This is a genomic window from Candidatus Caldatribacterium saccharofermentans, assembly GCF_050267035.1.
Taxonomy (GTDB): domain Bacteria; phylum Atribacterota; class Atribacteria; order Atribacterales; family Caldatribacteriaceae; genus Caldatribacterium; species Caldatribacterium saccharofermentans.
In genome coordinates this window covers 339,264-451,539 of the sequence record NZ_CP187957.1, presented here as the reverse complement: position 1 = coordinate 451,539, position 112,276 = coordinate 339,264, and the positions used below count along the sequence as shown (strand labels likewise).

Genomic DNA, 112,276 nt, shown 5'->3' with positions numbered 1-112,276 from the left:
CTCCTTCCCCCCCTTGTGGAGCCGGATTTTGCGGCGCCACTCATGAACCGGGAATTCGCCGCTTCCACCGGTTTACCTTTGGGGATACCTGTTGTGTGGGGTGGTGGGGACGGTCCTTTTGCCAATCTTGGAGAGGGGTGTTTTCGAGAAGGCGAAATGGTCGTGAGCGTCGGGTCTTCAGGGGCCGTTCGCATGTGTGCCCTCCGGCCGGTCATCGACCCCGGGAAACGGGCCTGGTGTTACTACCTTGCTTCCGACATCTGGGTTGGGGGAGGGGCCATCAACAACGGGGGTATCGTCTTTTCGTGGATGCGGGACCTCTTGCGGGAAGGTGAGGTCACTCTCGACCTTTCCCGGCGGCGTCCGCTCTTTTTGCCCTTTCTCACTGGAGAGCGAAGCCCCTACTGGGACCCCTATGCCCGGGGGATTCTCTTCGGGCTCTCCTTCTTCCATACCCCGGAGGCTCTTCTCCAGGCGGCCTATGAGAGTGTGGCTTTTTCGATTCGCGCCGTTTTCGACATGCTCCGGGAGGTCATGGGGGAGCCCAGGAAGGTGGTGATTGGCGGAGGGTTTGCCCTTTCAGAGAACGGAAAGAGGGTGCTCTGCGATGTTCTGGGTGTCCCGGTGGCGGTGAGCAGTTACCCCTCTTCCTCCGCCAAGGGGGCATTCCTCGTCGCCCTGAAGGCCCTGGGATATGTCCGGTCCTTCGAGGAGTTCCCTGAGGAGTTCTTTCCCACCGAAGGCCAGGTCACCCCTGACGCAAACGCCCACGCTTTGTACGAAAAGCTTTTCCGCCTCTTCAAGCGGCTCTACGAGGTGAACGCACCGCTTTTTCGGGAGTTCGCAAAGCTTGGCCTTGCCTGAGGGACGAGCGTCCCTCAGGCGTTTTTTCGGGCAAACTCCTGCATGAAGTCCACGAGTGCCTGCACCGCCTCCACGGTGACGGCGTTGTAGAGGGAGGCCCGGCATCCTCCTACAGAGCGGTGTCCTTTAAGCCCCACAAGACGTGCTTTCTCTGCCTCTTTCACGAATTTGTCTTCTAATTCTGGGCTGGGGAGACGAAAGACCACGTTCATCATGGACCGGTCTTCGGGCACCACAGGGCAGGTATAGAAGTCCTGGCTGTCGAGGTAGTCGTAGAGGATTTTCGCCTTCTTTCGGTTGATGGCCTCCATGTTTTCCAGACCTCCAACCGTTTCCTCAAGCCATTCAAGGACGAGGTCGACCACATAGATGGCAAAGCAGGGCGGGGTGTTGTAGAGGGAGTTCGATTCAACAAACGTGGAGTACCGGAGCATAGTGGGGAGGTTTTTGGGGATGCGTTCCAGCATGTCCTCCCGGATAATGACCACGGTGACCCCTGCAGGACCCAGGTTTTTCTGCGCCCCAGCATAGATGAGTCCAAAGGGCGAGGGGTCAAAGACCCGGCTTAAGATATCCGAGGACATGTCGCTCACCAGGGGGACATTCCCCACCCTGGGGAAGTGGTGCCACTGGGTGCCCTCAATGGTGTTGTTTGAGGTGAGGTGGAGATAGGCGAGGTTTTCATCGACAGTGAAGTTCTTGGGGATATGGATGTAATTTTGCGCTTTAGAGGATGCCACCACCTGCACGTCTTTCCCCAGAATCTGGGCTTCCTTGAGGGCCTTGGAGGCCCAGTATCCGGTGTCCACGTACCCTGCGGGTTTCCCTTCAAGCGCCAGGTTCATCGGGACCATGGCGAACTGGAGGCTCGCTCCGCCCTGGAGGAAAACCACGTGGAAACGGTTGTCAAGTTTCAGGAGCCTTTTGAGCCTTGCTGCGGCATCGTTGAGGACGTCTTCAAAGGTCCTCGAGCGATGGCTGACTTCAAGGATGGACATCCCTGTGCCACGGAAGTTGAGCATTTCGTCACGGATTCGCTCAAGTACTGGCAGGGGCAAGGCCGCTGGACCAGGATTAAAAGTGTACGCCCGCTCTTCCATTTCCCTTCCTCCCTCGTTCTGGCTTTTCCCGGATATTCTACCATTTCCCGGGAGGAGGTGTCCGCCTTTTCAGCTGCGCTCAGGGTGAAGAGGTAGAAGCCTGAAAAACCGTCGCTTCCGGACGTCCGGAAGCGACGGTTGGGGAACTCACACACTGAACTGGTGTACGGTGCTCTGCAGTTCCTCAGCCAGTTTTGCGAGTGACTCACTGGCAGAAGCAATCTCCTCTAAAGACGCACTCTGCTCCTCGGTGGATGCAGAGACTTCCTGGCTTGAGGCAGCATTCTCCTCGGAGATAGAAGCGATGTTGCTCAGCCGTTCCTTGACTGCCTGAACTTCCTGCTGGGTTTTTTCTACCAGCCTCACAATATCCTGGGAGAGGCTTTCCACTTCCTGTTCCCGTTTTTCGATGGCTTCCTGGGCTTTTTTGACCTTCTTCAGGGCTTCCCGGAGCATCTCAGTGTCCTCATGGACTTTCCGAATGGCAGCCATGATCCCTGCGAATTTCTCTTCCACCTGCCTGCTCTCTCGGGTTCCTTCCTCCACTTCCTTGCTGGCTTCTTCGGCGCGCTGCACGGCCTGCTCAGTATCTTTCTGGATTTCTCCGATGAGAGTAGCAATCTGGGCAGCGGCCTGGGCGGAGTTTTCGGCGAGTTTCCGGACTTCTTCGGCCACCACGGCAAAGCCTCGTCCTGCCTCTCCGGCTCTTGCAGCCTCAATGGCAGCGTTCAGGGCAAGGAGGTTCGTCTGCTCCGCAATCCCGGTGATGATATCCACGATTTTTCCGATTTCCTGGGAACGGCCTTTGAGGGTGGTGATGCTGTGGCGGATTTGCAGGGCCACCTGGGTGATACTCTGGATGCGGGAGAGGAGTCCAGAGAGGAGATTCTTCCCTTCCTGAGCCTCTTTCTCCGCCTTTTCGCTTTCCTCTTCAGTGAGGGTTACGGCTCGCTCAATGGACTGAATCGCTTCCTCGTTTTCCCGGATGCTTTCCATCATCTCACCGAGAAGCCGGAGGTTCCGCTCGGTGGCCTCCTGGACTTTCCGGGTTGCTTCCTCCACCAGACGGGTGTTCTCTTCCAGCTTCCCCAGGTCTTCACTCTGATGGGCGGAACCCTCGGCCACCTGAGACATGGTCTTGGCGATTTCCTGGGTGGCTTTGGAGATTTCTTCCACCGAGGAAGAGAGTTCCTCGCTGGAGGCGGCCAGCTGGGAGGCGATGTTCATGATGTTTCGCACCAGCTGCCGGAGACTGGTAAGCATGAGTCGGGAAGACTGGGCCAGTACTCCAATTTCGTCTTGGCTTTTTTCCACCTCCTTGAGGGCCTCTTCCTCCATCCCCAGGTTCCCGGTAGCGATCTGGCTTAGGACGTCCTTCACTCGGGTGATTCCTTGGCTCATCCGGGAAGAGACCCACAGAGAAAGAAGCGTCACCAAAACGGCCACTCCCACGATGATGAGGAGAATCAGGTTCCGGAGGGATACCACCTGGCCGTAGACTTCTTCGGCCGGAACGGTACTCACCACCGTCCAGCGGGCAAGAGGTACCGGGCTAAAGGCCAGGAGTTCCTTTTTTCCTCCTACCGTGACTTCGGCAGAGCCTTTCTCTCCCTGGAGCATCCGCTGTCCCAAAGCATTAAGTTCCTGGGAGTCGGTTTCAGTGATCTTCTGCTTCAGAATCAGGCTCTCATCGGGATGAGCCATGATGAATCCCTGGGAGTCAACGAGATACCCGTAGCCGGTCTTTCCCAGCTTGATGGAGGAGACCAGCTGTGACAGTACTTTGGCTTCGACAACCTTGCTCACGATACCCCGGGGTTTCCCGTCAACGAGAACGGGGCAGGCAATCATCACGATTTTTTTTCCGTCCATCTTCGAGATAAGCATGTTCGAGACCTGGGGTTTGCCTGTAGCCATGGCGTTCTTGAAATAGGCTCGCTCGGAGACGTTGATGGAAGGATTTATGGCCGAAAATGTGTCGCCGTTTTCGTTAGCAAAGAAGATATCGTCAAGCGTGGGGTCACTCTGGAGGAGGGTCTTGAGGATGGGCACGATGACTTCCGGATTCAGTGTTTTTATTTCTTCGAGCTGAACCAGTTTTTCCAGGCGCCCGATTTTCTCCTCAAGCCAGATTTCAATGGCTGAGGCTGTGGATGCCGTAAGGGTCAGGGCTCTCTCTTTTGCTTCTCTGGTAAGGTTTTCCTGAAAGGTCATGGTGCTGTAATAGGTGAGAGCAAGGAGCGGCACGACCGAGAGGACCAGGAACCAGAAAAGAAGCTTAACTTTGATGGTTTTTACCATAGAACTTCACCCCTTTAGATTATGGATATGTGGCTTTGGGCAAACCGGCGAAATGATACCACGGAATGCCTGCCTGGGCAACACTGTTTATGAGTTCATATCATGTGGGATACCCGGAAGGCCCGGCATCTCCCGTTCCCTGGAATTCCTCCCTCCGGGCTCCGGTGTGGTCTTCTTCCGTCAAACCACTGGTCCTGAAGCCTACCTTCTTCTCGCAGTTGCAGGGAATTTTTTCTGGGAGGTTTGATCTGAAGTCCATCAGGTCTTTTTGGAAATCCCTCCGGTTTTCCTCCACAGACAGAAGTATTCGGGCTTTCCTGTCTTCGCAGGGTAACGGCCGCGGACAGGTTCTTGCAGGGTTATCTACCGTGAATCCTTTCCATTCATATTCAGTTCACAAAAGGGCATTAGAATTACCACGGACAAGGCTCAAGGGAGGTACATTTTTATGTGTGATGCGCAATTTCCTCATAGCGAGTGGGCCCTGGAAGCACAAGGGCTTGTAAAAACATTTGGAAAAAATCGAGTGATCGATGGTGTCAGTTTAAACGTGCGTAGTGGCACGGTTTTTTGCGTGCTTGGGGCTAATGGAGCAGGCAAAACAACCCTGATCCGAATGTTGGGAACGCTGTTGCTTCCTGATGAAGGGTGGATACGCGTCTTTGGACATGATGTGGTTAAGGAAGCTCATATCGTCCGTCAGCTTATCAGTGTGACCGGTCAATACGTATCATTGGATGAATCGCTCAGTGTCGTGGAAAATTTAATGGTTATCTCCCGACTGCTCGGATTGAGTCGTACAGAAGCAAGGCGCAGGATTAATGAGCTGGTGGAAGAGTTTGGGTTGGTGGAAGTAGCAAAGTATCAGGTAAAAAACCTCTCTGGCGGCATGCGACGTCGCTTAGATCTTGCAGCAAGTTTTATTGTTCAACGTCCACTTCTGTTCCTGGATGAACCAACAACAGGGTTGGACCCCCATGGACGCAATCAAGTGTGGAACACAATTCGACAGTTGGTAAAAACAGGTTCAACCGTAATCCTGACGACTCAGTACTTGGAAGAGGCAGAAGAACTCGCCGATCGGATTGCAGTGATTGATTCTGGTCGAGTTGCTGTTGAAGGAAGTGTAGACGAATTGAAAGCACTGCTTGGTGATTCAGTACTGCAGCTGAGAGTTGAAAATCCTCATGATGTTGAAATTCTAAAAAGAGTGGTGGAAGAAGTTCTTGGAACCCGATCTGATATGGATTTTGTTCCAGAGACGGGGGGCGTTAAGATACTCCTACCTGACACCGAGCAACTTATAGATTTCCTTGTTAAACTTCGCGAAGCAAACATAAGGGTTGTTGAGGTTGGTGTTCGAAGACCAACCCTCAACGAAGTTTTTCTTGCCATTGTAAGCAGAAAGAAAAACGGATAAAAGTTGAGGAGGCGATGTTTATGAACATTAACACCGCTACTGCTGGTTGCCGATTAGGAAGCCGTCCGAGTCTCACTCAGGCAATGCAAAACTCGTTGGTGTTAGCCTACAGAAGCTTGCTAAAGGTTTGGCACACACCTGAACAGTTAGCCGATGTCGTATTCCAGCCAATCATCTTTATTCTCGTTTTCAGTTACGTCTTTGGTGGGGCAATTGCTGGAAGTGTGCAAGGATATCTTCCAATTCTTATTCCTGCGATTTGGGTTCAGAGCTTACTCCAGGCTTCGGCTATAACAGGAGTGCAACTGCGCGAGGACATGGACACAGGGGTGTTCGACCGATTTAAATCGCTTCCAATCGCGCGAATCGCTCCGCTGGCTGGGCCTATATTGGCAGATATATTCCGGTACACCATCGCAACAGTATCTACCTTTGTTATAGGGTACATTATTGGCTATCGCCCAGCAGGAGGAGTGGAGAGTGTGGCACTTGCAGCGCTGCTGGTCATTGGATGCAGCTGGGGTATCAGCTGGATCTTCGCTTTTTTAGGGGTAATTGCACGCACAGCTTCAAGCGTCCAGGCGATTTCAATGCTTGTGCTGTTTCCGCTCATGTTTTTTTCTAATGCATTTGTGCCGATCGAGACACTGCCCCACTGGCTCCGGTGGTTTGTGAAAATTAACCCGGTCTCACATATTATCACTGCTGTTCGTGAATTAACCAATGTTGGGAAGATTGGACCTGATTTTATCGTCTCTCTTGTCGGAACGGCGGTTATCGTTGCAATTTTTGCACCTATAACGGTACGTGTATATGCGCGGAGAACTACCTGACACTTCCGGTATCATTACCCTTTGGCACATGGTCAGGTGCTGTGAACCAGACGGAGTGATAGTCGACAAGGAGGGTGATGTTGATGGCCCGGATCCTGGTGGTTGATGATGACGCTCATATACGGGAACTCGTTGCACATTTTTTAGCCCTTGAAGGATTCGACATATATGAAGCGGCGGATGGGAAAGAAGCGTTAACACTCCTTGAGACACTCAAAATTGATTTAGTTGTATTAGACATTATGATGCCCGAGATGGACGGGTGGGATTTGTGCCGTGACCTTCGTAAGTATTACGGTGATATTCCAGTATTGATATTGACAGTCAAAGGTGAAACATCTCAAAAAGTGAAAGGGTTTGAGCTTGGCGCTGATGACTATCTCGTCAAACCGTTCGATCCGGCTGAGCTTGTGGCGCGAGTGAAGGCTCTGCTTAGACGGTACCGGATCACAGCGTCGCAGATTGTCCAGATCGGCAATTTGGTGTTGAACCGTAAGACGTACGAATGCCGTTTAGGTGAAGAAGAACTCGCATTGCCACCAAAAGAATTTGAGGTGCTGTTCAGGTTGGCCAGCTATCCTGGAAAAACGTTTACGCGTGACGAGTTGATTGAAGAAGTCTGGGGTTACGATTATGAAGGGGATGAGCGGACAGTTGACGTACATATTAAACGGCTTCGGGAGCGATTTTCGAAATACAATCTGTTTGTGATTAAAACAGTTCGTGGGTTAGGCTATCGGCTGGAGGTATGCAAATGAAGCGGATATGGTCAGTGGTAAAGAGAATGTCAGCTGTTACTGCATTAATCGGCCTTCTCTGTTTATCTTGGGTAGCCGTGTATCTCGTTACAGAAGCAATTTGTGCTCGATTCTCAAGGCAGCTACCAGGATTGGTCCAGCAAATCATTATCTCTATCTCCGGGCTCTTTCTATATGGTGTGAGTACAAGGCTGACTGGGTTATTATCACGGCTTGTTATTGCATCCAGGGAGGGATGGGAGCACCCTTTCTGGCAAGATATGGTGAATGCCATAGATAGAATCGCGAAGGGAGATTTTCGTGTTGACCTTGACAGATGGACTAAGTTAAACCACCCGTTTACGGAATTAGTTGATCGTATTAACAGTATGGCCGCCAGCTTGAGCGCAATGGAGGAAATGCGCCAGGAATTTATCTCGAATGTTGCGCACGAAATTGGTTCCCCACTCACTTCGATCAGGGGGTTTGCTCGAGCCTTAAAAAATGAGAATCTTAGTCGCGAACAACGGATACATTACCTTGACGTTATCGAGGACGAATGTATCCGATTGTCAAAGCTGAGCGAGAATTTGTTGCGACTGGCAATGTTAAACTCAGAGCATTACCCGTTCCATCCAACTTCATACCGTTTGGATAAACAGTTGAAATCGCTCATTCTTGAATGCGAACCACAATGGGCTGGAAAGGAGCTGAACATGTGTGTGATGCTGGAAGAAGTTGTCATTACGGCAGATCATGATTTGATGAGTCAGGTCTGGTTGAACCTCATTGATAACGCGATCAAGTTTACACCGAAAGGAGGAACAATCACGATGCGGCTTCAACAACACGGAGAGCAGGCGATTGTCACCATTTCAGACACCGGACCGGGAATTGCAGAACACGATCTACCACGTATTTTTGAACGATTCTATAAGGTGGACAAATCCCGCAATCGTGCTGCTGGTGGTAGCGGGCTTGGATTATCCATTGTGAAAAAGATAGTCGATATGCATCGGGGGAATATTTCCGTTCGCAGCCGCCTTGGTGAAGGAACAGAATTTATCGTCCAGTTGCCCCTCCGCCTTCAAGATTGTATGTTTCAGCGGCTTTCTGTAACGGGATAAGCATGTAAGAACTTGGACGTAACCGGGCTGGGAGGTTTGTTTTTCTTTTTGATCTGCTCCCACTTTTGCGCCTCTGGCAACAGAGAAAAAGAGGCTTTCAGGAAGTTCAGCCTTAGCAGCTGAAGCGTAATAGCGGAAACTTCCCCCTCCCTTTCATTCCCAAGAAACCCTGGTGAAGATGTCGTCAAACCGGGGATAGGTCAGTCTGGGCCTGACGAGATGAATGTACAGTCCGGATTTTCCTCTCTGGAAGTGCGTGGTTGTGTGTTGGTTCCTTTTGAAGTTGTGGGGGCAGTGGCATTCCGGAGGTCGAAGGGAAGCCGTCGCTATCTTTTCGTGATTTCGTTTGCTTTTTCTGGAGAAATAGTATATAATACCAAAAAATGCGGCGGGAATGATGCTTTTGACCGTCCAGAATCTCCAGGAAATCAAAGAGTGGATTGGCTCTCTCGTCGGCCGAGAAGCCATTGTAGAGGTCAACAAAGGGCGCAAAAAGACCGTTGTTCGCAAAGGCGTCATTGAGGGAATTTACCCCTTCTTCTTTGTCCTCCGGGTGGATGTCGATGGTACCGCTCAGCGCATGGCCTTCAACTACGTCGACATCCTCACCAAAACCGTAGAGCTTGAAATCCTGTAATCCTCTACCCCTCCATGGAGAGGCAATACCCTCATCCTTTTGAGGTGACGCTTGAGGAGGCCCTGCGCATCCAGGAAGATATCCGGCAAAAGGTTTCCCTCGAGTTTCCCTTGAAAGACGAGGCCGTGACGCTCCTTGCAGGGGTTGACGTTGCCTATAACGCCCTTGGGCAGGCAGTGGCGGTTGTTGTGGTCCTGCGGTGGCCTTCTCTTGAGGTGGTCGAAGTGACCTCAGGAGTGCATAAGCCCTCTTTCCCCTATGTTCCAGGTTTTCTCTCCTTCCGGGAGGGTCCGGCGATTGAAGAGGCTTTCCGACGTCTTTCCGTTGTGCCGCACCTTTTCTTTTTCGATGGCCAGGGTATCGCCCATCCCCGGGGAGTGGGGATTGCCAGCCACCTGGGGGTCCTCTTTGGTCTTGTCTCTATTGGGGTAGCCAAAAAGCCCCTCGTGGGGCATTTTCAGGAGCCTGGGGAGAAGCGGGGTTCCTTCACCTTTGTCGAATACCGGGGAAGGCGTGTTGGCGTTGCCCTGCGAACGAAGGACCGCACCCAGCCCGTATTCGTCTCTCCGGGAAACCGGATAGACTTAGAGAGAGCCCGGGAATGGGCCCTGAAGACGGCAAGGGGGTTTCGTCTTCCTGAGCCCGTGCGTTTAGCCCATATCTTCAGCGAACGGCTCAAAGGAGGAAAAAAACAGTGACCGAAGTGGATCTCTGGGCCTCTGAAAACGAACCGTCCACCGAGCACAGGGTGGTCATTACTGTTGTGGGGAAGGACCGTATCGGGATTATCGCTGCCATCACGTCCTGTCTTGCTGAACACAGTGTCAACATCGAGGACATCACCCAGAAGATTCTCGGAGAGTACTTCACCATGATTCTTGTGGGTGATATTTCCCGCTGTCCGGTCTCGCTTTCAGAGCTTCGGGAGAGACTGATCCGGCGGGGCGAGGAGGTGGGGGTCAAGGTGTACCTGCAGCATGCGAGCATCTTCCGGGCGATGCACCGCATTTAGGGGGACGCCATGCTTTTCGACCGCGCTGAGATCCTTGAGACCCTGCGGATGCTTGAGATTGAGAACCTCGATGTACGGACGGTGACCCTGGGGATTTCGATTCTTGATTGCCGGGGGAAGGACTTTGAGGAAACGGTACAGCGGGTGGTTGCCAAAATTCGCCGGTACGCCGCTTCTTTAAACGCCGTGGCCGATGAGGTCTCGACCAAGTACGGCATCCCCATCGTGAACCGCCGGGTGGCTATCTCTCCGGTGGCTTTGCTCCTTACCGGGGAAGAGGGAGAGGGTGTGCTGGATTTTGCGAAGGCCCTGGATGACCTTGCCCGGGAGCTTGCTATCGACTTCATCGGTGGATTCTCGGCCCTGGTCCACAAGGGGGCTACAAAAGGCGATGTCCTCCTCATGGAGAGCTTGCCCTCTGTGCTTTCGAGGACCGAACGTATCTGCGCCTCGGTGAATGTGGCATCAAGCCGCACGGGGATGAATGTTGATGCCATCCTCACCATGGCACAGGTCGTGAAGGAAACGGCAGAGTGCACGAAAGACCGGGATGGTATCGGGTGTGCAAAACTCGTGGTCTTTGCCAACGCCCCGGAGGACAACCCCTTCATGGCGGGAGCGTTCCACGGCGTGGGGGAGGGGGAAGCGGTGGTGAACGTCGGAGTGAGTGGTCCGGGTGTGGTGAAGGAGGTCGTGCGCCGTCACCCTGGGGCGGATCTGGGGACTCTCGCGGAGTTCATTAAGCGAACCGCCTTCAAGATTACCCGGGTGGGGGAGCTCATCGGGAGAGAGGTTGCCGGGAAACTCGGGGTGGCCTTTGGCATTGTGGACCTGTCGCTGGCACCAACGCCCAGGGTTGGGGACAGCGTCGCCGAGATTTTGGAGGAAATGGGGCTTGAGCGATGTGGGGCGTGGGGGTCAACGCTTGCTCTGGCCCTGCTCACCGATGCCTGCAAAAAGGGTGGTGCCATGGCCTCCTCATCCGTTGGAGGCCTGAGCGGAGCGTTCATTCCGGTGAGTGAGGACGCAAGGATGAGTGAAGCAGTGGCGGTGGGAGCTTTATCGCTGGAGAAACTCGAGGCCATGACCAGTGTGTCCTCTGTGGGCCTTGATATGATTGCCATTCCTGGCGACACTCCCTGGGAGACCATCGCCTGCATCATGGCTGACGAAATCGCCATCGGGGTGATCAACCACAAGACCGTTGGCGTTCGCCTCATCCCGGTGCCCGGAAAGAGCGCAGGGGAGAGAGCTTGCTTTGGAGGGCTTCTCGGGGAGGCGACCATTATCCCCGTCAACCCCTATCAGGGTGCGCGGTTGATCCTCCGGGGTGGTCGCGTCCCCGCACCCCTGACGAGTCTTCGCAATTAGCCCTTGACCCTTTTTTCCACGAGGTTCATGAGCCCTCCGGCAGCAATGATTTCCTGGAGGAAGGGCGGGAATGGTCGAGCCCAGAAAATCTCCCCTGTGGTTTCGTTACGGATTTCCCCCCGGGCAAGATCAATGGAGACCATGTCTCCCTCTCGAATCCCCCTTGCCGCTTCTTCGGACTCAAGGATGGGAAGGCCGATGTTGATGGCGTTCCGGAAGAAAATCCGGGCAAACGAAGCGGCCACAACGGCAGAGACCCCGCACCCCTTGAGGGCCAGGGGGGCGTGTTCCCGGGAGGAACCGCAGCCGAAGTTTTTCCCGGCTACCAGAATGGTCGCTCCGGGGGTAATGCGTTGAGGAAAGTGGGGATCCAGGCCTTCCATGCAGTGCTTGCCGAGTTCTTTCGGGTCGGTACTCGTGAGGTACCGGGCCGGGATGATGACGTCGGTGTCCACATTGTCTCCAAAAACCACTGCTTTTCCGCGAATCATGGGCCTCACCTCAGAGTCTCTCCGGGGAAGTAATGTACCCCGCAACAGCGGAGCTTGCCGCAATGTAGGGGTTGACAAGGTACACCTCGCTCGTCTCATGTCCCATCCGGCCAATGAAGTTCCGGTTTGTGGTTGAGGCGCAGCGTTCTCCTGAGGCCAGAACGCCGAGGTGCCCCCCAAGGCATGGGCCGCAGGAAGGCGGGGCAATGACTGCGCCGGCCTCAAGGAAGATTTTGATGAGTCCCTCTTCTTCCGCCTGCCTCAGGACTTTGGGGCTTCCGGGAAAGACGAGAAGCCGCACGCCTTTTCGGACCTTCCGCCCTCGCAGGACTGAGGCCGCCATACGCAGGTCCTCGATGCGACCGTTGGTGCAGGACCCGATGACCACCTGGTCGATTTCGATTCTCGGAATGGCGTACACCGAGCGGGTATTGGAGGGAAGGTGAGGAAAGGCCACCTGGGGCTCGATAGAAGAGACATCGATGGTGTACATTTCCTTCCACTCGGCATCGGGATCGGAGGAAAAGAGCCTCGGGGTACGGGAAGTTCCTGTGGCGCGAACGTAGGCGAGGGTGGTATCGTCCGGGGCGATGATACCGTTTTTGGCTCCTGCCTCTATAGCCATATTGGCCATGGTGAAACGTTCGTCCATGGAAAGGGACTGGATTACCGGTCCCTCGAACTCCATGGCACAGTACCGGGCACCGTCGACCCCAATCTGGCCGATGATGAAGAGAATCAGGTCCTTCCCGGTGACAAAGGGTCGCCGTTCTCCTGAGAGGACGAACTTCAACGACTCTGGAACCCGGAGCCAGGTCTTCCCCAGAACCCAGGAGGCGGCAAGGTCGGTACTCCCCATGCCCGTGGCGAAGGCTCCCAGAGCCCCATAGGTGCAGGTGTGGGAGTCGGCACCGATGACGAGATCCCCGGGGACCACAAGGCCGAGTTCGGGCAAGAGCACATGTTCTATCCCGACCTCTCCTCCCTCAAAGAAGTGGCGAATGCCGTGTTTTTTCGCGAATTCCCGCATGAGCTTGACGTTTTCCGCTGAAGAGATGTCTCGGGCGGGAGTGTTGTGGTCCGCAACGAGGACGATTTTCTCGGGGTCCGCAATGGTTGCTATCCCCCGCTTTTCGAGTTCTTTGATGCTCAGGGGAGCGGTGATGTCGTTGGCGAGCATCACGTCCACCGTGACTTCGACGAGCTCCCCAGGAACCACCCTGTCCTTTCCCGCGTGGGCGGCGATGATTTTTTCGGTGATGGTCATCCCCATGGTCCATCAGCTCTCCCCATAGTCCTTTTGAGGGTTGAGTTTTCGCTTCCTCTGGGCCATCCGGTTGATGGCCGAAAGATACGCCATGACGCTTGCCACCACCACGTCCTGGCTCGAACCTCGTCCGATGTACTCCTCATCCCCATCGAGGATGCGCACGATGACCTCGCCAAGTGCTTCGGTCCCTCCGGTGATGGACTGGAGGGTGTAGTTCACAAGGTTTGAGGAAATACCGAGCATCTTGCTGATAGCCTTGTAGGCGGCATCCACCGGACCAACCCCTGTGGCAACTCCCTCGAGCACCTCTTTCCCGTCCTTTACAAGACGTACGGTGGCAGTGGGCAGGATATTGTTCCCACAGCACACGTGCACGAAATCCAGGTGGTAGATTTCCTCAGGTTTTGCTACCTCTTCAGAGACGATGGCCTTGAGGTCGTCCTCGGTGATTTCTTTCTTCTGGTCAGCGAGTTGCTTGAAGCGCTGGAATGCCTGGTTGAGCTCCTCTTCAGAGAGTTTATACCCGAGCTCCTCAATCTTTTTGGCAAAGGCATGGCGCCCCGAGTGTTTCCCAAGGACCAGCACCCGGTCCTCCCGGCCGATGAGCTTGGCATCCATGATTTCGTAGGTGAGTTTTTCTTTAAGTACTCCATCCTGGTGGATTCCGGACTCGTGGGCGAAGGCATTCTGACCCACAATGGCCTTGTTAGGCTGGACAAGCATTCCCGTGCGCTGGCTCACGAGGCGACTCGTGCGGTAGATTTCCTGGAAGTTGAGGTTCGTCTCGGCCTGGAAGAAGTCCCGGCGGACGTACAGGCTCATGGCAATCTCTTCTAAGGCAGCGTTCCCTGCCCGCTCACCAATGCCGTTTACGGTGCACTCCACCTGTCCGGCGCCGGCAAGGATAGCAGCAAGGGAATTGGCGGTGGCAAGACCAAGGTCGTTGTGGCAGTGCACGCTCAGGACGACCTTTTCAATACCCCTGGTGTTTTCTAAGAGGTATTTAATGAGCTCCTGCATTTCAAAAGGTGTGATGTACCCAACCGTATCGGGGACGTTGATGATGGTGGCACCTGCCTCAATGACCGCTGCGTAGACCCGGCTCAGGTACTCCCAGTCTGAGCGAGTGGCGTCTTCGGCAGAAAACTCCACATCGGCAACGTACTTTTTCGCCCTTTTCACCGCCCATACTGCCTGTTCCAGGGCCTCCTCCCGGGAAAGGCGGAGTTTGTGTCGCAGGTGGATGTCTGAGGTGGCGATGAAGGTGTGGATGATGGGGTGCTCGGCATTTTTCAGGCACTCCCAGGCAATGTCAATGTCCTTGTCCTTGGCCCGGGCCAGGGCGCAGACGGCCCGGCCCTTCACGTTGTCCGCAACGAGTTTCACCCCTTCGGCGTCTCCCGGGGAGGCAATGGGGAAGCCCGCTTCGATGACGTCGACGTTTAAGCGGGCAAGCTGCAGAGCAATCTCCAGTTTTTCCTGGGCGTTCAGGGCAACCCCTGGAGATTGCTCGCCGTCTCTTAACGTTGTATCGAACACGCGGATACGCTGCACTATCATCCCTCCTTCTTCAGCCAGGGCATCATGTTCCTTAAGGTCTTGCCGACCTTTTCGATGAGGTGCTCGGCGTCCTTCTGGCGGAGCGCATGGTACACCGGGCGGTTCGCCTGGTTCTCAAGAATCCACTCCCGGGCAAAGGTTCCATCCTGGATTTCGGCGAGAATCTTTTTCATCTCCGCCTTCACCTGGTCGTTGATGATTCGTGGTCCCCGGGTGAGGTCACCGTATTCGGCGGTGTCGCTGATGACCTGGCGCATGTGCATGAGGCCACCCTCGTACACGAGGTCCACGATGAGCTTCATCTCATGGAGGCACTCAAAGTACGCCACCTCCGGCTGGTAACCTGCCTCAACCAGGGTCTCAAAACCGGCCTTGATGAGGGCGGTGAGACCACCGCAGAGCACGGCCTGCTCTCCGAAAAGATCCGTTTCCGTTTCCTCGGCAAAGGTGGTTTCAAGAACCCCCGCTCTTGTAGCGCCAATACCCTTGGCGTAGGCCAGGGCGATGTCCTTGGCCTGGCCTGTAGCGTCCTGGTACACGGCCACAAGGGAAGGCACCCCTTTCCCCTCAAGGTACATCCGCCGCACAAGGTCTCCGGGACCCTTCGGAGCCACCATGATGACATCGACATCTGCGGGGGGGATAATCTGGTGGTAGTGGATGTTGAATCCGTGGGAGAACATGAGGGCCTTGCCTTTCGTGAGGTGAGGAGCAATGGATTCCCGGTAAATTGCTGGCTGGTGCTGGTCAGGAGCAAGCATCTGGATGATGTCGCCTTTTTCTGCCGCCTCTTTAGCGCTCACGGGTTCAAACCCTGCGTTTTTCGCCCTCTCAAAACCGGGGGTTCCGGGGAGCTCTGCAACGATGACGTTGAGACCACTGTCCCGCAGATTCTGTGCCTGGGCACTTCCCTGGCTCCCGAAACCAATGATGGCGATGACCTTCCCCTTCAGGATGTCGAGGTTAGCGTCCTGGTCGTAGTACATTTTCGCCATGGTCCATCCTCCTTTTATAGGGATTGACTGCCCCGTGCCAGGGCTATCCGCCCTGTACGGGTCATCTCAATGATACCGTACTTTCGCAGAAGTTGCTCTAAGGCATCGATTTTATCCGGAGTCCCGGTGACCTCCACAATGAGGCTCTCCTCGTCGACGTCGACGATGCGGGCCCGAAAGATTTCCGCAGTCTGAGCGATTTCTCCCCGCAGGTTCGAGGGAGCATGGACCTTGATGAGAGCCAGTTCCCGGTCGACCACCGGGGTGTTGGCAAAATCACTGACCTTAATGACCTCGATGAGCTTGTAGAGTTGCTTGGTAATCTGCTCCAGGACATGCTCGTTTCCGGTGACAACGAGAGTGATCCGGGAAATGCTGGGATCCTGGGTTGGCCCAACCGCAAGACTCTCGATGTTGTAGCCCCGCCGGGCAAAAAGCGACGCTACCCGGGCCAGGACCCGGGGTTTATTCTCCACAAGGACCGCAATGATGTGTTCCACACTGTCACCTCCTTTACTCAAGGATCATCTCGTCCAGGGATTTTCCAGGAGGCACAAAGGGGAGGACGTTTTCTTCCTCCTCAATGTGGCAGTCCACAAGAACCGGTCGATCCTGCGCCTTCAGGGCTTCATCGATGGCCCGGTCAAGCTCGTCTTTTGTGGTGACCGAAATGCCCACTGCTCCGAAGGCCTGGGCAACCCGGGCGATATCTGGGTTCACGAGACGTGTACAGGAGTACCGTCCCCGGTAAAGACACCCCTGCCACTGGCGGACCATGCCGAGGAACTCATTGTTCATCACGAAGATTTTGATGGGGAGGCAGTAGTTCACGGCAGTCACGAGTTCCTGGATCTTCATAAAAATGCTCCCATCGCCGCTAATGAGGATGACGGTCTTGTCGGGGTTACCCACCTGGGCTCCGATAGAAGCCGGCAGTCCATACCCCATGGTCCCAAGTCCCCCAGAACTCGCCCAGGTTCGGGGCTTCTCCCGAGGGTATTTCTGTGCCGCCCACATCTGGTGCTGACCGACGTCGGTCACGACAATCGTGTCGAGGTGCTTCGTTTTCTCGTAGATTCGCTCAATGACATGGTGGGGGAGGAGCTTCTCGCTTTGCCGATACTTTGGAGTGTACTCCTTTTTCCATTGCTCGATCTCCTCGCGCCATTCAGGGTGGGTCATGGGCTCAAGGCGCTTCACGATTTCAGCGAGGACCATCCGGGCATCACCCACAATGGGGATATGGGGTTTCACGTTTTTGCCGATTTCTGCTGGGTCGATGTCGATGTGGATGATTCTGGCGTGGGGAGCAAAGGTATCGAGTTTCCCCGTTACCCGGTCGTCAAAACGGGCTCCGACGGCGATGAGGAGATCGCAGCGCATAACTGCCTTGTTGGCCCAGTACGTTCCGTGCATGCCAAGCATTCCCAAAGACAGGGGATGGCTTTCGGGGAAAGCCCCCTTCCCCATGAGCGTATGCACCACAGGGATATCGGCTTTGGTGGCGAGTTCAAAAAGGACCTCAGAGGCTCCTGAGGCAATAACCCCTCCACCGACGTAGAGGAGGGGGCGTTTTGCCTCCCCGATGGCTTCGGCGGCGAGTTTGATTTGTTTGGCGTGGCCCTTGTAGGTTGGCCGGTACCCCGGGATTTTGATTTTCTCGGGGTAGACGAGCTCAATCATCTTCTGCTGCACATCCCGGGGAAGGTCCACAAGCACCGGTCCCGGGCGGCCGGAAGAGGCGATGTAGAATGCCTCCCGGATCACGTAGGGGAGGTCTTCAGCCCTGGTGACGAGGAAATTGTGCTTCGTGATGGGCATGGTGATGCCGGTGGTGTCGGCCTCCTGGAAAGAGTCCTTGCCAATGAGGTGGGTGAAAACCTGCCCGGTGAGAGCCACAATGGGGATGGAATCCATGTAGGCTGTGGCAAGACCTGTCACGAGATTCGTGGCCCCTGGGCCGGAAGTAGCGATGCACACCCCCACCTTTCCCGTGGTCCTGGCGTATCCGTCGGCAGCGTGGGCTGCCCCCTGCTCGTGTCGCACGAGGATATGGCGGATCTCGGGAGTATCAAAGAGGGCATCGTAAATGTCAAGGACTGCCCCACCAGGGTACCCGAAGATGAACTCCACGCCCTCTTTCTTTAAGAGTTCCACAAGAACCTGGGCGCCTTTCATGCGCACTGCCACCCACCTCCTTTTCAGGACATGCTTGCGCCAAGGGATGCGGAGGAGGCGAGTTTCGCAAAACGGGCCAAAATCCCTCGCTCGTAGCGGGGTTTTGGTGGAACAAAGGCCCTTTTGCGTTGCTCAAGCTCTTCCGCGCTCACCAGAAGCTCAATCCTTCGGTTGGGGATGTCAATGAGGATTTCGTCCCCATCCCGGACGAGGGCGATTGGTCCCCCCACGAAGGCTTCGGGCGCTACGTGCCCAACACATGGCCCCCGGGTGCCACCCGAGAATCTCCCATCGGTCACCAGGGCCACGTCTTTAGCCAGCCCCATACCCACAATGCTTGACGTTGGGGCAAGCATCTCCCGCATGCCTGGACCTCCCCGGGGGCCCTCAAAGCGGATCACCACGACCGAACCTTTGGTGATTTTCCCCGAGGTAATGGCCTCCATGGCTTCCTCTTCGCTGTTGAAGCACACCGCTTTCCCCCGGAACACGCGCACGCTCTCGTCAACCGCCGCCTGTTTCACCACCGCTCCTTCCGGGGCAAGGGACCCAAAGAGCACCGCGATGCCACCTTCGCGGTTGTAGGGGTTGTCAAGGGGTCGAATTACCGAACGGTCCACAAAGTCCACGGATCTCTGGATTTCTCGAATGGTTTTTCCCGAGACCGTCCGGGCATCTTCGAGGAGGTCTCCCAAGGTGGCTAAAAGGGCAGGAATACCCCCGGCGAACTCCAGGTCCTCCATGAAGAGGTCTCCTGCCGGCTCAAGGAGCACAAGGTGGGGGATTTCCCGGGAAAGCTCGTCGAACGTCCTGAGAGAAATGCTCTCAAGCCCAAGTTCCCGGGCAAGAGCGAGAAGATGCAACACAGTGTTGGTCGACCCCCCAAGGGCCAGGTCCACACGGATGGCATTCCGGAGGGCTCTTTCGGTGAGGATGCTCCGGGCATTCCATCCTTCTCTGACAAGCTCCACGATGCGCTTGCCACTTTCGTAGGCAATACGCCGCTTTTTCGCCGATACCGCAAGAGCCGTTCCGCACCCTGGGAGGCTCATGCCCATGGTCTCCACAAGGCACGCCATGGTGTTCGCGGTGTACAGTCCCTGGCAGGACCCTCCCCCGGGACAGGCTTCTTCTTCGAGAGCAAAGAGTTCGGCCTCACCGATATCGCCTTTCCGGTACCGTCCCACCGCCTCGAAGGTATCCCGCACAAACGCTAAGCGTCGTCCCCGGTAGCGTCCGGAGAGCATGGGGCCGGCGGTGACGAAAATGGCCGGGATGTCAAGGCGGGCTGCGGCAAGGAGCATTCCCGGAGTGATTTTGTCACAGTTTGTGAGGAGGACAACGCCGTCAAGGGCATGGGCCTCGACGACCGATTCGATGGCGTCGGCAATGATGTCCCGGCTGGGCAGAGAAAAGCGCATTCCCTCATGTCCCATGGCAATACCGTCGCAGATTGCCGGGACTCCAAAGACAAAGGGAGTTCCTCCTCCGGCTTCCACTCCCCGTTCGATGAAGCGTTCCAGTTCCCGCATGTGGATGTGTCCGGGAACAAGGTCTGAGAAGGCGCTGGCGATGCCAATGAGCGGTCTTCTCAAGCCTTCCCGGGTGATGCCTGTAGCAAAGAAGAGTGAACGGTGTGGACAGCGGTCAACGCCTTCGGTGACTCTTGTGCTTCGCATGGTATTCCTCCTTTCTGTCCTTTCGAACAAAAAACCCTCGCCCCGAAAGGGGCGAGGGTTATCCCCGCGGTACCACCCTTTTTACCCGCAAAAGCGGGTCACTTTTTCCTCGTAACGGGAGGTTTCCGGGCCGCCTACTACCTTCAGCAAGCCGCTCAAGAGGCGAGCTTCGGTGTCGCTTTGGACCTGCTTCCACCTTCCCGCAGGCTCTCTGGACCGCCGCGAGCACCTACTGTTCCCCTTCGTCGCTTTCCCTTTTTCTGGTGTTGTGAGAGAATATAGCACACGGGAACTCGTTTTGCAACGGGGGTGGGAATTTTGGCGCCACGGGCCTTTGTCTCCTTTAGCGGTGGGAAGGACTCGCACCTGAGCCTCTGGAAGGCAAAAGAAGTAGGCCTTGACGTTGTGATGCTCCTCTCCATGCTCAGGGAGGATGGCGAAAGATCTGCGTCCCATCGTATTCCTGCGGCAATCCTGCGCCGCCAGAGCGAGGCAATGGGCATTCCCATTCTCCTTCGTCCCACGTCCTGGGCAGCGTACGAGGAGAACTTCCTTGCTTGTCTTTTTGCGTTGAAGGAGAGAGGAATCACCTTTGGGGTTTTTGGGGATATCGATGTTATGGAGCACCGGGAGTGGGTGGAGCGGGTTTGTCAAAAGGCTGGTGTTATCCCTTTTTTGCCCCTTTGGGGGAAGGACCACAAAGAGGTTGCCCTTGAGGTGGGACGTGTGGGTTTTGAGGCGTACGTCATCGTGGTGAAGGACGGTTCAGTGCCCCAGGATTTCCTCGGAAGAAGGTACGACGAGGGTCTTGTTGCCGAACTCCTTGCCCTGGGTATTGACCCCTGTGGGGAGGGAGGGGAATTCCACACCCTGGTGGTTTCCGGTCCCCCGTACCGGCATCGCCTTCCGTATACCTTTGGAAACCCCCAGTTTGATGGGAAGTGCCATTACCTTGAGGTCTGGTGATGCACCGTGAAACGCCCGAAAGGGATTCGCTTTGTGACCCAGACGGCGATGTTTTTCGCCCTGACACTCCTTGTGCAGGCTTTCGGTTTCCCCCAGATGCTTACCGGTCCTCTGGTGAACGCCTTTCTGCTTCTCTCGACCATTTTCTCCGGTATTTTGAGCGGAGTCATCATTGGCCTTTTCACTCCCTGGGTGGCCCTTCTGCGAGGCATCCTTCCTGCACCCCTTGGCCCCATGGTGCCTTTCATCATGGTGGGCAACGGAGCGCTGGTGACGGTTTTCGGGCTCCTGGCAAAGAGGAAATCCCTGTTCTTTGAGATTGTAGGAGTTTGCCTTGGGGCTTTGGTGAAGTACCTCATCCTCTCTCAGACGGTTCGGTTCCTCGTTGCCGTTCCTCCCCCTGTTGCCCGGGCCATGCAGGTCCCGCAGCTTGTTACTGCTCTCCTTGGAGGGGCCGTTGCTCTGGGTCTTTCCCGGGCTGTTGAGCGGACCCGTCTTCCCGGAAGGCGTGCTTCAGGGTGAAGAAGAACCGGCTCCCTCCCTGAGGTCGGTTCTCCACGCCCACCGTGCCCCCATGGCGCTCAACAATTTCCCGCACGATGGCAAGGCCGAGCCCCACACCACCACCCTTCCGGGAACGGGACTTCTCCACCCGGTAGAATCGCTCGAAGATAAAGGGAAGGTCATTTTCCGGAATCCCTGGGCCCTCGTCGAGTACCGAGACAGTCACCATGCCTTCCCTTTCCTCTCCCTCAATGGTGATGGTGCTACCCTCGGGAGAAAAGAGAATGGCATTGTGGAGGAGGTTGGTGAGGACCTGAGCAAGGCGGTCACGGTTGCCGAAGACCACAAGGGGGAGGGCAAGGTGGTTTTCGACGTTCACGCGTTTTTCCTGGAAAAGCGGGGTGAGTTTGAGGACAACCTCCCGGGTGAGGGCAGCAAGGTCTACCGGTTCCATCTCCCATCGGACCTTTCCTGACTCCATGAGAGAAAGGTCCAAAAGATCCCGGATGAGCCTGGACATCCGCAGGGTTTCCTCGTAGAGGAGGGGCAGGTATTTTTTTCGGAATTCTTCGAAAGAAATGACGCCGTCAAGGACAGCCTCGAGAAACCCCTGAATGGCGGTGAGGGGGGTCTTGAGTTCATGGGACACATCGGCGATGAACTGCCGGCGGAGTTCTTCGGCCCGACGGAGCTCGGTGATGTCCTGGATAACCCCTACGGCCCCGTAGAGCACTCCTTCGTCCTCAAGTGGAGCAACCCGGACAATGAGGCGCTTTGAGCGGAACACGCACTCCCCCTGGGTAGCCACTCCGCTTTTGAGGGTTTCCTGGAAGAGCATAGCGACATCCTGGGGGAGAACCTCATCAATTCGGGCTTTCCCCTCAAGAGAGGTTTCGAAGACCTCCTGGGCTTTGGGATTTGCCGAGAGGATGCGCCCCTCAAGGTCCAGTGCCACCACACCCTCCTTGAGGGCAAGGAGGATGTTCTCAATCTCCCGTTTTTCCCTCTCTAAAGTCCTGATGGTTCGCTCAAGCTCCTGGGAGAGGGTGTTGAAATCCCGGGCAAGCTGCCCAAGCTCCTCTTCAGGGGGAATTTCCAGGCGCTTGGTGTAGTCTCCTGAGGCTATGGCCCGGGCCATGGTGCGCATTTTCTTAAGCGGCACAGAGAGCGAACGGGAGAAGAGAAACGCGAGAATCACGGCCAGAGGAAAGGCCACAAGGCCGGACCACAAAAGGAGGTACCGGAAGGCCTTCACGGTCATCTGGATATCCGCAAGGGGAGTGGAGAGGAAGAGGACCGCTTGGGGCGGGGCATCAGGGGGCAGGGGGAGGGCGACAACAAGCATCTCCTGGCGAAGAACAGGGAGCACTCCCTGGAAGGTCACCGCCTTGCCCTGGCGAAGGCGGTTCTCGAGTTCCTGGAGAGGGAAGACACGTCGGAACATCGCCCCGGGGCGCATCATCTGGGGACCGTGGCGAAGCGGGGAATCTGGGGCAAAGAGACGGCTCAAAGGCACAAGGAGCACATGAATGCCCTCGCTCAGGCGCTTCACGGTCTCGGGGATTTCCTGAGTGGGAGACGTGAGAACGCTGGCGATGAGTTCCCCCCGCCTTTTCAGTTCCCGCTCTTTCAGGGAGAGGTAGAACTGGCTGAAAAGCTGCGACATGCTGGCAAAAAGCACCGCGTAGGTCACGGCAAGGATGAGGAGTGACGAGAGGAAGAACTTGCCAAAAAGCGTCCGCTTCATGGTTCCTCGAACTCGAGCTTGTATCCGTAGCCCCACACGGTTTTGATGAGAGGTGGAGCTCCAGCAGCCTCGAGTTTTTCCCGGAGGCGCTTAATATGGGTATCCACGGTCCTTGTGTCTCCGAGGAAGTCATACCCCCAGACCTCTTCAAGGAGCTTCTCCCGGCTGAAAACACGGTTGGGGTGGAGGGCGAGGAAATAGAGAAGCTCGAATTCCTTCGGTGTTGTGCTGATGGGAGTTCCCTGCACCAGGACCTTTTTGGCCTCGTGGTCGATCACAAGAGGTCCAAGGCGAACGACCTGGTGTTTTGCGGGATCCTGGAGTTTCCCTCGCCTGAGGACCGCCTTGACCCGGGCCACAACCTCCCGGGGGCTGAAGGGTTTGGGAACGTAGTCATCGGCCCCCAGTTCGAGTCCGAGAACCCGATCGACCTCTTCACCCCGGGCGGTGAGCATGATGATGGGGATTGTGGAGAAGCTCCGAATTTCCCGGCATACCGTCCAGCCGTCCTTTTTCGGGAGCATGAGGTCAAGGAGCACGAGGTCAAAGGAGTGACGCTTCACTGCCTCGACTGCGGCTTCTCCGTCGTACACCACCGTGACTGCAAAACCCTCTCGCTCGAGGTACAGGCGGAGGATTTCCCCCACAGACGGTTCGTCATCGACAACGAGGATTCTCCCCATGGCTTTCCCATTCTATAAAACGCCACACCCCAGGGCAAGGGGGGAAGGAGGGGGCCCTGGGGTGTGGCTCCCAAGGAGGGAGTACTCAGAAGAACCTTGGACAGAAGCCCTCAGGACCTCTTTTGCCCATGCCCCACCCAAAAGGTGGGAGGTTCTTGAGCTGCTCCGGTGTGAGCACACCCAGTATCTGCTGGTACATATCCTTCCTCAGGCTTGAGAGTTCCTCCTGAAGGTTCAGGATTTCTGTGATTTTTGCCCGGATGCTCTCTGCAACTTCCTGCGTGGCTTCTTTAAGCTGGAGTTCCCGGAGCTCCAGAACTTTTACCTGAATCTGGGCTTTGAGGTCTGCCGCTTTGGTGAGGAAGTTCTTCTCAATATCCAGGATTTTGGCCTTCTGCTCGTCGGAGAGGGTGATGCTCCCCAGGCCCCAGCGCATTCCTCGACCTTCCTGGGGACCCCAGACATTCTCCGGTCCTCTGCCGCCGAACCGGGGTGCAGCAAAGGCCAGCGCCGTCACAAAGAGCGTTGCCAGTACTCCAAGAACCACCGGGATGGTGAACCGTCTCATGTTCTCAACCTCCCTTTGTGTGATGTTGTTTTTACTGTACCGCAGAACTGTGACGATTCTTTGGGGGAACTGTGACGGTTTTGTGAACAGTTGAGGGTTTCTCTGAGCTTTTTCAGGGCGCGTCTTTTGTGGATGCGCACCGACCGGCGGGATATGCCGAGGCGTTCTGCGGCCTCCTTTTCTGAAAGTCCCTCGAAAAAGAGGAGTTCAACCACCCTGCGTTGCTTGGGGGAGAGGACTTCAAGGGGGAGGGCAATGCGTCTTTTTTGGGAAGGGCGGGGAAGGCGGAGGAGCCGTTCCATTTTCTCGGGAGGAAGGGGCACTTCCCTCCAGGGCCTTCCCACACCAAGCCCCTCTTCCTTGAGCCTCCTGTTCCAGAGATAGAAAAGGTGCCGCGATGACATGGTGCCACCTCCAGGTGTTGTGTGGGCTGGATTATACCAGAAGGAATGAAATATGACAAGAGGAATATCAGTGGAAAGAGAGGCTCAAAAGGACTTTCCCCACGATTCGAACCGGGCGGTCAACGAAAACCAGCGGGGGATAGGCAGGGTTGGCCGATTGGAGGATGACCGTGTTGCCCTGGAAGAACACCTGTTTGATGCAGAGTCCTTCATCCTCGATATCCACAACGCCGATGTCTCCGGACTGGACCTCAATGTCCGGGGAGAAGATGACGAAATCCCCGTGAACGATGCCTTTCCCGATCATTGAATCCCCCCGGGCCCGCACAGCGAAAAGCCGGAGTCCTGCCCTGTGGGCCTGGCCGATGCGCAGAGAAAGGAGAGACTCGTTGAGAGGAACCGCTCCCACGATGTACTCCTCAAAGCCGTTGACGGGTGTCCCACAGGGGATTTCTCCCGAAAGAAGGGGAACGGAAATTTCGCCTTCCTCCACAGCAAATAGCGCCCCTTCCGCAAGCCCAAGGAGGAGGGCGATTTCCTTCTCGCTGGCTCCTAAGGCTCTGGCTACTTTCAGAATGGAGTCCCGGTCAGGGTCCCGAAGACCCCGGAGCCACCGGGAAATGGCCGACTGGGATACCCCCGAAAGCCGGGCAAGTTCGAACTGGCTGATGTTCTTCTCCTTGAGTTTTTCCCTGAGCCACTCTCGAAAGCCCATGGTCTTTTTCATTGTACCACATTGCCCTCGGACTATCCCTTGACAGGGATGAATTGGTTTCCTACAATGTTTTTGAACGATTGTTCAGGGCAAGTGCTCACAAAGAGGGGGAGCCTTCTTGACGTCAGAGGAGAAGAACGAGGACCTGCTCCTTCTTTATGAGATAGCCCGCCTGTACTACGAAGATGGTCTGACTCAGGAGGAGATTGCCGCGCAACTCGGTTTCTCCCGCTCTCGAATCCAGCGACTTCTTGAAGCAGCCCGCCGGCAGGGCATTGTGGAGATTCGTCTGGTGAATCCGGCAACCACTTTCACTGAGCTTGAGGAGCAGCTTGTGCAGCGCTTCCGTTTGAAGAAGGCCATTGTGGTTCCTGCTTCCCTACAGTCTCCGGCCCTTATCCGCCGGAGCATTGGTCGGGCTGCAGCCCGCTATCTTGAGTCTGTGCTTCGGGATGGGGATGTGCTGGGCATTGGATGGGGGCGAACCGTGTACGAGGCGCTGAATTTTTTTGAACGGAAGATCGTCCTTACGGTGGTACCCCTCATTGGGGCTGTAGGCCAGATAGAGGTGGATTTCCAGGTGAATGAGCTTGGGCACCAGCTGGCAAAGAGAATCGGAGGGTTCTTCGTTCCCCTGTACGCCCCGGCTCTTGTGGATAGCGAGGATATTGCCCGGGCGCTGTACTCGGACCAGAGTGTCCGCCGGGTGGTGGAGCTCTGGGACGAGGTTCAGGCGGCCATTGTGGGCATGGGGGACCCCCGAAAACCCGGTTCCATTGTCCCGAAGTTCTTCCTCAGCGACCCCCAGTCGGCGGCGGTTCTTGAGAGGGAAGACGTTGTGGGGGATATCCTCTACCACTTCTTGCGCAGAGACGGGTCCCTGGCGGATGAGGTATTCGACCGGCGGGTGATGAGCATTCCTCTGGAAAAGCTCAGGAATATCCCCTACGTTCTTGGTGTTGCTGGTTCTTTAGAGAAGCTCGAAGTGCTTGAAGCGGTCCTTCGAGGAGGGTACATCAACGTCCTCGTGGTAGACAGCGAGGTGGCAAAGGCGCTCCTTGAGCGATCGGTAGGTGAGGCCTGAAGGGGGTGAGAAGCCGGGCAAAAGAGACCTTTTGAGCTTTTGCGATTTTTTCTTGTAGACTCTTGCGAAAAGGAGGGAATTCCATGAGGCGAGCAGTTGTCTGGGGAATTGTGATGGTTTTCCTTCTTGCTATGGCAGTGGCTCATGCTGATATCACCCTGACCAATGCTTCTGGAGAATCCATCACCTTCACCGAAGAAGAGCTTGGGACCATTGCAGCTTCTGGGGAAAAGCCCTTCGAGGGTATCACCATTACAGTTACTGTGAATCAGGGTGGGCCAAAAGGTGGCATTTCTGGACCACTCTATGAGTGGCGGGATGCCTGGGAACAGATTACCGGGGCAAAGCTCAACATCGTTGAAATTCCCTATGCGGAGCACTATCCCAAGGTCATGACCGACCTCATGACCGGTACTGGCCAGTACGATGGATTCTTCATCGGATCTGACTGGATGGGTGAACTCGTTGCCGGAGAGTACATCATCCCCATCGATGACTATATGAAGGACCCTCGTTTCCCCAAGTGGGATCCCGATTCACTCCCGCCCTCTATCCGCACGCTCTACACCTGGGGCGACAAATGGTACGGACCGCTCAACGACTGCGACGGGCAGATTCTCTACTACCGCAAGGATATCCTGACAAATCCCGATTACCGGGCAAAGTTCAAAGAGCAATACGGCTATGAGTACAACATCCCGCCGAAGACCTGGGACGAGCTCTACGATATCTCGGAGTTCTTCAACGGATGGGACTGGAACAATGATGGTGAACCGGATTCAGGTATCGTCATGCATCTCAAAGTCGGTGCCCAGGGAATGTACCACTATGCCTCACTTTCTGCTCCCTTCTGCATTCTTCCCGGGGAAAAGGTTGACAAGTACCACAATGTCTACTGGTTTGACCCCGAGGACATGACGCCCCTCATTAACAGCGAGGGCCACGTTAAGGCTTTGGAATTCCAGCTCAAGCTCCAGAAGACCGGTCCCGATGCCCAGGTGGCCTGGAGTCTGGGTGAAGCCTGGGACTACTTCCTCCGGGGGAAAGCAGTGTTCACTTTCTCTTGGGGTGACGTGGGGTCTCTGGTTCAGGATGAGACTCGCTCGAAGATCAAGGGGAAACTCGGGTGCTCCATTCTCCCCGGAAGCTACGAAGTGTATGACCGTTCCCAGGGGAAGTTTGTCAGGTTCGACACCCCAAACGTTTGGGGGAACACCACCGGTGGTTCCTGGCATGGCGTGATTTCGGCCCTTTCAAAGCACCCCGAGGTGGTGTACCATCTCCTGGCGTTCCACGCAACGAACAAAATCAGTCTCTGGAACGTCCAGCGGGGCTGGACCGGTGTTGACCCTGGGGCCCGCTTCCATTTCCTGCCGCCTTACGGTACGGCAAGCCTTGACGACTACGTGGCGAATGGTTTCGACCCTGAGGACGCCAAGGAATACCTGAAAGCTTACTACGATAACTTCTTTGCCCCCAACATCGCGCCGTACCTGCGGATTCCTGGTGGGAACGAATACTGGGTGGCGCTGGACCGTCACCTCTCTGAGGCCTACACAGGCCAGGTCTCGGCAAAAGAGGCTCTTGACCGGGTGGCAAGGGACTGGGAAGATATTACCAACCGTTACGGGCGTGAAGAGCAGCTCAAGGTGTACCAGGAATCCATTGGGTATGGAAAGTGAGGGAACGATCAGGGAGGGGGGGTTTCCTCCCTCCCTGTGAGGGGGGATAAATGTGAGGAGAAAACGCATCAAGTACTTTTTTCTATTCCCCTCAATTTTCTGGGTTCTGGCTTTCACTATTTTCCCTCTGGTATATTCTCTGAGTCTCACCTTCTTCCGGGTACGCCTGGGGAAACCCGCCCGTTTTGTGGGTCTCGCCAACTTTGCCCGGATTCTGAGCGACTACAAGATGTGGCATTCGCTACGCATAACCCTTGTCTACGTTGCTGTGACGGTGACGCTTCAGGTTGTCCTGGGGCTTTTGATCGCTCTCCTCTTCCACCAGGAAATAAAAGGAAAATCCCTGTTCCGTGCCCTGCTCATCCTTCCCATTTTCTGTACCCCGGTGGCAGTGGGATACCTTGGTTTGACGGTTTTTTACGAAGAGGGTGGACCCATTAATAGCATCCTCATGAGTTTTTTTGGCACCAAGATTCCCTGGCTTTCGAACCCCTTCTGGGCCTGGATGGCGATTCTGCTTCTTGATATCTGGCAGTGGACGCCTTTCTGTTTCCTGGTTATCCTTGCGGGACTCCAGTCGCTTCCTGAAGAAATCTACGACGCAGCGTACCTTGATTCCTCTTCGGAATGGGAAATTTTCCGAAAGATTACCTTTCCCATGGTTCAGCCGGTTATCGTTATCGTTTTGCTCCTGCGTCTCATTGAGTCCTTCAAAATCTTCGATGTGGTGTACAGCCTCACCGGTGGGGGTCCAGGAACCTCAACGGAGGTCTATTCTCTCTTCACCTACCGGACCGGTCTCAAATTCTTTGACTTCGGATATGCCTCGGTCCTGGGGTACCTCCTTCTTGCCATGGTGTCGGTAGCCGTGAACATTTTCTTCCGCCGGATTCGGGAAGTTTACGGGTAGGAGGGAATCATGGGAGTTGTCAGGAGACGCTCGAAAGTTGCCCTGGTTTTCCGGTACGTTCTCGTTGGCATTATCCTCTTCTGGGCGCTCTTTATGATTTACTGGGGTGTGGTGACCTCACTCAAGCCTCCGGCAGAGACCTTTACGGTGACCGGGCTCTCGGTGCCCTTCGTTCAGTTTCGGCCGACTCTGGAGAACTGGCGGACGGAACTCTCAGTGCGGGAGAGTCGTATGGCTCTTCTCAACAGTGTCATCGTCGCCATCTTCGCTACTCTTATCGCCATGGCTTTGGGAGTTCCCGCGGGGTACGCTCTGGCCCGGTTTAAGTTCCGGCGAATTCGAAACCGTGACCTCACCATATGGTACCTCTCGCAGCGAGTTCTCCCTCCCGTGGTCGTGGTCATCCCCTTTTTCCTCATCATGCGAACCCTGCGCCTTCTCGATACCCGCCTGGCGCTCATTCTTGTGAATGCCACCTTCACCTTACCCTTTGCGGTGGTCATCACCCGACAGGCCTTTCAGGAGCTCCCTGTGGAGCTCGAGGAGGCGGCGGCTGTTGATGGGTGTTCCGAGTTCACCGCTTTCTGGAAAATCGCCCTGCCTCTTGCGGCTCCCACAATTGTCGCCGTGGTGGCGATATGCGTGGCCTTTACCTGGAACGAGTTCCTTTTCGCCCTTTCCCTGACCTCCCTTCGGGCAAAAACGTTCCCCGTGTACCTTGCAGGTGCTGAGGATACCCGAGGGGTGCAGTTCTGGTTCATGGCCACACGGGCCATCCTCGCCCTGGGACTTCCTGTGGTTCTGGCGGTGGCGATTCAAAAGTACATTGTCCGGGGATTGACCTTTGGTGCTGTAAAAGGATAAGGAGAACCTGCCGTGCCCCTGGTTCCATCAAGCATGCTTCTTCGCCTGGCCGAGGAAGGGAACTTTGCCCTTCCGGCCTTCAATGTTCCTGTGCCTGAATTCATTCTCTGGATTCTTGAAGAGAGCGAAAAGCTGAGGTCTCCCGTGGTCATTCAGGTTGCCCCGGTGGAGTACCAGGCGCTGGATCTTCGCATGTTCTACGGCACACTGCTTTTCCTCTCTGAGCGCTTTTTGATCCCCTTTGCTTTCCACCTCGACCACGCCCGTGAGGAGAAAGAGGTCCTCTTTGCCCTTCGCAATGGCTGTTCCTCAGTCATGATCGATGGATCCCGGCTCCCTTTTGAAGAAAATGTGGCGCTTACCCGGAGGGTGGTCATTCTTGCCCATTCCGCTGGGGTCCTCGTGGAGGGGGAACTTGGCAGGGTTGGAGGGCTTGAAGGAGACGAGGCGGAGGACGGGGATTCGTTCACCGCTCCCTTGGAAGCGGAAGAGTTTGTGCAGAGGACGTCCGTTGACCTTCTGGCGGTGGCGGTGGGTACCCGCCACGGTTTCTACGACAGGACACCAGAGCTTCAGTTTGACCTTATCGAGGAAATTCGATGCCGGACTCGCCTTCCCCTCGTCCTCCACGGGGGAAGCGGAACGCCTCAGGAAGAGCTCCAGAAAGCCGTGGTGCGTGGTGTGCGGAAAATCAACTTTAGCACTGCACTTCGGGCAGAGTACCTGCAGGCTTTTCGGAGTTTTGTAGAGGAACACCCTGGCGACGTAGCCGTCCACAGAATGCTCCCCTCTCTGGCTTTCCGGGTGAAAGAAGTGGTTCGGGAATGCATTATTGCCTCACTGGCGCAGGGCAGGGTATAATGGGCAAAAACTGCGGAGGGAAACGAATTGGAGCCCTTCCTTGAGTTCCTCAAAGGTACCAGGGTCTGTCTCTGTGATGGTGCTATGGGGACGGAGCTCCTCCGGCGGGGGTACCCCAAAGATGCTCCTCTTGAGCTTGCCAGCATAACGCACAGGGATCTCGTGCGGGGAATCCACGAGGAGTACCTTGCCTCTGGGGCACAGCTTCTTGAAACCAATACCTTCGGTGCCAATGCGCTGAAGCTCTCGCTTTTCGGCCTTGAGGAGAAGGTCGAGGAGATTGTCCTTGCTGGGGTGCGTCTGGCAAAGGAGGTGGCCCGGGGTCGGGCGTATGTCCTGGGAAGCGTTGGTCCTCTGGGGAAGCCGGTGGGAAAGGGTCTCGGCGTTGAGGATGACAGGGCCAGGGAGTGCTACAGGCAGCAAATTGGAGCTCTCCTTGAGGGTGAGGTCGATGCCGTTCTCTTTGAGACCATGGCCTCACCTCACGAGGTTGCTCTGGCTGTGGAAGTGCTGCGGTCTTTTGACCGGAATATCCCGTACCTGGTGCAGTTTTCCTTTTTCCCCGATGGTACCACTCCCTCGGGGGACTCACTCCTTCGGGTTCTTGAGTTTTTGAAAAGCCTCGACGCCTGTGTGGTGGGCATCAACTGCGGTAGCGGACCTCACGAAGCTGTGCATATTCTCGAGCAGTTCTCACAGCACCTTCCCGGTCCTTTCTCTGTCCAGCCCAACGCCGGATACCCCCAGATCGTCCAGGGACGGATAGTCTATGGAGCCCCACCGGAGTACTTCGCCTCGTTTGCCGGAACCTTTGTCCGCCTGGGGGCAAAAATCCTCGGGGGGTGTTGTGGCACAACCCCTGAGCACATCAGGGCCCTGGCTAAAGCCATTGAGCACCTCGGGGAAGGAACGACCCTCGAAGTCCTCGAACCCGAGAGGGAAGCAGTTTCTGAAGCCCCCTTTCCTCCCTCGACTTTTGCCGAGAAACTCGGGAAGCGGTTCGTCTTCACCGTGGAAATTACCCCTCCCAAGGGAACCAACCTGGAAGGGGTTAAGGAAGGTGTGCGTCTCCTCAAAAAGGCCGGGGTTGATGCCGTGAATATTTCCGATTCTCCTATGGCCCGGGTGCGCATCTCCCCCATTGCCCTGGCGCATATCCTCAGGGAGGAGCTCGGAGTGGAATCCATTGTCCACTTCACCTGTCGGGACCGAAACCTCATCTCCCTCCAGTCGGAGCTCCTTGGGGCTGCAGCCTTAGGGGTGCAGAATATCCTTGCCCTCACCGGAGACCCGCCTTCTGTGGGGGACCATCCCTTTGCCCGGCCGGTTTTTGAGGTGACCTCAGAGGGGCTGGTGCTCATCCTGAGCCGGTTAAATAGCGGCGTGGATTTTGCCGGAAATCCTCTGGGGAAGGCCACGAATTTCACCATCGGGGTTGCCCTGAACCTCAATGCCCAAGACCTTTCTCAGGAGGTTGAGCGCCTGAAGAGGAAAATCGATAACGGGGCACACTTCATCCTCACCCAGCCCATTTACGACCCCAGGGATCTGGAGAGGTTTTTCGACCTTTTCCGCGGTTCTTTGCCGCCTCTTCTTGGGGGTATTCTGCCACTCAGGTCTTTCCGCCACGCGGAGTTCCTGCACCACGAGGTTCCGGGTATCGTCATTCCTGAGCGCTTGCGAGCCCGCATGGCGCAAGCCGAAGACCCAAAGCGCGAGGGCGTTGCCATTGCCCTTGAGGTTATCCGGGGCATCAGGGACATGGTAGCGGGGATTTACCTCATGCCGCCCTTTGAACGGTACGAGATGGCTGTGGCCATTATCGAGGCTTTCCGAAGGGAGGAGGGACAGGATGCTTGAGTGGTCTGACCGTTTTTCCGTCGGTATACCTGAGATTGACAACCAGCATCAGGAGCTCTTCCGTCAGGTCAACCGTCTCCTTGAGGCCTGTTCTCAGGGAACGGGAAAGGCGCTTCTTCCAGAAATCTTTGATTTCCTCGGAAAGTACGCTGTGGAGCACTTTGCCACCGAAGAACGGTACATGGAACGGTACGGGTATCCAGGGCTTGCGGAGCACCGGAAAGTACACCAGGATTTCGTGCAGACCTTTCTGCAGTTTCGCCAGCAGGCCGAGGCCCAGGGCCCAGGGGTTCACCTCGTGGTACAGGTGAACAGGGTGCTTGTGGACTGGCTCAAAAACCACATTCTCAAGATGGACCAGGAGATGGGGAAGTTTCTGCAACAGGCCCTGAAGGGGTGAGGGAATGCTCAGGGTATGGGTTATTCTCGTGGTTTTGGGAGTCCTCCTTGGTTCCGTCGCCTGTACAGGGGAGAGCCCCGAGTCTTTGAGTCTGGCTTTTCTCGATCGCATTCGGAGAGGCATGTACGAGGAGGCCTGGGCCATGGAGGACGAAACCATGCGGTCGCTTCTGTCTTCGGAGGCTCTCAAAAGCCTCTGGGAGGGAATGACAAGGGACCTGGGGAACCTCCTGACCTTTGAGGTACAGCGGAAAGAGCAAAAAGACGGGTTCACCCTGGTTTTTGTGCTCTCCCACTTTGAGCGCGCAACCCTCCTTGCCCAGGTGGCGGTTGACGAACACCAGAGAATTTCTGGGCTCTACTTCGTTCCTTACACTGCTTCAACGTATTCTCCTCCCCCTTATGCTCCGGAGAGATTCCGGGAAGCTCAAGCGACCTTTGGGCTTCCAGGCTTCGAACTTCCCGGAACTTTGACCTTACCAGAAGGCAAGGGGCCCTTTCCCTGTGTTCTTCTCGTCCACGGCTCCGGGGCAAACGACCGGGACGAAACCGTCCTGGCTTGTAAACCTTTCAGGGACCTGGCATTGGGTTTAGCATGGGAAGGCATCGCCACATTCCGGTACGATAAAAGGACCTATGTCCATGGGGCAAAAATTGCCCAGATGTTGCCTTCCTTCACCGTGGAGGAAGAAGTCATTCAGGACGCGCTGGCAGCTCTCGAGTTTTTGAGGAAACAAAAGGATGTTGATGCCCGGAGGGTGTTCCTCCTTGGGCATAGCCTCGGGGGGTGGCTTGCCCCCGAAATCGCCCTTCGGGATGGAGGTATCCGGGGAATCATTCTCTGCGCCGCTCCGGCTCGATCCCTCCCCGAGCTTGTTCCCGAGCAGATGGAGTATCTTTTCAGTCTTGATGGTACCGTGGACGAGAACGAGGCCAGGCAGATTGAGGCGGTAAGGAAAACCGTCGTTGCCCTTCAAGAACGTGCTCTTCGGGACGACGAGGCCGTGCCGTATCTTGGAGGGTACGCCCGTTACTACTACGGTCTCATGGAACTCCGGCCTCTTGAGGATGTCCAGAGGCTTTCCTGTCCCATTCTTGTTGTCCAGGGTGGTCGGGACTTCCAGGTTCGGGAAAAGGACTTTCTCCTCTGGAAAGAGGCCCTGTCCTCTCACCCTCAGGCGACTTTCCGGTGGTATCCCCTTCTGAACCACCTCCTTGTTCCTGGAGAGGGCCCTTCAACGCCTGGGGAATACGCACAACCCGGGCATGTTGATGAAACTCTCATTCGGGATATCGCCCTGTGGATTTGGGAGCACTGATTACGGGGTGCGGCGGGGAAAGGCTCTTCTATCTGCTCGGTGGGAACAGGTCGAGGGGGACTGGGTTCTTGACGTTCTGGGAAGCTGTGCTATAATCACCTGTAGCGGGCGGGAATAGCTCAGGTGGTAGAGCGCCAGCCTTCCAAGCTGGGTGCCGCGGGTTCGAGTCCCGTTTCCCGCTCCATTTTTTCGGAAAGCCTGCAGAGAGCCGACTTCTGCTTCCGTAACATTTGCGCGCTTCACCGGTTTCTGGCGAGTCTGGCAAGTAGTGCAAGAGTCGGAAGGTTTTTCTTCTACTTGTTCTGGTTTTGCGTCTTACTGAGAGGAACACCGGATGTGGTGTTTGGGAATCCTTGCCCCGTCAGAATGGTTCCCCGACGTTTCCCGTCAGTGTCTTTAGGAAAAGCTACCCTCCGGTTCTGCAGGCAAAAGGGAGTTCACAGAGGCGCTTTGCAAGGGGAAGCTGCGAGAACATACTCCGTTTCTCTTTTGGCCTGCATGGCGTATAATATCCCCAAAGACCTGAGGAGGTGGCTTCTGTGGCGAGGATTCTCCTCGTGAAGGTGGGAGATCGGCCAAAAACAGCGGTACGGGTCCAGGAGGTTTTAACGCAGTACGGCTGTAACATCAGAACCCGCCTTGGTCTCCATGAGTTCGCCTCTGAGTGTGACGAAAGAGATGAAGGACTCATTGTTCTTGAGATTGTGGGAGGCCCTGAAGAGGTTGAGAAGCTCAGAAGTGCTCTTGAAGCCATCGGCAACGTGAAGGCCGTTTCCGTGGAGCTGTAGGGATTTCTATGGAGAAGGTTGATCTCTCAAAGTACCGTCTCCGACCAGAGGATTTGCGGTGGACCTGTGACCCGGCAACTTTTCCCTTTGAGTGCACGGACGAGCTCGAAGGGCTCCAGGGGTTTGTGGGGCAGGATCGGGCCTTTGCGGCGATTGAGTTTGGCCTTCGAATGGATCGCCCTGGATACAACCTCTTTGTGGTAGGACCAAGTGGTACGGGAAGGGCGGCAGCCGTTCGAGCCTGTATCGAACGTATCCTTGAAGAGAGGAAGAAAGCCGGTCTTCTTCCTCCGGTCATGGACTGGTGCTACGTTTTCAACTTTGACAATCCTGACCGCCCCAGGGTGCTTCGCTTCCCCCGGGGGGAGGGAAGGACTTTTGCCCGCCTTCTTGAGACGTTGCTCAAAAATCTCAGGGAAATCATCCCCAAGGCTTTCTCCAGTGATGAGTACAAGAACCAGCGTCAGATCCTCATTGATGAACACCAGAAACGCCATCGACAAATCCTTCAGGAACTTGAGCGAGAGGCGCTTGAGGAGGGTTTTGCCTTCCGGATGACCTCCATGGGTCCTATCCTCGTCCCACTTTATGAGGGGAAGCCTATGACCCAGGAGCAGTACCTTGCCTTGAGCGAAGCGGAAAAGGAGGTCATCGAGACCCGCCGCCAGAAGCTCCTGAACCGCATCAACGAGGTTTTTGAGCGGATTCACCAGCTCGAAATGGACTTCAAGAGTCGGGTGGCCGAGCTCGATACCCGGATTGCCGATTTCACTATTACACCCCTTTTCAGGGAGCTCCTTGACCGGTATGCCGATTTCCCTGAAGTTACCGAATTCCTCACCAGCCTCAAGCAGTTCACCCTCTCGTACCTCCATATTTTCCGGGATTCTCAGGAAACCCCTGCCCAGCCGCAGCACCTTGCCCCGTACCAGCGTTTCCAGGACCCCTTTTTGCCCTTCAAGGTGAACGTCTTTGTGGATAATTCTGCCACTGAAACCCCTCCTGTAATTCTCGAAACCCATCCCACCTGGACCAATCTCTTCGGGCGAATTGAGCGGCGGGCCTTCATGGGAACGTATTTCAGTGACCACACCATGCTCAAAGCAGGGTCCCTGCACCAGGCCAATGGCGGCTATGTCATCATGTACTTCCGGGACCTCATTGTGAACCCTGGCGTCTGGGAGGGGCTCAAGAGGGTTCTGAAAAACCGGGAAATCCGCATGGAGGACCCCTTTGAGCACTTTGGCCTCATCGTGCCTCAGGGTTTGCGCCCTGATCCTCTGCCGTTTGATGCAAAGGTCATCCTCATCGGGGACGAGTACGTTTACCGACTGCTCACCATTTTTGATGAGGACTTCCGGGACCTCTTCAAGGTGAAGGTGGAGTTTGATTATGAGATTCGGAAAAGCCAGGATATCGTGGCTGCTTTTGCCTGTTTCATCCGCCGCCTCTGCCTTGAAGAGGGACTTTTACCCTTCGACCGCAGCGGGGTAGCGAAACTCCTTGAACACGCTGCCCGGATGGTGTCCCACAAGGGGAAGCTCACCACCCGTTTTGGGGTTTTGCGAGACATCGTTCTCGAGGCCGACTTCTGGGCCCGGGAGGAGAGGGCCGAACGGGTCTACGATCGCCATGTGGTGAGGGCTCTGGAGTCTCGGGAAAAACGACTGAATCTCCTTGCGGAAAAAATTGACGAGTTCATCAAAGAGGATGTTCTGCTCATCGACACTGAGGGCGCGGTCGTGGGGCAGGTGAACGGTCTTGCAGTCTATGACCTTGGGGATTTCAGCTTTGGTCGGCCATCCCGTATCACGGCCCGGACGTATCTTGGCCGGCAGGGTGTGGTGAACATTGAGCGAGAGTCCCGCCTGAGCGGTCGCATCCACGACAAGGGTGTGCTCATCATGAGCGGCTACCTGGGGTACCGTTACGCCCAGGATAAGCCCCTCTCCATTGCTGCGAGCATCTGCTTTGAGCAGTCTTACGAGGGGGTGGAAGGCGATAGTGCCTCTTTAGCGGAGGCCTGTGCCATTCTCTCGGACCTTGCGGGGGTTCCTCTCAGACAGGATATCGCCGTCACCGGTTCCATCAACCAGAAGGGCGAGGTCCAGGCCATCGGTGGGGTGAACCAGAAAATCGAAGGGTTCTTCCGGGCCTGCAAGATGAAAGGTCTCACCGGAACCCAGGGGGTTATCATCCCCAAAAGCAACGTGCAGCACCTGATGCTTGATGAAGAAGTGGTTGCGGCAGTTCGGGAAGGCAGGTTCCACGTGTACGCCGTGTCTTCAGTCGATGAAGCCATGGAGATTCTCACGGGGATTCCTGCGGGGAAGCGACAAGAAGACGGAACCTTTGAGGAGGGAACCCTCAACGACCTTGTGGACCGCAAGATTCGCAGGGCGTTGGAGCTTCTGCAGAGGCTTGAGGGAAGGCCTGAAGGGGAGAAACCAAAAGAGGAACGGCGGGAAAACGAGGAACAACGGGATCAGCAATAGTCCATGTTCTCTCTCCTGAGTCGAGATGTCGCTCAAAGCGTCAGGGACCCAAAACTTCGCAATGACCTCAGGTTTGTCACCTTAGGAGTTGTCTTTGGCATCGTTTTCGTCAACGTCACTACCGGTGCTCCTATCGCCGGGTTCGCCAACGCTTTAGGCTTTGGGGACCTTCTCTACGCCTTTCTCCTTGCCCTGCCGGTTCTTGGTGGAGCGTTGCAGGTCTTTGCCTCCCTGGTGCTCGAAAGGACTAGAAGGCGGAAACTCGCCTTTCTCCTTGGTGGTTTTGCCAACCGCGTTCCCTGGCTTTTCGTGGCCCTTCTACCTCTCTGGGTCAGCAACCGCCGGGTGCTCTTTGGGTCCTTTGCAGGGCTTCTCCTTTGCACTGCCTGTGGAGGGGCATTCCTTGCGGTGAGTTTCATGTCCTGGGTGGCCGACCTCGTTCCCCTGGAGCTTCGGGGAAGGTTCTTCGGGCACCGGAGCCTCCTCGGGACGATTTCGTCGCTTGTGAGTGGCCTCTGCATCGGATGGTTTCTGGACACTGTTTCCCGGGGGACAGGGTTTTCGGTGGTCATCGCCCTGGCAGCGGCTCTGGGGATTCTGGATATCCTCTGTTTTGTTCGGGTTCAGGATCCTCCCATGAGGTATGAGGAAGAATACCGGGGAAGCATCATCCACTTTTTCCGCGAGGTTTTTGCCCATCCTCCTTTTTTTCGGTTCCTCCTCTTTGCCGTTTTCTGGTACTTTGCGTTCAACGTTGCCTCCCCCTTTTTCAATCTGTACATGATTCGGGACCTCCACATGGATTTCTTCCATATTGCCCTCTACGTTCAGGCAGTGGCAAACTGCACGACCCTCTTTTCCATACGCCTTTTCGGCCGCCTCACCGACCGTTTTGGGAATATCCCTGTTGCGCTTCTTGCCACCTCAGTGGCTTCTTTCCTGCCGCTTCTCTGGTGCCTCACAACGGAAGCGAACTGGCGACCGATTGTGCTTGTGATTCAGATTCTGGCAGGAATCTTCTGGCCAGCCATTGACCTTACGGTGAACAACCTCGCGCTGAAGCTTTCACCGGACCTCCATCGTTCTTTCTACATCGCCGTTTTGAACCTCTTCCTTGGGGTTTTCGGCAATGCCCTGGGGTACATTGCTGGTGGGGCCGTCCTTGAATACCTGGCGCCCTCTGTGGCTTGCTTCATGGAGGGTCTTGGGGTGCATTTTTCGCCCTACTATGTGGTCTTTCTCCTTTCTGCCCTCCTTCGCTTTGTGGCAACCTTTGTCTTCCTCCCCCGGGTCCGCGAGGAACAGGCCCTCCCCCTGCGGGATGTTTTCCGGACGCTTTTTGAAGAGGTTCGCTAAAGTTTTCCCGGAAAGTGCCGATAAGCAGGAGAAGGAAAAGAAAGGAGGGTAAAGGTTCATGCGCAGGAGTCTTCAGGGCAGGTTGCTTTTGTGGTTCCTGGTCTTTGCTCTTGTTCCCCTTGTGTTTCTTGCTCTGTACGGACTTTCCGTTTTCCAGAAATCCCTCTCAAAGGCCTATGAGGAACAGCTCCTCACCATGGCCAGCTCGGTAGCCCATGGACTGGACCTCTGGTTTGAGACCAAAATCGCCAACATCAAAGGAGGGGGAAAGGACCCGCTGGCGGAGCGGAGTTACTGGGTGAACAAAGATGGCACAGGTTCCGATGGAACAGGGAAAGAGGTTGATCTCAGCAACGACCCTGCCTTTCTGAAAGTGGTGGAGACCCAGGCTCCCCAGATTTCCCGGGTTTTTATCTCTCCGGAAACGGGGAAACGGGTGGTGAATATTCTTGTCCCTACCATAGTAAATGAGAAGTTCATCGGGGCCATGGGGAACCAGGTTCCAGTGGAGGAGCTCGACGCCCTTGTTGCCACTCTGAAAACTGGGGAAACAGGTTACGGGTACCTTGTGGACCAGACAGGAACCATTGTTTCTCATCCCAATCCGGAGAAGGTCCTCAAAGAGAGCGTTCTTTCCGGGTCTTCTGAGGCTCTGAATGCTTTCGGGAAGGAGATGTTTGCAAAGCAACAAGGAGTTGCCCACTATACTTACGAGGGAGTGTCCAAAGCTGCGGCTTTTGCTCCTGTGGAGGTGGCCGGCTGGTACGTTGTGGCCACAGCCCCTCACCGGGAAATCTACGCCCCCATTTTCAGCATGCGGAATCTCATCATCGTTGTGATCGTCGTTGCCGGAGTCCTTGTGGGGTTCTTCTCCCTCCTCCTCTCAGGGCGCATTGCTCTGGGAATTCGAAAGGTTACGGGTATCGTCCAGCAGGTGGCTCAGGGTGACCTGGGGGTGGATATGGAGAGTATCCAGGAAATAGGGCAACGGGTGCGGGATGAGGTAGGGCTTCTGGCTCAGGCCTTTGTGGCGATGGTTGAGAACCTCCGAAGTCTTGTGCGGGAAATCCTCCAGGGAGCGTCATTCCTTTCCTCCTCAAGCACAGAGCTTTTTGCCTCGGTTGAGGAAGTGGCCAGGGCGACTCAGGAGATCGCAAAGACCGTTTCGCAGGTTGCCCAGGGCTCCACTCGCCAGAGTGAAGACCTGCAAAACGTTGCGGAACGAGCCCGGCGGGTTCGGGAACGGGCCGAAAACCTCAAAAAGGCCACAGAGAAGAACGTGCATCTTCTCCAGGAGATGGGGGAGCAGTTCCGAGAGAGCTTCGCGGCCCTGGAGCGCATAGCCCTGGGGATTCAGTCGGTGTCTGAGGCAGGGAAGAGGACCGAGACGGAGGCCCGGGAGGGACAGAAGCTCCTTGCCGCTCTTCGGGAAAGCGTCATGTCTTTAGCGCAGGTCTCAAAAGAAGTGGCCGAAAGCATCGAGGCCCTGGAAGGCCGTTCCCAGGAAATCGGGAAGATTGTCGACCTCATCACGGGTATTGCGGAGCAGACGAACCTCCTTGCCCTGAACGCTGCTATTGAGGCTGCAAGAGCCGGAGAGGCAGGACGGGGCTTTGCCGTGGTGGCCGAGGAAGTGCGGAAACTCGCCGAAAGCTCTGCTCAGGCTGCACAGCAGATTGCAAACCTCATCCGGGAAATCCAGGGCGATACTCGCCGGGCGGTGGAGCGGATGGAGAAGGCAGAGTCCCAGGTGATGGCAGGAGTATCCCAGACGGATGAGGTGGTGAAGAGCTTCGAGCACATCCTCTCAGCCATGCAGGGAGTGATGGACCAGACGAAAGCCCTTGCTTCCTCCTTTGATGTAGCCCAGAAGGTCCAGGAGACGACGAAAAAGAGCGAGGAGGAAGTCCTTGCGCTTTCTCTGGAAAACGCGAAGCTCATCGAGGACATCGCCCAGGATATCCAGAACATTTCCGAGAGCCTCTCCTCCATCGCCTCGGTGGCTGAAGAGAACGCCGCCTCAAGCGAGGAGGTCTCGGCATCCACCGAGGAACAGAGCGCGTCTTTAGAAGAGATTCGCTCGGCGGTTGAGGAACTCACGCGTCTTGCGGCAAACCTCGAGGGTCTTGTGCGAAGGTTTCGGCTCGAGAAAAGTTCACAGGAGGTCTTTTCCCCGGAGGAAAAGGGGGTAAAATATGGTGAAGGGACAAAAAGGTGAATCATTCTCTAGAGGGAGGAAGTGCTATGCCGGTACATTACACGGAACTCGGCCTGGTGAACACGAAGGAGCTGTTCCAGAAAGCCAATGAAGGGAAGTACGCCATTCCGGGGTTCAACTTCAACAACATGGAGCAGCTCCAGGCGATTATCATGGCCTGTGTGGAATGCAATTCTCCGGTGATTCTCCAGATCTCCAAGGGCGCCCGGCAGTACGCCAATCAGACCCTTCTGCGCTACATGGTTCCTGGGGCCGTCCAGATGGCCCGGGAGATGGGGAGCAACATCCCAATTGTTCTCAACCTGGACCACGGAGACTCGTTTGAACTCTGTAAGTCCTGTATCGATAACGGTTTTTCTAACGTCATGATTGACGGGTCGCACCTGCCTTACGAGGAGAACGTGGCCCTGACGAGGAAAGTCGTCGAGTACGCCCACGACCACGGGGTAACGGTGGAGGGGGAGCTCGGAGTCCTTGCCGGCATCGAGGAACATGTGGTTGCCGAGAGGAGCCACTACACCCGTCCTGAAGAGGTTGAGGACTTCGTGGCCCGGACTGGGGTGGATAGCCTCGCCATTTCCATCGGGACATCCCATGGAGCGTACAAGTTCAAACTGAAGCCTGGAGAGCCCTTCCCAGAACTCCGTTTTGACATCCTTGAGGAAGTCCAGCGTCGTCTCCCCGGTTTCCCCATCGTGCTCCATGGGGCCTCTTCGGTCCTTCAAGAGTACGTGGACATTATCAACAGGTACGGTGGAAAACTCGAGAACACCGCCGGGGTTCCAGAGGACCAGATTCGCCGAGCCATTCAGCTTGGGGTGCGGAAAGTCAACATCGACTCCGATGGTCGGTTGGTCTTCACTGCCATGGTCCGGAAGTACCTCGCCGAGCATCCTGAGGAGTTTGACCCTCGCAAGTACCTCGGTCCTGCCCGGGAAGAGCTCAAGAAGATGTACGTCGAAAAGTGCAAGCTCCTTGGGAGTGCCGGGAAAGCCTGATCTCAAAGCCTGGGGGGAGTTCCCCCAGGCTTTCGTGTCTTTGGGGTGGGGGTGCTGGCGATGAAGTTCTTCATCGATACCGCGGACGTTGCGGAGATTCGTGAGGCGCTCTCCCTTGGGATCCTCGATGGGGTCACGACCAATCCCACGCTTGTGGCCAGAACTGGTCGTCCCTTCAAGGACGTTATCCTCGAAATCTGCCGGCTTGTTCCCGGTCCGGTTTCCGCAGAAGTGGTGAGCACGAATGCTGAGGGTATGATCCGGGAGGGGAGGGAGCTCGCCTCGTGGGCTCCCAATATCGTCGTCAAGGTCCCGCTCACTCCGGAGGGGCTGAAGGCCATCCGGGTGCTATCCCGGGAAGGCATTCGCGTGAACACCACCCTCGTTTTCCAGCCCCTTCAGGCCCTCCTTGCGGCCAAGGCTGGGGCGGCATACGTGAGCCCGTTTGTGGGGCGCCTTGACGATGTGGCAGGTTACGGTATGCGTCTTGTGGCCGATATCCTCGAGATTTTCCGCCACTACGGGTACACGACAGAAGTCATCGTGGCTTCGGTCCGCCATCCCATGCATGTTCTTGAGGCGGCAAGACTTGGGGCCCACATTGTCACCATGCCCTTTGCCGTTATGATGCAGGTGGTGAAACACCCCCTCACCGACGTTGGCCTTGCCCGCTTTCTCGAGGACTGGCAGAAGGTTCCGGAGAAACCTTTCTAATCCCTCTGGAGTTTGCGTCCTGCGAAAAACTCCAGGGCTTCCTGCCAGGAACGGGCCTCCTGAGGAGTAATGGGGAGGCCTGTGTTGTGGTAGTCGAATTTTTCTACGAAGTGGGAGAGGTGGCCGAGTATCCCGGAGAGCTTCCGGTGCACTACTTCTTCGAGCTCGAGACGAAAAGCCCCTGAGAATTCCTCAAGGTGCCTGGTGCAAAGGAACGTTTCCTCTCCCCAGGAGTTTCGCAGGCTTTCCCAGCGAGTGTGGAGGAGATGGACAAGATGCTGCAGGTGTTCCCTCCAGTTCTGGCAGACGAGACAATGGGCAGGGTCTGGCCGTTTTCCTCCGTCGAGATAGTGCTGCAGGAGGTTTTGCAGGACGATGGCAATGCCAAGAACTGAGGGGCGGAGCGTGAAGAGCATCCGGGCGTGATCAGGGCAGAACCCCCCTGCAAGGAGTTTGTGCCGCACGGTACTGTCGTTCACGAACTCGTAGAAGAGCCCTTCAAGGAAACGCCTGCCGTGGTCTTCCTCCAGCCGGCACAGGAAGCACCCTGGTTGGGTAAGGGCTTCTTGGAGTTTGAAGAACGTTTGGTCCATGGCTTTCCTCCTGGCACGTCTCCCTATTATACCCCATGGGGTATATAATGGTTAAGGAGGGCACAATGAAGAAGACACGGGTGATCGTTCTTCTGGGGAAAGGGAAGCGTCTTTTTGAGTTCGCCTTTGCTCTGAGTCGCCTGATGAGGGCTCATTGCATTGTCCCCGATGCCCTTGAGGGAGAACCGTTTCTTGTGGGAAAGCGGGTTGCGGCTTATCTTGCCCCGAGGGTTTTCGCCTATCCGCTGTTCTTCGTCGGTCAGGACCACGCCCTCACGGGAGGGGTGGTGGCCGGTCTTATACGAAGAACCTCAGTGCTACCGTATCTTCTCGTCCTTGATGCCCACCTTGACCTTTTTGCTTCCTGTGAGGTATCTTTTCCCATCCACCGGGGAAACTTCCTGGCATATCTCCTGCGACGGGAAGGTTTCCCCGAAGACCGGCTCTTTGTGTGTTCGAATTTCAAGGAATGGCCGAAAATCCGGGATCGACTCTTCGCGCTTCCCCCTGGCTTTTTCTATCTCTCCTGGGATGTAGATTTTGGGTTCCCGGAGGTCGCGCATTTCCCCTCGGGGGCTACTTCTGAGCACCTGGAGGAAGTCTTCGCCGACCTGGCTTTGCTTTCTGGACAGCAGGGCTTTCGACTCCTTGGTGGGGACCTTGTAGAACTCGACCACCGGAAGGTTACGGACCCCTTTTCCCTGGCATCTCGAATATCATCCTGCCTTCGGCCGATTTTTAAGGAGGCGAAAGCGTGAGAAGGAAAAACATGGCTGTTCTTGTGGTTTTTGGAGTGCTCCTCGGGTGTTTTGAAGTGGCCTGGGCGCTTGACCCTATCGACCAGGCACAGCTTCTGCTTGAAATGGGGAACGTCGACCAGGCCATAGCGCTTCTTCGGTCTTTCGTGGAGAGCGAGAAAGATGAAGAGCGCCTTGGGGTAGCCGTGGAGATTCTCGACTCCCTGCTTTCTGAAAAAGGTGAAACCGGTGAAGCCATTGCCGTGCTCCAGGGGTATATCGCTCGCTTTCCCGAAACGCCCCGGTCACATCTTTTCCGCTACTGGATTGCCAAGCACGAGGAAGAGCGGGGGAACTTCGAGAAAGCCTTTGCGATCCTCGAAGAGCTCAGGGACCATCTCCCCCAGGACGACCCCTTCGCGTTGCGGTTCCAGGTGCTCTCGGACCTTGCTTACCACCTTGAGCACCGCAAGAAGGATTACCTCAGGGCCCTTGAGGTCTACAGGGAGCTTGTGGACCTCTCAGGAGACCCTGAAGAGCGCCTCCAGGCAGAAATGGCGCTTGGGTCCTGCTACGAGAAGGCAGGGAAGATTGAAGAGGCGCTGGAAATCTATAAAGCGGTGGCAGAAAAGGCCCCGGGTTCGTTCTTCGAACGCTGGGCAAGGCTCCGGATGGTGTACCTCACCGAGCCAAAGGTGGGAACAAAGAGCAAGGAAGAGCTTGCCCATGCCCTGGCAAAAGCCCTAAGAGGCAGAGACCTTGCGGCACTCAGGGAGCTTGTGAAAAGGGGAGACTTCTGGAGCGGGGTGAACTTCAGCGAGTTTGACGTGGATGACCCTGAGAAGGCCCTGGAGTACATGGCCCAGTACCTCCCGAAATCCTCACAGCTTGTGGTTTCGGAAGACCTTAAGCCCCGGGATGATACCTGGGTTTTACGGGTTGAGGGATGGGGGGATCCGGAGTACAATATTCTGTACCTTGTGCTTGCTGAAGGGCGCTATGGGTGGGAGTGGAAGGGGCTTATCCTCTCAAGCACTGCCCTTGAAGCCTGCGAGGAGAACGCTCAAGGCCAGGACATCCTGAGGTGAAAAGCCATGGACATCGAAATCGTGCGCCAGGATTTTCTCCCTCTTGTGGAACGGATTGCAGGCCTTCTTGAGGAGGGCCGGTACAACGAGGTCAAGCAAGAGGTGAACACCCTTCATCCTGCAGACATCGCCGAACTCATGGGGCTTCTTGACCCCCAGAAGCAGGTCATGCTCTTCAGGCTCCTCAAGAAGGACCTGGCCATTGCCGTTTTCGAGCAACTTGATTTCGAGCACCAGGAGAATCTCCTCCACCACTTCACCGATGGGAAGGTTGCCGAGATCCTCAACCAGATGTCTCCCGACGACCGGATGGAGCTTTTCGACGAACTCCCGGCGAAGGTGGTGAAGAAGCTCCTCAACCTCCTTGAGCCAGCACAGCGGGACATCGCGGCGAGCATGCTTGGGTATCCTGAGAACAGCGCTGGCCGCATCATGAACCCCCGGGTGGTGGACCTCAAGGAGTACTACACGGTGGAGCAAGCACTCAAGCGTTTCCGGCGTTTGAACCCTCCAGAAGAGCTCTCCTACACTGCCTATGTGACCGATGCTGAACGGCACCTTTTGGGGAGCGTCACTCTCCGGGACCTCGTCCTGGCTGACCCAGAAGACCGCATCGGGGATATCATGAACCGGGAAGTGATTTTCGTTTCCACCGATGACGACCAGGAAAAAGTTGCCCAGATTATTCAGAAGTACGACCTTCTGGCTGTTCCCGTGGTGGATCGGGAAGGGCGCCTTGTGGGAGCCGTGACGGTTGACGATGCCATCGACATCATCGAAGCGGAGGCCACGGAGGATATCCACCGCCTTGCCGCTATCCGGACCACCGAGGACGAATACCTCCATGCCCCCTTTTTCCGCCGGATTAAGAACCGCTTCATCTGGCTTGCGGTGCTGCTTGTTCTTGGAACGGTCACGAGCTTTGTCATTCAGGGGTTTTCCGAGGTGATTCAGACTATCGTGGCACTGTCGTTTTTCATCCCCATGCTCATCGACACCGGGGGAAATGTGGGGAGCCAGTCCACCACGGTTATGGTGCGGGGGCTGGCCATCGGAGAGCTTGAGGGAAGGGCTCTCTGGAGGGTGGCACTCTCTGAAACCATCATCGGAGGAGTTCTTGGAGTGCTCCTTGGAGGCATTGGTGTCCTGCGGGTGCTGTTTCTGCGGGAATCCCCCCTGATTGGACTCATCGTGGGATCTTCCATCTTCGCTATCGTTTTCATCTCGAATCTCATCGGCGTTTTCCTCCCAGTCCTTTTTAAGAAGATGCGCCTTGACCCTGCCATTGCCGCCACTCCCGTCATCACCACCATTGTGGACATCGTCGGAGTCGTCATCTATTTCCGCATTGCTCAGATTTTCCTCGGGCTTTAAGATCAGGCCCTGCCACCTTCAGCATGCCGGAGTCTTCCCGGAAAAACCGCTTTTTCTATCCCTGGTATACGCTTTTGCTGGGTAGAGAAGAGGGCGTTTTTCTCCCTCATGGGTTTTGCCTGTGGGAGTCCCGGTCACTGGTCCCGGAGAGGCCTGGAGGAAATTGACACGCCCTTTCCCATCGCCTATAATGATTGTACTTTAAAGCGGGGGAGGAATGACAGTGACCGAGGTCCGTATCGGGCAGGGTGAAAGCCTTGATGAGGCGTTGCGGCGTTTCCGGAAAAAGTGCCAGCGAAATGGCATTATCTCAGAGATGAAGCGCCACGAGCACTACGAGAAACCCAGTGAGCGGAGGAGGAAAAGGGAGCAGGCCCGGAGGAGAAAGAAGAAATGAGCGATAGTGGGATCAAGGCTCGCCTTCAGGAGGCCATGAAGGCGGCCCTGAAAGCCCGGGATACTGTACGTTTGGACACAGTACGCCTTCTCCTTGCGGAGATACGCAACGCCGAGATTGAAAAGCGGGCTCCTCTTGAGGAAGCGGAAATCCTTGGGCTTTTGCGCAGGGGTATCAAAAGGCGAGAGGAAAGCCTTGCGTACTTTCGTCAGGGGAACCGGGAAGACCTTGTGAAGCGGACAGAACAAGAAATTGCCGTCATTTCGGAGTTCCTTCCTCCTCCGGTGACTGAAGACGAACTCGTGGCAATTGTTCAGGAGGTTCTTGCCGCCTTCCCCGAGAAACCCGCCTTTTCTCAGGTGATGAAGGAGGTCATGCGTCGGGTTGAGGGGCGGGCAGAGGGTAGAGTGGTGTCGGAAGTCGTTCGGAAGATTCTGGAAGCGGGGTGATACGGGGGCTTGTCTGCAGAAGTGTCACTGAAAAATGAGGAGTTTCGTCTCGTTCTGGGGAGCATCAGGGAGGCCCAGAGGTTCTTCGGGTTCCTTGATGCCAATGTGCGGGTGATTGAGAGCGTTTTTCAGGTTGATGTGAGCATCGAAGGCGATACGATTGTCGTTCGCCGGAAGGGCAAGGAAGACCTTGCTCTGGTGGAACGGTTCCTCACCGAGCTTGTGGATTTCCTTAGGGAGGGAGCTGAGCCCACACCGGAAGACCTTCGCCGTATGGCCACAAGCTTCCGGGAAACGCAGAAGGTCTGGTGGAAGGACGAGGAGACCATTTTCGTTACCGCTTCTCACAAGCCCATTCGGGCAAAGACCCCGGGGCAGCTCCAGTACGTTCGGGCGGTGCGGAGCTCCGACATTACCTTCTGCATTGGTCCAGCAGGAACGGGGAAAACGTACCTTGCTATGGCCATGGCCTGTGCGGCGCTTCAGAGAAAAGAGGTGGCCCGCATTGTCCTCGTGCGGCCCGCGGTTGAGGCGGGGGAAAGCCTTGGGTACCTTCCGGGAGACCTCAAGGAGAAAATCGAGCCCTATCTCCGTCCTCTCTACGACGCTCTGTACGAAATGCTTTCTCCTGAGCGATTCCAGCGGTACACCGAGCGGGGAATCATTGAGGTGGCTCCTCTGGCGTACATGCGTGGGAGAACCCTCAATGACTCTTTCATTGTCCTTGACGAGGCACAGAACACGACCTCCGAGCAGATGAAGATGTTCCTGACGAGAATGGGCTTTGGTTCAAAGGTCGTGGTTACAGGAGACGTCACCCAGGTTGACCTTCCTCCGGGGAAGCGTTCCGGGCTCATCGTGGTCCAGGAGATTCTCCGGGACATTCCGGGAATCACCTTTGTGTACCTCACCGAAAAAGACGTGGTGCGGCACCATCTTGTGCAGAAGATTATTCTCGCGTATGAGCGCTTTGAGGCGCATATGGCCAGGCGGTAGCACCTTCCTTTCCCCCAGATTTTCCTCGTTTCTCGCCTATGGGTCCCTGCTTTTTGCCCTTCTTGGGAGTACGTTGCTTGTGCCGGGGAATGAAATCCGGGAGGGTCAGCTGGCCACCCGGGACATTGTGGCCCCTGAGAACGTGGAGATTGTGGACGTCCTGGCGACGGAGAAGCGCCGGGGGGAGATTCTGGCGGGTATCCCCCCGGTGTACCGGGTGGATGAGGGTGTGGTGCGCCAGGTTAAGGAGGAGATGGACGGGTTTTTCGTGGGTCTTGAGGGTATCCGGGCCGCTGCCCTCTCGCCGCTTCCAGAAGTTGTGGAGAACTTTTCCCGAAAGTGGGACGTCACGGAAAACACAGTCCGCTGGCTCCTTGAGGCTCCAAAGGAGGCTTATGAGGCAGTCCGGGGATTGCTCTACGACCTTTTTGCTACCCGTTTCTTCACACAGCCTGTTCGCCGTGAAGAACTTGCCAGGGTGTTTCTTGAGATGAACACGGAGATTGAAAAGGCTGGACTTCCGGGAGAGGCTATGTGGGTTGCAGGAGTTCTGGTGACGAGGTTTCTCCGTCCCAACGCCGTAGTCGATGAGGTGAAAACCCAGGAGAAAAGAGCGCAGATTCTGGCCTCTCTGGAGCCGGTGCGGCGGGTGATTCGACGGGGTGAGGTGCTCCTCCGCAGAGGAGACATCGTCACCCGGGAGCACCTTCAAGCCCTTGAGGCGCTGGGCATGGTGGGGGAGAGCCGGCGTTTCCTGAAAGCTCTGTCCCTGGGGATATTCATCGCCGGAGTGGTGGTTCTCGAGTACCTGTACCTCCGCCGCTTCGCACCCCTTTTTCTTGGAGATAACACGCTGCTTTTTATGCGTCTGATGACGGTTTGCGGGATCCTGGTTCTGCACCTTTTGACCCTCCGGGTATCTCCAGTGTTTCTCGTCGCTGGGGCCATTCCCCTTGTCCTTCTGACCCTTGCAGGATGGGAGGTGGCCCTTGGGGAATCTCTCCTCCTTTTCCCCCTGCTTTTCTGGGCCTGGAGAATGGACCTTCCTGGGGGACTTTTGCTCTTTGTACACCTGTTTTCCCCAGTTTTTCTTCTTGGCAAAAAGAGGGCAGAACGGAAACATTTCACGAGAGTGGGCGAGATGCTTGCGCTTTTCTGCGGGGTTTTGGGAATACTCTTTGCCCTGCAGGAAGGGCTTTCTCTCTGGAAGGCCCTGGCCTTCTTCGTGTACGGGGGGAGTGGGGGTATTCTGGCCTCGGTTGTTGCTCTCGGGAGTGTGTCGCTTTTTGAGCATACCTTCCACCTCACCACTGAGGTCCGGTTGATGGAACTCCTCAACCCCAACCACCCCCTTCTGAAAAGACTCATGCTTGAAGCCCCGGGAACGTACAGCCACAGCCTCATCGTGGCCAACCTTGCCGAAGTTGCTGCTGAGGAAATCGGCGCCAATGCGCTTCTGGCCCGTGCCGGGGCCTATTACCATGACATCGGGAAACTCAAACGGCCCCAGTTTTTCATTGAGAACCAGACGAATCTAAACCGCAACGTCCACGAGCGTCTCTCGCCTTATCTCAGCGTGCGGGTGATCATCGGCCATGTCCGTGATGGTCTTGAGATTGCCCGGAAATTCCGCCTCCCCCGGGAGGTGCAGGGTATCATTCAGTCCCACCATGGTCGAAGCGTTGTCCGGTACTTTTATGAGAAGGCCCTGCGGATGGGCGGAGGGAACATCAGCAGGGACGTTTTCCGATACCCCGGACCTCTCCCCCGCACCCCGGAAGAGGCCATCGTTTTCCTTGCTGACAGTGTTGAGGCGGCGGTACGGAGCATGAAGGATCCTACCCCGCGCCGGATAGAGATGACGGTGCGGAATATCATCAGGGCATACCTCGAGGATGGGCAGCTTGACGAATCCTCCCTGACCCTGCGGGACATCAATCGCATTGCCCGCCGCTTTGTGCTCTTTTTGAACGGCATGATTCACGCCCGGGTGCCGTATCCTGAACCTGTGGAGGAGAGCGTTCATGGGAAGAGTTGAGGTCACCAATATGACGAAGACGCGGGTACTTTCCCGGGCGCTGCTTCAGAATCTCGTGGCATTCGTCCTTGCAAGCGAACACCAGGATTTGGCAGGGACTCTGGCTATTACGTTCATCGATGAAGAGCACATGCGGGATATCAAGCGGCGGTTCTTCCATGAGGACACTGTGGGGGATGTGGTTTCGTTCTTCTACGGGGAAGACCCCGATGGGGTGTGGGGAGAGATTCTCGTTTGTGTGCCCCGTGCTCTTGAGCAGAGCAGGGAACGGGGGGTGCCTTTAGTCGAAGAACTCATGTTCCTTGTGGTGCACGGGCTTTTGCACCTTCTGGGTTACGATGACGATACAGAAGAACGACGCCGCCTCATGATGAAGCGAACCGAAGAACTCCTTGCGGTGTACCGGAAAGAAGAGGTCCGGAGAAGGCTTGTAGAGCAAGCACTCAGGGCCCGGGAGTTTGCCTATGCTCCGTACTCCCGTTTTCGGGTAGGGGCAGCACTCCTTTCCCGGGATGGCCGCATCTTCACCGGTTGCAACGTGGAGAATGCCTCTTTTGGGGTGACCATGTGTGCCGAGCGGGTAGCCCTGGGGAGGGCGGTGGCAGAGGGAGCACGGGAGTTTGTCGCCATTGCTGTGGTTTCTGATGGGGAATCCTTCTGCTTCCCCTGTGGTCTGTGTCGTCAGGCACTTGCAGAATTTGGGCTGGATATCGAGGTGCTCGCCGGGGCAAGGGATGGGCGTTTCGTGGTACAGCGTTTGCGGGAACTTTTACCCTCAACCTTTTCTTTCCAGGGAGTGTGATGTGCCGTGAATTTTCGCGCTGGCTTTGTCACCATCTGGGGTCGACCCAATGTGGGAAAATCCACTTTTCTCAACAGGGTCATTGGTCAGAAGGTGAGCATCGTCTCGGACAAGCCCCAGACCACCCGGAGGGTGGTGAAGGGGATCGTGAATCTCGATAACGCACAGATTGTTTTCCTCGATACTCCGGGGCTCCACACGCCAAAGGACCGCCTGGGGGAAATCATGATGCAGGAGATTGAGGACACGCTCCTTGATGTGGACCTCCTCTGCTACATGACCGACCCTGCCTTTCAGGAGGAAGAAGAGAGGAAATACCTGGAAAAGCTCAACGGTTTCTCCCGGCCGGTTTTCCTTGTGCTCAACAAGAAGGACCTCCTTGAGGAGGGGGAAACGGAAAGCATCCTCGAGCGCCTGGGAAAGCACTACGCCTTTGCGGAACGTCTGGCGATTTCTTGCACCACCGGTGAGGGAATTCGGGAACTCCTCGAGCGCATTGTGGCCTATCTTCCCGAGAATCCCCCATACTACGAACCGGGAATCGTCTCCGACGCCTTTGAACGGGATATCGTGGCGGAAATCGTCCGGGAGAAGGTCTGGTGGCATGTGCACCAGGAAGTCCCCTATGGCGTTGAGGTCCGGGTGGAAGAGTTCAAGGAACGGGACGATCTCCTCTACATCCGGGCCATCATTTATGTGGAGCGGGAGTCCCACAAGAAGATTGTCATCGGCGAGGGTGGCCGGATGATCAAGAGAATTGGCGAGGACGCCCGCCGGGATATCGAGGCTCAGTGGGGAAGGAAGGTCTATCTTGATCTCTGGGTCAAGGTGGAGAAGAACTGGCGTAAACGCGACGAAGTGCTGCGCCGTTTTGGGTACAGGGTGAAGTGAGCCGGTACACCTCTGATGAGGGTATTGTTCTGAAAACGTCGGAATTCGGAGAGATTGACCGTATCGTCACCCTCTTCACGAGGAAACGGGGGAAATTCCAGGCCATAGCCAAGGGTGCGCGGAAGGTGGGGAACCGTTTTGGGGCTTCCCTGGACCTCTTCTCCTTTTCCGAGTTCCTCTTCTACACTGCCTCGGGCATGCCCCTCATCGTCCAGGGAAAGATTCAGAAGCTTTTCCGGGATCTTCTGCGAACGCCTCTGCGGTGGATGGCAGGGGAGTACCTTCTGTGTGTTCTGGATCGGGTGTTTCCCTTTGAGCGGCGAGAAGAGGAGCTACTCGATGAGGTGCTCATGCTCTGGGAGATATTCCTCCGCCACGAAGAGGCCGTTCTCCCGCTTCTTGTGCGTTTTCGCCTGGATGTGGCCCGGGCCCTTGGGGTTTTTCCGGAACTCCGAGAGTGCGTGCGTTGCCGGAAGAAGATAACGGGGACTCCCTGCTTTTTCAGCATCGCCTCAGGAGGTGTGGTGTGTGATTCCTGCAGCCGGGAAGCACAAAGGCTCTTTCCCCTCTCTCTTCGGGAACTTGAGGTGCTGCAAGCCCTCGTTGACACCCCCCTGGGGTATGGAGTAAAGTCCTCTCAGGAGGACCGGAAGGCTTTTGAGGTCCTCGATGTTCTCGTTGCTCAGTACCTCTCGTACCAGGGTGAGCGGAAGATTCCGGATTTTTCTTCTTTTCTGGGTCGTGAGCTCTCATGGTAATGCGTCGTGTCAGGAAAATCCGCATCCCTGTCCACCGTCTTGAAGTGGGGACGGTCATCCCCTTCACGCTCCTTGACGAGAGAGACCAGGTACTGCTCTTTCGGGGGCAGACCGTTACCAAGGCCTTCCTTGAGCGTCTCAGGCGCCGGGCCATGACTACTGTAGTGGCGGAGGTCGTGGAAGAGGTTCGGGAGGAAGCGGCGAAAGAGGATGTGTCCCTCGAAGTGAAGATGAAGACGCTTTCCTGCCTTGAGGACACCATGCACGGCCTTGCGCAGGGGCGCCACGTTTCCCTTGAGCCGCTTGAAGAGCAGGTAGGAGCCATCCTTGAAGAAGTTCGGGCCCACGAGGAGCTTGTTATCCCCATCGTTCAGCTGAAACGGCATGACGACTTCACCTTCACGCACTCACTCAACGTGGCCATTATTGCCCTCTTCATCGGGAAGTTTCTGGGCCTTGGGTGGGAAGACCTCGCGCAGCTTGGTCTTGGGGCGCTCTTCCACGACCTTGGGAAGCTCAAAATTCCCCCAGAAATCCTTCGCAAACCTTCTGCCTTAAGCGACGACGAGTGGCGGATTATCCGTGAACATCCTCTGGTGGCCAAGAATCTCCTTGACAACCAGAGAGCCCTTGAGGATCTTGTCAAATTCGTTCCCCTTGAACACCACGAGCGTCTTGATGGCAGTGGCTATCCCCTTCGGCTTGGAGCGGAGGCCATTCACCTTTTTTCCCGGATTGTGGCTGTGGCCGATGTGTACGAAGCCCTCACCTCGCAGCGCCCATATCGGAAACCTATGCCGGTGGCCGAAGCCGTAGAGTACCTTATGGGGAATGCTGGGTATAGACTCGACGAAAGGGTGGTTCGCGTCTTTGTCGCGCACCTTTCCCCGTATCAGGTGGGGGATGTGGTCCGTCTCTCCGATGGTCGGGAAGCAGTGGTGAGCCGCCTCAATCCCGTTTTGCCTTTCCGCCCCTGTGTGGCTGTCCGGGTACCCGATGGGAGGGGAGGGTACATCACCGAAGAAATCGACCTTGCCAGGTCCCTGACGCTCACCATTGTTGAGGAGCTCTCGATGAAGAGCCGCGTCCTCCTCCCCTCGTGAGTTCTCCGATGAGTTCCCTCACTCGGGTGAAGACCTCTTCCCGGTTCCCAGGGGTAAGGAGGAACCGCATGGTTCCGGGCCGGGCAAAGAGTTCCTGAACCTCGGGGATTTCGGGGAATCGGGAGGTAGCCAGGAGGAGTTCCGCCTCCTTCCAGAGAGTGTCGAGGAGTTTCCGGAAGTTCCGGGAGAAGAGCTCCATTTTGCCAATTTCGTCGACGAGGAGTGCTGCCCTCTGCTCCAGAGCATCCTCAAGCTCGGGGAGCACCAGGCGCTCGAAATCTTCAACGAACACCGCGTATTCCCCCACCCGCAGAGGTGAGGTCCCTCCCTTTGCAGCCAGCACACTGCGTTTCCCCGAAAGGGTGACAATCCAGAAACCGGTCCGCACGCGTCCTTCGCGGATTTCTTCGGTGTAGAAGCCGCGGAAAAGCCCGGGGAAGTGCTCGGCCACGCGTTTCACCAGGGTGGTCTTCCCCACCCCTGGCCGCCCGAGAATCACAAGACGGGTCATCTTTACGCCTCCTCCATTTTCCAGTATAGTACTTCTTGATGGGAGATTTCATCAAATTCCTGGGAACAGCGGGAGCACGTTTTGTGGTCACGAGGCAACTCCGAGCTTCCGGAGGTGTGTGGATTGCCTTCCAGGGCACTGCCCTGCACCTTGATCCTGGACCCGGTGCACTGGTGCGGGCCCTTTCCAGTAAGCCTCCCCTGGATCCGGCGACGCTATCGGGAGTTGCGCTTTCCCACCGGCACCTCGACCATTCTGGGGACCTCAACATCATCGTTGAGGCCATGACCCAGGGAGCCACGAGAGTCCGGGGACACCTCTTTGTGCCTCAGGATGCCTTAGAAGGAGAACCCGTGATTTTCCGGTATCTTCGGGAACACCTTGAAGGTCTCCACATCCTTGTTGAGGGAGGGGAGTACACCCTGGGGCCTCTTCGTTTTGCGACCCCTCTTCGCCACGTTCACGGGGTTGAAACCTACGGCTTCAAGTTCTTTTTCCCCCAGGGGGTGGTTGCCTTCGTCACTGACACCCAGTTCACGGAGAAGCTGTTCTCCGCCTATGCCGGAAGCGACGTTCTGGTCATCCACACCCTGCGGCTTGAGAGGAGCGACCATCCGGATCTTTTGCACCTGAGCGTTCCTGATGCTGAACTCCTCATCAGGGAGATTCGTCCGCGTCTGGCCATTCTCACCCATTTCGGGATGACGATTCTCCGCAAGAAACCCTGGGAAGTTGCCGAGCGCCTTTCAGAGCGGTGCGGGGTTCCCACCGTTGCTGCCCACGATGGCCTTGTCCTTGACCTTGGGAGTCTCTCGGTCAGAAGCGGGAAAGCCCAAGGTACAGGCGGCTGAGGAACACGGAAAGGTAGGCGAGAATCCCGCCTCCAAGGAACGTGTTGATGGCAACCCCGGCAAAGGAGAGGAAGCCAAAGGCCCAGAAGAGAAGGTACCCCACGACGAGGAAGAAGAGAGCCACCACGGTGAAGGTGAAACACTCACCGAGGTTTTCCACAGCGAGCTGGAAGCTCCGGCGAATTCCCGAGAAAGGATCGTCCCCCTCGACCACGACTGCCGGGATAGTGAACATCAGGAGAAACCCAAACACAAGCCCCGGGAAGAAGAACCAGAAGGAAAAAAAGCCCACGAGGAACCCCACAACAAGGGCTGTGAAGAACACCTCGGGGAATCTCCGGGAGAACATGGAGAATGCCCGCCTGAAGCTCACCTCTCCCCGGACCTCAAAATCCCAGAGGAGGAAAGTGATGAAACCCAGGGTAAGGAGTGCCAGAAACAGGGCAAAGAGGATGAGGAGGATGCCCACCCCCCACTGGAAGAGGAAAATAATCCGGGAGAGCCCCCGGTCCCACACGAGGAAGCTGGCCACGCTGGCGAGAAAGGCCGAGGGAAGGGCGTACAGAATCGTCTGGGGGTACCGCGCGAGGAAGTCGAAGCTTTTCCGCATTTCACGCCAGAGGTCCACCGTTCCCATATCCACCTTCCTCTCTCTTTTTCCTAATCTTATCCTCTTTTCCCGGGATAAGCAAGAAGGCCTTTCTCCTTTGGCGCTTCTGGAGTAGAATGGAGGAAAAAACGGGGGAGGGGAGAAAGTGGGAACATTTCTGCGGATTGTGGGTATTGTGGTGATGTGCCTTGGTGTGGTCCTGGCCGTCTTCACCGTTATCGGTGTCCGGGGATGGATGGGGTTTCTTGCCCAATCCACCCCCCCAGGAGGACCCTCCTTTGCCCCGCCCTTTTCGGACCTCGTCTGGGCAGGAGGTTTTGGGGGGGTTCTCGGGGGATTTGGACTTTTCGTCGGCGGGGCATCGCTTTTCTGTCTTGGCACCATCTATAACGAAGTACGGTCACTCAGAGGTCGATAGAGAGGAGGATGGCGATGGGGAAGAGGATAGTCATCATCGGTGGTGTTGCTGGCGGGCCGAAGGTGGCGGCAAAACTCCGCCGTCTGGATCGGGATGCGGAAATCGTCATCATCGAGCGGGGGAAGTTTCTTTCCTACGCAGGTTGCGGGCTTCCGTACTATGTGAGCGGTGAGGTGAAGGAGTACCGGGAGCTCATGGAAACCCCGGTGGGGGTCCTTCGAGACCCGGAATTTTTCGAGAAATCCAAGGGCATCAAGGTCTACAACCGCACTGAGGCGATCCGGATTGACCGGGAGAGGAAAGTCGTTGAGGCCCGGAGGATTGACACCGGCGAGATGCTCTCTTTCCCCTATGATTACCTTGTTCTTGCCACCGGGGCAAAGCCCTCTTTTCCATCGATTAAAGCAGTGGACCTGGAACATCCCGACGCCGCTATCAGCGCAAGAGACCTCGGGCACGTGTACACCCTCCACGGGATTGAGGATGCCGAGGCTATCCGCTGGACTATTAAAGAGAAACTCGCCAAGAAAGCTGTGATTATCGGCGGTGGACTCATCGGGATGGAGATGACCGAAAGCCTCGTGAAAAGTGGGCTTGAGGTAACGGTCATCGAGGTTCTTCCCGAGATTCTCCCTATCCTCGATGAGGATATGGGCATTCTGGTGCGGCGCTACTGCCAGTCCCAGGGTGTGACGGTGAGGGTTGGGGAGCGGGTGGAGGTCCTCGAAGGACAGGGGGGTGTAGTGAAGCGGGTGATCACCGACAAGGGGGCTTATGAGGCGGACCTCGTCATTGTGGCCACCGGTTTTCGCCCCAACACCGACCTTGCTCAGCGGGCAGGTCTTGCCATTGGAGAAACAGGTGGCATCAAGGTTGACTGCTTCATGCGCACAAGTGACCCATGCATCTTTGCCGTTGGGGACTGTGTAGAGATCGAGCACCTTGTCTGTGGAAAAGCAACCTACATGCCCATGGGGTCTTTGGCCAACAAAGAAGGGCGTGTGGCGGCCATCAACATCGCCGGAGGCAATGAAGTCTTCCGCGGTGCCCTGAACTCGGTGATTTTCAAGCTCTTCGAGTACACCATTGCCCGCACCGGTCTTACTGTGCGCCAGGCCCAGGAGCTCGGGTATGACCCGGAATATGCCCTTGTTCCTGCTCCGGACAGGGCGCACTACTTCCCCGGGGCAAAACAGGTCATCACGAAACTCGTCGCCGATCGGCGAAGCGGAAAACTCCTCGGAGCCCAGATCATCGGGCGCGGGGAAGTGACAAAGAGTATCTACGCCATAGCCACGGCCCTCTACTATGGTGGTGTGGTCGAGGACCTCTCGAACCTCGACCTTCCCTATGCCCCTCCCTATGCCTCGGCGATTGACAACATTTGTGTGGCGGCGAATGTCCTGCGGAACAAGCTCGAGGGGAGAATGGTGGGCATTTCGCCCCATGAGGTGGAACGGAAAAGAAAGCGGGGAGACGATTTCATCCTCCTTGACGTGCGCACTCCCAAAGAGTACGAGAAAGTCCGCATTCCCGGGAGCACTCTCATCCCTCTGGGGACGTTGCCGCAGAGACTCGGGGAGCTCCCGAAGGACAAGGAGATTGTCACGTTCTGTGCGGTGAGCCTGCGGGGGTATGAAGCCTCGCTCATTCTGCGGCATGCGGGGTTCAGGGACGTCAAGGTTATGGATGGAGGGATTGCCTGCTGGCCCTATGAGCTTGAGCCATAGGTGGTTGATTGTCCCTGTGGTGTGCGGGGTGGGGTTCGCCATGGTCTTTCTGTTCCTTGCGCTTTCCCCACCCCGTTCTCCCGAGGAGGAGGCGGATCAGGAAGCTCTCCCGGAGGAAACCCCCGTTTCTTTCCCCATCCAGAGCGAGGGAGTCCGGATCCGGGGCTGGGAGCGGGGTGTGCTCCGTTTTGTCCTTGAGGCTCAGGCTATGGAGCTTGACAAGGGTGGGACTTTGGGGAAGTGTTCAGGGGGAGTGCGCATCCTCGTTTTTGAGGATGATGGGGAGCTTCGGGCAACGCTTGAGAGTCATGCCGCCGATGTGAACCTCCTGCGCAAGAACGTGAGACTCCGGGGGAATGTGGTGGTGACGTCTTCTTCAGGAGACCGCCTCGAAACCGAAGAGCTCTTCTACTTCAGCTCTGAAAAGACCATCCAGACCCGTTCCCCGGTCCGGGCGTACTTCAAGGAACACTTCTTGGAGAGCGAAGGCTTTGCAAGCGACGTGGACCTGACGCACCCAGAGTTCTTCCGTGTTATCCGGGGTACATTTCGTCTGGAATCCGCTTCTCCCTGAAGAGGATTTCCGGGGTCAGCACGCCTTCCCGGTAACGGCAGAATGCGGGAGGGTGAGTTTTCAGGTTTGCTAAAAGCCGGTCGGTGAGGCGCCAGGCTTCCTGGATGAACGAGGAGTCAGGAAAGAGCGTCCGGTCGTGGTGCAGGAAATCGTAAAGGATTTTCTCGTAGGCTTCTGGAGTACTGGCCTTAAACGCCCCTGAATAGGTGAAATTCAGTGTTACCGGAGTGGATTCGAGCTCTCTCTGGGGCTTCCGCACTGAGACCACAAGGTCAATCCGTTCCTCAGGCTGGATTTCGATGAGAAGCCGATTTGGCGGTGTGACCACAGAGTGGAAGAGGACTTCGATGAACGAGCGTTTCTGGGCCGTTTTTTTGCCACTTGCCACATAAAAGGGCACCCCTCTCCAGCGTTCTGTATCGAGGAAGAGTGGAAAGAAAAAGAAGGTCTCCCGCAGGGACGAGGGATTCCGCACCTCTTCCCGGTACCCCGCGTACTGCCCGAGCTGCACCTCATGACTCTCAGGAAGGCGCACCTGAGAGAGTAACCTTGCCCGTTCCCGGGAAAGCTGGAGGAAGAAACGGGTACACTCCTTCTGGTCCTCAGCGCACAGAGGAGGGATATCGACGGCAAGAAGGGTGAAAAGCTGCAAGAGGTGGTTCTGGAAGATGTCCTTGATTGCCCCGGTCTCCTCATAGAAGGCCCCCCGTTCCCCAACACCCTCCTCTTCGAAGACCCCAATATGGACTTCCTGGACGAACTCCCGGGAAAGAAGCCGCTCAATAAAAAGATTCTCCGCCTTGAGCACCACGAGGTTCTGAACAGTGCCTTTGCCCAGGTAGTGGTCCACGTAGAAGATGTGCTCTTCGGGGAAAACGCTCTTTAGACTCTCCTCAAGGGCGAGGAAATCCCGTTCGTCTCTCCCGAAAGGTTTTTCCAGGGCCACGAAGAGGTCTTTGGGGTTTCTTCCTTGCGCGAGAGCCTCGATGCAGTGAAGGGCATCCCGGTAGAGGGAGGGGAGGGTGGCGAGGTAGAAGTACAGGGGGCCGTTCCCAAGAAGGGGCGAAATCTTCAGAGCAAGCTCCCCGGGGTTCTCGAGGTCCCCCTGAACGTACGTGAGGCGCTCAAGGAGGGGAGAGGGGCGGGGGAGTAACTGAGTGACAAAGGCCCGGTACGAGGCGTGGTCTTTGAAGCGGCGCCCCAGGGCCACAACGGTGAACTCCTGCTCTGCCGAAAGCGTGGCCAGGGCAGGGAGGATTTTTCTGGTGAAGAGGTTGCCTGTAGCTCCGAAGAACACAAGGGTCCGCATCAGGATCACATCCTGATGAGCATTGCCCGGGCCGGAGCTCCATCCCCTCCCCGGATTTTCAGAGGAAGAGCGATGAAGAAGTACACCCCGGGGGCGATATCGCGCAGGAGTAAACCTTCGACCACGACGAGACCATTCTCAAGCAGTATCCTGTGGGTAGGATGACCTGGCTGGTCCCGCTCAACCCCCAGGGCATCGATGCCCACGCCTTTGAGTCTTTTCTCCACCAGAAAGTAAGCCGCTTCCTCACTGAGGTACACGAAGTCCTCCCGGGAGAGGTCACTGAAGGAGTTCTCGGTTTTGAGGAGGACAAAGTGTCCCTCGGGTAACACCGGTTCAAAGGGTTTCAGGTCCTCCTCGGTAATCACAGGACGGTGGCGGATTTCAAGGACCACCGCAGGACCCATGCAAGAGGAGAGGGGAATCCGGTCGATAGAGATGTCGGAAGGGAGCATGTGCAGGGGGGCATCCATATGGGTTCCAGTGTGGGTGTCAAGCACAAGACGGGTTTCGTTGGCCCCCTCAAGAAGAGTCCGAATACGCTCAATTTTTGGTCTTCGTTCTCTTTTCCCCCGGTAGGTGGGCATGTCCTCAGAAATCTCAAGGGAAATGTCAAAGATTTCCATCTCTTTCCTCCTTTCAGGGAGCGTAAATCATCTTGACCGTCATCCCTCCGTCGACCACCAGGTTCGTTCCGGTGATGAATCCCGAAGAGGGTGAGGCGAGGAATACGCAGGCCGCTGCGATATCTTCTGGAGTTCCCACACGCTGTGCGGGATGCTGCAGGTGGTCAATGGGACGCAGCTCTGGTTCCCGGCGGAGTGCTCTCTTTTTCCAGAGTGAGGTTTCAATCCACCCCGGGCTTATGGCGTTGACCCGGATTTTGCGTTCTCCAAGGGAAATAGCCAGGGCGTGGGTGAGGGCGAGAACTCCACCCTTTGAGGCCGAATAGGCTTCGGTGTGGGGCTCGGACATGAGCGCCCGAGTTGAAGCGATGTTGATGATGGCCCCGCCTTCCCGAAAGAGGGGGAGAAGGTGCTTGGTGACGAGGAAAATGCCTTTGAGATTCACTCCGAGGACTCTGTCCCATTCCTCTTCAGTGAGTTCCTCGAGGGGTTTGCCAATGAAAATCCCCGCATTGTTCACCAGAACATCCACTGCATGAGCTTCCCGTTCCACCGCTTCCCTGGCCCTCCGGACTTCGGGTTCTTTTGAGACGTCACAGACCACCGGAAGCAGTCGGTCCCTCCATTCCGCCCATTCTTCCCCAAGTTCTTGGAGGGCTTCCTCGTCCACATCCCACACCGAGACCCAGGCATGGGCCAAAAGAAAGGCCTGTGCCACGGCCTTGCCTATTCCCTGGGCCCCACCGGTCACCACCACGTTTTTCCCAGAGAAATCATACGTGAACATGAACATCATCTCCCTGCAGGAGCTTTTTCATTTCCAGGGCGTTCCGCACTGCAAAGTCCCGGTAACAGTTGTTGAACATCACAAAGACTTCGGTTTCCGCTGGGAACCGGGAGAGGATTTTCTCCCGCCATTCCCGAAGCTCTTCGGTGGAATAGAGGTAGCGGAATTTCTCCCACACCGGAAGGTTTTTCGTCTGCCAGGCTTCTTTGTTTCTCCCGTGGAAACGTACCACCGCTACAGAGCTCGTTTGCTCACAGAGTGGAGGGACCGTCCAGGGGAGGTCGGGCTCATCAACGCACACAAAGGAGAAGTTGAGGTCCCTGAGGAGGTTCAGGGTACGGGGAAGATTTGCCGGGGCAACCCAGCTTCGGTGGCGAAACTCAATAGCTACAGTGTGGCCTTCGGTGTGGTGCCGCAACCACCGGAGGTATTCCTGGGTTTTCTCCTCCGGGCGAAACCAGGGAGGGAACTGAAAGAGAATGTACCCGAGTTTTCCCGCTTCTCTGAGGGGGGTAAGGGTCTGCAGGAATGCCTGGAGGGCTTCTGAAAGCCAGGGAAGAGGGAGATCCTGAGTGAAGAGTTCCTCTGGCATTTTCTCCAGATTCGGGAGGGTCTTGAGGAGGAAAGGGGGAAGACTTTTCCGGGGCGTGCGGTGAAAGGTGAAAAGGGACAGGGCTTTGATATTGAAAAGGAACGTGGGTGGGGTCCGTTGAGCCCAGAGAACTGCATTCCTCTCAGAAGGGAAAGCGTAGAATGTAGCATCCACCTCTACAGTGTCGAAGTGCTCTGCGTAGAAACGGAGGCGCTCTGCCGGAGTCTGAACGGTTTTGGGGTAGAAATCGCTCTCCTCAATCAGCGTCCGATCGGTCCACGAACAGGTCCCCACATGGAACACTGGTGTCACCTTCCTGAGGAGAGTATAGTACCTTCCGGAGTATGGGGCAACCGGGCAAGTTCGCAGAAACCTGCAACAGGGAGGGTAGGAGAAAAAGAGCAGTATTCTGGTATGTTCCGGGAAACGGGGAGGATTCGGAAAAGTGCCCCTTTCCAGTACGGGTGAAGAGGTGATGGAGGAAGGATGGTGGAGCGATTCAACCGTACCTTCCAGAAGGATTCTCCCTGTCCTGCGATGGTATAAAGTGGATCTTGACACTATAAGGTTCCAAGGAGAAGACCACACCGGAGCGTGAGGGAGAGGAGCCCTGGGAAGAGCTGAGGGGGTACTGTACTTAAATGCTTGACTTGTGGGGGGTGAAGCAGTAGAATCGGATGCACCCGGTGTGGATGCAGAGAAAGAGGGCATTTGAGCTATGTACCAATCTTTTGAGGTGAGGAATTTTCGGTGTTTCCGCGAGTTAAAGCTCGATGCACTGGCCCAAATTAACCTTGTCGTGGGGGCTAACAACGTTGGCAAAACGGCCCTGCTGGAGGCTTTGTTTATCCACTGCGGGACGTACCGCCCTGAGCTGACGTTCAAGGTTAACGCTTTCCGTGGAGTGGAGCAAGTAAAGGTCGAATTGGGCCGATGGGCTGAAACACCGTGGGATGGCCTTTTCCACCAGTTTGATGTTTCTCAGGTTATCACCTTGGAAGGAAAGGACACGGTCGCAGGTTGGCGGCTGGTTCGGTTGAGAGTTTTACGCGATGTATCGGAACTGGCAGAGGTAATGGCATCCTTACACACTGTGGGAGTAACCCCTGTCCCTTACGGGCTCCTGAGGGTTTCCGTGGCCACGGAGATTGCTCAAGTGCTCGAACTGGAGTACACGATGGATGGCAAAGGCGGAAAGTTTTACGCAATCATAGACCCGAACGGGGTTCGTTTTGCGCCGATTCCACCTGCCCCTCCTTTTCCGGCTTTCTTTCAGACTTCCCGTGGGCGTGTTCCTTTTAGGGATGAGGCCGAAATGTTTGGAAATCTGCAAGTTCGGGGTGAGCAGGACGAGGTCCTGAAGGTTCTTCGGCTCATCGAGCCGAGACTCCGCCGTCTTGAAATGGTGGTTGTTGCCGGCGAACCGATCCTGCATGGAGACATAGGTGGCAACCGCATGATTCCCTTGCCCTTTCTCGGGGAGGGTATGGTCCGTCTGGCGAGTCTGGTTTTGCATATCGGCAATGCACCCGATGGCGTCGTGCTTGTGGACGAAATTGAGAACGGACTTCACCATACCGTTTTGACCTCGGTGTGGCAGGCTGTTGGGGAGGCCGCGAGAAAGTTCAACACACAGATTTTCGCCACGACTCATAGCTTGGAGTGTGTTATTGCTGCTCACAAAGTGTTCTCACAGACCCAATCCTGTGAATTCCTCTTACACCGTCTGGAACGGGTGAACGACGAGATTAGGGCCATCACTTACGATCGGGAAACTTTAAAAGCAGCTATTGAGGCAGATCTTGAGGTGCGGTAAATGCCCATACAGATTGCGTCCCCCTGTGTTCTGGTGGTCGAAGGGGAAGAAGACAAGCGGTTCTTTGGGGCGTTGCTTCGATATTTGCAGCTGGAAGCACAGGTGATACCGGTTGGTGGCAAGACCCAGCTGAGGTACGGCCTGAAAGCTCTCGTTCAAAGCCCTCGTTTTTATACGGTAGCTCGCTTAGGAGTGTCAAGAGATGCGGATAGTGACCCGAGGGCTGCGTTTCAAAGTGTGTGCGATGCCCTGAGGACCCTGGGTTTGCCGTTTCCTGCTGATCCATTCCAGATTGTGGAAGGCTGTCCTCAGGTTGGCGTCTTGATTTTGCCGGGTCCAGACACGCCGGGTACCCTGGAAGACCTCTGCCTTGAGGCTGTTGCTCAGGATCCGGCTATGGACTGCGTGGAGAGGTACTTTCAGTGCTTACGACAGCAAGCCATTCCTGTGGCCGATAGCAAAATCTCAAAAGCAAGAATTCATGCGTTTCTGGCGTCGAAGCCGGAACCGGGGAAACGACTGGGCGAAGCAGCACAGGCTGGTTACTGGCCGTTCGACAACAAGGCCTTTGAACAGGTGAAGGACTTCCTGAAGCGTTTGTTCAGATGACCTGAGTCCTTGCTCTTGCTGCAGGTTTCATTCCGAGCTCCTGGGAGGTTTAGCATGCAGGCGTTTTTCCGTTACCTCCCATCTGCCCCAGCGTGGTAGAATGAGAAAAGTACGAAAGGAGGTCTTGCTATGGCTATGGCTATAGAAAGGGTTCCAGACCTTCCCCGCAAGATGAAAGCGGTGGTGAACCACGCTCCCTATGACTTCCGTCTTGAGGAGATTCCGGTTCCAGAGGTTGGTCCTGAGGAAGTCCTCATCCGGGTGGGGGGATGCGGTATCTGCGCTGGAGATGTGAAGACCTTCCACGGGAATCCCCGAGTGTGGGGTGGTAATGGCCATCCTCCGTACGTGGTGACCCCGGTCGTTCCAGGGCATGAGTTCTTCGGCCAGGTGGTGGCCCTGGGAGAAGGGGCAAAGGAGAAACACGGTGTTTCCCTGGGAGACTGGGTGGCCGTGGAGCAGATTATCCCCTGTGGGGTGTGCCGCTTCTGCCAGGAAGGGAGCTACTGGATGTGTGAGCGGCACTACATTTTCGGTTTCAAGCGCCACGAAGCCGAAGGGGGATTTGCCGAGTACATGCGCCTGCCCCGAAACTCCCGGATTCACAGGCTCCCGGAAGGGTTCCCTCTCCGGGTTGCGCCCTACATTGAGCCTCTGGGATGCGCTGTACACGCCGTGGACCGGGCGGACATCACTTTCCGGGACGTGGTGGTCGTTGCCGGGATGGGGGCCATAGGCCTGGGCATGCTCCAGGTAGCTCGTCTGAAAAACCCCCGGCTCCTCATCGCCGTCGATGTCATCGAGAAACGCCTGGACCTGGCGAAGAAACTCGGTGCTGACCTTGTTCTCAACCCGAAAGTCGTGGATGTGGTGGAGGAGGTCAAACGCCTCACCGATGGCTACGGGTGCGACGTGTACATCCACGCAAGCGGCAATCCCCAGGGAGTCATCCAGGGGCTGAACATGCTCCGCCGCCTTGGCCGTTACGTGGAGTTCAGCGTCTTCAACGCCCCAACAACAGTTGACTGGAGCATCATTGGAGACGTCAAAGAACTCGACATCCGGGGTGCCCACCTGAGCCCCTGGACCTACCCTGTGGCCATCCGGTTTCTCCATGAGGGCCTTGTGAAGGCCGATGACATCATCACCCATGAGCTTCCCCTTGAGGAGTTCAAGAAAGGGCTTGAGCTTGCCGAAAAAGGCGACGAGGCCATTCGGGTGGTGCTCAAGCCGTAGGGGTGAATCCTTTGCCCAGGCGAAAGGATCATTTTGCCCTGGCCTGCGAAGTGGCAAAACTGTACTACTACGAGGACCTCACCCAGGACCAGATTGGTGAGGTCCTCGGCCTTTCCCGGCAGAAGGTCTCAAGGCTTCTTCGCTGGGCAAAAGAGGAAGGCATTGTCCAGATTCGGGTGCTTGACACAGGGGAAGACACGAAGACCCTTGAGGCGCAGCTTCGGGAACGTTTCGGTCTTCGAGATGTGCGGGTGGCCTCGACCTTCAGCCGCGACCCGGGCCTTGTGGTGAAGCGAATTGCCCAGGTTGCTGCATCGTACCTTCGGGGAGTGGTTGAGCCCCACACCTCTTTGGGGGTTGCCTACGGGAAAACGCTCTTTGCCATGACCCATTTCCTCGTGCCGAAAGTCGTCCCGGGTTTCCAGGTGGTGCAGATTATGGGAGGGTACGGGAAGCTCAAGGGAGATGTTGTGGCGGTGGAACTCGCCCGGGCTCTGGCGCAGAATTTCGGTGGGAGTGTGGTGTATCTCCTGGCTCCAGCATTTGCGAAGGATGAGGCAACGCGGAATGCCCTCCTTGGTGATGAGCGTGTGGCCCGGGTACTGGAACTTGCCCGCAACGTGGATATCGCCCTTGTGGGGATTGGAGGAGTGACTTCGGGTTCCACCTTGCTGGATACCGGGGACATTTACCCCCACGAGGTTGAGGAACTCATCGCCCGGAAAGCGGTCGGGAATATCTGTGGCAATTTCTACAATGAGCAGGGGGAGCCGGTTCCCTGCCAGGCTGATCGGCGGCGTATTGCCCTGACCCTGCAGGAGCTCTCGAGAATCCCAAGGGTCATAGGGGTGGCGGGAGGAGAAGAAAAGCTCAGGCCTATTCTCGGAGCGCTCCGGGGGAAGTTCGTGAACATCCTCATCACCGACGACGTCACCGCTTCGGCCCTTCTTGAAGGGGATTAGCATTTGCGCCCGCTCCTTTTCGGGAGTATAATAACCCTATGGAAGGAACATCACATCTAAAGGAGGGGTGTGGTTATGCGGAAGTTCCTTCTGTTCCTCTTGGCCTTCGTGCTTCTTGCGAGTGTAGCCTACGCTTCACCGGTGAAGCTCGTCGTTGTGGGAGATGCAGGACACAACCTGAAACCTTTTGAGTGGTATGCGAAGGATCTGAAGGAAAAGTTCGATGTGGAACTTGAGGTTATCGGTGTTCCCTTTGGAGAGCTCTATGAGAAAGAAAAGGTAGAGCTCATTGCTGGGACCGGCGCTTTCGATATCATGATTGTCTACCCCAAGTTCCTTGCCGAGTTCGCCGCCAACGGCTGGCTCTATCCCCTTGACGAATTTGTTGCAAAGCTTGATCCCAAGCTCGACGACGTTACCCCGGGATACCGGGACTTCTACTGTAAATACGGCGGCAAGCTCTACGCTCTGCCCTATGACGGTGACGTCCTGAGCCTCTATTACCGAAAAGACCTCCTTGAGAACGAGGAAGAGCGAAAGGCCTTTAAGGAGAAGTACGGGTATGATCTCAAAGTCCCCGAGACCTGGGATGAGTACCTCGATGTAGCTGAGTTCTTCACCCGGAAGGCTGGAGAGAAACTCGCCGGAGAGGTTCTGCAGCGCGATTTCTACGGGACTGCCTACTATGGCCAGAAAGACCAGATTTTCGCCTGGTGGGGGAATATCTTTGCGAGCCTCGGTGGCGTGTACTTCGATGAGGAAACTATGGAGCCGGCCATTAACTCTGAAGCGGGAGTGAAGGCTCTGGAGATTATGAAGGAAATCCACAAGTACTGTCCTCCTGATGTCCTGGCCTACGGATACGAAGAACTGAAAGACGTCTTCCTCAACGGGGACTGCTTCATGGTCATCCAGTGGCCCTGTGTGGGGAAGAAAGGAGCAGACCCAGCACAGTCAAAGATTGTCGGAAAAATCGGAGTCTCTCACGTTCCGGGAGTCAAGAAGGATGGCGAAATATACTATCGGGCCATGATGCCCTGCGGGCGAGTTCTGGCTATTGCCGCACAGTCAAAAGACCCCTGGAAGGCATACCAGGTCATCCACTATCTCTCGGTGGTCACAAGCCTTGATGACGTCTCTACTCCAGAAACCGGCCTTGACCCCTACCGGTACTCTCACTTTGCTCACCCCGAGGCCTACGAGATGTTCGCGAATGTCGAGGACGCAAAGATTTACCTTGCTGGTGTTCAGAAGAACATGGAGAAGGGGTACCCCGAAATGGTCCTTCCTGGAACGGTGGAGTACGAAGAGACCCTGGGTGTGGCCCTCACCAGGGCTCTCACTGGGGAACTCGATCCCAAGAGCGCTCTGGACGAAGCGGCACAGGCCTGGAGAGACATTCTCGAGCGATTCGGCGAGGAGCAGCAGAAAGCCCTCTACCAGGAGCTTGTGAAAGGCTGGAGAGCCGTAGGTCTCTGGTGAAGTCACCGGGGCTGGGGTTCTCCCCCAGCCCCTTTTTCTGGAGGAAACCATGGGGGGCTTGCGCAAAAGAGACTGGTGGATAGCTTTCTTCTTCGTCCTTCCGGTGGTTGTGATTCTCCTTGCCATTTCCATCTTCCCGATGATGTACTCTTTCTACCTCAGCCTCTGCAAATGGGACATCGGTATGGGAGGGCAACGAACCTTCATCGGAGCAGGAAACTACCTGAGGCTTTTTTCCGACGCCCGTTTCTTCAACTCCCTGAAGAATACTGGTCGGGTTCTTCTCTTTGGGGTAGGAGCACAGTTTGCCCTTGGTCTTTCCCTGGCGCTCCTTCTGAACCGGAGTTTCCGGGGGCGGAGTCTCGTGGTGACCCTTTTTCTTCTCCCCATGATGATTTCGCCTGTTGTTGTAGGTTGTATCTGGAAGATTATCTATCACTACCAGTATGGTCCCCTGAACTATCTCCTGAATCGCTTTGGATTCCGCTCAGTGAACTGGCTGGGGAGCAGCAATGTGAGTCCGTACTCTATAGTCCTTGCGGACATCTGGGAGTGGACACCCTTTATGGTCATCACCCTTCTTGCGGGTTTGCAGGCCATCCCCGATGACCTCTACGAAGCGGCACGGGTGGATGGGGCCAACCGCTGGCAGATTTTCTCCGGGGTGGTGTTCCCCCTCTTGCGCCCGGTGGTTGTCATCGCCATCCTCATTCGGGTGATGGACGCATTCAAAATTTTTGACCTTGTGGTGCTCCTCACTATGGGTGGTCCGGGTCAGGCTTCAGAGAGCGTGGCCTTTTACAATTACCTTACCGGGTTCAAGTACTTTAGCATGGGCTATGCCTCGGCTATGAGTTACGTCCAGCTTGCCGTCATTGTAGCTATTGCCAATGTTTTTCTGCGGTCTTTCAGGGGGAGGGAAGTGGTGTGAGGCGACGGGATGGAGTGACGGTGGCGGTTTTCGTGAGCATATTCGCGCTTCTTGCCATTGCCCTTGCCCCTTTTGTCTGGAACGTGCTGACCTCCTTTAAAGATAAGGGGGAATACTTCACGTACCCTCCAGTGTTCGTCCCTTCATCGTTTGACCTTGAGCACTACGTGCGGGGTATGCATCTTGGGGGAGCAAAAGGCATAAAAGACAGCTTCATCATCGCCTCCCTCACCACCCTTCTTGCCATTGCCCTGGGGTCACTTGCGGCGTATTCCCTTTCTCGTTTCCGCATCGGTGGAGACAACTTTGCCTTCTGGATTCTCTCGGTGCGGATGATGCCCCCCATTGCCTCAGTTCTCCCTCTTTTCCTCTTTTTCCGGTTCCTGCGGTGGCTGGATACCTACCAGGCGCTCATTTTCACCTATGCGCTCGTGAACATCCCCTTCGCTGTCTGGATGATGAAGGGATTCTTCGATGAGCTCCCGGTGGAACTTGAGGAAGCTGCGCTTATCGATGGGTGTGGGAGACTGGGGGCCTTCGTCCGGGTGGCCCTGCCCCTTGTGGCTCCTGGCCTTGTGGCGACGGCACTCTTTTGTTTCATGTTTTCCTGGAATGAATTCCTCTTTGCGCTGATTCTCGGGCGATCCCGGGTCGTCCCCATCACGGTGAACATCGCCGGTCTCATCGGGGGTCACGAAATCCTCTGGGCAGAAATTTCGGCCGTTTCCATCGTGGCCAGCATTCCCATTATCGTTCTTGCCATTCTCCTTCAGCGGTACCTCGTTCGGGGTCTTACCCTTGGTGCCGTCAAAGGGTGAGCGATGGGGATTTCTTCTGTGCCGTTTTCAACCATTCCAGGAACTCTTCCCGGGAAGCAAAGGATTTCTGGGTTCCCCGTTTCTCTGTAGAGAGGGCAGCGTAGGCGCAGGCAAGGTCAACAGCACAGGGGAGGTCTTTCCCCTCTGCCAGGAAGTAGGCTAAGGCCCCAAGGAACGCGTCTCCAGCCCCGGTGGTGTCAACCGTCCGGGCCTGGTAGGCGGGGAAAAGGGTGAAGATTCCTCCGCTTCCCAAAAGAGCCCCTTTCTCTCCCAGTGTCACCAGAACATTCTCTATACCTCTGTCCCAGAGCGTGGCTACTGCTCTTTTTAGGTCCTCCTCCCCTTCGATGGGGAAGCCAGCGAATCCTTCAAGCTCCCGCTCGTTGGGGACGAAGAGCTTTACACCGCGGATGCTCTGCCAGTCCAGGGGCTGGAAGGGAGCGGGATTCAGAATGACCGGGATGTGGAGCTTTTGGGCTAAATCAATAGTGGCGTAGACCGTCTCAAGGGGAATCTCAAGCTGCACGAGGATAAAGTGAGATCTGGCCAGGGCCTCTCTCGCTTTCCAGACGTCTTCAGGAAGCAGGAAGGAATTCGCCCCCGGGATGATGAAAATGCTGTTTCGACCTTCAGGATCCACAAAGATAGGGGCGACGCCGCTCGTTTTCCCCGGAACGGTCTTGATGAAGCCTGTATCAATCCCGTAGCGAGCGAAATTCTCTTTGACCAGGGGACCAAAGAGGTCATCCCCTACGGCAGTCACCACGACGACCTCTCCCCCGAGTTTGGCCACAGCTATCGCCTGGTTAGCTCCCTTTCCACCAAAACCGATCTCAAAATCCTTCCCGAAAATGGTCTCTCCGACCCTCGGGAAACGGTCCTCATAGTAGGTGACGAGGTCCATCATGTTGCTCCCCACCATGCCGATGACCGGTCGCGCCATAATTCTCCCTCCTACTTTCCCGCGTACTTCTATGATAGCACAGAGCCCCTGGTGCACTGCCCTGGGGTTCTGACCATCCGGATGTGGGAGAAATTTTTTCTGAACGGGTAGCGTATCGCAGGGTGTTTGGTTAGAATACCAGAGAGCGTCGCTTTTTGGGAGGCCTATGGTTCGCATAAAGGTTCTGCCCCTGGGAAAAACCCTGGAAGGGGAAGAGGGAGAGAATCTCTTTTTGCTTTTTCAGAGGAAGAACATCCCCCTGGAGTCGTACTGTGGGGGTGTGGGTTCCTGTGGTAAATGCGTGGTTCGTATTGTGCAGGGGGAGGTTTCTCCTCCCACTCCTCAGGAGGTGCGGCATCTTAGAGAGCGCATCGGAGAGGGTTTCCGCCTTGCCTGCCAGGTCGTGCCCCTGGGGGATGTGGTGTGTGACGTTTCGGCGTCTTTCGAGGATACGAAGCCCCTGGTTCTCGGTTCCCCTGAAGAGGGAAACGAGACCTTCTCTGGAGATGATGCTCCTGTGCGGCGGAGCATCCTGGGGCTCCGCAAACCCCCTCTCCACTCCCCGACCTCTCTCAAGGAAGAGCTCGAGAGGATGATAGCTCCTGTCTCCTTTGAGCGGATGGCCCTGTTCGGGCTTTCTCTGCTTGGGGAAAAGGATGAGGAAACTTTCGAGGTCCTCTGGGACGAGCGGGCCGTTTTTGCAGTGCGGACTCCTCCAAAAGAGACAGTCCTTGGGCTGGCCTTTGACCTCGGGACGACCACTGTGGCTTGCGAGCTTCTGGATCTTGCCTCGGGGAGGGTTCTGGCCTGGGATGGGGCACTCAACCGACAGGCGCGCTTTGGTGCCGATGTGATTTCGAGGCTTCGAGCCGTTCAGGAGCGGTTTGAGAACCTCGAGGCCTTACAGAAGGATGTGGTGGAGACGATGAACGCCCTGGTGGGGGCAGTATGTCAGCAGGCTCACTCTGACCCTCAAGAAGTCGTAGCAGTTACAGTTTGTGGCAACACCATTATGGAGCACCTCTTCCTCGGTCTTTCCCCTCTGAGCATTGGCGTGGTGCCTTTCGTCCCCGTACTCCGGGAAGGGTATGTCCTCCGGGCAGGGGAACTTGCGCTCTCTGTTCACCCCGGGGCTCAGGTGTACGTCTTTCCCGCAGTGGCAGGATACGTGGGAGGGGATGTTCTGGCAGGACTTGGGGCCTTCAGGGTTCACGAAGCGAAGAGGACAACCCTTTATATCGATATTGGGACCAATGGAGAGATGGTGCTCGTGCACCGGGGAGAGGTTTTCGCCTGCGGGACAGCGGCGGGACCGGCCTTTGAGGGAGTAGGAGTGCGTTTTGGAATGCGGGCCTCTTTAGGTGCGATTCACGCCCTTCGCTTTGAGCAGGGACGGCTTTCTTTCTCCACCATCGGAGGCGTACCACCCCGGGGCATCTGTGGCACAGGCCTTCTGGACCTTATGGCCGGTCTTCTCGCTTTTGGTCTCCTTTCCTCAACGGGAAGGTTTCGCAAGCAGGCAGAGTGGACATCGTTTTTTGAAGAGGAGCGGGGAGAACGAAGGTTTATCGTATCCCGTGACCCTCTCATTTTCATCACCGAGAAGGACATCGAGAACCTCCAGCTCGCTCTGGGGGCAATGAAGGCAGGGAGAGATATTCTGCTGAAAGAGGCTCGCCTGAAAAAGGAAGACATTGAGGAGGTCATCCTTGCGGGGGCCTTCGGGAGTTTCATAAAGCCAGAGAGTGCCAGGATGCTCGGGCTCATTCCTCAAAAGGCCCTGGCCCGTTCCGTGGGGAATGCAGCCCTTTTGGGGGCGAGAAAAGCCCTGGTGTCGTTGCGTTTTCGGGATGAGGTGGAACGCCTTGCCCGTCGAGTTCACTACATTGAACTTTCGGCTCGTCGAGACTTTGAAGACGCGTTCTGTGATGCACTGCTTTTTGAGAGTTAACCTGCAGTAGGGGGGTTCACCAATGGCAGTGGTCAAGCCCTTTTCGGGATATTTCTATGCTCCTTCCCTTGTTAGGGAACGGGGAATTGAGAGACTTGTGGCACCTCCGTATGACGTGATTTCGGAGAAGGAGAGGAAGCGCCTGGGTGAGGAGGAGTACAACTTCGTGCACCTTATCCTCGGAAAGGACGAGAGCGGCTACAGAAATGTAGCTGAACGGCTCCGTCGCTGGGTTGCCCAGGGAGTATTTGCGAAAGACACCGCTTCTTCCCTGTACATCTATGAGCAGGAGTTTGAGCTCAATTCCTTTGGGCGCAGGACCCGTACCGGTGTTGTGGCTCTGGTGCGCCTTGAGGAATTCGAGAAGCGGGTCATCTTCCCTCACGAGCGGACCATGCCAAAGTACTCTCTGGACCGCCTTGAGCTCCTCCGGGCAACACGAGCGAATCTCGAGCACATCTTTTGTCTTTACAACGATCCCCAGGGGGTGGTGGATACCCTCTGTGAGGAACACAAAAAGGAGGAAGCGCTCCTTTTCGCCTTCACTGACCACCGGGGAGTGATACACCGACTCTTCCGGCTTTCTGATCCTTCAGCCATCGCCACCATCCGGAAGGTTCTCAATCCCCGTACCCTTATCATCGCCGATGGGCACCACCGGTATGAAACCTGCCTCATGTACCGGAGGGAACGGCGGGAAGCTCTGGGAGACCCCCTTGAGGAGATTCCCGAGGACTACGCCATGATGACCCTGGTCAACATTCACAATCCGGGGCTCCTTATTCTTCCGACGCACCGGCTGGTCCATGACCTTCCAGAAGAGCGTCTTGTCAACTTCTTCCAAAAATGCGAGGCCTATTTCGACGTCAGGATTTTCCCCAACGAGCGACAGATGGAGGAATTCCTGCGAGTGGCCCCTCCATACACCATTGGGGTCTACGACCGAAAGAACGAGCAGTGGGGAACGATCACCCTGAAAGACCCCCGGATTATGGATGAACGTCTGGGGGAGGACAATGTGAATCGCCATCTTGACACCACCATCCTCCACGAGCTCGTCTTCCGGGACATTTTGGGTCTCAATGAAGAGGGCCGGGGGGAGAGTGAGTACGTTGATTACCTCCGGGGAACCAAGGACGTTTTCGCCATCGCCCGGGAAGAAAGCAGGTACCAGCTCGTCTTTGTCATGCGCCCGACACCGATTGAGCAGGTTGAGAAAGCGGTGGCGAAGTTCCAGCGGATGCCTCAAAAATCCACCTATTTCTATCCCAAGGTGTGGAGTGGTCTCGTCTTCCGGATGCTGGAAGAGTAGGGAGGAGCATATGCCTCTGCTCCAGATTGCCCTGGATCTCTGGGAAGAACGTGAAGCCCTTGAGCTTGCCCGTCGTCTTGCTCCTTGTGCGGATATTCTTGAGGTAGGGACGACACTCCTTCTTGCCTGTGGTCTGCGTATCGTCCAGCGCCTCCGGGACCTTGTGGGAGACAGAGTACTTCTCTTTGTGGATGCCAAGATTGTGGATGCAGGAGAAGAAGAGGCTGAGGCGGTTTTCCAGCATGGTGCGGACATTGTCTCTGTTCTTGGCGGTGCATCTCGTCCCACCCTTGAGGGTGTGTGGAAGGCAGCAAGGCGCTGGGGGAGGCGATGGATGGTGGACACCATTGACTTACCTCTGGGTTCCCTAGAAAAGATGGCTCTTCTAAAGGAACTTCAGCCGGATTTTGTGGGTCTTCACCTTCCCCACGATGTGGTCCGGGAGGAAGAACGTGCCTGGCAGAACGTCGAGTTTTCCTCTTTTCCCTGGCAGGATTTTCCGCTCCTTGTAGCGGGAGGTATCACTCCCCGGACACTTCCCAGAATCCTTGCACTCTTCCATCCAGAGGTGGTCGTGGTAGGATCGGCAATTACCCGGAGTTCCTATCCCGAAGAAGTAGCCAGAACCATGAGGAGAATGCTCGATGAGTGTTCGGGAGAAAGTTGCTGAGGTTCTGCAAGAAGCTCGGGATTTACTCTCCACCCTTGAAGAGAAGGAGATAGAGCAAGTTCTCTGTGCTCTCAGGAAGTGGCAGAAGAAGCGCCTCTTTTTCTGGGCTCGGGGACGCAGCTTCCTGGTCCTCAAGGGGTTTGCCATGCGCCTGATGCACCTTGGGTATGGGGTGCACATTGTGGGCGAGGTAACCTGTCCTGCCATTCAGGAGGGCGATGTCCTCATCGTGGCTTCAGGTTCAGGAAAGACATCCTCGGTGCTCCTTTTTGCCGAGAAAGCCCGAGACCTTGGGGCCGAGGTGCTGGCCTTTCTGGGAAGGAGAGGAACACCTCTTGAGCGCGTTGTCCACCACGTTGTGGCCTTTTCTCCGGAACAAGCAGGTGAAAGCCGGCAGCTTTATACTGGAGGAGGGGGAACGAGGTTTGAGGACGCTCTCTGGCTCCTCTGCGACGCCCTCATTCTCGCCCTCATTGAGGGAAGGGAAGGGGAGGCCTACCGCCTCATGATGGAACGTCATGCCAACCTGGAATAAGGGGGGAGGAGGATGGTCAGCATTCCCGAGCTTCGTCGGAGGGTTGAGGACGCCCTTGGGGTGGAAATCCCTCTGCGGGCGCGCTTTCCAGAAAAGGAGGACATTCCCGAAAGAGAAGAGGACCTTCAGGGTTTCCTTGCCCAGCACACCGACCTGACGCTCCTTCGGCCCACGGCGACCCGGCAGGAGGTTCGGGAACTCTGTGAAAAGGCCAGAAAGTACGGGGTTTTCAGCGTGATCGTGCATCCTTACTACGTTGCCCTGTGCAGTGAAATCCTCGAGGGCAGTGGGGTCCTCGTGGGGGTGGCTGTGGGGTTTCCTCTGGGACAGAATAAGCCCGAAATCAAGGCCCGGGAGGCCCGCCTGGCGTTCCAGGAGGGAGCAAGAGAGGCCGACATGGTGGTGAATTTGGCGGCACTCAGGGAAGGAGACTGGAAGACGGTGTACCAGGACATCCGGGGTGTGGTGGAGGAAATGTCCCCTCACGTGGTCAAGGTGGTCCTTGAGGCAGGATACCTCACCGAAGAGGAAAAGGCCATTGGATGTCTCATCGCCTGTGCCGCACGGGCCCACTTCGTGAAGACCGCTACAGGATTCGGACCTTCAGGGGCCACAGAAGAGGACGTTCGTCTCTTCCGCCAGGTGGTGGGGCCGTTTCTTGGGGTAAAGGCGGCAGGGGGCATCAAAACCCGCGCTCAGGCCCTTGCGCTTCTGCGGGCGGGGGCCAACCGCCTGGGGACATCCTCCCTTGCGGTGGTCACAGGCGAAGGGTAACGAGGTCTTGCTGGAGTTCCCTGTTGATGATGTCCCGCCATTTTTCAAGAAGCGACAGGGGATAAGGAACAACTTCTTTCGCCTCGGGAGAGAGAGTCTTCTCGCGGTGGAAATTCTGCCAGTACCAGGCTGGGGCCTCCCTGAGGAATCTGGCCATCTCAAGGAGCGTCGCAAGGTCGTGGAAGGGAGGATAAATGGTCGTCCGGATTTCTGCGTGCACTTTCCGCTCCAGGACCCTCTGCAGTACCCTCCGCACCGCTTCCCCATCCCCTCCAACAAGGTCGTATCGTGCAAAAGGCACTTTGAAGTCCACACCCCACAAATCCACGAGGTCCTCAAGGGTCAGGAATTCTTCGTAGAGACCTCCGTTGGTGTCAACCTTAACGAGGTACCCGAGCTCTTTAACCTTTTCCAGGAAAGGCCTGAGTTCCTGGGTCCACAGGAGGGGCTCCCCACCGGTGACGCACACCGCATCAAGGAGCCCCAGGCGCTTTCTCAGGTATTCGAGGACCTCTTCCCCGTCAATGTGGGGGAGGGATTCGCTTTCGGTGACGAGCTCCGGGTTGTGGCAGAAAGGGCAGCGGAAATTGCACCGGGCAACGAAGAGCACGGTGGCGATTCTCCCTGGATACTCGATGTAACTCACCCTGTGCCACCCCCGGAAGACCATTGCGGTCACCTCAGCGCGTATTCTTTGCGCTCGGCGAATTCCTCCTGCTTTCCCCGGTTCCACCGCTGCACCGGGCGGTAGTACCCCACAACCCGGGAGTAGACCTCCGTTTCCTCACCGCATTTGGGACATACGGTGACTTTTCCCTTGAGGTACCCGTGCTTTGGGCAGACCGAGAAGGTGGGGGTGATGGTGAGGTACGGGATGGGGTAGTTCTCGAAGACCCGCCGTACGAACCGCTTCACTGCTTCGGGATCAGGCATCTCAGAAAGGAATGTGTGGAAGACCGTCCCACCGGTGTAGAGGACCTGGAGGTCTTTCTGGTGCTCTAAAGCTTCGAAGGGGTCGTCGGTATAGTCGACCGGAAGATGAGTGCTGTTGGTGTAATAGGGTTCTGATTCCCCAGCGGTGATGATGTCAGGGAAAATCCGGCGGTCAATCCGGGCCAGACGGTAGCTTGCGCTTTCGGCGGGAGTGGCTTCGAGGTTGTAGAGGTTACCCGTTTCCTCCTGGAAATCGGCAAGTTTCTCCCGCATGAACTCAAGGACCTTCACCGCAAAGGCCTTTCCTTCCGGATGAGCAATGGAGACCCCAAGGAAGTTCAGGCAAGCCTCGTTCATCCCCACAAGGCCAATGGTGGAGAAGTGGTTCCGGAATGTGCCGAGGTACCGGCGGGTATACGGGAAGAGGCCGTTTTTAAGGTTCCGCTCGATGACCTTACGTTTGATTTCGAGGGCCGTTTTCGCAATGTACATCATCCGCTTGAGGCGGGTGAAGAATTCCTCTTCAGTTTTGCTCAGATAGCCAATGCGGGGGAGATTGATGGTGACGACCCCAATGGATCCAGTTTTGTCCGCAGAGCCAAAGAGCCCTCCACAGCGGTTCCGCAGGGTCCTTAAGTCAAGTTGCAGGCGGCAGCACATGGAGCGCACATCACCGGGACGGAGGTTGCTCGAGATGAAGTTCTGGAAGTACGGGACCCCGTACTTTGCAGTGAGCTCAAAAAGAAGCCGCGCGTTCTCTGAATCCCAGGGGAAGTCGGGGGTGATGTTGTAGGTGGGAATGGGGAAGGAGAAGACCCTTCCTTCGTAGTCACCCTCAAGCATAACCTCAAGGAACGCCCTGTTAATCATGTCCATTTCCTTCTGGTAATCTCCGTACGTTCCAAGGTCTGGTCGTTCTTCCCCGCCGACGATGACCGGGCGATCCTTCATATCCTCGGGCACAATCCAGTCAAAGGAGAAATTGATGAACGGCGCCTGGCTTCCCCAGCGAGACGGCACATTCATGGCGAAGACCATCTGCTGGATGAGCTGCTTCACCGCCTGGTACGAGAGGCGGTCATATCGTACGAAAGGCGCAAGGTAGGTGTCCACAGAGTTGAAAGCCTGGGCCCCGGCGAACTCCATCTGCATCGTTCCCAGGAAGTTCACCATTTGCCCAGTGAGGGCCGAGAGGTGTTTTGCTGGTCCAGCGGCAATCTTATCCTTGACCCCGCCAAAGCCCTCCCGGATGAGTTCCTCAAGCGACCACCCGGCGCAGTATCCGGCAAGACCATAGGAGAGGTCGTGGATGTGGATGTCCCCGTTCACGTGGGCTTCCCGGACTTCATCGGGGTAGATGCGGTTTAAGGTATAGTGGGCCATGACCGATCCAGCAACATGGAGCACAAGCCCCGGGTATGAGTAGGTGGTGTTGGAGTTCTCCTGGGTCCGCCAGTCGGCCTTGAGGAGGTATTCCTGAACGATTTTCTCCACGTCCACCACAACTTTCAGGGCTTCTCTTGCCTCCTGGCGTTTCCGGCGATAGAGGATGTACGCTTTGGCAACTTTGGCAAACCCATACTCAATCAGGGTCTCCTCCACCACATCCTGAATGGTTTCAATATCCACCACCGTATCCTGCCCGAACTTTTCGAAGAGCTTCTGGGTGACGATGATGCTCAGTTCCCGCGGAGTGGCCTCGTTCTCTTCGCCCACTGCCTGGAAGGCCTTGTAGATGGCTCGCTCAATGCGCTGCCGGTCAAAGGGGACGACGCGCCCATCCCTTTTCCGGACTTCTCGCGGCGTTAAGAGGTTCACAATATCTGTCATACCGATTCCCCCTTTGAAGCATTCTGTTCCCTGCTTAAGGAGAGCACGATTTCCATGAACTGGTCGATGTCCCGGAACTCCCGGTACACCGAGGCAAAACGGACATACGCCACCTGGTCAAGGGCTTTGAGCTTCTCCATCACCTTCTCTCCGATTCGGGAAGAGGGAACCTCCTCGTACCCCTCTTCCTGGAGTTCCCGCTCGATGTCGTCCACAATCCGCTCCAGCTCTTCAGACGATACCGGCCGCTTTTCGCAGGCTTTCATGAGGCCGTTGAGGATTTTCTTCCGGTCGAAGAGCTCTCTCGTCCCGTTCTTCTTGATGACCCGGAGGGGTTTCCGTTCATACCGCTCGTAGGTCGTGAAGCGGCGGTGGCAGGTGGGGCATTCCCTCCGGCGGCGAACCTCGGCGCCTCCCTCGACCTCCCGGGAATCAATCACCTTTGAATCCTCTGCGCCACAGTACGGACACCGCATGCTTCTCACCAATATATAGGGTTTTTTGTTCACTGTAAACACTAAATGTAGTATACATGAAGGAGGAGGGATGCGCAAGAGGAATGGAGAAGTATTTGGTGTCCTGGAGGAAAGAGGGTATAATTCTTGAAAACAGGGGAGTGGTGCTCCGTGTCCCAGCTGAACGTTCTTGTGAGTTTCGGTGCTGGCGTTCTGTCTTTTCTCTCACCCTGTGTCCTGGCCATTGCCCCGGCCTACCTTGGGTACGTTGTGGGCGTGGAAGCGCTTGAGCGTGACCGTCGCGCTACCCTCTTCCACACGGTGTTCTTCGTTCTGGGGTTTGTCGGGGTATTTGTGCTTTTGGGTATTGGAGCGTCAATGCTTGGAGGGGCGTTTTTCCGTTACCGGTTCTGGTTCACCCGGATTGCGGGAGCTGTCATCATCCTCTTTGGGCTTCAGGTGCTGGGGGCAGTGAAAATTCGAGCGCTCTATGCAGAACGGCGCCTTCGTTTTGAGGCGTCTTTCGGGGTTCTCCGGAGTCTTCTCCTTGGGGTCTCCTTTGGTCTGGGCTGGACTCCCTGTGTGGGTCCGGTGCTCGGGTCTATTCTCCTTTACGTCTCCGCGCTTGGACGGGTGTGGGAAGGGGGGTTGTTGCTCCTCGTGTACGCCCTTGGCCTTGCCCTCCCCTTTCTGCTCCTTGGGGCAGGGTGGGGATGGATGACGGGCGTGCTGCGCCGTCTGCAAAAAGGAGGAAGAATCGTGGAACTTGTAAGCGGCATCCTTCTTATAAGTTTGGGGGTTATGCTGGTGCTGGGGAAAATCGACGTCCTCCTTGGCCTTTTCGGGTCGTTCAACCCGGAGACCTGGCTTGTGGAGTAAGGAGCTGAGTGCAGTGCCTCTGGCAAAAAAGAGTAGTCAGCCAGTTAAGGCGTTTGGAGCGATTTCGAAAAAGCTCAACCTCTCTTCTCGGGTGTACCGGGGTGTGCATCCCATCCCCGTGGACCGCATCGTGGGGAGCGTAGGACGGGCTGCAGACCTTCTTCCGGGGTTCCGCCTGCGAAACCCCGATGTCCGTTACTACCGGATCCGGCGGGCCATGGAGCGGGGGGAAATCCTCCCGCCGATTATCGTGTACAAAGTTGGGGACGAGTACTACGTCCTTGATGGGAACCACCGGGTAGCGGTGGCGAAGGAGCTCGGTATGGAGTTCATCGACGCTGAGGTGATTGAATTTTTCCCATCAGAGCGCCGGGAAAGCAAGACCCTTCGGGCAAAGCGGGCGGAATTTGAAAATCTCACGGGTCTCAAGGGAATCGATGCCAGTGAACCCCGGCACTACGACTCGTTCCTCAACTACATTAAGGACTACGCCCAGCGTATGGAGCTCTTTTTGGGGCGGAAGGTTCCCCTCAAAGAGGCAGCGCTCAACTGGTTCCTCTGTGTGTACACCCCGGCGGTTCAGGCTATCGTGGAGAAGGGACTTGAAGAGGCTTTCCCGGAGAAAAGCCTTGCGGATATTTTTGCCTACATCATGGACTACAAGTGGTACAAAAGTCAGAAAGAGGGATACGACATCGGTTTTGATGCCGCTTTGCAGGGATTCGTCGAGGAGATTGTGGGGAAGAAGGAGGGCGTGGAGGAGGAAAAGAAGAAAGGTCTCGTGCAGCGATTCGGAGGAATTCTCGAGGAGGTTCTGCCATGGCTCAAGAGGGAGTGAAGTGGCACGCCCTTTCCTGGGATGAGGTGGCGAAAACCCTTGGAACGGATACGGTGCAGGGGCTTTCAGAGGAAGAGGCCAGAACTCGCCTGCTCCAGTACGGACCCAATGTTCTTCTGAAAAAGAAAGGCAAGAGCATCCTGGCCATGTTCTTCGAGCAGTTCCGGGATTTCCTGGTACTCATCCTCCTTGGGGCAGCGGTGATTTCCCTTGTACTGGGCGAGGTGACGGATTCTCTGGTCATTGTGGCCATCCTCGTCGTCAACGCCTGCCTCGGGGTGTTCCAGGAATACCGGGCGGGAAAAGCCCTGGAAGCCCTCAAGAAAATGAGCGTCCCGGAATGCGAGGTCATACGCTCGGGAGTGCCAAAGAGAGTGAGCACGGAGCTCCTTGTTCCTGGGGATATCGTTGTGCTTCGGGAGGGCGATATCGTTCCTGCAGACCTCCGCCTCCTTGAAGCCAAAGCACTCCGGATTGACGAGGCCAGCCTCACCGGTGAGTCTGTTCCTGTGGAGAAGGCTACCGAAGTACTCCCCGAGGATACCCCGCTTCCTGAGCGGGTGAATATGGCGTTTTCCGGGACGGTCGTCACGTACGGGCGGGGGAAGGGCATTGTGGTGGCCACAGGGATGGCACGGGAAATCGGGAAGATTGCCGCCCTCCTTGAGGAAGAGGAGGAGACCGTTACCCCCCTGCAGAAGCGTCTTGCCGGGTTGGGGAAACTCCTTGGGCTTCTAACCATCGGTATCTGTGCCCTGGTGTTCCTCCTTGGGGAATTGCGGGGAGAGCCGCCCTTTGAGATGTTCATGACTGCAGTGAGCCTCGCGGTGGCGGCGATTCCGGAGGGACTCCCTGCAGTGGTGACGGTAGTGCTGGCCCTTGGGGTTTTCCGGATGAGCAGGCACCACGCGATCGTGCGGAAACTTCCTGCCGTTGAGACCCTGGGTTGCACCACGTACATCTGTACGGACAAAACCGGGACGCTCACTGAGAACCGGATGGTGGTTCGAAAGGCGTGGACCTTTGGTCAGGATCTTGGGCGGCTTTTGACGATTGCCACGCTCTGTAACGATGCCTTCCTGGGGGAAGGATCCTCCTCCGGTGACCCCACAGAGGTTGCCCTCCTTGAGTATGCAAAACGCCAGGGCTTTCCCTGGCAGGAACTCCGAATAAACCACCCTCGTCTTGATGAGATTCCCTTTGATTCTGCCCGGAAGCGAATGACCACGCTCCACCTTTTTGACGGGCGGTATCTCCTTTTCGTCAAGGGAGCTCCCGAGATTCTCCTTGAGCGGTGTTCCTGGTATGAGGCCGAGGGAGGTATTTTCCCCCTTGGAGAAGAGGAACGGAAAAGAGTTGTCACGGAGCTTGCGTCCATGGCAGAAGAGGCCCTGAGGGTTCTGGCCTTTGCCTTCCGTGAGCTTCCTGATGGGAAGCTCGACGAAGGGAAGGAAGAGGACCTGGTGTTCGTGGGGCTTGTAGGGATGATGGACCCGCCGCGGAAAGAAGTTTACGGAGCACTTGCTGAAGCGAAGGGAGCGGGAATCAGGACCATCATGATTACCGGCGACAGTGCGCTCACGGCCTCAGCCATTGCCCGGGAACTGGGTCTGCTTGATGATGGGGATGAGGTCCTCACGGGGCAGGAGCTCGAGCGCCTTTCCCGCGAAGAGTTACGGGAGCGAATCACAAGAACCAAAGTTTTTGCCCGGGTCTGGCCGGAACAGAAGCTCCGCATTGTTGAGGCGTTGCAGGAGAATGGCGAAGTTGTAGCCATGACAGGAGACGGAGTGAACGATGCTCCGGCTCTCAAGAAGGCTGATATCGGTATCGCCATGGGTATCACCGGAACGGACGTGGCTAAAGAAGTCGCCGATATGGTGCTTGCTGATGACAATTTCGCCACCATTGTGCGGGCGGTGAAGGAGGGGAGAATGATTTTCGACAACATCCGGAAGTTTGTGGTGTACCTTCTCTCCTGCAATCTCGGGGAAATCGGATCGGTCTTCGTCCCGATTCTCCTTGGGCTTTCCCGACCGCTTGCGCCGGTGCAGATTCTCCTTGTGAACCTCGTCACCGACGGACTCCCCGCCCTGGCCCTGGGGGTTGAGGTCCCCGAGCCCGACCTCATGACCCGTCCGCCTCGCCATCCCAAAGAAGGCATTCTGACCCCCCTGTACCTGCGGACTGTTCTCTTCGGAGCGGCCTTTATCACTCTGGCGGTGGTGGTCGCTTTTGTCCTGGGTTTGCGTCTTTGGGGGCTTCATACTGCAAGGACCATCGCCTTTGTCACGCTTTCTCTTGGGGAGCTCTGGAGGGCGTACAGCTTTCGCTCGGAGCGCCTGAACGCCTGGAAGGTGGATCCAAGGACCAATCTTTTCCTCCTTGAAGCCTGCGGGATTTCCCTCAGTGTGGTGTTGCTCACCGTCTTTGTCCCTTTCCTTCGGGAGATTTTCGACACACATTTTTTGACGTTCTGGCAGTGGATGTTCGCCCTGGGCTTTTCTCTTTTGTCCTTCCTGGCCTTTGAGATTCGAAAAATCTTCGTGTGGGGGGATAGAACGTGGAACTGAAGCTTGTGGCCCTTGAAAACCCTAAAGGGTACAACGTCATTCTCGGACAGGCGCACTTCATCAAGACCGTGGAAGACCTCCACGAGGCCCTTGCGACCTCTTCCCCGCACCTCAAGTTCGGTATTGCCTTCTGCGAGTCTTCTGGACCCTGTCTTGTGCGGTACAGTGGGAATGATGAGGAGCTTGTGGAGCTGGCGAAGAAAAACGCTCTTTTGCTTTCGGCAGGGCATGTGTTTGTGATTTTCCTCAAAGAGGGGTATCCTATTAATGTGCTCAATGCCGTGAAAATGGTCCCCGAGGTGTGTCGCATTTTCTGCGCCAGTGCCAATCCCATTCAGGTCATCCTTGTGGAAACAGAGCAGGGGAGGGGAGTCCTCGGGGTGGTGGACGGACTGAAGACCAAGGGAGTGGAGACCGAAGGGGACATTGCAGCGCGGAAGGTCCTCCTCAGGAAATTCGGGTACAAGCTGTGACGTGAGGTGAGCATGAAGCGAAGTGGTTTCGCTGACCTGCCACTCCATGGGGGGCAGTGCCCTCCATGGCTCTTCGAGCGAATGAAAAGGCTTGGCGGGTGCATTATTGAGGCTATCGTTGCGCTCTTTGGACCTGAGGAATTCCTCCGTCGCATTGCCGACCCGGTGTTCTTCCAGTCCCTGGGGTGCCTCCTTGGGTTTGACTGGCACTCAAGCGGCCTCACCACGACCCTCTGCGGAGCACTGAAGGAGGCCGTCCGGGGAAAGGAGAAAGACCTGGGGCTTTACATCTGCGGGGGGAAGGGAGGAACTTCGAGGAAAACTCCTGAGGAAATCCTGCACCATGCCGAAAAGGATGCACTTTCTTTTGGGGAAGAGTTCGTCGCCTACAGCAGGCTCAGCGCTAAAATCGATAACACCGCCCTGCAGGATGGGTATACCCTCTACCACCACGTGTTTTTCTTCACCTCCTCAGGAAAGTGGTCCGTGGTCCAGCAGGGGATGAATCCCGACACCCGCTTTGCCCGGAGGTACCACTGGCTGGGAGAACGCGTGGAGGATTTCACCTGCGAACCCCATGCGGGAATCTGTGGCGTTCGGGAGGCGGAGGTCCTGAACCTCGTAGCCCGGGAGAGCAAGCCCTGTCAGGAGGGTATCGTGGCGATGCTTGGGGAAGGCTTTTCTGTCCTCCGGAAAACTGTCTCTGATGCGCTCCGGCATCTTGTCCTTCCCCGCCGCCATCACATCCGGGAGGAAGACTTTGACCTTTCCCGGATGGAGAAGACCCTGGCACTCCTTTGCGAGCAGAAGCCGGGGAGTTTCCTCGAGGTTCTGGCCTCCCGGGGTGTTGGACCCAAGACCCTGAGGGCACTGGCGCTCACCGCAGAGGTGGTTCTCGGGACACCTCCAAGCTACACCGACCCGGTGAGCTTTTCCTTTGCCCATGGAGGTAAAGACGGTACCCCCTTTCCTGTGGACCGCAAGGTCTACGATACGACCATTGACTTCTTCTCCCAGATTGTGGGACGGATGCAGGTCAGTGTCTCGGAGAAGAAACGGATGTATGAGCAGCTGAAGCTCCTTGGAGGAGAGGAGGGAAGGCGATGGATGCTCTGGAAGCATTGAGGACTCGCCGTTCTATCCGGCGCTTCGCTCCGCAGGCGGTGGAGCGGGAGAAAATCGAAACCATTATCGACTGTGCCCGGCTTGCTCCTTCGGCGAACAATCTCCAACCCTGGGAGTTCGTGGTGGTGACGGACCAGAAAAAGCGCGAGGAAGTTGCCAGACTCACCGATTACGGGAAGTTCATCCGTGAGGCTCCGGTTCTCGTTGCGGTATTCTGCAAGGAGACCAAGTACTACCTTGAGGATGGGTGTGCGGCGACGGAGAACATTCTTCTCGCTTCCTGGGCCCTTGGCCTTGGGTCCTGCTGGGTGGCGGGGGACAAAAAGCCTTATGCGGAGGAAGTGCGCCGCCTTCTGGGGGTTCCGGAAGGGTACCGCCTGGTGAGCCTTATTGCCATAGGGTATCCGGCTGAGGTGCCAAAGGGCCATATATTCAAGCGGGAGCTGCGAGAGGTTCTCCACTGGGAGGAGTTCTGAGGAGGTGGGGCGGGTGCGGGTAGGAGTGCTTTCCGACAGTCACGACCATCTGACCGAACTCCGGAGGGCTCTGAAGGTCCTGCAGGAGGAAGGGGCTGAGCTCATCATTCATGCTGGAGACTACGTGGCACCATTCTCAGTGGCGGTCCTTGCGGAACTCACCATCCCCTGGTTTGGGGTGCTGGGCAACAACGACGGGGAGATCCTGGGGATTTTCCAGAAGTCCGAAGGGCGGATCAAAGCCCCCTTCCTGGAACTCGAAGAGCGGGGTTTTCGGATTTTCGTTTCCCATTTCTACCAGCCAGCAAAGCTCGCCTTTGCAAGCGGTCACTACGACCTCGTGGTGTACGGCCACACCCACGAGGCAATCATCAAAGAGGAGGGAAAAACAATCCTTGTGAATCCTGGAGAGGTGTGTGGTCTTTTGAGTGGAAGACCAACGGTTGCCCTCTGTGACCTTGAGAAGAGGGTGGCGAAACTCCTCGATATTTGATTTAATAGTGGCAAATCTCTGGGAGGTTGGGTATGCAGATTCTGCGAGAGCACTTTGTGCGGCAGCTCACCGAGCTCCAGGAAGACCTGGTGAGCATGACCCATGCGGCAGAGAAGATGCTCCAGATGGCGGTGGAGTCCCTGAAGGAGCGGGATGTTGAGAAGGCAAGAGAGGTCATCGCCCTCGATGACGTTGTGGACGATTACAACTTCAAAATCGAGGAGAAGTGTCTCCGCATGATTGCCCTGCAGCAGCCGGTGGCGAAAGACCTGCGGGTGATTGCTGCTATTTTGAAAATCATTACCGATGTGGAGCGTATCGGGGACTACTCCATCGACATCGCCAAGTTCAGCATCCGCCTTGCGGAGAACCCCGTCTTTCGGCCCTTCGTCGAGGTCCCCAAAATGGCGGAAATCGTCGTCCATATGCTCGAGGAAACCATCACCGCCTTTCTCCGCCGGGACCTGGGCATCGTCCAGAAAGTGGTCGATGCCGATGCTCAGGTGGATGCCCTGTACCGGGCCATTCATGAGGATGTGGTGCAGAGTATTGAAGCTGACCCTAAGGTGGCCCGCCAGGCCATCTGGATTCTCATGATTGCCCGGTACCTCGAGCGCATCGGCGACCATATCACGAACATTACCGAGCGCATCTATTACATGGAGACCGGAGAGATGCTCGAACTCCACCAGTGAGGAGGGAGGAGGATGAAGGAGCGGACTGTATGGTATTTTGAAGCTCCGGGTCCTCAGAATACGGAGAAAGCCCTGGAGTGTGCAGTGAAGAGGGCAAAGGAGGGCGGCATCGCCTACCTTGTGGTGGCTTCGAGTTCTGGAGAGACTGCCCTTCGTCTTGGGGAGAAGGCGCGCCAGGAAGGGTACCAGGGGAAAATCGTGGTGTGCACGTACCATGCCGGGTTTTCCGGAGGGGACGAGATTTCTCTCTCTCCTGAGCGGCGGGCTCTCCTTGAGTCCATGGGGATGGCCGTGGTGCAGGGGTCTCATGCGCTGAGTGGTATTTCCCGGTCGTTCCGCCAGCGTTTTGGGGGTTTGAGTATTCCTGAGGTCATCGCCGAGAGTTTCCGGCGGATTTCAGAGGGGTTCAAGGTGGCGGTTGAGGTGGCCATCATGGCTGCCGACGCGGGGGCAATTCCCACAACCCAGGATGTCATCGCCCTGGGAGGGAGCGGGAAGGGGGCGGATACGGCAATTCTCCTTCGTCCCTGCCACCAGAATTCGTTTTTTGACCTCAAAATTCGGGAGATTCTTTGCATGCCCCGATCATAGAGGAAGGAGGAGCACAAAATGGGAGTTCTCACGTTTCGTGCCTCGGGTGAGTGGGCTGGAGGTCTGCGGGTTGACGCGAAGGTGCGGCATTTCTCTCTGAGCTTTGACGAGCCACCCTCTCTCGGCGGGAAGGATTCCGCCCCCAATCCTGTGGAGGGGCTTCTTGCGTCGCTTGTGGGGTGTCTCGGAATCGTGACGGTTGTTGTCGCCCGGGAGAAGAACCTGCCTGTGGAGGGTGTTTCCATTGAGGTCGAAGGAGATCTCGATCCCCGGGGCTTTATGGGACAGTACGATGTTGTCCGCCCCGGGTTTCTGGCTGTCCGCTTCGTGGTGAAGGTGCGGGGGAAGCTCTCCTCCGATGACCTTGCGGCGCTCCTTAAGGAAGTGGAAAAGCGGTGCCCCGTTTCTGATGTGTTGAGTAACGGTACTCGGGTTGAGGGAAAAATCGAAAGCGCCTGAAGAAGGGGACGCGGTATGCGCGCCGCAGTTCTTGAGGATTACGACCGCCTCGTCATCCGGGAGGTTCCCGACCCTTCCCCAAAAGAGGGGGAAGTGCTGGTGCGTGTTCGGGCGTGTTCTGTTTGTGGCTCGGACATCCGTATTTTCCACTTCGGGAACCCCCGGGTGAAGTTCCCCCAGATTATCGGGCATGAAATCGCCGGGGATGTCGTGGCTGTTGGCCCCGGGGTGACCAAATTCCAGGTGGGGGACCGGGTGGCCATCGGTGCTGATGTTCCCTGTGGAGCCTGCTACTGGTGCCAGAACGGGATGGGCACAAACTGTGCCATCAACTACGCCATCGGGTACCAGTTCCCCGGAGGGTTTGCCGAATACATCCTCCTCAACGCCCTGACCGTCACCCAGGGGGCAGTGCATCGGATTCCTGAGAACCTCTCGTACGACGAGGCTTCTCTCGCCGAACCCCTGGCCTGTGCCATCAACGGCCTTGAGATGAGCCAGCTTGGTGTAGGGGATACACTCCTTATTATCGGTGCCGGTCCCATCGGGTGCATGATGATTGAGATGGGCCGCTTTATGGGGGCAACAAATATCATCGTTATCCAGCGTTCTTTGAGGCGCCTGGAGATGGCGAAGAAATTCGGTGCCGACCACTATTTCCTTGCCGACGACCCGGACCTTGAGGCAAAGGTTTTCGAGGCGACTGGGGGAGAAGGAGCGGATGTGGTGATGGTCACCTGCGCCTCTCCCGATGCCCAGGAGATGGCATTGCGCCTTGCCCGTCACCGGGCGCGAATCAATTTCTTCGGTGGATTGCCAAAGGATGCCCGGAACATCTCTATCCCGAGTAACCTCATCCACTACCGGGAGTGCATGGTCCTTGGGACCCATGGGAGCCTTCCTCGCCATCACAGGAAAGCCCTGCAGGTGATGGCAAAAGGCATGGTGCATCCTTCCTGGTACATCACCCACCGCTTTCCCCTTGAGGCCATCCACGAGGCCTTCCGGGTGGCCGAATCCCATGAAGGGCTCAAGGTTGTGGTCAACCCATGACCCAGGTTATGAAGGCGCTGGTTCTTGAGGGTAGGGGTCGCCTGCGCCTTGCCGAAGTCCCGATTCCTGAGCCGAGACCCGGAGAGGCCCTTGTCCGGGTTCGGGCCTGTGGCATCTGTGGCTCGGATCTCCCCCGGATTTTCGGGGACATTGCCTACTTCTACCCCCTCATTCCAGGACACGAATTTTCAGGAGAGGTCGTGGCTGTGGGAGGGAGAGAAGATGAACGGTGGGTAGGAGAACGGGTAGTGGTGTACCCCCTCCTTCCCTGTCGGAAGTGCCCCTACTGTGAAATGGGGTGGTATGAGCTCTGTGAGGACTACGGGTACCTTGGCTCTCGCCAGAACGGTGCATTTGCCGAGTACGTCGTGGCGCCTGTGGCGAATCTCCTCCCCCTTCCGGGGAACCTTTCCTTTGAGGAAGGTGCTCTCACCGAGCCTGCGGCGGTGGCGTTCCATGCCGTCCGGCGTGTGGGTGAGGTTATGGGGAAAAGCGCGGCCGTATTCGGTCTTGGACCGGTGGGGCTGCTCCTTGGGATGTGGCTGAAGCTTGCGGGGATTCGGCGACTCATCGGGTACGATGTGGACGAGCACAAATTCGCCTTAGCAAGGAATCTGGGTTTTGACGTGACGCTTTTCCCCTCCTTTTTCCCCGCAGATCCTGAAGGCATCGACCTTGTGGTTGAGGCTTCAGGTAACGCCAGAGCTCTGGTGGATGCCCTGAAGCTTGTGCGCAAGAAGGGGAAGGTGTTGCTTTTGGGGAACCAGGAGCAAGAGCTCACCCTCCAGCCGACGGATTTCGGGCACATCCTCCGAAAGGAACTCACGGTTTTTGGGAGCTGGAACTCGAGTTTCACCTTCCTTGATTCTGACTGGAAGAAGGTTCTTGACCTTGCTGCCGGGGGGCGGGTATCCTTTGCCCCGCTGATTTCACACCGCATCCGTCTTGAGGAAGCGCCGGCTTTTCTTTCAGGAATGCGGGAGCGACGGCTGTCGTATGTGAAGGTGGTGCTTGTCCCGTGAAGACGAAGATCTCGGCGTCTCTGGACTGTGCGAACTACCTCGCCCTCCTTGAGGATGTCCGGAAGCTCGAGCGAGCCGGAATTGAGATGCTCCACATCGACATCATGGATGGAGTGTTCGTGCCCAATTTTGCCATTGGGACCAACCTCCTGAAGAAGCTCCGTCCCCAGACCTCGCTCTTTTTTGATGTCCACCTTATGGTGGTGAACCCCGAGGCGCACTTCTCGCTCTTTGCCCAGCTTGGAGCCGACAGTATCACCTTTCATGCCGAGGGGAACCCGCGGCTGCACCACCTGGTTGACGCGGTGAAAAAGCTTGGCAAGAAAGTAGGCATTGCCCTGAACCCCTCCACAAGCCCGGAGTTTTTGCGCTATCTCCTCCCCTACCTCGATCTTGTCCTCTGCATGACCGTGGATCCGGGTTTTGTGGGACAGAAGTTTGTCCCCGAAGTCGTGGCCAAAGTGGAGGTCATCCGAAAGATGAGCCTTGAGCTTGGTGTTGCCGTTGATATTGCCGTCGATGGGGGGATCAGTGAGGAAACCGTGCCCCAGCTCAAGAGAGCCGGGGCCAATGTGTTTGTGGCCGGGACTTCGAGCATCTTCTCAGGGAGAGAAGACCTCGAAGTAGCGGCGCGACGCTTCAGGGAGTTCTGTGAACGTCTCTGAGCCCTAATGTTCACTGAAAGCGGCAAACGCCGGTATCCGGAAGAGGCTGAGGATGAGTACAGTAAAGGCAATGGTGTTGAGTGGCACACTCACAAGACGAGGAATAAGGAGAATCTTCCAGGGCATGTCGAAGAGAGTATGGAGGAAATAAGGGGTGAGGAAGAGCCCTACACCCACCTGGGGAATGGCTACAGCGCAGAAAACCCGAAGAGCCTTCGAGCGGAAGGGAAGAAGCGACACAACTCCTGGAATCACTCCGTAGAGGCTTGAAGTCAGGGTGAAGTGGGGGAAATACGGCCCCATGGGGCTGAGGACAAAACCGATGATGTCTGCAAGGGCCCCTGTGAGAGCACCGGAAATGGGTCCAAGGAGAATGCCGCTGAGGATAATGGGAAGAGTCCCGAAACCAATCCGTACGCCTTCAATGCCGCCGATAGCGATGCGGAGGCTGGCGAATCGGGTGAGCACCACACTCATGGCGATGAAGATACCCGTGAAGGCAAGGTGGCGAACTTTCTCGCGCATTGGACAACCTCCCCTGGCGCCGGTTTTCCGGTATTGTACCGTACCCTGAGGGGGCCTGCAAGTGATGTCGTCCCCTGTTGCCCTGGTGTTCTGTCCAGGTTACGATGAGGAGGAGGTGGAGAAAGCCGTTCGCCAGGGTTTTGCCCTTTTTGGGGGACCGGGGGCGCTGTGCCCCGGGGCAAAGAGCGTGCTCCTCAAACCCAATCTCCTTGTAGGTGAGGCTCCGGAGCGAGCTGTGACTACTCACCCTGCGGTGTTCCGAGCGGTGGCGAAGGTGTTCCTGGAAGCGGGATACCGGGTGGGATTCGGGGATTCCCCTGCCTTCGGGTCGCCTGAGAGTGTGGCGAAAAAGGCTGGTATCCTCGAGGTGGCCCGGACTCTGGGTGTGGATTTCGCGGATTTTACCCATGGGGTGGAGGTGGATTTTCCGGAAGGCGTGCAGCACAGGAAATTCACCATCGCCAGGGGGGTCAGGGAGTACGACGTCCTTGTGAGCCTTCCAAAGTGGAAAACCCATGGACTTACCAGGGTCACAGGAGCGGTGAAGAACCAGCTTGGGTGCGTTCCAGGGGTGCGGAAAGGGGAGTACCACTTTCGTATTCCTGATGCCACACTGTTTTCCCGGATGCTCGTGGATCTCAACCGTCTCCTCCGTCCGGCATTCTTCGTCATGGACGCAGTGGTAGCGATGGAGGGTAACGGCCCCCGAAACGGAAAACCCCGTTTCATGGGGCTTCTGGCCTTTTCCCGGGATCCCGTGGCCCTTGACGCCACCCTGGCACGGTTGATTCACCTTGATCCTGCTCTTGTCCCCACCTGCTCTGAGGGTGAGCGCCTTGGCCTGGGGACGTGGCGAAAAGAGGCCATCGTACTCTGGGGAGACGATCCCAGGCGCTTTGAGCAAAGAGATTTTGAGGTCCTGCGGATACCCCGGGTGTCTCCTTCGAGGAAACTCTTTCTCCCCCTTGTGCGCCGTTTCCTCCTTCCCTACCCAGTCATCCGGCGGGAGCTCTGCAAAGGTTGTGGGGTGTGCACTGAGGTTTGTCCTGCGCATCCTAAGGCCCTGTGCTGGAACGAGAGACTTCGTCTCCCTTCTATAGACTCCACCCGGTGCATTCGCTGTTTCGTGTGCCAGGAGGTGTGTCCCCATGGGGCGATTCTGGTTGGTGTTCCCCTTGTGCGGAGGATGCTGGGAAGATGGCATGATTCTTTATGTTCTTCTGCGGGAGGGTGAGACGTATGGAAGAGCGCATAGAAATGGATGTGGCACTGAGCCAGGGTCTGCGTCGTTTACCGGTGTACCTGCTCCTTGACACCTCAGGGAGCATGGCGGGAGCACCCATTCAGGCCCTCCAGGAGGGGGTGGCGCTGTTCAAGCGAGAAGTGGAGAACGACACTTTCGCCCGGGAGACGGTCTGGGTTTCAGTGATCACCTTTGGAAAAGAGGTGGAGAACCTCACCCGGGGGCTTGTGCCCATTGACCAGCTGACCCTTCCTCCCCTTGAGGCGGGAGGATACACTCCCCTTGGACAGGCACTTCAGCTGCTCATCGAATCCCTCGACCGGGATGTGAAGAAAGCTGTTCCGGGAGGAGAAAAAGGTGACTGGAAGCCCCTCGTCTTCATCCTCACCGACGGGAAACCCACCGACGACTGGCGAACCCCACGAGAAGAACTGCTCAAGCGGAGAGAACGCAAGGTGCTCAACGTGATTACCGTAGGTTGTGGTCCGGACATCGATGAGGCCACGCTTCGGGAAATCGCCATTGGGCCAAGCTTCAAGATGGACTCCGACGCTGCGTCGTTTTCCGCCTTTTTCCGCTGGGTCTCTCAAACTGTGCGCACCGTGAGCAAGACCCTTTCGCGGCCTCAGGGCCAAGGCGAGGGCTCACCTATGTCCATACCCATGCCTCCAGACGTTCTGCAGTACATCCCATAGGGAGGTGTGAACATCCCTCAAGGATTCATCGCTGGCGACCGGGTGCTTTCGTCCTTCAACACTCATCCGGAGTGGATTGCCGTTTTTGGAACCCTTGGACGGTATAGCTTCGTTGGTGGCAGCGCCGTGGGAAGGTTGCATTCCCGGGAACGCAGGGGTCGGGAAGACAGCCTCCTCGTTCGGTCGAAGGGTGACTGGCTCTGCGTTGCCGTGGCTGATGGGGTCGGGAATGCCCCAAAGGGGGTGTGGGGGTCGGCGCTGGCGGTGAGTGCTTTCACCGACCGGGTGCTCTTCCACCTCCCCTATAGTTGTACGAGAAAGGCCCGTCGTGTTTCCGGGACAAAGGGAACCTTCGAGGAAGACGCCGCTTCCTTTTCCCTGGCGGGATGGCACGAGGTGGGAGTACTCAGCTTTTTCCAGGAAGGGGAGGCGGAAAAAGGGGAAATCCCTCCTTGGGAAACCGTTCAGGAATACCTTTTTGAAGCCGGTGAGTACACGCACCGGGTGCTCCAGGACTTAGCCCAGCGGGAGGGAAGGGACCCACAGGATTTCGCCACAACGTTGCTTTGTTGCCTTTTCCATGTGGCCGAGGAAAAGGGGGTGTTCTTCCACATTGGAGATGGAGCGCTCCTTGGTGTTCGAAAAGACGGAAAGAGTGTGCTCATGAGCGTTCAGGAGGGACGTGATACGGGTGAGGTGGAGGTGCTAACCCAGCCTGACTGGCGGGACTTCTGCCGTGCCGGAACCTTTGATTTCCGAAAGGACCATCTTTCGGCCTTCATGCTCATGACTGACGGTCTTGCTGATGATTGTCTCTACGGGCCTCCGGAGGATATCACTGACCGTTTTGCCCTGGACATTCTTCGGGAGATTCGCGCGACTTCGAGTCGTGAGGTGGCGGCGCGGCGCCTCGTTTTCTGGCTGGGGACGTATACGCTTCCCGGGAGTTTTGACGATCGAACGCTTGTTGTGGTGTACCGATGAGGGTCACAACTGTTTCTCCTTTTCCCTTTGTGCCGAAACGTCTTGAGGTCGAGGGCCCGGTATTCGTGGGCGGTGAAGGAGAAGTGTACTTCAGCCGCTGCGGGAACTTCGTGGTAAAGGTGTACCACGACAGAACCCTCCCTCCCGAAAAGGAGGAGCTCCTCCGGCGGGTCCTCGCTCTGGGCAAGAACCTGGGGGAGGAGGCCAATTTTCTTTGCTGGCCTGTGGCGCTGGTGCGAGAAATTGACGGGTGGCGGAGGATTGGAGTGGTGACGAAACGAATCCCCCGCCCCCCTTTTCGGGAGCTCGTCGATTACATCTTCAGTCCCCGGGAGTTCAAGAGGGCAGTGGAAGAGGGAGCGAACTGGCTCAACTACCTCCAGGTGGCCCACAGTATCGCCCGGACTGTGGCAGCACTCCACGGGAAGGGGTGTGCCCATGCCGATCTCCATTTTGGCAACTTCCTGGTGGATATCCGCAAGGGCCTTGCGGTGCTCATCGACCTTGACGGTCTTGTAGTCCCGGGGTTTCTCCCTCCTCAGGTTGCGGGGATGATGCCCTTCATGGCTCCGGAAGTGGTCATGGGCAGAGAAACCCCAAATCAAAGGACTGACCGGCACAGCCTCGCAGTCCTTGTCTTCCACACACTCCTTTTCCGAAACCCCCTGCAGCCTCTCGTCTGCTACGCTGAGGATCCAGAAGAGGACGAACGGCTCGGGTGGGGGAACATGGCGCTCTTCAGCGAGCATCCCCTGGATTTCCGGAATCGTCCCGAGCGCCTGGGGGTACCGCTTTTCCGCCGGGGTGTGCTCAGTTACCGCATGCTCCCTCCCCACCTTCAGGAGCTCATTGAGCGGAGTTTCCTCGAAGGCCTTCGTTCTCCTGAGCAGCGTCCCCTGGCGCGGGAATGGGAGCGGGCGCTCTTTTTCGCCTTTTTCGAGCTCTGGCGGTGCTTGAAGTGCGCCCAGTACTTCCCGTATCCGTACTGGATGCCCCTTCCCCTTCGCCGCTGCCCCTTCTGTGGGGAGACTGTGCGCCGTCCCCACCCGGTGGTGTGCAGCGTCCTCGAGAGGAAAGGTCAGGGGGTTCTGGTCGCGGCAAAGCGGAAAATTGTCCTCGGACACCGGTTTGCCCTGGTGGCCAAAATGCTCCACGGCCAGAGGGAGGACGAAATCCTCGGGGAAGTCCGGTGGAAGGAGGGCGAAGGGTACGTTTTTTCGGGGATGGGGCACTGGCAGGTGGTTTTCCCCTGTGGGGAGCGCCGGAAAGTCGAGCCGGGAGAATGTGTTCTCCTGAGACAAAATCTCCTTCTGGTCTTTGGGGATTTCGCCCTGAGGGTTGAGGAAGATGGCCTTTGAAGACACCCTTAAGAACGGTCTTACCAGACTTCTTACTGCTTCCCGGGGGGAGGAAAAGCCTTCTCCTGAGGAGGAAGGGGCGCTGTCCTTTCGGGATTTTCGGCCTGTTTTCCCCGAAGAACCGCTTGTTCCCTCAGGTGGTTTTGTGGTGTTCCATCCAGGGGACTACGTGTTGCGGGACCAGGTGGTTCTTACCCCTCCCTTTTTCCTTGTAGGAATGAAGGGGACGGTGCTTTTCCGGGATGGGGAGGTAGTCCGGGTTGAGGGAAGGGGAGAGGGAAGGGTCCGGGGTGTGGCCTTTTCACTCCGGGGCCGGCACAAGGGCAACGTGGCGGTGGTCCTGCAGGGCCGGGTGGTGTTCGAGGAGTGCCTTTTCCGGGGAGGTGTGCGGGAAAAACTGAGCTGGATGGGGAATGGTGTCGTGGTGGCGAAGGGGGCCTCGTGCATCTTTCGCCGCTGTGTTTTTCTGAGGAACGAGGCGGCAGGAATTCTCGTTGAGAGCGGGTCCCGGATAACAGTCGAGGATTCGCTCTTTCTTGAGAACGGAGGAGAGGGGATTCTTCTTCGGCGTGGTGCCGTTGCGGTGGTCCGGAACTCCCGCTTTATCAGGAATGCCTGGGGGGTTACCTGCGGGTCGCTCCTCCTTTTTGAGGGGAACGAGGTGCTGGAACACACGGTTGGTGGGATGTGTTTCCTGAGGGAAGCAGAGGGCATTTTTGCGGGGAACCGGATTGCCGAAAACCCTCTGGGGGTGATGCAAAGCAGGAATAGCCGCGTTATCTGGGGGACGAATCTCCTCGAGGGGAACCGGGTTGCCCTCCTCGAGGAATGACGGTCTGTGCGTCCCCAAGGAGGTACCGGAGGAAAACGGCAAGGAGAATCACGCCACCTCCAAGCAGGGCGAAACGTCCTGGAGACTCTCCAAAGGCAAGGAAGACCCAGAGGGGGTTGAGGACTGGCTCAATCATTGGAATCAGGCTGGCCTCAAGAGCCTTAACCTTCCGTATGGCCTGGGCATAGAGGAGGTAGGAAAGCCCAATCTGCACCGTTCCAAGGAGCACAAGTCCTGTGAGGCTCCACCCACCGGGGAAGGGGCCGAAGCAGAAGGGGAGGCCTGCCAGGGCGGCGAAGAGATTGCCCACAAACACCGACTGCAAGGGTTCAGCGTCTTTTTGCATTCGCAGGGTGACGATGAGGAAGGCAAAGGCAATGCCGCTGCCAATGGCCACGAAGTTTCCAAGCATGTTCCCCAGGCTCAATTGGTCAAGGAAGAAGAGCACCATTCCTCCAACCACGAGGACCACGGAGATCCAGTCGAAACGGGAGGGAACCTCGCCAAGGAACCACTGGCTGAGGAGGGCAACATACACAGGAGCGCCATACTGGAGGAGGATGGCGTTGGCAGCGGTGGTGAGTTTGTTGGCAAGCACAAAGAGCACCACCGTTGCGGCGTAGGCAAGGCCTCCGAGAACCTCAAGGCGGGTAAAGCGGAGGCGGGGGCGGAAAAAGCAGAGGAGAAATCCGCAGGCAATGGCGCTCCGGGCTCCGGCAATCGCCACAGGATTCCAGCTGACGAGCTTGATGAGCAGGCCGCCAAGACTCCAGAATAGAGCAGCAGCAAGGAGATAAACAATGGCCCGTTTCCGCGACATGGTCAGGTTGCCGGGATTTTCCGGTTATTGATGGACTTCTCGCTGCTTCTTCTCTATGTACATGCTGGAGAGCACCGAGAAGAGTATCACGAGCCCAAAGACCACATAGGTCCAGAAGTACGGGATGCGCATCACCACAAGCCCATTCTCGATTACCGAGATGGTGAGAGCACCGATGAAAATCCCCACCATGCTCCCCACACCACCCCGAAGCGACGTACCTCCAACAACGCTGGCTGCCACGGCTTTCAGTTCCCAGCCTTCTCCTGCCCGGGAGGTGAAACAGGCAGTGCGGGCAATCTGGGCACAGGCCACAAACCCGCAGAGTATCCCCACAATCATGAAACAGATGGTCTTCACAAGGTCCGTATTGATTCCCATGGCCCGGGCGGCATCCCGGTTATCTCCGGTGGCGTAGATCCAGTTCCCGAAGCGGTGGTAGTGGAGAAGGATGCCAAGGAAGACAGCAAAGACAACGAACCAGAAGGCCTGGGCCGGGAAGAACCCCCCGAGTCTTCCCGTGAAGAAGGGGAGGAAGTACCGGGAAGGAACCGTGGAAACGTCGCAGCCCCTTTGTTCTCCACCCGAGAAAAGTAGGGCCAGTCCTCGCCACATCATCATGGTCCCCAGGGTGGTGACGAAAGAGGGTATCTGGGCGCGGACGGTGATGAGGCCATTGATTATCCCCAGGGCGGCACCTACAAGGATGGTGGTGAGGGCAATGAAGACAAGAGGAACCTGAGCTTCAAAGAGCCGCAAAAACACGAAAGAGCAGAAGACGAGGATAGACCCGATGGAGAGGTCAAACTCCCCGCAGACCATAAGTAGCCCCACTCCCAGGGCAACGATGCTGAATTCTGATCCCAGGGAGAGGAGGACTCTGAGGTTGTCAGGGTCCACGAAACGGTGCTCGGGAGAGAGGATGGCAAACCCAAGGACCAGCACCACAAGCACAATGAAAACACTTGAAGAACGAGAAAGCAACAGTTTCCGTCCAAGGCTCATTCTTCTTTCGTTCATACTTTCCTGACCCCTTTCCCGTGGTTATTCGGCAAAGGCGCTTTTGATGACCAGCTGAGAGAGCTCCTCGGGAGAGGTATCCTTCTTCTTCACGTCGGCCATTTTCTTGCCCCGGGCCATGACCACAAAGCGCTCGGCAATGTCGTAGGCGTGGTAGAGGTTGTGGGTAATGAAGATGACCGAAATCCCCTCACGCTGCAGCTGGCGGACAAACTCAAGAACCTCTTCAACCTCTTTCACGGAGAGCGCCACCGTGGGTTCGTCCAGAATCACGAGTTTAGCCTTGAAGTGGAGGGCCCGGGCAATGGCCACACCCTGTCTCTCACCCCCAGAGAGTGTGACCACGGGAAGGTCTGGGGAACGAAGTCGGAGACCGAGATTTGCCAGGGCCTTCATGCTCTCCTCGTTCATGACCTTCCGATCGATGATGCCCCAGCGCCTCACTGGCTCTCGACCCATGAAGATGTTCCGGGCAATGCTCAGGTTTGGTGCCAGGGCCTGTTCCTGGTAGACCGTTTCGATGCCGAGTTTTCGAGCATCCCGGGGTGAAGAAATCCGTACTTTCTGGCCTTCAAAGTAAATCTCTCCCTGGTCGGCCTGGTGGTACCCGGAGAGGATTTTGATGAGCGTGGACTTCCCTGCACCGTTGTCCCCGATGAGTCCCACTGTTTCTCCCCGGTAGACCTCAAAATCCACTCCCCGAAGGGCGTACACCCGGCCGAACCACTTGTGGATGTTCACCATCCGCACCAGGAGGTCACCGTTCTGTCTCTCCATATCCGTCTCTCCCCTGTTATCGTGTTTTCCGTTCCACGTAACTGTTGAGCACCACAAAGAGGATGGTAGCAATACCGATGAAGGCACTGATGCCGAACACCGGGACACGCAGGAGGATAAGGCCGTTGTCGAGAATAGGGATGGTAAGGGCTCCAAGGACAATCCCTGGCATGCTCCCCACGCCACCCCGGAGTGATGTGCCCCCCACGACACAGGCGGCGATGGCCCGGAGTTCGAAACCGATACCCTGAGTGGCGGCAAAAGAACCAATACGTACGGCCTGCATGCAGGCAGAAAACCCGCAGAGTATCCCCACAATCATGAAACAGATGGTCTTCACAAGGTCCGTATTGATTCCCATGGCCCGGGCGGCATCCCGGTTATCTCCGGTGGCGTAAATCCAGTTCCCGAAGCGGTGGTAGTGGAGGAGGATGCCGAGAATGAGGGCAAAGAGCGTGAACCACAGTGCCTGGACCGGGATAAAAGACCCCACCGTTCCGGCAAAGGCGCGTTCGAAAGGAGACCCGGAAGGGACAAGATTGCGGATGCCTGCAGGCATCATTTTGGACCAGATGTAGAGCACCCCTCGCCAGAACATCATGGTCCCGAGGGTGGTGATAAAGGAGGGCATCTTCGTCTTCACCGTGATGAGGCCGTTGAGGAGTCCGAGGAGTGCTCCCACTCCTAGGGCAACCCAGAAAGCCCAGAAGGGCACGATTCCACGGTAAAGCAGGCGAACAAAGACATAAGAACAGAAGGGAAGAACTGAGCTCACGGAAAGGTCAAACTCTCCACAAATCATGAGCACCCCAACGCCCAGGGCGACGACGCCAAGATCAGGGAAGAGTTTTCCCAGGGCGGCAAGGTTCCTCCGATCAACGAAGAGGTAGTTGGGGGTCAGGAGGGAGAAGAACATCACAAGGCCAATGAAGACGAGGAAAGTATTGGCTGCCCGGTACCGCAGGAAGTTTCGAACCCACTCCATCTTCCTTCATCCTCCTGCAAAAAGCCCCCGGTTGCCCGGGGGCTCTGGGTTTTAGCGGATGTGTTCTGGAGAGAGCTTCTCGATGAGCGCAATCTTCTCCGGGGAGTCCACAAGGTACCCGCCGGTGTCGATGTTGGGGGTGAAGCCGTATTTGTTATAGAGGTAGAGGACGTACACGGCGAAGTACCCCTGGAGGTACTGCTGCTGGTCAATGGTGGCGGTGACGTACCCTTCCTTAATCCCTGCAAGGGTATCAGGAGTGGTGTCGAAGCCACCGGCAATGATTTCTCCAGGCTGCTTCCCTGCTGCCTTTAACGAAGCGGTGAGGCGGTCCGTGCAGATACCGCCAAGACCAATGAGGAAGGTCGTCTCGGGGTGGGCAAGGAGGTAGGCCGTCTCCCGGGCTTCCACAGTGGTCATCTCAAGACCACCGGCATCGATGATCTCGTAAGAAGTGATACCGTACTCTTTCATAGCCTCGAGGATACCACTGGCACGGATTTTGGCGTAATTTGCTCCGGGAACCTCAGCGGCCATGGCTACGTGGGCCTTGGAGAGGTCAATGCCCCTGGCCTTCGCCTCGTCAAAGAGCCGACGGGCCAGCCGGTAGGCTGCGGCTTTCTCGCTCTGGCCAATGTAGCAGAGGCGAGGATTGCCCACGGCACCCTCGGAATCATCGTTGTTCATGCCGATGACCGGAATGCCCTGCTCAAGAGCCCTTCGCACCGGCTCATCCCAGGCGGTATCGTCGTTGATGACGAGGGCAATGCCGTTCGGTTTCATGGCCACTGCTTCCTCGAAGCGCTTGAGCTGCAGCGTCAGGTCGCCACCACAGAGGTCAATATCCACCTTGCAGCCGAGTTCCTTTGCGGCATCCATGGCGCCTTTCTGTACCACGGCCCAGAAGGGATCATCGCCTCCATGGGTGACGAGACGGAAGTACATACCTTCTGCCGGCTTTTTCTCCTGGGCAAAAGCCAGCGTACCCACAAGGACCACAGAGACAAGAAGCACCATAAAGAGATTCCGTCGCATGCTCATCCCTCCCATCGAAGGTTTTTTGCATGTACCTCACAAGGCTTGCACATGAAGAGCCTTCCTTCCTCTCTCACCCCCTTTGGCTTCCGTAACGGATTGCCTCCTCATACATGGCTACGATGTTCTCTTGGGGGACATCGGGCTGGATATTGTGCACCGCACAGAGCACATACCCTCCTCCAGGAGCAAGCTCGTCAATGCGCCTTCGTACCTCTTCACGAACCGCATCGGGGGTTCCGTGAGGAAGGACCCGTTGTGTATCGATGCCACCCCAGAAGGACAGAACATCCCCGAAGTGCTTCTTAAGCCACCCCGGGTCCATTCCCGAAGCGCTCACCTGGACCGGGTTGAGGATATCGACGCCAATCTCTACGAGGTCCTCGAGGAAAGGTGTGACAGCACCGCAGGAGTGGTAGAAGAGGAAAGCCCGGGTGTGTTTTTTGATGGCTTCATAGAGTCTTCTTTGTCTTGGTTTTACGTACTTCCGGTACATCTCGAGAGACAGTAAAGGTCCACGCTGCGTGGCAAGGTCGTCCCCCACAAGAACGACATCCACGAGATCCCCCACTTCTCTGAGAAGGAGCTCGAACTGCTGCAGTTCAAAGTCGAGCACTATGTCCATAATGGCACAGGCAAGGCCAGGTTGCAGAGCGAGGTCGGTCATGAACTGAGCAAAGCCCCGGAGGTACCAGGAGAACTCAAAGCACGACCCGATACAGTTGACGATAACCGCTTTGCCCTCCTTTTTTCGAGCTGCAACCTGAGCCCGGAGGCCTTCCGGAAGACAAGGTGAGGGAGGTTTATAGTGCTTCAGTTCTTCCGAAGAGGTGATGTGGGCGAGGGGATGGGCGACCATGTCGAAATAGTATCCGGTGAAGCGGCGCTGGATCCCCCAGCAATCCTCCCAAAGCGATCCTTCCTGGTCCGCGAGCCATACCTTCCTGGGAACAGGGTCATACACGTACCTCGTATCTATGGCAAAGTGTTCCAGAATATCCTCGGCAGGCTGGACGAGGTACTGGATGCGGTCAACAAGAATGTCTTCACAAGGGATCCCCAGGAAAGAGCAGAGCGCACGGTGCGCCTTCAGAGTAATTCCGGTAACCACGCCCCCGAGGTCCAGGGGTACTCTATCCGGCTCCCTGTGGTGCAGTGCCGTATTCAAGCGCTCCGCAGAGGTCATTTCCCTCCTCCTTCACAACACATTATATCTGAAAGAAAGTCCTGCGTACAGTGTTTTTCTCGGCTATAATTGGGATAGGGGGTGGCATGCTGCGTGACCGACCAGACAGTGGCTTCGTTATACCGGGTATCATTCCGAAGCGAAGAAATTCAGGTGACCCCGAAGGAACGGGAAATCCTCCGGACTCTGGCCCTCAGGGTCAGGGAGCTTTCGGAGCTCCCGGAGCAGGAGGAGAAACGCAGGCTCTGGTACCGCCACAACGCTCTTGAGCGGACCCGTCCGGTCGTCTTCTGTGACCCTGAAAATGGCTGGAACGAAATCATCCCACCCCAGAGCCTGCAGTGCGAGGGGAGACTTGCCCGTCACTGGGAGATGTGGCTTCGGAAAGAAATCTTCTGGGGAGAGTCCATGGGGGACGATAAGGTCATCGAACCTTATTTCGACGTTCCATACCTCTACGAGGAAACGAGCTGGGGGCTTGAGGAGCGGATTATCAGAACGGAAGAGCGGGGCTCATACCGCTGGGATCCTCCACTCAAGGATTACCGGGACATGGACAAGCTCCGCTTCCCGGAGATTCACATCGATGAGGAGGCAAGCGAGAAACTCCTCAACCTTGCCCAGGAGGTTTTCGGGGACATCCTCATCGTCCGGAGGAAGACCATCTGGTGGTGGACGCTGGGTATGACCTGGACCCTGGTGAACCTGCGGGGGCTGGAACAGGTGATGCTTGATATGTACGACCATCCCCGGGAACTCCACGAGCTCATGGCCTTCCTCCGGGATGGGCACCTGAGAAAGCTCGATTTCTTAGAGCAACACAACCTCCTCTCCCTGAATAACGACGGCACATACGTGGGCTCAGGGGGCTTTGGGTACACCACAGAACTCCCCCAGAGAGACTTCGACGGGGTGCACGTGCGCACCATCGACATGTGGGGGTTTGCCGAGAGCCAGGAGACCTGCTACGTTTCTCCCGAGATGTTCGAAGAATTCATCTTCCCCTACCAGTACGCTATCCTTGAACGCTTTGGCCTCAACTGCTACGGGTGCTGTGAACCGTTGCACCCCCGCTGGTACGTGGTGAAGCGGTTCCCCCGCCTTCGGCGGGTTTCCGTTTCCCCCTGGGCGGACCTCAGGAAAATGGCGGAGTACCTGGGGCGAGAGTACATCTACTCTATGAAGCCGAGTCCCTCCGACCTTGCGGTTCCGCGCATTGACGAAGAGTACATCCGGAAGAAACTCCGTGAAGCCCTGGAAATCACCAAAGATTGCTGTGTGGAAGTCATCATGAAGGACAACCACACAATCGGTGGCAATCCGGAGAACGTCATTGCCTGGTGCCGGATAGCAAAAGAAGAGGCAGAAAGGGTTGCCTCTTCCCGGTGATTCGTCCTCTATAATAGAGGGGATAACTGGAAAAGGGGTGAAGAAGAGATGGAAGCATCGCTGGAACAACTTGCGGTCAACACCATTCGCATGCTGGCTCTGGATGCCATCCAGAGAGCAAAGTCCGGGCATCCAGGTCTTCCGCTTGGGGCTGCACCCATTGGGTATGTCCTCTTCCGAAGGTTTCTCAAGCACAGCCCGAAAAACCCCCGGTGGTTTAACCGGGACCGTTTTATTCTCTCTGCTGGCCATGGGTCGGCCATGCTCTATGCCCTGCTGTACCTCTGCGGGTACGAAAAGATGAGCCTTGAAGAGCTCAAGAATTTCCGTCAGTGGGGAAGCCGTACTCCTGGGCATCCAGAAAGGTGTGTGGAGTGCGGCATAGAGACCACTACCGGGCCTCTGGGGCAGGGGTTTGCCACCGGAGTTGGTGTGGCCATTGCTGAGGCGCATCTTGCTGCACGCTTCAACCGTCCTGGTTTTCCTGTTATCGACCACTACACCTATGCGCTGGTGAGCGATGGCGACCTCATGGAGGGTGTGGCCTATGAAGCTGCGTCTTTGGCAGGACATCTGAAGCTTGGAAAACTCATTTACCTCTATGACAACAACCATATCAGCCTCTCGGGGGAGACGCGTATCTGCTTTACTGAAGACGTGAAAGCCCGTTTTCTTGCTCTGGGATGGCAGGTCCTTGAAGTTGAGGACGGGAACGACCTTGCCGCTTTGAGCCGGGCTATTGAAGAGGCCAGAAAAGACACCGAACACCCCTCGCTCATCATGGTGACAACACACATCGGATATGGGAGCCCGAAGCAGGACACCTTTGAGGTCCACGGTGCTCCCCTGAAGCCGGAAGAGGCTGTGGCAACCAAGAAGTTCTTTGGCTGGCCCCTTGAGCCTGAGTTCTACGTCCCTGAAGAGGTCCTCGCTCACATGCGGGAGGTTATCCGTGAAGGAGAGGAGAAGGAACGGGAATGGCAGAAGCTCTTTGAAGCCTATTCCCGGGAATATCCAGAAGAGGCGGAGACCCTCAAGATGATGATGGAGGGGAAGCTCCCACCAGACTGGGACAAGGATTTACCGGTGTTTGAACCGGGTGCTGGGCCGGTAGCTACCCGCTCAGTGGGTGGGAAAGTCCTGAACGTCCTGGCCGACCGGATTCCTGGTCTCATTGGGGGTTCTGCGGATCTTGACCCCTCCACCAGTACCGTTTTGAAAGGCAAAGGGAGTTTCCAGGCACCCGCATCCGTACCCTCCGGGACTCAGGGGCTTGTCGATGGACCCCTCGGGTACGAGGGCCGGAACATCGCCTTTGGTGTGCGGGAACACGCCATGGGGGCCATCCTGAATGGTATAGCCATCCATGGGGGGCTCATTCCCTTTGGGGCAACCTTTTTCGTGTTCTCCGACTACATGCGTCCTGCGGTGCGCATTGCGGCCCTCTCCCACTGCAAGGTCATCTATGTGTGGACTCACGACTCAGTAGGTGTGGGTGAAGACGGCCCCACACACCAGCCGGTGGAGCACCTCATGAGTTTCCGGGTTATGCCGAACATAGTGTGCATTCGCCCTGCTGACGCCAATGAAACTCGGGAGGCCTGGAAGGTGGCCATTGAACGGCAGGGAGGGCCGGTGGCGCTCATCCTCACGCGGCAGAACGTTCCAGTTATCGACCAGAGTAAGTTCGGGAAAGCCGAGGGTCTGAGGAAAGGAGCGTATGTCCTTGCCGATAACTCCCAGGGTGACCCTGAGCTCATCCTCATTGCTTCGGGTTCTGAAGTCCACGTAGCCCTTGAGGCTTATGAGAAACTTGCCCAGGAAGGCGTGAAGGTAAGGGTTGTGAGCATGCCCTCTTTTGAGCTTTTCGAGGAGCAACCGAAGAGCTACCAGGAGGAGGTTCTCCCTCCCAGCGTGAAGAAACGAATTGCCATTGAGGCTGGGGCAACCCTCGGGTGGTACAAGTACGTCGGGACGGAAGGAGAAGTCATCGGTGTTGACCGCTTTGGAGCCTCAGCACCGGGGAAAACCGTGCTTGAAAAGCTTGGTATCAGCGTGGAGAATCTCCTCGCAAGGGCTAAGGCTATGCTTTCCCGGTGAGGTTTTTCGTTGACCTCACCGGGCTTTTCTGCTAATTTTCTTGCCGAAAGGGAGGATATGGTATATGAGCACGAAACGATTGGCGATTCTCGTTGGCGGTGGTCCTGCACCTGGTATCAACGGCGTCATCGGTTCGGTGACCATTGCTGCCCGGAAGAGGGGCCTTGAGGTGGTCGGATTCTACGACGGCTTCAAGTGGATTTCGAGTTCTTCCTTTGACCCCGCGGTGCACACCGTGCCTCTTGACATTTCCCGTGTTTCCCGGATTCACCTTGAAGGCGGGTCTATTCTCCGAACCGCCCGGGATAGTCTCATCAAGGGAGGAGCCATTGATGAGGCCAAGGTGGCAAATGTCCGGAAGGTCATGGAGTCCCTCAACGTGGGGTACCTTGTCACCATCGGCGGGGACGATACGGCCTTCAGCGCAAGCATCGTGGCCAGAGCCATGGAAGGGAGGCTCTTTGTCGCCCATGTCCCCAAAACCATCGACAATGACCTGCCCCTTCCGGGCGATATGCCCACCTTCGGTTTCCAGACCGCCCGGGAGGTGGCCACTAGCATTGTGAAGAACCTCATGGAGGATGCTCGGACGACAAACCGCTGGTACTTCGTGGTCATCATGGGTCGTTCTGCAGGCCACCTTGCTCTGGGAACGGGGAAGGCTGCAGGAGCCACCCTCACGATTATCCCGGAGGAGTTTGGTGATCGGAAGGTCAGAGTAGAGGACGTTTGCGATATCATCGAGGCCGCGATGATCAAGCGGAAGGCCCTTGGCCGGGATGATGGTATCGCCATTGTGGCAGAGGGTGTGGCGCTGAAGTTTGGGGACGTGGAGGAGATTGAGAGAATCCTCGGAAAGTCTATCCCTCGCGACCCCCATGGCCATGTGCGTCTTGCTGAGGTTCCCCTTGGGGAACTTTTGAAGAACGAAATTACCCGGAGGTTTGAAGAGCGGGGGAAGAAAATCACCATCGTCACCAAGGACGTGGGGTATGAACTCCGCTGCGCTCCGCCAATTCCCTTCGACATTGAGTACACCCGGGACCTGGGGTATGGCGCGGTGGAGTACCTCTTAAGCGGAAGCTACAGCGAGGAGATGAAGCGGAAGGGTGCCATGATCAGCATCCTGAACGGAAAACTCAATCCCATTCCCTTCGACGAAATTATGGATCCTGTTACGGGACGGACCCGTGTTCGCACGGTGGATATCACCTCCTACGCTTACCAGGTGGCCCGCTCGTACATGATTCGCCTCGAGAGAGAGGACCTGGAGAATCCCGAGTTCGTGGCTTCCATGGCAAAAGCTGCGAACATGGATGTGGAATCCTTTACAAAGCGTTTCGGGCATCTTGTCTCCTGAAATTTTCGGAGAGAGGGGAGAACGGCGCATATCCCCTCTCTCCTTTGTCCAGTATCCCATCTTCTGGGTTGCCCTCTGTGCCACCCTGGGATTTGTTGTGGGAACGTTCCTTCGGCTTCCTTTTCTCCCCCTTTTTGTTCTCCTTGGAGGGCTTTTTGCCGCCCAGGTACTCTCTCTGCCTTCCCGTGTCTTTGTGATCTTTACCCTCGCGGGCTTTGGGGTCTTCGGGATGCTTTTCTCCTCCGTGGTCCTGGACCTTCCCGGAGAGTTCTTCCAGGGTAGGGAAGGTCAGAACCTTGTCCTTGAGGGGTATGTTGTCGAGAAGGATGGGAGGTTTACCCTCGTCCGTCTTCAGGGGTTCCCGGTGTATTCGCCAGGGGTTCTTCTCCGGGGGAAGGAGGACATCCTCCGGCCACTTCTTTACCGGAAGGTGGAGGTTACCGGACTTTTCCGCAAGTTTCCCTCCTGCGCGAATCCTGGAGGGTGGGACCTGCGGGAACACTTCCGAAAAAGGCGAATTGTCGGATACCTTGAGGTACGGGCGATTTTGCCCCTCCCTTCCCAGAGCCTGTGGTTTGCCTTTCTCCGCTGGATACACGAAAAAAGAGGGGCTTTTCTCGATCGCTGGCAGCATCTCCTCCTTGGAACCTCTCCCCTTTTCAACGCCCTCCTTTTCGGTGTTCGAGACGGGGAGTTTCTGCAGACGTTCTCCCTCCTTCAGGAAATCGGCGTGTACCACCTCTTCTGTGTTTCGGGTTTCCACATGGCGCTTCTTGGGACGATGCTTTTTTCCGCGTTTCAGCGTTTCCTCCCCCGGCGCATGGTGCTCTTTGGGGTGCTTCCCTTCACCTTCCTGTATCTCGCTTTCTGCGGTTTTGTGGTATCGGCATTCAGGGCCTGGGTGATGGCGAGTCTTTTGCTTTTGAGTAGAAGACTCGGGCGCACGGTGACCACGGTGGGGCTGCTTTGCAGTGCTTTCCTGGTGATGTTTTTGCTGCAGCCGGAAATGCTCTTTCTTCCAGGCGCACAGCTCTCCTTTGCCTCTACAGTGGGCATTGCCGTGTTTGCCGCTTTTCTCCCTCGCCGGAAGGAACACAGGAAGTGGCGAGAGCTCTTCTCCCGGTACGTTCTTGGGGTTCTGCTTGCCACCGCTTCCGCCACCTTTGCCAGTTTCCCCTTCCTTGTGGGGAACCGGTTCTCCTTGAGTTCCCTTGTCTTTCTGGGCAACCTCGTTGCGTTCCCCCTCATTGAGGGGGTGCTCTTCCTTGGGCTCTGGACGCCTGTTCTGGGGACCTTTGCGTACGGGCGTCTTTTGCTGGGGTTCTGCCTCCGTTGCCTTTTGCAGATGCTTCTTGAAGTGTTGGTGTTCCTCCGGAATGCTGTGCCCCACTGGGTTGCCGATTTTTCCAGAGGGCGCGATGCCCTCTGGGGGATGGTCGTCTGGGGAGTCATCGTTGTCCTTGGAGTTTCCGCTCTCACCAGGAAGCGAGTGTTGCTCTTCTTTTCCCTTTGCCCCGTTCTTGGAGGCCTGGTTTTCGGTTCCCTGTGGTTTCCAAAGACGAGTTTCCTGGTGTTCGACGTCGGTCAGGGTCTTGCCTGTGGATTGTTTGAAGGGAATACTGGAATATTCATCGATACTGGGGGAATCATCCGGGGGTATGGCAATGTGGGGGAGAGCATTCTGCTTCCTTTTCTGCACTTTCGGGGGGTTACGGAAATCCGGGGCATTTTCCTCACCCATGGGCACAGGGACCACGCAGGAGGCGTGACGGTACTGCAGAGGGTGTTTCCAGAGGCTCCCTGTTTTTCGCCTGCGGATTTTTCTTCCCTGACCCGCCTGCGGCTTTCGCCCCGCATTCTCCTTGAGATTTTTCCGATCTCTGACAGAGGAGAGAAGGCGGTGGTGTACCGCCTGCATACTCCTTACGGTCGGGTGCTCGTGTGTGGGGATGCGGAAGGAGTTTTCGAGGAGATAGCCCCCCGTGATCCCTCTCTTCTCAGGGCAGAGGTTCTGGTGCTTCCCCATCACGGGAGTTACAATACCTCTCTGGAAGCACTCATTCGGGCGTCGGGTTGCCTGTGGGCGGTCATTTCTGTAGGGGAGAATCCCTATGGGCACCCTGACCCCCGCACGGTAGCGCTCCTTGAGAGACTCAGGGTGCCGTACTTTATCACAGAGCGGGACGGAGCGGTAGAGTTTTACCCTCTTTTCCGCCGGGGGAGGATACGGAGATTTGGGAAAGCAGCGATTTGAAGACTGGCTTTCGGGAGATCTTGGGGGTCGTTTCTTCATCCTTGAGCGGCGGGTGAACCAAGCGCGTTTTGAAAACTGGTACGTTCCCGAAATCCTTCGAAAACTCGGAGCCTCCAGGGCGTTGTGGGTGCGAAAACTTCAGGAGTGGGAGGAAAGGGCAAGAGAGTTCTCTTTGCCCTCGCTTTTCCCCGAGAGGGAGGTTTGCTTTCTGGACCGCCTTGACGAGGGAGAGGCGCTCCAAGTCTTTCGTGAGGCATCCCGGTACCCTGAGGTGTACTTTTTCTTCCTTCCAGGTGGTGACCTCAAGGGAGCAGGGTGGTCAAAGGTTCCCTGGATTGTGGTGGAGGAAGATAGGGAGGTCCTGCAGCGTTTTCTCCAGGGTGAAGCGGCCCGGCTTGGTCTTTCGTTCGGGAAAGGGGTCGAGGAGCACCTTCTTCGCCTTTTTGAGGAGTACGAACTTCAGGAAACGGAGATCGTGAGTTTCCTCGAGGGATTTCGGGGCAGAAGAGTCCAGAGAGAGGACGTTGAGGCCTTCTTTGAAAAGAACGAAAAAATCCTGCTCTTCCGTTTCCTTGACTTCCTGGGGGAGAGGAACACTTCCCTGGCCCTGCAGTACGCATATCGCCTGGTTGGCCAGGGATTTCCCTTACCCCTTCTTGTGACTCACCTGGCGCGGCGATTCCGGCTTCTGGCTCAGGTGTTCGAAAAAGGGGAAACCCGAAGGGACCTCTGGCAAGGGAAGGAGGTGAATCCTTTCGAAATGAAGAAAATCCAGAAGATGAAGGATGCCTTCAGTCCCGCTGATATCCCGCGGATTTTTGCCACACTCAGGATGGCCGACAGGCTCCTGAAGACCCAGAGTATTGATCCGCGCCTTTTCTGCGTCCTCCTTGTGACCGGGGTCACGCAGCCTGAGAAGCCATTGCCCGGTTGAGTTTCTGGGTGAGCCGTGATTTGATGCGAGCCGCCTTATTCCTGTGGAAGACTCCTTTGCTCACCGCCATATCAACCCGCTTGTACACCTCGCTGAGGAAAGCCCGTGCCTCGTCAATCTTCCCTGCTTCCAGGAGTTTCAGGAATTTCTTGATGTAGGTTTTCGTTGCCGATTTGATAGCTTTGTTCCGGAGTCTCCGTTTCTCACTTTTCCGCAGGTTTTTCCACGCAGACTTTGTATTTGGCATGATTCCACCCCTCGTTGTCCAGGAAATAAGACGATGCCAATTGTAGCATGGAAGGCTGGGGTTTGCAACCTCTGGTGCCGGTGTACACCGTACTGATGACCGGGGTTTCCGTTTTCAGCGTGGTCTCTCCGGAAAAATTCCTCCCGTGAGGAGATATATAATAACGGTGAGACCACGGGGAGAGGGGGAAGCCTGATGGCTTTCACGAGGATTGTTCCCGAGATCGGTACACGGGGGAAGGACGTTACCCTGTGGGGAGTATTTTTGGTTCTCTCCCTGCTTCTTTTTGCGGGATGTACCCTCTCGGTGAGGGTTCAGGTAGGAGAGACAGTCAGTGTATGTGTAGGCAGAGGGATCGAACTCGAAGGAGGGGATTTTTCTCTCTTTTTCCGAGACGTCCTTGAGGATTCGCGCTGCCCCCAGGGAGTGGAGTGCTTTTGGGAGGGTAGGGTTGTTGCTCTGTTCGACGTTCAGGGGAATGCAGCAGGGGTTGAGCTTGTTGAGTCCAGACTTCCCAAAACATTGCCTTTTGGGTCATACTGCGTTGTGTTTCTGGGCGTTTTTCCTCCACGGACTTCCTTAGCCCCTCCGGCAAAGGATGAGTATCGAGTTGTTCTGAGAATAGAAAAATGCACACTGGAGAATCCGGGGCTGGAAGTTCCAGGGACTCCTTCCGGTTTGCCTGCTAACCTTAGCTCAAAAGGCACCTTTTCCTCTCCACAAATTTTTCCCAAAAATTTTTTTCTACCCCCTGGATAGGTTCACAGAGATCTGCAACAGGTAGGGTAGACAAAAAGGTGCAGGACCCTGTATCCTAACTCGGTGTCGAAAACCCTAAGAGAAGGGAGGCCCTGCACCTACATGAAGAGTAGCACAAAGGGAGCAAAAAGTCTATCGGCATATTCTGGTGCATCCATGCACCTGGTGAGCTTCCCCCATGGAAGCTCCATTGCTAAGCTCGCTAGAATCCATGGACTCTCCAAAAAAGCCAGGATTCGCCTTGAAATCCTCGACTTTGCTAAAACCCACCCTGTGGCCGTCACTTGCCGGAGGTACGGAATAGCTCGGAGTACATACTACCGGTGGAAGAAAAAGTTCAACCCCAGAAACCTCCAAAGCCTTGAGGATAGGTCCAGAAGACCCAAAAAGATCCGGAAGCCCCAGTGGACACCAGAGCTTGTGGAGAGGATTCAAAGACTCCGGGAGGAATTCCCCTTCCTGGGGAAAGGGAAGCTCACCGTCCTCCTCAGGAGAGAGGGTTTCACCGCTTCTTCCTCCACCGTGGGGAGGATCCTCAGGTATCTCAAGACCCGGGGTCTCCTCAAAGAGGGAGAGAAACCGAGGAGGGTTTCTGCGACAAAAAGCCCACGGGGGAATCAAAGACCCCATGCCCAGAGAAAACCCAGAGACTACAAGGTGGTATCCCCAGGAGACCTCATCGCCATCGATACCCTGGACATCCGTCCCCTTCCTGGAAAGGTGTATAGGGAATTCTCACAAAAGACCTCATCTTGCGGTGGGCCTATTCCTCCCTCCATGCTCAAGCCACGGAATCTTCCCAGAGTGTCCCTCGAGGAACTCCGAAAGGTACCCCTTTCCGCCCAAACCAGGAGGTACTGGAGGGAGTGCATGCTACGGGGAGTTTGAGGGTCCTCGCAGGAATACGGTATCAAGCTCTTCGTCCTTCCTCCAAGGTCTCCCACATCCGTGGAGTGGTGGAACGGCTCAATCGAATCTTCCGGGAAGAGTTCTGGTGCTCCGATGATGAAGTGGACCCCGAAACCATGAAGTTCCACCCCGAAAGGTGGATAAAAGTGTACAATAGGAAAAGACCACACTCGAGCCTGGGGAGAGGAGCCCTGGGAAAAGCTGAGAGATGCTGGATTTCTTGGGTGTCCCGCATGATGTGAGCCTGTACACCAGTGGAGGCCGTTGAGCGGCTGATTGCTTTGCAAAGGGAGTGACAAAGCGATTATGTCAGCCATTGCA

At 56.5% G+C, this 112,276-nt stretch carries 110 protein-coding genes, 1 tRNA gene, 2 pseudogenes and 1 other annotated feature (2 of these 114 only partly in view); of the genes and pseudogenes, 80 read left to right on the top strand and 33 right to left on the bottom strand.

The window, feature by feature from the left end:
- On the top strand, positions 1-864 hold the 3' portion of the coding sequence (locus ACPT9Q_RS02285) for a gluconokinase (protein WP_427366122.1). The gene continues 609 nt to the left of window position 1, outside the view; the window shows 864 of its 1,473 coding nt (coding positions 610-1,473); the start codon falls outside the window, past its left edge; its stop codon occupies positions 862-864.
- Between the two features lie 14 nt (positions 865-878).
- Here ACPT9Q_RS02285 and serC read toward each other — a convergent pair whose 3' ends face one another.
- A complete protein-coding gene (gene serC / locus ACPT9Q_RS02280; protein ID WP_427366120.1) occupies positions 879-1,964 on the bottom strand; it encodes a 3-phosphoserine/phosphohydroxythreonine transaminase in 1,086 nt (361 codons plus the stop codon).
- Positions 1,965-2,111: 147 nt separating this feature from the next.
- Positions 2,112-4,265 carry a methyl-accepting chemotaxis protein gene (locus ACPT9Q_RS02275; protein ID WP_427366119.1) on the bottom strand — a complete coding sequence of 718 codons (2,154 nt, stop codon included), beginning with the start codon at positions 4,263-4,265 and terminating at the stop codon, positions 2,112-2,114.
- Between the two features lie 448 nt (positions 4,266-4,713).
- Between ACPT9Q_RS02275 and ACPT9Q_RS02270 the strand changes: the two genes are divergently transcribed.
- The 8 genes from ACPT9Q_RS02270 to ACPT9Q_RS02235 all read left to right on the top strand — a co-directional run bounded on the left by ACPT9Q_RS02270 (position 4,714) and on the right by ACPT9Q_RS02235 (position 11,402).
- Positions 4,714-5,685 (top strand): ATP-binding cassette domain-containing protein, encoded by a 972-nt coding sequence (locus ACPT9Q_RS02270; RefSeq protein WP_427366118.1) that lies wholly within the window; start codon positions 4,714-4,716, stop codon positions 5,683-5,685.
- A gap of 20 nt (positions 5,686-5,705) precedes the next feature.
- Complete coding sequence (locus ACPT9Q_RS02265) at positions 5,706-6,518, top strand: ABC transporter permease (protein WP_427366117.1); 813 nt, start codon at positions 5,706-5,708, stop codon at positions 6,516-6,518.
- 83 nt (positions 6,519-6,601) lie between these two features.
- Complete coding sequence (locus ACPT9Q_RS02260) at positions 6,602-7,276, top strand: response regulator transcription factor (RefSeq protein ID WP_427366116.1); 675 nt, start codon at positions 6,602-6,604, stop codon at positions 7,274-7,276.
- Positions 7,273-8,382, top strand: a complete 1,110-nt coding sequence (locus tag ACPT9Q_RS02255; protein WP_427366115.1) for a sensor histidine kinase — start codon at positions 7,273-7,275, stop codon at positions 8,380-8,382. The genes ACPT9Q_RS02260 and ACPT9Q_RS02255 overlap by 4 nt, the downstream gene beginning before the upstream one ends.
- 394 nt (positions 8,383-8,776) lie before the next feature.
- On the top strand, positions 8,777-9,019 hold the full coding sequence (locus tag ACPT9Q_RS02250) for a Veg family protein (RefSeq protein ID WP_017873214.1): 243 nt from the start codon (positions 8,777-8,779) through the stop codon (positions 9,017-9,019).
- Between the two features lie 14 nt (positions 9,020-9,033).
- Positions 9,034-9,717, top strand: coding sequence for an endonuclease V (locus ACPT9Q_RS02245; RefSeq protein WP_427366113.1), 684 nt, complete (start codon positions 9,034-9,036; stop codon positions 9,715-9,717).
- Positions 9,714-10,031 carry an ACT domain-containing protein gene (locus ACPT9Q_RS02240; RefSeq protein WP_017873212.1) on the top strand — a complete coding sequence of 106 codons (318 nt, stop codon included), beginning with the start codon at positions 9,714-9,716 and terminating at the stop codon, positions 10,029-10,031. Before ACPT9Q_RS02245 ends, ACPT9Q_RS02240 begins: the two co-directional genes overlap by 4 nt.
- 9 nt (positions 10,032-10,040) lie before the next feature.
- The gene (locus ACPT9Q_RS02235) at positions 10,041-11,402 is read left to right on the top strand and encodes a PFL family protein (RefSeq protein ID WP_427366112.1); all 1,362 of its coding nucleotides are present in this window, start codon (positions 10,041-10,043) and stop codon (positions 11,400-11,402) included.
- Here the strand turns inward: ACPT9Q_RS02235 and ACPT9Q_RS02230 are convergent.
- The 7 genes from ACPT9Q_RS02230 to ilvD are packed head-to-tail and all read right to left on the bottom strand — an operon-like array spanning position 11,399 to position 19,575.
- Positions 11,399-11,893, bottom strand: a complete 495-nt coding sequence (locus ACPT9Q_RS02230; RefSeq protein WP_427366111.1) for a 3-isopropylmalate dehydratase small subunit — start codon at positions 11,891-11,893, stop codon at positions 11,399-11,401. The two genes, ACPT9Q_RS02235 and ACPT9Q_RS02230, sit on opposite strands and share 4 nt — an antisense overlap.
- Positions 11,894-11,903: 10 nt before the next feature.
- Entirely contained in the window at positions 11,904-13,166 is a 1,263-nt protein-coding gene (gene leuC, locus ACPT9Q_RS02225; protein WP_427366110.1) for a 3-isopropylmalate dehydratase large subunit, read from the bottom strand.
- Positions 13,167-13,172: 6 nt separating this feature from the next.
- Positions 13,173-14,717, bottom strand: coding sequence for a 2-isopropylmalate synthase (locus ACPT9Q_RS02220; RefSeq protein WP_427366109.1), 1,545 nt, complete (start codon positions 14,715-14,717; stop codon positions 13,173-13,175).
- A gap of 2 nt (positions 14,718-14,719) precedes the next feature.
- A complete protein-coding gene (gene ilvC, locus ACPT9Q_RS02215) occupies positions 14,720-15,718 on the bottom strand; it encodes a ketol-acid reductoisomerase (RefSeq protein ID WP_017873208.1) in 999 nt (332 codons plus the stop codon).
- A gap of 14 nt (positions 15,719-15,732) precedes the next feature.
- Positions 15,733-16,218 carry an acetolactate synthase small subunit gene (gene ilvN, locus ACPT9Q_RS02210; RefSeq protein WP_017873207.1) on the bottom strand — a complete coding sequence of 162 codons (486 nt, stop codon included), beginning with the start codon at positions 16,216-16,218 and terminating at the stop codon, positions 15,733-15,735.
- 13 nt (positions 16,219-16,231) lie between these two features.
- Complete coding sequence (gene ilvB, locus ACPT9Q_RS02205; protein ID WP_427366108.1) at positions 16,232-17,902, bottom strand: biosynthetic-type acetolactate synthase large subunit; 1,671 nt, start codon at positions 17,900-17,902, stop codon at positions 16,232-16,234.
- Between the two features lie 17 nt (positions 17,903-17,919).
- Positions 17,920-19,575, bottom strand: a complete 1,656-nt coding sequence (gene ilvD / locus ACPT9Q_RS02200; protein ID WP_017873205.1) for a dihydroxy-acid dehydratase — start codon at positions 19,573-19,575, stop codon at positions 17,920-17,922.
- Positions 19,576-19,619: 44 nt separating this feature from the next.
- Positions 19,620-19,830: a binding site (T-box leader), on the bottom strand.
- A gap of 54 nt (positions 19,831-19,884) precedes the next feature.
- Between ilvD and ACPT9Q_RS02195 the strand changes: the two genes are divergently transcribed.
- The gene (locus ACPT9Q_RS02195; RefSeq protein WP_427366107.1) at positions 19,885-20,541 is read left to right on the top strand and encodes a diphthine--ammonia ligase; all 657 of its coding nucleotides are present in this window, start codon (positions 19,885-19,887) and stop codon (positions 20,539-20,541) included.
- 6 nt (positions 20,542-20,547) lie between these two features.
- Positions 20,548-21,063 (top strand): ECF transporter S component, encoded by a 516-nt coding sequence (locus tag ACPT9Q_RS02190; protein ID WP_427366106.1) that lies wholly within the window; start codon positions 20,548-20,550, stop codon positions 21,061-21,063.
- Here ACPT9Q_RS02190 and ACPT9Q_RS02185 read toward each other — a convergent pair.
- The 5 genes from ACPT9Q_RS02185 to ACPT9Q_RS02165 all read right to left on the bottom strand — a co-directional run bounded on the left by ACPT9Q_RS02185 (position 20,975) and on the right by ACPT9Q_RS02165 (position 25,174).
- A complete protein-coding gene (locus ACPT9Q_RS02185; RefSeq protein ID WP_427366105.1) occupies positions 20,975-22,792 on the bottom strand; it encodes an ATP-binding protein in 1,818 nt (605 codons plus the stop codon). The genes ACPT9Q_RS02190 and ACPT9Q_RS02185 overlap by 89 nt on opposite strands.
- The gene (locus ACPT9Q_RS02180) at positions 22,789-23,475 is read right to left on the bottom strand and encodes a response regulator (RefSeq protein WP_017873309.1); all 687 of its coding nucleotides are present in this window, start codon (positions 23,473-23,475) and stop codon (positions 22,789-22,791) included. The genes ACPT9Q_RS02185 and ACPT9Q_RS02180 overlap by 4 nt, the downstream gene beginning before the upstream one ends.
- Before the next feature lie 85 nt (positions 23,476-23,560).
- Entirely contained in the window at positions 23,561-24,043 is a 483-nt protein-coding gene (locus ACPT9Q_RS02175) for a Spy/CpxP family protein refolding chaperone (RefSeq protein WP_427366104.1), read from the bottom strand.
- A complete protein-coding gene (locus tag ACPT9Q_RS02170) occupies positions 24,040-24,447 on the bottom strand; it encodes an RNA polymerase sigma factor (RefSeq protein ID WP_427366103.1) in 408 nt (135 codons plus the stop codon). The genes ACPT9Q_RS02175 and ACPT9Q_RS02170 overlap by 4 nt, the downstream gene beginning before the upstream one ends.
- Before the next feature lie 67 nt (positions 24,448-24,514).
- Positions 24,515-25,174: a LexA family protein gene (locus ACPT9Q_RS02165; protein ID WP_427366101.1), complete on the bottom strand. Its 660-nt coding sequence runs from the start codon at positions 25,172-25,174 to the stop codon at positions 24,515-24,517.
- 106 nt (positions 25,175-25,280) lie between these two features.
- On the opposite strand from ACPT9Q_RS02165, the gene ACPT9Q_RS02160 reads away from it, so the two are divergent.
- The 15 genes from ACPT9Q_RS02160 to fsa all read left to right on the top strand — a co-directional run bounded on the left by ACPT9Q_RS02160 (position 25,281) and on the right by fsa (position 42,710).
- On the top strand, positions 25,281-26,246 hold the full coding sequence (locus ACPT9Q_RS02160; RefSeq protein ID WP_427366100.1) for a sugar-binding transcriptional regulator: 966 nt from the start codon (positions 25,281-25,283) through the stop codon (positions 26,244-26,246).
- 83 nt (positions 26,247-26,329) lie between these two features.
- On the top strand, positions 26,330-27,928 hold the full coding sequence (locus tag ACPT9Q_RS02155; RefSeq protein ID WP_427366099.1) for an extracellular solute-binding protein: 1,599 nt from the start codon (positions 26,330-26,332) through the stop codon (positions 27,926-27,928).
- Positions 27,929-27,980: 52 nt separating this feature from the next.
- A complete protein-coding gene (locus ACPT9Q_RS02150; protein WP_427366098.1) occupies positions 27,981-28,838 on the top strand; it encodes a carbohydrate ABC transporter permease in 858 nt (285 codons plus the stop codon).
- A gap of 9 nt (positions 28,839-28,847) precedes the next feature.
- On the top strand, positions 28,848-29,702 hold the full coding sequence (locus tag ACPT9Q_RS02145) for a carbohydrate ABC transporter permease (RefSeq protein ID WP_427366097.1): 855 nt from the start codon (positions 28,848-28,850) through the stop codon (positions 29,700-29,702).
- 12 nt (positions 29,703-29,714) lie between these two features.
- Entirely contained in the window at positions 29,715-30,563 is an 849-nt protein-coding gene (locus tag ACPT9Q_RS02140; RefSeq protein WP_017873300.1) for a ketose-bisphosphate aldolase, read from the top strand.
- Between the two features lie 84 nt (positions 30,564-30,647).
- Positions 30,648-32,423: a bifunctional homocysteine S-methyltransferase/methylenetetrahydrofolate reductase gene (locus tag ACPT9Q_RS02135; RefSeq protein ID WP_427366702.1), complete on the top strand. Its 1,776-nt coding sequence runs from the start codon at positions 30,648-30,650 to the stop codon at positions 32,421-32,423.
- Positions 32,416-32,823, top strand: coding sequence for a bacteriohemerythrin (locus tag ACPT9Q_RS02130; RefSeq protein ID WP_427366096.1), 408 nt, complete (start codon positions 32,416-32,418; stop codon positions 32,821-32,823). Before ACPT9Q_RS02135 ends, ACPT9Q_RS02130 begins: the two co-directional genes overlap by 8 nt.
- A 4-nt stretch (positions 32,824-32,827) precedes the next feature.
- The gene (locus ACPT9Q_RS02125) at positions 32,828-34,141 is read left to right on the top strand and encodes an alpha/beta fold hydrolase (RefSeq protein WP_427366095.1); all 1,314 of its coding nucleotides are present in this window, start codon (positions 32,828-32,830) and stop codon (positions 34,139-34,141) included.
- Positions 34,142-34,249: 108 nt separating this feature from the next.
- Positions 34,250-34,325: transfer RNA gene (locus ACPT9Q_RS02120), tRNA-Gly, on the top strand.
- A gap of 355 nt (positions 34,326-34,680) precedes the next feature.
- The gene (locus ACPT9Q_RS02115) at positions 34,681-34,929 is read left to right on the top strand and encodes a hypothetical protein (RefSeq protein WP_017872606.1); all 249 of its coding nucleotides are present in this window, start codon (positions 34,681-34,683) and stop codon (positions 34,927-34,929) included.
- A gap of 8 nt (positions 34,930-34,937) precedes the next feature.
- Positions 34,938-37,424, top strand: coding sequence for a Lon protease family protein (locus tag ACPT9Q_RS02110; RefSeq protein WP_427366094.1), 2,487 nt, complete (start codon positions 34,938-34,940; stop codon positions 37,422-37,424).
- Between the two features lie 3 nt (positions 37,425-37,427).
- Positions 37,428-38,780: an MFS transporter gene (locus tag ACPT9Q_RS02105; protein WP_427366093.1), complete on the top strand. Its 1,353-nt coding sequence runs from the start codon at positions 37,428-37,430 to the stop codon at positions 38,778-38,780.
- A 58-nt stretch (positions 38,781-38,838) separates the two neighbouring features.
- Positions 38,839-40,998 carry a methyl-accepting chemotaxis protein gene (locus tag ACPT9Q_RS02100; RefSeq protein WP_017872609.1) on the top strand — a complete coding sequence of 720 codons (2,160 nt, stop codon included), beginning with the start codon at positions 38,839-38,841 and terminating at the stop codon, positions 40,996-40,998.
- A 26-nt stretch (positions 40,999-41,024) separates the two neighbouring features.
- Positions 41,025-41,996, top strand: a complete 972-nt coding sequence (locus ACPT9Q_RS02095; protein WP_427366092.1) for a class II fructose-bisphosphate aldolase — start codon at positions 41,025-41,027, stop codon at positions 41,994-41,996.
- A 60-nt stretch (positions 41,997-42,056) separates the two neighbouring features.
- The gene (fsa, locus tag ACPT9Q_RS02090; protein ID WP_427366091.1) at positions 42,057-42,710 is read left to right on the top strand and encodes a fructose-6-phosphate aldolase; all 654 of its coding nucleotides are present in this window, start codon (positions 42,057-42,059) and stop codon (positions 42,708-42,710) included.
- Here fsa and ACPT9Q_RS02085 read toward each other — a convergent pair.
- Positions 42,707-43,303: a DUF6062 family protein gene (locus tag ACPT9Q_RS02085; RefSeq protein ID WP_427366090.1), complete on the bottom strand. Its 597-nt coding sequence runs from the start codon at positions 43,301-43,303 to the stop codon at positions 42,707-42,709. The two genes, fsa and ACPT9Q_RS02085, sit on opposite strands and share 4 nt — an antisense overlap.
- A gap of 65 nt (positions 43,304-43,368) precedes the next feature.
- Here ACPT9Q_RS02085 and ACPT9Q_RS02080 point away from each other — a divergent pair, with 65 nt between their 5' ends.
- From ACPT9Q_RS02080 to ACPT9Q_RS02030, 11 genes are all read left to right on the top strand, one after another.
- On the top strand, positions 43,369-44,061 hold the full coding sequence (locus ACPT9Q_RS02080; RefSeq protein WP_427366089.1) for a hypothetical protein: 693 nt from the start codon (positions 43,369-43,371) through the stop codon (positions 44,059-44,061).
- On the top strand, positions 44,058-45,128 hold the full coding sequence (locus ACPT9Q_RS02075) for a tetratricopeptide repeat protein (RefSeq protein ID WP_427366088.1): 1,071 nt from the start codon (positions 44,058-44,060) through the stop codon (positions 45,126-45,128). The genes ACPT9Q_RS02080 and ACPT9Q_RS02075 overlap by 4 nt, the downstream gene beginning before the upstream one ends.
- A gap of 6 nt (positions 45,129-45,134) precedes the next feature.
- Entirely contained in the window at positions 45,135-46,502 is a 1,368-nt protein-coding gene (gene mgtE / locus ACPT9Q_RS02070) for a magnesium transporter (RefSeq protein ID WP_017872615.1), read from the top strand.
- 223 nt (positions 46,503-46,725) lie between these two features.
- Entirely contained in the window at positions 46,726-46,899 is a 174-nt protein-coding gene (rpsU, locus tag ACPT9Q_RS02065; protein ID WP_017872616.1) for a 30S ribosomal protein S21, read from the top strand.
- The gene (locus ACPT9Q_RS02060) at positions 46,896-47,348 is read left to right on the top strand and encodes a GatB/YqeY domain-containing protein (protein ID WP_017872617.1); all 453 of its coding nucleotides are present in this window, start codon (positions 46,896-46,898) and stop codon (positions 47,346-47,348) included. Before rpsU ends, ACPT9Q_RS02060 begins: the two co-directional genes overlap by 4 nt.
- A 21-nt stretch (positions 47,349-47,369) precedes the next feature.
- On the top strand, positions 47,370-48,344 hold the full coding sequence (locus ACPT9Q_RS02055; RefSeq protein ID WP_427366087.1) for a PhoH family protein: 975 nt from the start codon (positions 47,370-47,372) through the stop codon (positions 48,342-48,344).
- Positions 48,345-48,423: 79 nt separating this feature from the next.
- The gene (locus ACPT9Q_RS02050; RefSeq protein WP_427366086.1) at positions 48,424-50,382 is read left to right on the top strand and encodes an HD family phosphohydrolase; all 1,959 of its coding nucleotides are present in this window, start codon (positions 48,424-48,426) and stop codon (positions 50,380-50,382) included.
- Positions 50,369-51,184, top strand: a complete 816-nt coding sequence (locus ACPT9Q_RS02045) for a cytidine deaminase (protein ID WP_017872621.1) — start codon at positions 50,369-50,371, stop codon at positions 51,182-51,184. The genes ACPT9Q_RS02050 and ACPT9Q_RS02045 overlap by 14 nt, the downstream gene beginning before the upstream one ends.
- A 6-nt stretch (positions 51,185-51,190) precedes the next feature.
- Positions 51,191-52,075, top strand: a complete 885-nt coding sequence (gene era / locus ACPT9Q_RS02040) for a GTPase Era (protein ID WP_427366084.1) — start codon at positions 51,191-51,193, stop codon at positions 52,073-52,075.
- Positions 52,072-52,833, top strand: coding sequence for a DNA repair protein RecO (gene recO / locus ACPT9Q_RS02035; RefSeq protein ID WP_017872623.1), 762 nt, complete (start codon positions 52,072-52,074; stop codon positions 52,831-52,833). Before era ends, recO begins: the two co-directional genes overlap by 4 nt.
- Entirely contained in the window at positions 52,833-53,936 is a 1,104-nt protein-coding gene (locus tag ACPT9Q_RS02030) for an HD-GYP domain-containing protein (protein WP_427366083.1), read from the top strand. Before recO ends, ACPT9Q_RS02030 begins: the two co-directional genes overlap by 1 nt.
- On the opposite strand, the gene ACPT9Q_RS02025 is transcribed toward ACPT9Q_RS02030, so the two are convergent.
- Complete coding sequence (locus ACPT9Q_RS02025) at positions 53,884-54,447, bottom strand: nucleoside-triphosphatase (RefSeq protein WP_017872625.1); 564 nt, start codon at positions 54,445-54,447, stop codon at positions 53,884-53,886. The two genes, ACPT9Q_RS02030 and ACPT9Q_RS02025, sit on opposite strands and share 53 nt — an antisense overlap.
- A 38-nt stretch (positions 54,448-54,485) precedes the next feature.
- Here ACPT9Q_RS02025 and ACPT9Q_RS02020 point away from each other — a divergent pair, with 38 nt between their 5' ends.
- Positions 54,486-55,298 carry an MBL fold metallo-hydrolase gene (locus ACPT9Q_RS02020; RefSeq protein ID WP_026137230.1) on the top strand — a complete coding sequence of 271 codons (813 nt, stop codon included), beginning with the start codon at positions 54,486-54,488 and terminating at the stop codon, positions 55,296-55,298.
- On the opposite strand, the gene ACPT9Q_RS02015 is transcribed toward ACPT9Q_RS02020, so the two are convergent.
- Positions 55,264-55,935: a hypothetical protein gene (locus ACPT9Q_RS02015; protein ID WP_026137231.1), complete on the bottom strand. Its 672-nt coding sequence runs from the start codon at positions 55,933-55,935 to the stop codon at positions 55,264-55,266. The genes ACPT9Q_RS02020 and ACPT9Q_RS02015 overlap by 35 nt on opposite strands.
- Positions 55,936-56,053: 118 nt before the next feature.
- Between ACPT9Q_RS02015 and ACPT9Q_RS02010 the strand changes: the two genes are divergently transcribed.
- From ACPT9Q_RS02010 to lptC, 3 genes are read left to right on the top strand one after another with little or no spacing between them, the layout of a single operon-like run.
- Entirely contained in the window at positions 56,054-56,326 is a 273-nt protein-coding gene (locus ACPT9Q_RS02010; protein ID WP_427366082.1) for a hypothetical protein, read from the top strand.
- Between the two features lie 14 nt (positions 56,327-56,340).
- Positions 56,341-58,056, top strand: a complete 1,716-nt coding sequence (locus ACPT9Q_RS02005) for an FAD-dependent oxidoreductase (RefSeq protein ID WP_427366081.1) — start codon at positions 56,341-56,343, stop codon at positions 58,054-58,056.
- A gap of 4 nt (positions 58,057-58,060) precedes the next feature.
- Positions 58,061-58,630, top strand: a complete 570-nt coding sequence (lptC, locus tag ACPT9Q_RS02000; RefSeq protein ID WP_427366080.1) for an LPS export ABC transporter periplasmic protein LptC — start codon at positions 58,061-58,063, stop codon at positions 58,628-58,630.
- Here the strand turns inward: lptC and ACPT9Q_RS01995 are convergent.
- The 4 genes from ACPT9Q_RS01995 to ACPT9Q_RS01980 are packed head-to-tail and all read right to left on the bottom strand — an operon-like array spanning position 58,590 to position 62,247.
- On the bottom strand, positions 58,590-59,939 hold the full coding sequence (locus ACPT9Q_RS01995; protein WP_427366079.1) for a hypothetical protein: 1,350 nt from the start codon (positions 59,937-59,939) through the stop codon (positions 58,590-58,592). The two genes, lptC and ACPT9Q_RS01995, sit on opposite strands and share 41 nt — an antisense overlap.
- Before the next feature lie 5 nt (positions 59,940-59,944).
- Entirely contained in the window at positions 59,945-60,565 is a 621-nt protein-coding gene (locus ACPT9Q_RS01990) for a cyclase family protein (RefSeq protein WP_427366078.1), read from the bottom strand.
- Positions 60,566-60,578: 13 nt separating this feature from the next.
- Positions 60,579-61,352, bottom strand: a complete 774-nt coding sequence (locus ACPT9Q_RS01985; RefSeq protein WP_427366077.1) for a glucose 1-dehydrogenase — start codon at positions 61,350-61,352, stop codon at positions 60,579-60,581.
- Entirely contained in the window at positions 61,339-62,247 is a 909-nt protein-coding gene (locus ACPT9Q_RS01980; RefSeq protein WP_427366076.1) for a DUF72 domain-containing protein, read from the bottom strand. Before ACPT9Q_RS01980 ends, ACPT9Q_RS01985 begins: the two co-directional genes overlap by 14 nt.
- Before the next feature lie 415 nt (positions 62,248-62,662).
- On the opposite strand from ACPT9Q_RS01980, the pseudogene ACPT9Q_RS01975 reads away from it, so the two are divergent.
- From ACPT9Q_RS01975 to ACPT9Q_RS01940, 8 genes and pseudogenes are all read left to right on the top strand, one after another.
- Positions 62,663-62,761: pseudogene (locus tag ACPT9Q_RS01975) on the top strand (hypothetical protein); the annotation flags it as partial.
- A 498-nt stretch (positions 62,762-63,259) separates the two neighbouring features.
- Positions 63,260-63,760, top strand: a complete 501-nt coding sequence (locus ACPT9Q_RS01970) for an AAA family ATPase (protein ID WP_427366701.1) — start codon at positions 63,260-63,262, stop codon at positions 63,758-63,760.
- A complete protein-coding gene (locus ACPT9Q_RS01965) occupies positions 63,761-64,369 on the top strand; it encodes a DUF3226 domain-containing protein (RefSeq protein ID WP_427366075.1) in 609 nt (202 codons plus the stop codon).
- A 135-nt stretch (positions 64,370-64,504) separates the two neighbouring features.
- Entirely contained in the window at positions 64,505-65,605 is a 1,101-nt protein-coding gene (locus ACPT9Q_RS01960; protein WP_427366700.1) for an alcohol dehydrogenase catalytic domain-containing protein, read from the top strand.
- Between the two features lie 11 nt (positions 65,606-65,616).
- Complete coding sequence (locus tag ACPT9Q_RS01955; RefSeq protein ID WP_427366071.1) at positions 65,617-66,567, top strand: sugar-binding transcriptional regulator; 951 nt, start codon at positions 65,617-65,619, stop codon at positions 66,565-66,567.
- A 75-nt stretch (positions 66,568-66,642) separates the two neighbouring features.
- A complete protein-coding gene (locus tag ACPT9Q_RS01950) occupies positions 66,643-68,049 on the top strand; it encodes an ABC transporter substrate-binding protein (RefSeq protein ID WP_427366070.1) in 1,407 nt (468 codons plus the stop codon).
- Positions 68,050-68,098: 49 nt separating this feature from the next.
- On the top strand, positions 68,099-68,980 hold the full coding sequence (locus ACPT9Q_RS01945; RefSeq protein ID WP_017873640.1) for an ABC transporter permease subunit: 882 nt from the start codon (positions 68,099-68,101) through the stop codon (positions 68,978-68,980).
- Entirely contained in the window at positions 68,977-69,798 is an 822-nt protein-coding gene (locus ACPT9Q_RS01940) for an ABC transporter permease subunit (RefSeq protein WP_017873641.1), read from the top strand. Before ACPT9Q_RS01945 ends, ACPT9Q_RS01940 begins: the two co-directional genes overlap by 4 nt.
- On the opposite strand, the gene rbsK is transcribed toward ACPT9Q_RS01940, so the two are convergent.
- Positions 69,788-70,741, bottom strand: a complete 954-nt coding sequence (gene rbsK, locus ACPT9Q_RS01935; RefSeq protein ID WP_017873642.1) for a ribokinase — start codon at positions 70,739-70,741, stop codon at positions 69,788-69,790. The genes ACPT9Q_RS01940 and rbsK overlap by 11 nt on opposite strands.
- 166 nt (positions 70,742-70,907) lie before the next feature.
- Between rbsK and ACPT9Q_RS01930 the strand changes: the two genes are divergently transcribed.
- From ACPT9Q_RS01930 to deoC, 5 genes are read left to right on the top strand one after another with little or no spacing between them, the layout of a single operon-like run.
- Positions 70,908-72,692 (top strand): ASKHA domain-containing protein, encoded by a 1,785-nt coding sequence (locus ACPT9Q_RS01930; protein ID WP_427366069.1) that lies wholly within the window; start codon positions 70,908-70,910, stop codon positions 72,690-72,692.
- A gap of 22 nt (positions 72,693-72,714) precedes the next feature.
- Positions 72,715-74,004, top strand: coding sequence for a DUF1015 family protein (locus tag ACPT9Q_RS01925; protein WP_017872405.1), 1,290 nt, complete (start codon positions 72,715-72,717; stop codon positions 74,002-74,004).
- 10 nt (positions 74,005-74,014) lie between these two features.
- Positions 74,015-74,674 (top strand): orotidine 5'-phosphate decarboxylase / HUMPS family protein, encoded by a 660-nt coding sequence (locus tag ACPT9Q_RS01920; RefSeq protein ID WP_017872406.1) that lies wholly within the window; start codon positions 74,015-74,017, stop codon positions 74,672-74,674.
- Entirely contained in the window at positions 74,649-75,209 is a 561-nt protein-coding gene (locus ACPT9Q_RS01915; protein ID WP_017872407.1) for an SIS domain-containing protein, read from the top strand. The genes ACPT9Q_RS01920 and ACPT9Q_RS01915 overlap by 26 nt, the downstream gene beginning before the upstream one ends.
- 12 nt (positions 75,210-75,221) lie before the next feature.
- Positions 75,222-75,983, top strand: coding sequence for a deoxyribose-phosphate aldolase (gene deoC, locus ACPT9Q_RS01910; RefSeq protein ID WP_017872408.1), 762 nt, complete (start codon positions 75,222-75,224; stop codon positions 75,981-75,983).
- On the opposite strand, the gene ACPT9Q_RS01905 is transcribed toward deoC, so the two are convergent.
- The 3 genes from ACPT9Q_RS01905 to nrdR are packed head-to-tail and all read right to left on the bottom strand — an operon-like array spanning position 75,967 to position 79,222.
- A complete protein-coding gene (locus ACPT9Q_RS01905; protein WP_427366068.1) occupies positions 75,967-76,629 on the bottom strand; it encodes an anaerobic ribonucleoside-triphosphate reductase activating protein in 663 nt (220 codons plus the stop codon). The genes deoC and ACPT9Q_RS01905 overlap by 17 nt on opposite strands.
- Positions 76,630-76,658: 29 nt before the next feature.
- The gene (locus ACPT9Q_RS01900; RefSeq protein ID WP_427366067.1) at positions 76,659-78,746 is read right to left on the bottom strand and encodes a ribonucleoside triphosphate reductase; all 2,088 of its coding nucleotides are present in this window, start codon (positions 78,744-78,746) and stop codon (positions 76,659-76,661) included.
- Positions 78,743-79,222 carry a transcriptional regulator NrdR gene (gene nrdR / locus ACPT9Q_RS01895; protein WP_427366066.1) on the bottom strand — a complete coding sequence of 160 codons (480 nt, stop codon included), beginning with the start codon at positions 79,220-79,222 and terminating at the stop codon, positions 78,743-78,745. Before nrdR ends, ACPT9Q_RS01900 begins: the two co-directional genes overlap by 4 nt.
- Before the next feature lie 150 nt (positions 79,223-79,372).
- Here nrdR and ACPT9Q_RS01890 point away from each other — a divergent pair, with 150 nt between their 5' ends.
- Genes ACPT9Q_RS01890 through rpe form a run of 13 tightly spaced genes read left to right on the top strand, consistent with a single transcriptional unit; the run spans position 79,373 to position 90,543 of the window.
- The gene (locus ACPT9Q_RS01890; RefSeq protein ID WP_026137199.1) at positions 79,373-80,080 is read left to right on the top strand and encodes a cytochrome c biogenesis protein CcdA; all 708 of its coding nucleotides are present in this window, start codon (positions 79,373-79,375) and stop codon (positions 80,078-80,080) included.
- Positions 80,081-80,093: 13 nt separating this feature from the next.
- A complete protein-coding gene (locus ACPT9Q_RS01885) occupies positions 80,094-80,918 on the top strand; it encodes a DUF4032 domain-containing protein (RefSeq protein ID WP_017872413.1) in 825 nt (274 codons plus the stop codon).
- Complete coding sequence (locus ACPT9Q_RS01880) at positions 80,900-83,491, top strand: calcium-translocating P-type ATPase, SERCA-type (RefSeq protein ID WP_427366065.1); 2,592 nt, start codon at positions 80,900-80,902, stop codon at positions 83,489-83,491. The genes ACPT9Q_RS01885 and ACPT9Q_RS01880 overlap by 19 nt, the downstream gene beginning before the upstream one ends.
- The gene (locus ACPT9Q_RS01875; protein ID WP_017872415.1) at positions 83,482-83,964 is read left to right on the top strand and encodes an adenosine-specific kinase; all 483 of its coding nucleotides are present in this window, start codon (positions 83,482-83,484) and stop codon (positions 83,962-83,964) included. The genes ACPT9Q_RS01880 and ACPT9Q_RS01875 overlap by 10 nt, the downstream gene beginning before the upstream one ends.
- 12 nt (positions 83,965-83,976) lie before the next feature.
- Positions 83,977-85,089, top strand: coding sequence for a DUF763 domain-containing protein (locus tag ACPT9Q_RS01870; protein ID WP_026137200.1), 1,113 nt, complete (start codon positions 83,977-83,979; stop codon positions 85,087-85,089).
- A complete protein-coding gene (locus ACPT9Q_RS01865; protein ID WP_017872417.1) occupies positions 85,068-85,565 on the top strand; it encodes a nitroreductase family protein in 498 nt (165 codons plus the stop codon). Before ACPT9Q_RS01870 ends, ACPT9Q_RS01865 begins: the two co-directional genes overlap by 22 nt.
- Positions 85,566-85,569: 4 nt before the next feature.
- Positions 85,570-86,058 (top strand): metallophosphoesterase, encoded by a 489-nt coding sequence (locus ACPT9Q_RS01860; protein ID WP_427366064.1) that lies wholly within the window; start codon positions 85,570-85,572, stop codon positions 86,056-86,058.
- 32 nt (positions 86,059-86,090) lie between these two features.
- Positions 86,091-86,753, top strand: coding sequence for a phosphate signaling complex protein PhoU (phoU, locus tag ACPT9Q_RS01855; protein WP_017872419.1), 663 nt, complete (start codon positions 86,091-86,093; stop codon positions 86,751-86,753).
- Positions 86,754-86,765: 12 nt separating this feature from the next.
- Positions 86,766-87,344, top strand: coding sequence for a pyruvate kinase alpha/beta domain-containing protein (locus ACPT9Q_RS01850; RefSeq protein WP_427366063.1), 579 nt, complete (start codon positions 86,766-86,768; stop codon positions 87,342-87,344).
- An 18-nt stretch (positions 87,345-87,362) separates the two neighbouring features.
- Positions 87,363-87,803 carry an OsmC family protein gene (locus ACPT9Q_RS01845; RefSeq protein ID WP_017872421.1) on the top strand — a complete coding sequence of 147 codons (441 nt, stop codon included), beginning with the start codon at positions 87,363-87,365 and terminating at the stop codon, positions 87,801-87,803.
- A 15-nt stretch (positions 87,804-87,818) separates the two neighbouring features.
- Positions 87,819-88,856, top strand: coding sequence for an alcohol dehydrogenase catalytic domain-containing protein (locus ACPT9Q_RS01840; protein WP_017872422.1), 1,038 nt, complete (start codon positions 87,819-87,821; stop codon positions 88,854-88,856).
- Complete coding sequence (locus ACPT9Q_RS01835) at positions 88,853-89,878, top strand: alcohol dehydrogenase catalytic domain-containing protein (protein WP_017872423.1); 1,026 nt, start codon at positions 88,853-88,855, stop codon at positions 89,876-89,878. The genes ACPT9Q_RS01840 and ACPT9Q_RS01835 overlap by 4 nt, the downstream gene beginning before the upstream one ends.
- Complete coding sequence (rpe, locus tag ACPT9Q_RS01830) at positions 89,875-90,543, top strand: ribulose-phosphate 3-epimerase (RefSeq protein ID WP_017872424.1); 669 nt, start codon at positions 89,875-89,877, stop codon at positions 90,541-90,543. The genes ACPT9Q_RS01835 and rpe overlap by 4 nt, the downstream gene beginning before the upstream one ends.
- Positions 90,544-90,546: 3 nt before the next feature.
- Here rpe and ACPT9Q_RS01825 read toward each other — a convergent pair whose 3' ends face one another.
- Positions 90,547-91,068 carry a folate family ECF transporter S component gene (locus ACPT9Q_RS01825; protein WP_017872425.1) on the bottom strand — a complete coding sequence of 174 codons (522 nt, stop codon included), beginning with the start codon at positions 91,066-91,068 and terminating at the stop codon, positions 90,547-90,549.
- A gap of 64 nt (positions 91,069-91,132) precedes the next feature.
- On the opposite strand from ACPT9Q_RS01825, the gene ACPT9Q_RS01820 reads away from it, so the two are divergent.
- From ACPT9Q_RS01820 to ACPT9Q_RS01800, 5 genes are read left to right on the top strand one after another with little or no spacing between them, the layout of a single operon-like run.
- Positions 91,133-92,302, top strand: a complete 1,170-nt coding sequence (locus ACPT9Q_RS01820; protein ID WP_017872426.1) for a DUF362 domain-containing protein — start codon at positions 91,133-91,135, stop codon at positions 92,300-92,302.
- Positions 92,303-92,307: 5 nt separating this feature from the next.
- A complete protein-coding gene (locus tag ACPT9Q_RS01815; RefSeq protein WP_017872427.1) occupies positions 92,308-93,006 on the top strand; it encodes a VWA domain-containing protein in 699 nt (232 codons plus the stop codon).
- Positions 93,007-93,012: 6 nt separating this feature from the next.
- Positions 93,013-93,990 (top strand): protein phosphatase 2C domain-containing protein, encoded by a 978-nt coding sequence (locus ACPT9Q_RS01810; protein WP_017872428.1) that lies wholly within the window; start codon positions 93,013-93,015, stop codon positions 93,988-93,990.
- Positions 93,987-95,348 (top strand): protein kinase domain-containing protein, encoded by a 1,362-nt coding sequence (locus ACPT9Q_RS01805; RefSeq protein WP_017872429.1) that lies wholly within the window; start codon positions 93,987-93,989, stop codon positions 95,346-95,348. Before ACPT9Q_RS01810 ends, ACPT9Q_RS01805 begins: the two co-directional genes overlap by 4 nt.
- Positions 95,338-96,180, top strand: coding sequence for a right-handed parallel beta-helix repeat-containing protein (locus tag ACPT9Q_RS01800; RefSeq protein ID WP_427366062.1), 843 nt, complete (start codon positions 95,338-95,340; stop codon positions 96,178-96,180). The genes ACPT9Q_RS01805 and ACPT9Q_RS01800 overlap by 11 nt, the downstream gene beginning before the upstream one ends.
- Here the strand turns inward: ACPT9Q_RS01800 and ACPT9Q_RS01795 are convergent.
- The 6 genes and pseudogenes from ACPT9Q_RS01795 to ACPT9Q_RS01770 form a co-directional block, all read right to left on the bottom strand.
- Positions 96,125-97,000: a DMT family transporter gene (locus tag ACPT9Q_RS01795; protein ID WP_427366061.1), complete on the bottom strand. Its 876-nt coding sequence runs from the start codon at positions 96,998-97,000 to the stop codon at positions 96,125-96,127. The two genes, ACPT9Q_RS01800 and ACPT9Q_RS01795, sit on opposite strands and share 56 nt — an antisense overlap.
- Positions 97,001-97,024: 24 nt before the next feature.
- Positions 97,025-98,020, bottom strand: coding sequence for an ABC transporter permease subunit (locus ACPT9Q_RS01790; RefSeq protein ID WP_017872432.1), 996 nt, complete (start codon positions 98,018-98,020; stop codon positions 97,025-97,027).
- A gap of 312 nt (positions 98,021-98,332) precedes the next feature.
- Positions 98,333-98,764: pseudogene (locus ACPT9Q_RS01785) on the bottom strand (ATP-binding cassette domain-containing protein); the annotation flags it as partial.
- A 49-nt stretch (positions 98,765-98,813) separates the two neighbouring features.
- Positions 98,814-99,782 carry an ABC transporter permease gene (locus ACPT9Q_RS01780; RefSeq protein ID WP_427366060.1) on the bottom strand — a complete coding sequence of 323 codons (969 nt, stop codon included), beginning with the start codon at positions 99,780-99,782 and terminating at the stop codon, positions 98,814-98,816.
- Between the two features lie 51 nt (positions 99,783-99,833).
- Positions 99,834-100,817: a substrate-binding domain-containing protein gene (locus ACPT9Q_RS01775; protein ID WP_017872435.1), complete on the bottom strand. Its 984-nt coding sequence runs from the start codon at positions 100,815-100,817 to the stop codon at positions 99,834-99,836.
- Between the two features lie 73 nt (positions 100,818-100,890).
- The gene (locus ACPT9Q_RS01770) at positions 100,891-102,003 is read right to left on the bottom strand and encodes a uroporphyrinogen decarboxylase family protein (protein ID WP_017872436.1); all 1,113 of its coding nucleotides are present in this window, start codon (positions 102,001-102,003) and stop codon (positions 100,891-100,893) included.
- A gap of 93 nt (positions 102,004-102,096) precedes the next feature.
- Between ACPT9Q_RS01770 and ACPT9Q_RS01765 the strand changes: the two genes are divergently transcribed.
- From ACPT9Q_RS01765 to ACPT9Q_RS01745, 5 genes are all read left to right on the top strand, one after another.
- The gene (locus ACPT9Q_RS01765; protein ID WP_017872437.1) at positions 102,097-103,392 is read left to right on the top strand and encodes a hypothetical protein; all 1,296 of its coding nucleotides are present in this window, start codon (positions 102,097-102,099) and stop codon (positions 103,390-103,392) included.
- Positions 103,393-103,440: 48 nt separating this feature from the next.
- Complete coding sequence (gene tkt / locus ACPT9Q_RS01760) at positions 103,441-105,492, top strand: transketolase (protein ID WP_427366058.1); 2,052 nt, start codon at positions 103,441-103,443, stop codon at positions 105,490-105,492.
- A gap of 64 nt (positions 105,493-105,556) precedes the next feature.
- The gene (pfp, locus tag ACPT9Q_RS01755) at positions 105,557-106,852 is read left to right on the top strand and encodes a diphosphate--fructose-6-phosphate 1-phosphotransferase (protein ID WP_427366057.1); all 1,296 of its coding nucleotides are present in this window, start codon (positions 105,557-105,559) and stop codon (positions 106,850-106,852) included.
- Entirely contained in the window at positions 106,842-109,106 is a 2,265-nt protein-coding gene (locus ACPT9Q_RS01750) for a ComEC/Rec2 family competence protein (protein WP_427366055.1), read from the top strand. The genes pfp and ACPT9Q_RS01750 overlap by 11 nt, the downstream gene beginning before the upstream one ends.
- Positions 109,087-110,040 (top strand): DNA polymerase III subunit delta, encoded by a 954-nt coding sequence (locus ACPT9Q_RS01745; protein WP_427366054.1) that lies wholly within the window; start codon positions 109,087-109,089, stop codon positions 110,038-110,040. The genes ACPT9Q_RS01750 and ACPT9Q_RS01745 overlap by 20 nt, the downstream gene beginning before the upstream one ends.
- On the opposite strand, the gene rpsT is transcribed toward ACPT9Q_RS01745, so the two are convergent.
- Complete coding sequence (gene rpsT, locus ACPT9Q_RS01740; RefSeq protein WP_017873436.1) at positions 110,009-110,287, bottom strand: 30S ribosomal protein S20; 279 nt, start codon at positions 110,285-110,287, stop codon at positions 110,009-110,011. The two genes, ACPT9Q_RS01745 and rpsT, sit on opposite strands and share 32 nt — an antisense overlap.
- 861 nt (positions 110,288-111,148) lie before the next feature.
- Here rpsT and ACPT9Q_RS01735 point away from each other — a divergent pair.
- From ACPT9Q_RS01735 to ACPT9Q_RS01725, 3 genes are all read left to right on the top strand, one after another.
- Positions 111,149-111,934, top strand: coding sequence for a helix-turn-helix domain-containing protein (locus tag ACPT9Q_RS01735; protein WP_427366053.1), 786 nt, complete (start codon positions 111,149-111,151; stop codon positions 111,932-111,934).
- On the top strand, positions 111,913-112,197 hold the full coding sequence (locus ACPT9Q_RS01730; protein WP_427366074.1) for an integrase core domain-containing protein: 285 nt from the start codon (positions 111,913-111,915) through the stop codon (positions 112,195-112,197). The genes ACPT9Q_RS01735 and ACPT9Q_RS01730 overlap by 22 nt, the downstream gene beginning before the upstream one ends.
- A gap of 64 nt (positions 112,198-112,261) precedes the next feature.
- Positions 112,262-112,276 carry the beginning of an asparagine synthase-related protein gene (locus ACPT9Q_RS01725; protein ID WP_427366073.1) on the top strand. It continues 1,374 nt past the right edge of the window, so the window shows 15 of its 1,389 coding nt (coding positions 1-15); it begins with the start codon at positions 112,262-112,264; its stop codon lies off the right edge, out of view.

Excerpts from the sequence above, each read along its gene's own strand:
- ACPT9Q_RS02135 (WP_427366702.1), top strand. The coding sequence starts at position 30,648 with ATGGGGACGGAGCTCCTCCGGCGGGGGTACCCCAAAGATGCTCCTCTT.
- ACPT9Q_RS02005 (WP_427366081.1), top strand. The coding sequence starts at position 56,341 with ATGGGGAAGAGGATAGTCATCATCGGTGGTGTTGCTGGCGGGCCGAAG.
- ACPT9Q_RS01780 (WP_427366060.1), bottom strand. The coding sequence starts at position 99,782 with ATGGAGTGGGTTCGAAACTTCCTGCGGTACCGGGCAGCCAATACTTTC.
- ACPT9Q_RS02265 (WP_427366117.1), top strand. The coding sequence starts at position 5,706 with ATGAACATTAACACCGCTACTGCTGGTTGCCGATTAGGAAGCCGTCCG.
- ACPT9Q_RS01950 (WP_427366070.1), top strand. The coding sequence starts at position 66,643 with ATGCGGAAGTTCCTTCTGTTCCTCTTGGCCTTCGTGCTTCTTGCGAGT.
- ACPT9Q_RS01840 (WP_017872422.1), top strand. The coding sequence starts at position 87,819 with ATGCGCGCCGCAGTTCTTGAGGATTACGACCGCCTCGTCATCCGGGAG.
- ACPT9Q_RS02060 (WP_017872617.1), top strand. The coding sequence starts at position 46,896 with ATGAGCGATAGTGGGATCAAGGCTCGCCTTCAGGAGGCCATGAAGGCG.
- ACPT9Q_RS02105 (WP_427366093.1), top strand. The coding sequence starts at position 37,428 with ATGTTCTCTCTCCTGAGTCGAGATGTCGCTCAAAGCGTCAGGGACCCA.
- ACPT9Q_RS02260 (WP_427366116.1), top strand. The coding sequence starts at position 6,602 with ATGGCCCGGATCCTGGTGGTTGATGATGACGCTCATATACGGGAACTC.
- ACPT9Q_RS02270 (WP_427366118.1), top strand. The coding sequence starts at position 4,714 with ATGTGTGATGCGCAATTTCCTCATAGCGAGTGGGCCCTGGAAGCACAA.
- ACPT9Q_RS02175 (WP_427366104.1), bottom strand. The coding sequence starts at position 24,043 with ATGAGACGGTTCACCATCCCGGTGGTTCTTGGAGTACTGGCAACGCTC.
- ACPT9Q_RS01995 (WP_427366079.1), bottom strand. The coding sequence starts at position 59,939 with ATGCGGACCCTTGTGTTCTTCGGAGCTACAGGCAACCTCTTCACCAGA.
- ilvC (WP_017873208.1), bottom strand. The coding sequence starts at position 15,718 with ATGGCGAAAATGTACTACGACCAGGACGCTAACCTCGACATCCTGAAG.
- ACPT9Q_RS02045 (WP_017872621.1), top strand. The coding sequence starts at position 50,369 with ATGGGAAGAGTTGAGGTCACCAATATGACGAAGACGCGGGTACTTTCC.
- mgtE (WP_017872615.1), top strand. The coding sequence starts at position 45,135 with ATGGACATCGAAATCGTGCGCCAGGATTTTCTCCCTCTTGTGGAACGG.
- ACPT9Q_RS01835 (WP_017872423.1), top strand. The coding sequence starts at position 88,853 with ATGACCCAGGTTATGAAGGCGCTGGTTCTTGAGGGTAGGGGTCGCCTG.
- ACPT9Q_RS01825 (WP_017872425.1), bottom strand. The coding sequence starts at position 91,068 with ATGCGCGAGAAAGTTCGCCACCTTGCCTTCACGGGTATCTTCATCGCC.
- ACPT9Q_RS01775 (WP_017872435.1), bottom strand. The coding sequence starts at position 100,817 with ATGCGACGGAATCTCTTTATGGTGCTTCTTGTCTCTGTGGTCCTTGTG.
- ACPT9Q_RS02085 (WP_427366090.1), bottom strand. The coding sequence starts at position 43,303 with ATGGACCAAACGTTCTTCAAACTCCAAGAAGCCCTTACCCAACCAGGG.
- rpsT (WP_017873436.1), bottom strand. The coding sequence starts at position 110,287 with ATGCCAAATACAAAGTCTGCGTGGAAAAACCTGCGGAAAAGTGAGAAA.
- ACPT9Q_RS01770 (WP_017872436.1), bottom strand. The coding sequence starts at position 102,003 with ATGACCTCTGCGGAGCGCTTGAATACGGCACTGCACCACAGGGAGCCG.
- ACPT9Q_RS01925 (WP_017872405.1), top strand. The coding sequence starts at position 72,715 with ATGGCAGTGGTCAAGCCCTTTTCGGGATATTTCTATGCTCCTTCCCTT.
- tkt (WP_427366058.1), top strand. The coding sequence starts at position 103,441 with ATGGAAGCATCGCTGGAACAACTTGCGGTCAACACCATTCGCATGCTG.
- ACPT9Q_RS02180 (WP_017873309.1), bottom strand. The coding sequence starts at position 23,475 with ATGGGGAGAATCCTCGTTGTCGATGACGAACCGTCTGTGGGGGAAATC.
- ilvD (WP_017873205.1), bottom strand. The coding sequence starts at position 19,575 with ATGCGAAGCACAAGAGTCACCGAAGGCGTTGACCGCTGTCCACACCGT.
- ACPT9Q_RS01985 (WP_427366077.1), bottom strand. The coding sequence starts at position 61,352 with ATGTTCACGTATGATTTCTCTGGGAAAAACGTGGTGGTGACCGGTGGG.
- leuC (WP_427366110.1), bottom strand. The coding sequence starts at position 13,166 with ATGGGGATGACCATCACCGAAAAAATCATCGCCGCCCACGCGGGAAAG.
- ACPT9Q_RS01900 (WP_427366067.1), bottom strand. The coding sequence starts at position 78,746 with ATGACAGATATTGTGAACCTCTTAACGCCGCGAGAAGTCCGGAAAAGG.
- ACPT9Q_RS02185 (WP_427366105.1), bottom strand. The coding sequence starts at position 22,792 with ATGAAGCGGACGCTTTTTGGCAAGTTCTTCCTCTCGTCACTCCTCATC.
- ACPT9Q_RS02020 (WP_026137230.1), top strand. The coding sequence starts at position 54,486 with ATGGGAGATTTCATCAAATTCCTGGGAACAGCGGGAGCACGTTTTGTG.
- ACPT9Q_RS01815 (WP_017872427.1), top strand. The coding sequence starts at position 92,308 with ATGGAAGAGCGCATAGAAATGGATGTGGCACTGAGCCAGGGTCTGCGT.
- ACPT9Q_RS02110 (WP_427366094.1), top strand. The coding sequence starts at position 34,938 with ATGGAGAAGGTTGATCTCTCAAAGTACCGTCTCCGACCAGAGGATTTG.
- ACPT9Q_RS01970 (WP_427366701.1), top strand. The coding sequence starts at position 63,260 with ATGTTTGGAAATCTGCAAGTTCGGGGTGAGCAGGACGAGGTCCTGAAG.
- ACPT9Q_RS02015 (WP_026137231.1), bottom strand. The coding sequence starts at position 55,935 with ATGGGAACGGTGGACCTCTGGCGTGAAATGCGGAAAAGCTTCGACTTC.
- serC (WP_427366120.1), bottom strand. The coding sequence starts at position 1,964 with ATGGAAGAGCGGGCGTACACTTTTAATCCTGGTCCAGCGGCCTTGCCC.
- ACPT9Q_RS02030 (WP_427366083.1), top strand. The coding sequence starts at position 52,833 with ATGCGTCGTGTCAGGAAAATCCGCATCCCTGTCCACCGTCTTGAAGTG.
- ACPT9Q_RS02145 (WP_427366097.1), top strand. The coding sequence starts at position 28,848 with ATGGGAGTTGTCAGGAGACGCTCGAAAGTTGCCCTGGTTTTCCGGTAC.
- ACPT9Q_RS02100 (WP_017872609.1), top strand. The coding sequence starts at position 38,839 with ATGCGCAGGAGTCTTCAGGGCAGGTTGCTTTTGTGGTTCCTGGTCTTT.
- fsa (WP_427366091.1), top strand. The coding sequence starts at position 42,057 with ATGAAGTTCTTCATCGATACCGCGGACGTTGCGGAGATTCGTGAGGCG.
- ACPT9Q_RS02230 (WP_427366111.1), bottom strand. The coding sequence starts at position 11,893 with ATGATTCGCGGAAAAGCAGTGGTTTTTGGAGACAATGTGGACACCGAC.
- ACPT9Q_RS01800 (WP_427366062.1), top strand. The coding sequence starts at position 95,338 with ATGGCCTTTGAAGACACCCTTAAGAACGGTCTTACCAGACTTCTTACT.
- ACPT9Q_RS01920 (WP_017872406.1), top strand. The coding sequence starts at position 74,015 with ATGCCTCTGCTCCAGATTGCCCTGGATCTCTGGGAAGAACGTGAAGCC.
- ACPT9Q_RS01870 (WP_026137200.1), top strand. The coding sequence starts at position 83,977 with ATGAAGCGAAGTGGTTTCGCTGACCTGCCACTCCATGGGGGGCAGTGC.
- ACPT9Q_RS02245 (WP_427366113.1), top strand. The coding sequence starts at position 9,034 with ATGGAGAGGCAATACCCTCATCCTTTTGAGGTGACGCTTGAGGAGGCC.
- ACPT9Q_RS02275 (WP_427366119.1), bottom strand. The coding sequence starts at position 4,265 with ATGGTAAAAACCATCAAAGTTAAGCTTCTTTTCTGGTTCCTGGTCCTC.
- ACPT9Q_RS02095 (WP_427366092.1), top strand. The coding sequence starts at position 41,025 with ATGCCGGTACATTACACGGAACTCGGCCTGGTGAACACGAAGGAGCTG.
- ACPT9Q_RS01960 (WP_427366700.1), top strand. The coding sequence starts at position 64,505 with ATGGCTATAGAAAGGGTTCCAGACCTTCCCCGCAAGATGAAAGCGGTG.
- ACPT9Q_RS01805 (WP_017872429.1), top strand. The coding sequence starts at position 93,987 with ATGAGGGTCACAACTGTTTCTCCTTTTCCCTTTGTGCCGAAACGTCTT.
- ACPT9Q_RS01790 (WP_017872432.1), bottom strand. The coding sequence starts at position 98,020 with ATGAACGAAAGAAGAATGAGCCTTGGACGGAAACTGTTGCTTTCTCGT.
- ACPT9Q_RS01865 (WP_017872417.1), top strand. The coding sequence starts at position 85,068 with ATGGATGCTCTGGAAGCATTGAGGACTCGCCGTTCTATCCGGCGCTTC.
- phoU (WP_017872419.1), top strand. The coding sequence starts at position 86,091 with ATGCAGATTCTGCGAGAGCACTTTGTGCGGCAGCTCACCGAGCTCCAG.
- ACPT9Q_RS02155 (WP_427366099.1), top strand. The coding sequence starts at position 26,330 with ATGAGGCGAGCAGTTGTCTGGGGAATTGTGATGGTTTTCCTTCTTGCT.
- ACPT9Q_RS01820 (WP_017872426.1), top strand. The coding sequence starts at position 91,133 with ATGTCGTCCCCTGTTGCCCTGGTGTTCTGTCCAGGTTACGATGAGGAG.
- ACPT9Q_RS02080 (WP_427366089.1), top strand. The coding sequence starts at position 43,369 with ATGAAGAAGACACGGGTGATCGTTCTTCTGGGGAAAGGGAAGCGTCTT.
- rbsK (WP_017873642.1), bottom strand. The coding sequence starts at position 70,741 with ATGGCGCGACCGGTCATCGGCATGGTGGGGAGCAACATGATGGACCTC.
- ACPT9Q_RS01795 (WP_427366061.1), bottom strand. The coding sequence starts at position 97,000 with ATGTCGCGGAAACGGGCCATTGTTTATCTCCTTGCTGCTGCTCTATTC.
- ACPT9Q_RS01990 (WP_427366078.1), bottom strand. The coding sequence starts at position 60,565 with ATGGAAATCTTTGACATTTCCCTTGAGATTTCTGAGGACATGCCCACC.
- ACPT9Q_RS02255 (WP_427366115.1), top strand. The coding sequence starts at position 7,273 with ATGAAGCGGATATGGTCAGTGGTAAAGAGAATGTCAGCTGTTACTGCA.
- ACPT9Q_RS02125 (WP_427366095.1), top strand. The coding sequence starts at position 32,828 with ATGCTCAGGGTATGGGTTATTCTCGTGGTTTTGGGAGTCCTCCTTGGT.
- nrdR (WP_427366066.1), bottom strand. The coding sequence starts at position 79,222 with ATGCGGTGTCCGTACTGTGGCGCAGAGGATTCAAAGGTGATTGATTCC.
- ACPT9Q_RS01945 (WP_017873640.1), top strand. The coding sequence starts at position 68,099 with ATGGGGGGCTTGCGCAAAAGAGACTGGTGGATAGCTTTCTTCTTCGTC.
- ACPT9Q_RS01735 (WP_427366053.1), top strand. The coding sequence starts at position 111,149 with ATGAAGAGTAGCACAAAGGGAGCAAAAAGTCTATCGGCATATTCTGGT.
- ACPT9Q_RS02130 (WP_427366096.1), top strand. The coding sequence starts at position 32,416 with ATGCTTGAGTGGTCTGACCGTTTTTCCGTCGGTATACCTGAGATTGAC.
- ACPT9Q_RS01965 (WP_427366075.1), top strand. The coding sequence starts at position 63,761 with ATGCCCATACAGATTGCGTCCCCCTGTGTTCTGGTGGTCGAAGGGGAA.
- ACPT9Q_RS01850 (WP_427366063.1), top strand. The coding sequence starts at position 86,766 with ATGAAGGAGCGGACTGTATGGTATTTTGAAGCTCCGGGTCCTCAGAAT.
- ACPT9Q_RS01880 (WP_427366065.1), top strand. The coding sequence starts at position 80,900 with ATGGCTCAAGAGGGAGTGAAGTGGCACGCCCTTTCCTGGGATGAGGTG.
- ACPT9Q_RS01845 (WP_017872421.1), top strand. The coding sequence starts at position 87,363 with ATGGGAGTTCTCACGTTTCGTGCCTCGGGTGAGTGGGCTGGAGGTCTG.
- ACPT9Q_RS01930 (WP_427366069.1), top strand. The coding sequence starts at position 70,908 with ATGGTTCGCATAAAGGTTCTGCCCCTGGGAAAAACCCTGGAAGGGGAA.
- ACPT9Q_RS02025 (WP_017872625.1), bottom strand. The coding sequence starts at position 54,447 with ATGACCCGTCTTGTGATTCTCGGGCGGCCAGGGGTGGGGAAGACCACC.
- pfp (WP_427366057.1), top strand. The coding sequence starts at position 105,557 with ATGAGCACGAAACGATTGGCGATTCTCGTTGGCGGTGGTCCTGCACCT.
- ACPT9Q_RS02235 (WP_427366112.1), top strand. The coding sequence starts at position 10,041 with ATGCTTTTCGACCGCGCTGAGATCCTTGAGACCCTGCGGATGCTTGAG.
- deoC (WP_017872408.1), top strand. The coding sequence starts at position 75,222 with ATGGTCAGCATTCCCGAGCTTCGTCGGAGGGTTGAGGACGCCCTTGGG.
- ACPT9Q_RS02250 (WP_017873214.1), top strand. The coding sequence starts at position 8,777 with ATGATGCTTTTGACCGTCCAGAATCTCCAGGAAATCAAAGAGTGGATT.
- ACPT9Q_RS02170 (WP_427366103.1), bottom strand. The coding sequence starts at position 24,447 with ATGTCATCGCGGCACCTTTTCTATCTCTGGAACAGGAGGCTCAAGGAA.
- ACPT9Q_RS02165 (WP_427366101.1), bottom strand. The coding sequence starts at position 25,174 with ATGAAAAAGACCATGGGCTTTCGAGAGTGGCTCAGGGAAAAACTCAAG.
- ACPT9Q_RS01915 (WP_017872407.1), top strand. The coding sequence starts at position 74,649 with ATGAGTGTTCGGGAGAAAGTTGCTGAGGTTCTGCAAGAAGCTCGGGAT.